Source organism: Variovorax sp. 3319 (genome assembly GCF_031456585.1).
Taxonomy (GTDB): domain Bacteria; phylum Pseudomonadota; class Gammaproteobacteria; order Burkholderiales; family Burkholderiaceae_C; genus Variovorax; species Variovorax paradoxus_P.
Genome location: NZ_JAVDUZ010000012.1, coordinates 1 through 109,931 on the forward strand (window position 1 = coordinate 1; position 109,931 = coordinate 109,931).

At 65.0% G+C, this 109,931-nt stretch carries 117 protein-coding genes, 1 tRNA gene and 1 pseudogene (1 of these 119 running past the window's edge); 54 read left to right on the forward strand and 65 right to left on the reverse strand.

The genetic code is table 11. The features are described from left to right. From J2X67_RS22355 to J2X67_RS22390, 8 genes and pseudogenes are all read left to right on the forward strand, one after another. Positions 1–102 (forward strand): annotated as a pseudogene (locus J2X67_RS22355) (dihydrodipicolinate synthase family protein); the annotation flags it as partial. Positions 103–138: 36 nt separating this feature from the next. Next, on the forward strand, positions 139–753 hold the full coding sequence (locus J2X67_RS22360) for a TRAP transporter small permease (RefSeq protein WP_309956612.1): 615 nt from the start codon (positions 139–141) through the stop codon (positions 751–753). 1 nt (position 754) lies between these two features. Beyond that, entirely contained in the window at positions 755–2,020 is a 1,266-nt protein-coding gene (locus tag J2X67_RS22365) for a TRAP transporter large permease (protein ID WP_309956614.1), read from the forward strand. A gap of 44 nt (positions 2,021–2,064) precedes the next feature. After that, complete coding sequence (locus J2X67_RS22370) at positions 2,065–3,066, forward strand: TRAP transporter substrate-binding protein (protein WP_309956616.1); 1,002 nt, start codon at positions 2,065–2,067, stop codon at positions 3,064–3,066. A 225-nt stretch (positions 3,067–3,291) separates the two neighbouring features. Beyond that, on the forward strand, positions 3,292–4,326 hold the full coding sequence (locus tag J2X67_RS22375) for an ABC transporter substrate-binding protein (RefSeq protein ID WP_309956618.1): 1,035 nt from the start codon (positions 3,292–3,294) through the stop codon (positions 4,324–4,326). Next, complete coding sequence (locus J2X67_RS22380) at positions 4,326–5,186, forward strand: ABC transporter ATP-binding protein (RefSeq protein ID WP_309956620.1); 861 nt, start codon at positions 4,326–4,328, stop codon at positions 5,184–5,186. The genes J2X67_RS22375 and J2X67_RS22380 overlap by 1 nt, the downstream gene beginning before the upstream one ends. 9 nt (positions 5,187–5,195) lie before the next feature. Continuing rightward, positions 5,196–5,966 (forward strand): ABC transporter permease, encoded by a 771-nt coding sequence (locus J2X67_RS22385; protein ID WP_124956406.1) that lies wholly within the window; start codon positions 5,196–5,198, stop codon positions 5,964–5,966. A 10-nt stretch (positions 5,967–5,976) separates the two neighbouring features. Then, on the forward strand, positions 5,977–6,453 hold the full coding sequence (locus tag J2X67_RS22390; RefSeq protein WP_309956623.1) for a nucleoside deaminase: 477 nt from the start codon (positions 5,977–5,979) through the stop codon (positions 6,451–6,453). A gap of 5 nt (positions 6,454–6,458) precedes the next feature. Here the strand turns inward: J2X67_RS22390 and J2X67_RS22395 are convergent, their stop codons facing one another. From J2X67_RS22395 to J2X67_RS22405, 3 genes are all read right to left on the reverse strand, one after another. Beyond that, positions 6,459–6,683: an oxidoreductase-like domain-containing protein gene (locus J2X67_RS22395; protein WP_309956625.1), complete on the reverse strand. Its 225-nt coding sequence runs from the start codon at positions 6,681–6,683 to the stop codon at positions 6,459–6,461. Between the two features lie 46 nt (positions 6,684–6,729). Next, positions 6,730–7,626: a lipid A hydroxylase LpxO gene (gene lpxO, locus J2X67_RS22400; RefSeq protein ID WP_157615143.1), complete on the reverse strand. Its 897-nt coding sequence runs from the start codon at positions 7,624–7,626 to the stop codon at positions 6,730–6,732. Positions 7,627–7,742: 116 nt separating this feature from the next. Beyond that, a complete protein-coding gene (locus tag J2X67_RS22405; RefSeq protein ID WP_309956631.1) occupies positions 7,743–8,615 on the reverse strand; it encodes an NAD(P)-binding domain-containing protein in 873 nt (290 codons plus the stop codon). A 127-nt stretch (positions 8,616–8,742) separates the two neighbouring features. On the opposite strand from J2X67_RS22405, the gene J2X67_RS22410 reads away from it, so the two are divergent. Next, entirely contained in the window at positions 8,743–9,075 is a 333-nt protein-coding gene (locus J2X67_RS22410) for a helix-turn-helix domain-containing protein (RefSeq protein ID WP_309956633.1), read from the forward strand. Between the two features lie 30 nt (positions 9,076–9,105). Here J2X67_RS22410 and J2X67_RS22415 read toward each other — a convergent pair whose 3' ends face one another. Together J2X67_RS22415 and J2X67_RS22420 are read right to left on the reverse strand one after the other, a co-directional pair. After that, a complete protein-coding gene (locus tag J2X67_RS22415) occupies positions 9,106–9,504 on the reverse strand; it encodes an OsmC family protein (protein ID WP_309956635.1) in 399 nt (132 codons plus the stop codon). Between the two features lie 76 nt (positions 9,505–9,580). Further along, positions 9,581–10,048, reverse strand: coding sequence for a winged helix-turn-helix transcriptional regulator (locus J2X67_RS22420; protein ID WP_055803119.1), 468 nt, complete (start codon positions 10,046–10,048; stop codon positions 9,581–9,583). A gap of 128 nt (positions 10,049–10,176) precedes the next feature. Between J2X67_RS22420 and J2X67_RS22425 the strand changes: the two genes are divergently transcribed. Next, positions 10,177–11,478: a D-amino acid dehydrogenase gene (locus tag J2X67_RS22425; protein WP_309956637.1), complete on the forward strand. Its 1,302-nt coding sequence runs from the start codon at positions 10,177–10,179 to the stop codon at positions 11,476–11,478. Positions 11,479–11,791: 313 nt separating this feature from the next. Here the strand turns inward: J2X67_RS22425 and J2X67_RS22430 are convergent, their stop codons facing one another. Beyond that, positions 11,792–12,874 (reverse strand): aromatic ring-hydroxylating dioxygenase subunit alpha, encoded by a 1,083-nt coding sequence (locus tag J2X67_RS22430; protein ID WP_309956639.1) that lies wholly within the window; start codon positions 12,872–12,874, stop codon positions 11,792–11,794. Positions 12,875–13,206: 332 nt separating this feature from the next. Here J2X67_RS22430 and J2X67_RS22435 point away from each other — a divergent pair, with 332 nt between their 5' ends. From J2X67_RS22435 to J2X67_RS22445, 3 genes are read left to right on the forward strand one after another with little or no spacing between them, the layout of a single operon-like run. Then, entirely contained in the window at positions 13,207–14,232 is a 1,026-nt protein-coding gene (locus tag J2X67_RS22435) for an ABC transporter substrate-binding protein (protein ID WP_309956641.1), read from the forward strand. A 32-nt stretch (positions 14,233–14,264) separates the two neighbouring features. Next, positions 14,265–14,786 carry a nucleoside deaminase gene (locus tag J2X67_RS22440; protein WP_309956998.1) on the forward strand — a complete coding sequence of 174 codons (522 nt, stop codon included), beginning with the start codon at positions 14,265–14,267 and terminating at the stop codon, positions 14,784–14,786. Positions 14,787–14,818: 32 nt separating this feature from the next. Then, positions 14,819–15,649: an urease accessory protein UreD gene (locus tag J2X67_RS22445; RefSeq protein ID WP_309956642.1), complete on the forward strand. Its 831-nt coding sequence runs from the start codon at positions 14,819–14,821 to the stop codon at positions 15,647–15,649. Positions 15,650–15,653: 4 nt separating this feature from the next. Here J2X67_RS22445 and J2X67_RS22450 read toward each other — a convergent pair whose 3' ends face one another. From J2X67_RS22450 to J2X67_RS22485, 8 genes are all read right to left on the reverse strand, one after another. Next, positions 15,654–16,487: an alpha/beta hydrolase gene (locus J2X67_RS22450; protein WP_281146336.1), complete on the reverse strand. Its 834-nt coding sequence runs from the start codon at positions 16,485–16,487 to the stop codon at positions 15,654–15,656. Between the two features lie 36 nt (positions 16,488–16,523). Next, positions 16,524–16,865, reverse strand: a complete 342-nt coding sequence (locus tag J2X67_RS22455; RefSeq protein ID WP_309956646.1) for a DUF1161 domain-containing protein — start codon at positions 16,863–16,865, stop codon at positions 16,524–16,526. Between the two features lie 172 nt (positions 16,866–17,037). Next, a complete protein-coding gene (locus J2X67_RS22460) occupies positions 17,038–17,457 on the reverse strand; it encodes a sel1 repeat family protein (protein ID WP_309956648.1) in 420 nt (139 codons plus the stop codon). A gap of 119 nt (positions 17,458–17,576) precedes the next feature. Next, complete coding sequence (locus J2X67_RS22465) at positions 17,577–18,842, reverse strand: glutamate carboxypeptidase (protein WP_409050535.1); 1,266 nt, start codon at positions 18,840–18,842, stop codon at positions 17,577–17,579. A gap of 124 nt (positions 18,843–18,966) precedes the next feature. Then, positions 18,967–19,173: a YbdD/YjiX family protein gene (locus J2X67_RS22470; protein ID WP_309956649.1), complete on the reverse strand. Its 207-nt coding sequence runs from the start codon at positions 19,171–19,173 to the stop codon at positions 18,967–18,969. A gap of 8 nt (positions 19,174–19,181) precedes the next feature. After that, a complete protein-coding gene (locus J2X67_RS22475) occupies positions 19,182–21,248 on the reverse strand; it encodes a carbon starvation CstA family protein (protein WP_309956651.1) in 2,067 nt (688 codons plus the stop codon). A gap of 122 nt (positions 21,249–21,370) precedes the next feature. Next, positions 21,371–21,895: a C40 family peptidase gene (locus J2X67_RS22480; protein WP_309956653.1), complete on the reverse strand. Its 525-nt coding sequence runs from the start codon at positions 21,893–21,895 to the stop codon at positions 21,371–21,373. Between the two features lie 91 nt (positions 21,896–21,986). Then, positions 21,987–22,355 carry a DsrE family protein gene (locus tag J2X67_RS22485; protein ID WP_309956655.1) on the reverse strand — a complete coding sequence of 123 codons (369 nt, stop codon included), beginning with the start codon at positions 22,353–22,355 and terminating at the stop codon, positions 21,987–21,989. Positions 22,356–22,410: 55 nt separating this feature from the next. On the opposite strand from J2X67_RS22485, the gene J2X67_RS22490 reads away from it, so the two are divergent. From J2X67_RS22490 to J2X67_RS22520, 7 genes are all read left to right on the forward strand, one after another. After that, positions 22,411–23,427 carry an AraC family transcriptional regulator gene (locus tag J2X67_RS22490; RefSeq protein WP_309956657.1) on the forward strand — a complete coding sequence of 339 codons (1,017 nt, stop codon included), beginning with the start codon at positions 22,411–22,413 and terminating at the stop codon, positions 23,425–23,427. A 49-nt stretch (positions 23,428–23,476) separates the two neighbouring features. Further along, a complete protein-coding gene (locus J2X67_RS22495; RefSeq protein ID WP_309956658.1) occupies positions 23,477–24,496 on the forward strand; it encodes an AraC family transcriptional regulator in 1,020 nt (339 codons plus the stop codon). Between the two features lie 133 nt (positions 24,497–24,629). Next, positions 24,630–25,370, forward strand: coding sequence for a nitroreductase (locus J2X67_RS22500; RefSeq protein ID WP_309956660.1), 741 nt, complete (start codon positions 24,630–24,632; stop codon positions 25,368–25,370). Further along, positions 25,367–27,022, forward strand: coding sequence for an AMP-binding protein (locus J2X67_RS22505; protein WP_309956662.1), 1,656 nt, complete (start codon positions 25,367–25,369; stop codon positions 27,020–27,022). Before J2X67_RS22500 ends, J2X67_RS22505 begins: the two co-directional genes overlap by 4 nt. Further along, positions 27,015–27,458 carry a MaoC family dehydratase gene (locus J2X67_RS22510; RefSeq protein ID WP_309956664.1) on the forward strand — a complete coding sequence of 148 codons (444 nt, stop codon included), beginning with the start codon at positions 27,015–27,017 and terminating at the stop codon, positions 27,456–27,458. Before J2X67_RS22505 ends, J2X67_RS22510 begins: the two co-directional genes overlap by 8 nt. A gap of 108 nt (positions 27,459–27,566) precedes the next feature. Further along, a complete protein-coding gene (locus tag J2X67_RS22515; RefSeq protein WP_309956666.1) occupies positions 27,567–28,208 on the forward strand; it encodes a dihydrofolate reductase family protein in 642 nt (213 codons plus the stop codon). 169 nt (positions 28,209–28,377) lie between these two features. Next, a complete protein-coding gene (locus tag J2X67_RS22520) occupies positions 28,378–29,910 on the forward strand; it encodes a sensor domain-containing diguanylate cyclase (protein ID WP_309956668.1) in 1,533 nt (510 codons plus the stop codon). A 27-nt stretch (positions 29,911–29,937) separates the two neighbouring features. Here the strand turns inward: J2X67_RS22520 and map are convergent, their stop codons facing one another. Further along, on the reverse strand, positions 29,938–30,684 hold the full coding sequence (gene map, locus J2X67_RS22525) for a type I methionyl aminopeptidase (RefSeq protein WP_309956670.1): 747 nt from the start codon (positions 30,682–30,684) through the stop codon (positions 29,938–29,940). Positions 30,685–30,854: 170 nt separating this feature from the next. On the opposite strand from map, the gene J2X67_RS22530 reads away from it, so the two are divergent. The 3 genes from J2X67_RS22530 to J2X67_RS22540 are packed head-to-tail and all read left to right on the forward strand — an operon-like array spanning position 30,855 to position 32,146. Beyond that, positions 30,855–31,349 carry an AraC family transcriptional regulator gene (locus J2X67_RS22530; protein ID WP_309956672.1) on the forward strand — a complete coding sequence of 165 codons (495 nt, stop codon included), beginning with the start codon at positions 30,855–30,857 and terminating at the stop codon, positions 31,347–31,349. Further along, positions 31,346–31,753: a VOC family protein gene (locus J2X67_RS22535; RefSeq protein ID WP_309956674.1), complete on the forward strand. Its 408-nt coding sequence runs from the start codon at positions 31,346–31,348 to the stop codon at positions 31,751–31,753. Before J2X67_RS22530 ends, J2X67_RS22535 begins: the two co-directional genes overlap by 4 nt. Positions 31,754–31,771: 18 nt before the next feature. Continuing rightward, positions 31,772–32,146 (forward strand): DUF1801 domain-containing protein, encoded by a 375-nt coding sequence (locus J2X67_RS22540; RefSeq protein WP_309956676.1) that lies wholly within the window; start codon positions 31,772–31,774, stop codon positions 32,144–32,146. A 24-nt stretch (positions 32,147–32,170) separates the two neighbouring features. On the opposite strand, the gene J2X67_RS22545 is transcribed toward J2X67_RS22540, so the two are convergent. Further along, positions 32,171–32,590 carry a DUF1801 domain-containing protein gene (locus J2X67_RS22545; protein ID WP_309956678.1) on the reverse strand — a complete coding sequence of 140 codons (420 nt, stop codon included), beginning with the start codon at positions 32,588–32,590 and terminating at the stop codon, positions 32,171–32,173. 109 nt (positions 32,591–32,699) lie between these two features. Here J2X67_RS22545 and J2X67_RS22550 point away from each other — a divergent pair, with 109 nt between their 5' ends. From J2X67_RS22550 to J2X67_RS22560, 3 genes are read left to right on the forward strand one after another with little or no spacing between them, the layout of a single operon-like run. After that, positions 32,700–33,260, forward strand: coding sequence for a hypothetical protein (locus J2X67_RS22550; protein WP_309956680.1), 561 nt, complete (start codon positions 32,700–32,702; stop codon positions 33,258–33,260). Further along, positions 33,257–34,447, forward strand: a complete 1,191-nt coding sequence (locus J2X67_RS22555) for a PrsW family intramembrane metalloprotease (RefSeq protein WP_309956681.1) — start codon at positions 33,257–33,259, stop codon at positions 34,445–34,447. The genes J2X67_RS22550 and J2X67_RS22555 overlap by 4 nt, the downstream gene beginning before the upstream one ends. A gap of 15 nt (positions 34,448–34,462) precedes the next feature. Beyond that, positions 34,463–35,260, forward strand: a complete 798-nt coding sequence (locus J2X67_RS22560) for an extensin family protein (protein WP_309956683.1) — start codon at positions 34,463–34,465, stop codon at positions 35,258–35,260. 22 nt (positions 35,261–35,282) lie between these two features. Here J2X67_RS22560 and J2X67_RS22565 read toward each other — a convergent pair whose 3' ends face one another. The 3 genes from J2X67_RS22565 to J2X67_RS22575 all read right to left on the reverse strand — a co-directional run bounded on the left by J2X67_RS22565 (position 35,283) and on the right by J2X67_RS22575 (position 37,524). Further along, complete coding sequence (locus J2X67_RS22565) at positions 35,283–36,068, reverse strand: SDR family oxidoreductase (protein WP_309956684.1); 786 nt, start codon at positions 36,066–36,068, stop codon at positions 35,283–35,285. Positions 36,069–36,152: 84 nt separating this feature from the next. Next, complete coding sequence (locus J2X67_RS22570) at positions 36,153–36,755, reverse strand: DUF938 domain-containing protein (protein WP_309956687.1); 603 nt, start codon at positions 36,753–36,755, stop codon at positions 36,153–36,155. Between the two features lie 115 nt (positions 36,756–36,870). Further along, positions 36,871–37,524, reverse strand: a complete 654-nt coding sequence (locus J2X67_RS22575) for an alpha/beta fold hydrolase (protein WP_309956689.1) — start codon at positions 37,522–37,524, stop codon at positions 36,871–36,873. 103 nt (positions 37,525–37,627) lie between these two features. Here J2X67_RS22575 and J2X67_RS22580 point away from each other — a divergent pair, with 103 nt between their 5' ends. Beyond that, complete coding sequence (locus J2X67_RS22580; RefSeq protein ID WP_309956691.1) at positions 37,628–38,008, forward strand: hypothetical protein; 381 nt, start codon at positions 37,628–37,630, stop codon at positions 38,006–38,008. 52 nt (positions 38,009–38,060) lie between these two features. Continuing rightward, entirely contained in the window at positions 38,061–38,411 is a 351-nt protein-coding gene (locus J2X67_RS22585; RefSeq protein ID WP_309956694.1) for a VOC family protein, read from the forward strand. 15 nt (positions 38,412–38,426) lie between these two features. Here J2X67_RS22585 and J2X67_RS22590 read toward each other — a convergent pair whose 3' ends face one another. Both J2X67_RS22590 and J2X67_RS22595 read right to left on the reverse strand, forming a co-directional pair. Then, on the reverse strand, positions 38,427–39,074 hold the full coding sequence (locus J2X67_RS22590) for a response regulator (RefSeq protein WP_409050536.1): 648 nt from the start codon (positions 39,072–39,074) through the stop codon (positions 38,427–38,429). Positions 39,075–39,082: 8 nt separating this feature from the next. Beyond that, complete coding sequence (locus J2X67_RS22595; protein WP_309956697.1) at positions 39,083–40,447, reverse strand: cache domain-containing protein; 1,365 nt, start codon at positions 40,445–40,447, stop codon at positions 39,083–39,085. Between the two features lie 79 nt (positions 40,448–40,526). Between J2X67_RS22595 and J2X67_RS22600 the strand changes: the two genes are divergently transcribed. After that, a complete protein-coding gene (locus tag J2X67_RS22600) occupies positions 40,527–40,949 on the forward strand; it encodes a hypothetical protein (protein ID WP_309956699.1) in 423 nt (140 codons plus the stop codon). On the opposite strand, the gene J2X67_RS22605 is transcribed toward J2X67_RS22600, so the two are convergent. The 10 genes from J2X67_RS22605 to J2X67_RS22650 form a co-directional block, all read right to left on the reverse strand. Next, positions 40,950–41,888, reverse strand: coding sequence for a VTT domain-containing protein (locus J2X67_RS22605; protein ID WP_309956702.1), 939 nt, complete (start codon positions 41,886–41,888; stop codon positions 40,950–40,952). Positions 41,889–41,928: 40 nt separating this feature from the next. Beyond that, positions 41,929–42,939, reverse strand: coding sequence for an aldo/keto reductase (locus J2X67_RS22610; RefSeq protein WP_309956704.1), 1,011 nt, complete (start codon positions 42,937–42,939; stop codon positions 41,929–41,931). Between the two features lie 88 nt (positions 42,940–43,027). Then, on the reverse strand, positions 43,028–44,287 hold the full coding sequence (locus J2X67_RS22615) for an MFS transporter (RefSeq protein ID WP_309956706.1): 1,260 nt from the start codon (positions 44,285–44,287) through the stop codon (positions 43,028–43,030). A gap of 133 nt (positions 44,288–44,420) precedes the next feature. After that, positions 44,421–45,113 (reverse strand): urea ABC transporter ATP-binding subunit UrtE, encoded by a 693-nt coding sequence (gene urtE, locus J2X67_RS22620; protein ID WP_309956708.1) that lies wholly within the window; start codon positions 45,111–45,113, stop codon positions 44,421–44,423. Between the two features lie 12 nt (positions 45,114–45,125). Continuing rightward, positions 45,126–46,004 carry an urea ABC transporter ATP-binding protein UrtD gene (urtD, locus tag J2X67_RS22625; protein WP_309956710.1) on the reverse strand — a complete coding sequence of 293 codons (879 nt, stop codon included), beginning with the start codon at positions 46,002–46,004 and terminating at the stop codon, positions 45,126–45,128. Beyond that, a complete protein-coding gene (gene urtC, locus J2X67_RS22630) occupies positions 46,001–47,230 on the reverse strand; it encodes an urea ABC transporter permease subunit UrtC (RefSeq protein WP_309956712.1) in 1,230 nt (409 codons plus the stop codon). The genes urtD and urtC overlap by 4 nt, the downstream gene beginning before the upstream one ends. 55 nt (positions 47,231–47,285) lie before the next feature. After that, a complete protein-coding gene (gene urtB / locus J2X67_RS22635) occupies positions 47,286–48,833 on the reverse strand; it encodes an urea ABC transporter permease subunit UrtB (RefSeq protein ID WP_309957002.1) in 1,548 nt (515 codons plus the stop codon). A gap of 95 nt (positions 48,834–48,928) precedes the next feature. After that, entirely contained in the window at positions 48,929–50,197 is a 1,269-nt protein-coding gene (gene urtA / locus J2X67_RS22640; RefSeq protein ID WP_309956714.1) for an urea ABC transporter substrate-binding protein, read from the reverse strand. Positions 50,198–50,328: 131 nt separating this feature from the next. Further along, a complete protein-coding gene (locus J2X67_RS22645; protein WP_309956716.1) occupies positions 50,329–51,807 on the reverse strand; it encodes an MFS transporter in 1,479 nt (492 codons plus the stop codon). Between the two features lie 64 nt (positions 51,808–51,871). Further along, positions 51,872–52,258 carry a nuclear transport factor 2 family protein gene (locus tag J2X67_RS22650; protein WP_309956718.1) on the reverse strand — a complete coding sequence of 129 codons (387 nt, stop codon included), beginning with the start codon at positions 52,256–52,258 and terminating at the stop codon, positions 51,872–51,874. A 128-nt stretch (positions 52,259–52,386) separates the two neighbouring features. Here J2X67_RS22650 and J2X67_RS22655 point away from each other — a divergent pair, with 128 nt between their 5' ends. Next, entirely contained in the window at positions 52,387–53,313 is a 927-nt protein-coding gene (locus J2X67_RS22655; protein ID WP_309956720.1) for an AraC family transcriptional regulator, read from the forward strand. Between the two features lie 32 nt (positions 53,314–53,345). Here the strand turns inward: J2X67_RS22655 and J2X67_RS22660 are convergent, their stop codons facing one another. Together J2X67_RS22660 and ppk2 are read right to left on the reverse strand one after the other, a co-directional pair. Further along, complete coding sequence (locus tag J2X67_RS22660) at positions 53,346–54,401, reverse strand: PHB depolymerase family esterase (protein ID WP_309956722.1); 1,056 nt, start codon at positions 54,399–54,401, stop codon at positions 53,346–53,348. Between the two features lie 72 nt (positions 54,402–54,473). Beyond that, positions 54,474–55,391: a polyphosphate kinase 2 gene (gene ppk2 / locus J2X67_RS22665; protein WP_409050542.1), complete on the reverse strand. Its 918-nt coding sequence runs from the start codon at positions 55,389–55,391 to the stop codon at positions 54,474–54,476. A 156-nt stretch (positions 55,392–55,547) separates the two neighbouring features. Here ppk2 and J2X67_RS22670 point away from each other — a divergent pair, with 156 nt between their 5' ends. The 7 genes from J2X67_RS22670 (at position 55,548) to J2X67_RS22700 (ending at position 61,889) form a co-directional block, all read left to right on the forward strand. Then, positions 55,548–56,582 carry a transporter gene (locus J2X67_RS22670; RefSeq protein ID WP_309956726.1) on the forward strand — a complete coding sequence of 345 codons (1,035 nt, stop codon included), beginning with the start codon at positions 55,548–55,550 and terminating at the stop codon, positions 56,580–56,582. Between the two features lie 97 nt (positions 56,583–56,679). Beyond that, entirely contained in the window at positions 56,680–57,537 is an 858-nt protein-coding gene (locus tag J2X67_RS22675) for a 3',5'-nucleoside bisphosphate phosphatase (protein ID WP_309956728.1), read from the forward strand. Continuing rightward, a complete protein-coding gene (locus J2X67_RS22680) occupies positions 57,534–58,511 on the forward strand; it encodes a DMT family transporter (protein ID WP_309956730.1) in 978 nt (325 codons plus the stop codon). Before J2X67_RS22675 ends, J2X67_RS22680 begins: the two co-directional genes overlap by 4 nt. Before the next feature lie 12 nt (positions 58,512–58,523). Next, positions 58,524–59,159 carry an L-threonylcarbamoyladenylate synthase gene (locus tag J2X67_RS22685; RefSeq protein ID WP_309956732.1) on the forward strand — a complete coding sequence of 212 codons (636 nt, stop codon included), beginning with the start codon at positions 58,524–58,526 and terminating at the stop codon, positions 59,157–59,159. Positions 59,160–59,202: 43 nt separating this feature from the next. Beyond that, positions 59,203–59,874 (forward strand): site-2 protease family protein, encoded by a 672-nt coding sequence (locus J2X67_RS22690; protein WP_309956733.1) that lies wholly within the window; start codon positions 59,203–59,205, stop codon positions 59,872–59,874. Between the two features lie 11 nt (positions 59,875–59,885). Continuing rightward, positions 59,886–61,214, forward strand: coding sequence for a tryptophan--tRNA ligase (locus J2X67_RS22695; protein ID WP_309956735.1), 1,329 nt, complete (start codon positions 59,886–59,888; stop codon positions 61,212–61,214). Between the two features lie 72 nt (positions 61,215–61,286). Beyond that, positions 61,287–61,889, forward strand: a complete 603-nt coding sequence (locus J2X67_RS22700; RefSeq protein WP_258501945.1) for a LuxR C-terminal-related transcriptional regulator — start codon at positions 61,287–61,289, stop codon at positions 61,887–61,889. Between the two features lie 109 nt (positions 61,890–61,998). Here the strand turns inward: J2X67_RS22700 and J2X67_RS22705 are convergent, their stop codons facing one another. Further along, entirely contained in the window at positions 61,999–63,465 is a 1,467-nt protein-coding gene (locus J2X67_RS22705) for a HAMP domain-containing sensor histidine kinase (RefSeq protein ID WP_309956738.1), read from the reverse strand. A 380-nt stretch (positions 63,466–63,845) separates the two neighbouring features. On the opposite strand from J2X67_RS22705, the gene J2X67_RS22710 reads away from it, so the two are divergent. Further along, entirely contained in the window at positions 63,846–63,989 is a 144-nt protein-coding gene (locus J2X67_RS22710) for a hypothetical protein (RefSeq protein WP_309956740.1), read from the forward strand. Beyond that, entirely contained in the window at positions 63,970–64,290 is a 321-nt protein-coding gene (locus J2X67_RS22715) for a helix-turn-helix transcriptional regulator (RefSeq protein ID WP_309956742.1), read from the forward strand. Before J2X67_RS22710 ends, J2X67_RS22715 begins: the two co-directional genes overlap by 20 nt. 105 nt (positions 64,291–64,395) lie before the next feature. Here J2X67_RS22715 and J2X67_RS22720 read toward each other — a convergent pair. From J2X67_RS22720 to J2X67_RS22740, 5 genes are all read right to left on the reverse strand, one after another. Beyond that, positions 64,396–64,485, reverse strand: a tRNA-Ser gene (locus J2X67_RS22720). Between the two features lie 59 nt (positions 64,486–64,544). Further along, positions 64,545–65,876, reverse strand: a complete 1,332-nt coding sequence (gene serS, locus J2X67_RS22725; protein WP_309956744.1) for a serine--tRNA ligase — start codon at positions 65,874–65,876, stop codon at positions 64,545–64,547. 46 nt (positions 65,877–65,922) lie between these two features. Further along, positions 65,923–66,885: a threonine/serine dehydratase gene (locus J2X67_RS22730; RefSeq protein ID WP_309956746.1), complete on the reverse strand. Its 963-nt coding sequence runs from the start codon at positions 66,883–66,885 to the stop codon at positions 65,923–65,925. Continuing rightward, a complete protein-coding gene (gene ispH / locus J2X67_RS22735) occupies positions 66,882–67,850 on the reverse strand; it encodes a 4-hydroxy-3-methylbut-2-enyl diphosphate reductase (RefSeq protein ID WP_309956748.1) in 969 nt (322 codons plus the stop codon). Before ispH ends, J2X67_RS22730 begins: the two co-directional genes overlap by 4 nt. Beyond that, positions 67,847–68,290, reverse strand: a complete 444-nt coding sequence (locus J2X67_RS22740) for a peptidylprolyl isomerase (protein WP_157615257.1) — start codon at positions 68,288–68,290, stop codon at positions 67,847–67,849. Before J2X67_RS22740 ends, ispH begins: the two co-directional genes overlap by 4 nt. Before the next feature lie 109 nt (positions 68,291–68,399). Between J2X67_RS22740 and radC the strand changes: the two genes are divergently transcribed. Continuing rightward, positions 68,400–69,077 (forward strand): RadC family protein, encoded by a 678-nt coding sequence (gene radC / locus J2X67_RS22745; RefSeq protein WP_309956751.1) that lies wholly within the window; start codon positions 68,400–68,402, stop codon positions 69,075–69,077. Further along, positions 69,077–69,736, forward strand: coding sequence for a Smr/MutS family protein (locus J2X67_RS22750; protein ID WP_309956753.1), 660 nt, complete (start codon positions 69,077–69,079; stop codon positions 69,734–69,736). The genes radC and J2X67_RS22750 overlap by 1 nt, the downstream gene beginning before the upstream one ends. Before the next feature lie 24 nt (positions 69,737–69,760). Here J2X67_RS22750 and J2X67_RS22755 read toward each other — a convergent pair whose 3' ends face one another. Continuing rightward, complete coding sequence (locus tag J2X67_RS22755) at positions 69,761–70,984, reverse strand: FAD-dependent oxidoreductase (protein WP_309956755.1); 1,224 nt, start codon at positions 70,982–70,984, stop codon at positions 69,761–69,763. 33 nt (positions 70,985–71,017) lie between these two features. Next, a complete protein-coding gene (locus J2X67_RS22760) occupies positions 71,018–71,440 on the reverse strand; it encodes a group II truncated hemoglobin (RefSeq protein ID WP_126748457.1) in 423 nt (140 codons plus the stop codon). Between the two features lie 175 nt (positions 71,441–71,615). Here J2X67_RS22760 and J2X67_RS22765 point away from each other — a divergent pair, with 175 nt between their 5' ends. Genes J2X67_RS22765 through J2X67_RS22785 form a run of 5 tightly spaced genes read left to right on the forward strand, consistent with a single transcriptional unit; the run spans position 71,616 to position 75,695 of the window. Beyond that, entirely contained in the window at positions 71,616–72,443 is an 828-nt protein-coding gene (locus tag J2X67_RS22765; protein WP_309956757.1) for an ABC transporter substrate-binding protein, read from the forward strand. Positions 72,444–72,502: 59 nt separating this feature from the next. Next, a complete protein-coding gene (locus tag J2X67_RS22770) occupies positions 72,503–73,198 on the forward strand; it encodes an amino acid ABC transporter permease (protein WP_309956759.1) in 696 nt (231 codons plus the stop codon). A gap of 13 nt (positions 73,199–73,211) precedes the next feature. Further along, positions 73,212–73,934 (forward strand): amino acid ABC transporter permease, encoded by a 723-nt coding sequence (locus tag J2X67_RS22775; protein ID WP_309956761.1) that lies wholly within the window; start codon positions 73,212–73,214, stop codon positions 73,932–73,934. Then, a complete protein-coding gene (locus tag J2X67_RS22780; RefSeq protein ID WP_309956763.1) occupies positions 73,931–74,674 on the forward strand; it encodes an amino acid ABC transporter ATP-binding protein in 744 nt (247 codons plus the stop codon). The genes J2X67_RS22775 and J2X67_RS22780 overlap by 4 nt, the downstream gene beginning before the upstream one ends. Positions 74,675–74,690: 16 nt before the next feature. Continuing rightward, the gene (locus J2X67_RS22785; protein WP_309956765.1) at positions 74,691–75,695 is read left to right on the forward strand and encodes an isopenicillin N synthase family oxygenase; all 1,005 of its coding nucleotides are present in this window, start codon (positions 74,691–74,693) and stop codon (positions 75,693–75,695) included. A gap of 9 nt (positions 75,696–75,704) precedes the next feature. Here the strand turns inward: J2X67_RS22785 and J2X67_RS22790 are convergent, their stop codons facing one another. Together J2X67_RS22790 and J2X67_RS22795 are read right to left on the reverse strand one after the other, a co-directional pair. After that, positions 75,705–76,394: an HAD family phosphatase gene (locus J2X67_RS22790; RefSeq protein ID WP_309956767.1), complete on the reverse strand. Its 690-nt coding sequence runs from the start codon at positions 76,392–76,394 to the stop codon at positions 75,705–75,707. An 89-nt stretch (positions 76,395–76,483) separates the two neighbouring features. Beyond that, positions 76,484–77,824, reverse strand: a complete 1,341-nt coding sequence (locus J2X67_RS22795) for an MFS transporter (RefSeq protein WP_309956768.1) — start codon at positions 77,822–77,824, stop codon at positions 76,484–76,486. 178 nt (positions 77,825–78,002) lie between these two features. On the opposite strand from J2X67_RS22795, the gene cyoA reads away from it, so the two are divergent. From cyoA to trhA, 8 genes are read left to right on the forward strand one after another with little or no spacing between them, the layout of a single operon-like run. Next, complete coding sequence (gene cyoA / locus J2X67_RS22800) at positions 78,003–79,034, forward strand: ubiquinol oxidase subunit II (protein WP_309956770.1); 1,032 nt, start codon at positions 78,003–78,005, stop codon at positions 79,032–79,034. Continuing rightward, positions 79,031–81,046, forward strand: coding sequence for a cytochrome o ubiquinol oxidase subunit I (gene cyoB / locus J2X67_RS22805; RefSeq protein WP_409050537.1), 2,016 nt, complete (start codon positions 79,031–79,033; stop codon positions 81,044–81,046). Before cyoA ends, cyoB begins: the two co-directional genes overlap by 4 nt. Next, positions 81,039–81,704, forward strand: a complete 666-nt coding sequence (gene cyoC / locus J2X67_RS22810) for a cytochrome o ubiquinol oxidase subunit III (RefSeq protein ID WP_281151439.1) — start codon at positions 81,039–81,041, stop codon at positions 81,702–81,704. Before cyoB ends, cyoC begins: the two co-directional genes overlap by 8 nt. Beyond that, positions 81,701–82,117: a cytochrome o ubiquinol oxidase subunit IV gene (cyoD, locus tag J2X67_RS22815; protein ID WP_309956774.1), complete on the forward strand. Its 417-nt coding sequence runs from the start codon at positions 81,701–81,703 to the stop codon at positions 82,115–82,117. The genes cyoC and cyoD overlap by 4 nt, the downstream gene beginning before the upstream one ends. Next, a complete protein-coding gene (locus J2X67_RS22820; protein ID WP_409050538.1) occupies positions 82,114–82,983 on the forward strand; it encodes an SURF1 family protein in 870 nt (289 codons plus the stop codon). Before cyoD ends, J2X67_RS22820 begins: the two co-directional genes overlap by 4 nt. Further along, complete coding sequence (locus J2X67_RS22825; RefSeq protein ID WP_309956776.1) at positions 82,940–84,355, forward strand: ATP-binding protein; 1,416 nt, start codon at positions 82,940–82,942, stop codon at positions 84,353–84,355. The genes J2X67_RS22820 and J2X67_RS22825 overlap by 44 nt, the downstream gene beginning before the upstream one ends. After that, entirely contained in the window at positions 84,352–84,900 is a 549-nt protein-coding gene (locus J2X67_RS22830; RefSeq protein WP_309956777.1) for a response regulator transcription factor, read from the forward strand. The genes J2X67_RS22825 and J2X67_RS22830 overlap by 4 nt, the downstream gene beginning before the upstream one ends. 21 nt (positions 84,901–84,921) lie before the next feature. Next, complete coding sequence (trhA, locus tag J2X67_RS22835; protein WP_309956779.1) at positions 84,922–85,584, forward strand: PAQR family membrane homeostasis protein TrhA; 663 nt, start codon at positions 84,922–84,924, stop codon at positions 85,582–85,584. 316 nt (positions 85,585–85,900) lie between these two features. Here the strand turns inward: trhA and J2X67_RS22840 are convergent, their stop codons facing one another. From J2X67_RS22840 to apbC, 22 genes are all read right to left on the reverse strand, one after another. Beyond that, complete coding sequence (locus tag J2X67_RS22840) at positions 85,901–86,125, reverse strand: SlyX family protein (protein ID WP_126748443.1); 225 nt, start codon at positions 86,123–86,125, stop codon at positions 85,901–85,903. 4 nt (positions 86,126–86,129) lie between these two features. Beyond that, on the reverse strand, positions 86,130–87,581 hold the full coding sequence (locus tag J2X67_RS22845; protein WP_309956782.1) for an AAA family ATPase: 1,452 nt from the start codon (positions 87,579–87,581) through the stop codon (positions 86,130–86,132). Positions 87,582–87,674: 93 nt separating this feature from the next. Next, entirely contained in the window at positions 87,675–90,191 is a 2,517-nt protein-coding gene (locus tag J2X67_RS22850) for an FtsX-like permease family protein (RefSeq protein WP_309956784.1), read from the reverse strand. A 70-nt stretch (positions 90,192–90,261) separates the two neighbouring features. Then, positions 90,262–91,137 carry a formate dehydrogenase accessory sulfurtransferase FdhD gene (locus tag J2X67_RS22855; RefSeq protein ID WP_309956786.1) on the reverse strand — a complete coding sequence of 292 codons (876 nt, stop codon included), beginning with the start codon at positions 91,135–91,137 and terminating at the stop codon, positions 90,262–90,264. After that, entirely contained in the window at positions 91,134–91,547 is a 414-nt protein-coding gene (locus tag J2X67_RS22860) for a hypothetical protein (protein ID WP_309956789.1), read from the reverse strand. The genes J2X67_RS22855 and J2X67_RS22860 overlap by 4 nt, the downstream gene beginning before the upstream one ends. Next, positions 91,544–92,767, reverse strand: coding sequence for a formate dehydrogenase subunit gamma (locus tag J2X67_RS22865; RefSeq protein WP_309956792.1), 1,224 nt, complete (start codon positions 92,765–92,767; stop codon positions 91,544–91,546). Before J2X67_RS22865 ends, J2X67_RS22860 begins: the two co-directional genes overlap by 4 nt. Before the next feature lie 11 nt (positions 92,768–92,778). Next, positions 92,779–93,033, reverse strand: coding sequence for a hypothetical protein (locus J2X67_RS22870; RefSeq protein WP_309956793.1), 255 nt, complete (start codon positions 93,031–93,033; stop codon positions 92,779–92,781). Further along, positions 93,030–93,653, reverse strand: coding sequence for a formate dehydrogenase FDH3 subunit beta (fdh3B, locus tag J2X67_RS22875; RefSeq protein WP_309956795.1), 624 nt, complete (start codon positions 93,651–93,653; stop codon positions 93,030–93,032). Before fdh3B ends, J2X67_RS22870 begins: the two co-directional genes overlap by 4 nt. Positions 93,654–93,662: 9 nt before the next feature. Continuing rightward, positions 93,663–96,650 carry a formate dehydrogenase subunit alpha gene (locus J2X67_RS22880; RefSeq protein ID WP_309956797.1) on the reverse strand — a complete coding sequence of 996 codons (2,988 nt, stop codon included), beginning with the start codon at positions 96,648–96,650 and terminating at the stop codon, positions 93,663–93,665. A gap of 14 nt (positions 96,651–96,664) precedes the next feature. Then, a complete protein-coding gene (locus tag J2X67_RS22885; RefSeq protein ID WP_309956799.1) occupies positions 96,665–96,895 on the reverse strand; it encodes a formate dehydrogenase in 231 nt (76 codons plus the stop codon). Between the two features lie 112 nt (positions 96,896–97,007). Continuing rightward, positions 97,008–97,625: a molecular chaperone TorD family protein gene (locus J2X67_RS22890; RefSeq protein ID WP_309956801.1), complete on the reverse strand. Its 618-nt coding sequence runs from the start codon at positions 97,623–97,625 to the stop codon at positions 97,008–97,010. Then, positions 97,622–99,772, reverse strand: a complete 2,151-nt coding sequence (locus J2X67_RS22895) for a 4Fe-4S dicluster domain-containing protein (protein ID WP_309956802.1) — start codon at positions 99,770–99,772, stop codon at positions 97,622–97,624. Before J2X67_RS22895 ends, J2X67_RS22890 begins: the two co-directional genes overlap by 4 nt. Beyond that, complete coding sequence (locus J2X67_RS22900; protein WP_309956804.1) at positions 99,696–100,370, reverse strand: DUF3306 domain-containing protein; 675 nt, start codon at positions 100,368–100,370, stop codon at positions 99,696–99,698. The genes J2X67_RS22895 and J2X67_RS22900 overlap by 77 nt, the downstream gene beginning before the upstream one ends. Further along, positions 100,363–100,932, reverse strand: a complete 570-nt coding sequence (locus J2X67_RS22905) for a DUF3305 domain-containing protein (RefSeq protein ID WP_309956806.1) — start codon at positions 100,930–100,932, stop codon at positions 100,363–100,365. Before J2X67_RS22905 ends, J2X67_RS22900 begins: the two co-directional genes overlap by 8 nt. A gap of 51 nt (positions 100,933–100,983) precedes the next feature. Further along, positions 100,984–101,775: an ATP-binding cassette domain-containing protein gene (locus J2X67_RS22910; RefSeq protein WP_309956808.1), complete on the reverse strand. Its 792-nt coding sequence runs from the start codon at positions 101,773–101,775 to the stop codon at positions 100,984–100,986. Beyond that, positions 101,772–102,524, reverse strand: coding sequence for a molybdate ABC transporter substrate-binding protein (gene modA / locus J2X67_RS22915; RefSeq protein ID WP_309956810.1), 753 nt, complete (start codon positions 102,522–102,524; stop codon positions 101,772–101,774). Before modA ends, J2X67_RS22910 begins: the two co-directional genes overlap by 4 nt. 26 nt (positions 102,525–102,550) lie before the next feature. Next, on the reverse strand, positions 102,551–103,234 hold the full coding sequence (gene modB, locus J2X67_RS22920; RefSeq protein WP_309956812.1) for a molybdate ABC transporter permease subunit: 684 nt from the start codon (positions 103,232–103,234) through the stop codon (positions 102,551–102,553). Positions 103,235–103,345: 111 nt separating this feature from the next. Beyond that, a complete protein-coding gene (locus J2X67_RS22925; protein ID WP_309956814.1) occupies positions 103,346–103,693 on the reverse strand; it encodes a winged helix-turn-helix domain-containing protein in 348 nt (115 codons plus the stop codon). Positions 103,694–103,780: 87 nt separating this feature from the next. Beyond that, complete coding sequence (fdhF, locus tag J2X67_RS22930) at positions 103,781–106,654, reverse strand: formate dehydrogenase subunit alpha (protein WP_309956816.1); 2,874 nt, start codon at positions 106,652–106,654, stop codon at positions 103,781–103,783. Continuing rightward, positions 106,651–108,396 (reverse strand): NAD(P)H-dependent oxidoreductase subunit E, encoded by a 1,746-nt coding sequence (locus J2X67_RS22935; RefSeq protein ID WP_309957007.1) that lies wholly within the window; start codon positions 108,394–108,396, stop codon positions 106,651–106,653. The genes fdhF and J2X67_RS22935 overlap by 4 nt, the downstream gene beginning before the upstream one ends. Before the next feature lie 243 nt (positions 108,397–108,639). Continuing rightward, a complete protein-coding gene (locus J2X67_RS22940; protein WP_157615319.1) occupies positions 108,640–109,584 on the reverse strand; it encodes a LysR substrate-binding domain-containing protein in 945 nt (314 codons plus the stop codon). Between the two features lie 50 nt (positions 109,585–109,634). Next, positions 109,635–109,931, reverse strand: partial view of an iron-sulfur cluster carrier protein ApbC gene (gene apbC, locus J2X67_RS22945; RefSeq protein ID WP_309956819.1) — the 3' end only. Its footprint extends 795 nt past the window's final position; the window shows 297 of its 1,092 coding nt (coding positions 796–1,092); its start codon lies off the right edge, out of view; the stop codon is at positions 109,635–109,637.

A 109,931-nucleotide genomic window follows, 5' to 3' on the forward strand; every position in this document is an offset into this window, starting at 1 on the left:
CGCCCGCGCCTGCCGCTGGTGGGCGAGGAGCGCGCGGCCGTGGAGGCGATCGTGAAGAAGGCGCTGGCCACCAGGCCTGTGCAGTACCAGTCGGTCGCCTGACGCGTCGCGCAACCTTTACCGCAAGGCCACAACACCATGAAAGAACATGCCTTGGAACGCGGGGGCTTCTCCCGCCGGGTGCTCGACGCGTCGGACTTCGTCCTGCGCTGCGAGCGCCGCCTTCTCTCCGGCCTGATGGGCCTGCTCATCGTGCTGGTGCTGCTGAACGTGGTCACGCGCTACGGCGGCGTGCCGCTCTATTGGGTGGACGAGGCCTCTGTGTACTGCGTGGTGTGGCTCACCTTCATCGGCGCTTCCGCAATGACGCGGCTTCGGCTCGACTTTGCGGTGACGCTGCTCACCGACAAGCTCGGCGAAAAAGCGGTGCGCATTGCCAAGGCCGCGGCGTCGGGCGGCGTGCTGCTGCTGGGCCTTGCGCTGCTGGCCATGTGCTGGCTCTACATGGACCCGGCAGGCATCGTGCGCTATGGCTTCGATGCCAAGGAATACGCCGCCGAGTCCTTCAACTTTCTTTATACCGAGCGCACGCAAACGCTGAACTGGCCGGCCTGGGCCATCCAGCTGATCCTGCCGATTTTCTCGGCCACCCTCAGCCTGCATGCGCTGTCCAACCTCGTCGAAGACCTTGGCCTGCAGCCCCGCCGCACGCACGCCGAGTTTCATGTGACCAACGCCGATGCGGTGAACTGACATGCTGACCTCTGCATTTTTTCTGTTGATCATGCTGGTCGGCGTGCCGATTGGCGCCTGCCTGTGCCTGTCGGGCATCGTGTACGTCCTCAACTCGGGCGACACGGTGCTGTTCCAGTCGTTTCCGGTGCAGATGTTCGGCGGCGTCGACAGCTACAGCCTCATTGCAATTCCGCTGTTCATCCTGATCGGCGAAATCATGAACGGCGGCGGCATTACCAAGCGCCTGGTCGATCTGGCGCTGGCCTTCATCGGCTCCGTGAAGGGCGGCCTTGCCTATGTGAACATCCTGGCCAACATGCTGGTGTCCTCGATCATCGGCTCGGCCACGGCGCAGGTGGCCATCATGAGCCAGATCATGGTGCCCGAGATGGAGAAGCAGGGCTACGACAAGACCTTTGCGGCGGGCATTACGGTGTACGGCGGCATGCTGGGGCCGATCATTCCGCCTTCGGTGATGTTCGTGGTGTACAGCGTGCTCGCACAGGTGGCAGTGGGCGACATGCTCATTGCCGGCATCATTCCCGGCGTGATTCTCACGGTGCTGTTCTTCATCGTGATTGCGTGCATGGGGCTGGTCTACAACTACCCGCGCACCGCCAAGCGAACCATGAGGCAGCGGCTGCACACCATGCTCACGGCCTGCCCCACGCTGCTGATTCCCATCGTGATCGTGGGCTCGATTCTTGGCGGTTTTGCCAACCCTACCGAAGCCGCCGCCGTGGGCGCAGTGGCTGCAGTGCTGGTAGGCCGCTACGTCACCAGGGAATTCCGCTTCGCGATGATTCCTCAGATCCTGCTGAAGTCTGCAATCTATTCCGCGGTGGTGCTCTTCCTGGTTGCCGCAGCGGCGGTGTTCTCGTGGCTTCTGATATACGGCAAGGTGCCGCAAGCCACGGCCGCATGGATCCAGACCGTGGCCAAAGACCCGATTGCGTTTCTTCTGCTGGTCAACCTCATCCTGCTGGTGATCGGCACCGTGATCGACGGCATTCCGGGGTTGATCATGACCGTGCCGATCCTGCTGCCCATTGCCACCGAGATCTACGGCATCGACCCGCGCCACTTCGGTGTGGTGGTGGTGATCAACCTCGTGCTTGGGCTGATGACGCCGCCCGTGGGCCTGAGCTTCTTCGTGGCTTCGGCCGTCACGGGTGCCAAGCCCGGAAAGATGTTCATCGTCACCTTGCCGTTCTTCTTGATCTGCTGCGCGGCGCTGGTGCTGCTGTCGCTCTTTCCAAGCCTGTCGCTCGCCCTGCTCAAGTAGGCCGGGCAAGCGCCCCTTTTTCTTCACTCAACCCGGAGCCTCGCATGTCTCTCTCCCGCCGCAAGTTCGTCATCCAGGCCGCAGCCGGCACCGCCGCCGCGTCATCCGCCCTGTTCAGCACCGTGTCGCGCGCAGCGGCCGCCAAGGAATTTCGTCTTGGCATCATCACGCCGGCCGGCCACTCGTGGAACCGCGCCGCGGTGAGCTTCGGCGAAGCGCTCAAGAAGGCGACCGACGGGCGCCTGAGCGCCACCGTGTTTCATTCGGGCCAGCTGGGCAACGAGTCGGCCATGATGCAGCAGCTGCAGTCCGGCGCACTGGACATGGGCTGGATCCAGGCGGCCGAGCTCGGCTCGCGCGTCTCCAGCGTGGCGGCCATCAACGCGCCCTACCTCGTGCGCTCCACCACCAACGTGGCCTCGCTGGTGCGCACGCCCGCCGCGCTCAAGCTGCTCGACGTGCTGCCGCGCGAAACCGGCACCATCGGCCTGGGCTGGGGCATTACCGGCATGCGCGTGGTGTTTTCGACCAAGCCCATCTCCACGCCCACCGATCTCAAGGGCATTAAGCTGCGCATCAATCCCACGCCGGTGTACCGCGACTTCTACCAGCTGCTGGGCGCCGCGCCCACGCCGATTCCCACGCCAGCCGTGTTCGACGCCATGTCGAACGGCCAGGTCGACGGGCTGGAGGCCGACATCGAGTTTTCGTGGAACCAGCGCTTCGACCGCGTCGCCAAGACCATGCTGCCGATGAACGCGCTGTTCATGCCCTTTGCACCGCTGGTGTCGGGCCGCATCTGGCAGACGCTCGACGCCAAGGACAAGGCGCTCATTACCGACCTGGTGAAGCAGTCGCTCGATGCGCAGATCAGGGACATCGTGACCACCGAATTGGGCCTGATCGACAAGTTCAAGGCGAGCGGCATCACCATCAAGAGCGACGCCGGCTACAACCCCGCACCGATCATTGCGGAGTTCGACAAGATCTGGCTGCCGAAGGCGCCGCAGATTGCGGAACTGCGCAAGATCGGCGCAACGCTCTGAGCCCCTGCGCAGGCAGGCGCCTTGGAGCGCTGGCTTGCCGGCCGGCGCCCCAACCTGGTTCGGCAGGGACGTCTCTCAGGACGGGAACTCGCTGGAACTCACAAGAAAGGTGCATTGCCGCCCGCCGGCATGCACCGCGGCGGTTCACCGGAAGGGTTCGCACCAATCGCGTGCGGGCACCGTTTTTGCTTGAATGCGGAAGCACTCACCTTTAACGGATCTCGCATGAACAAGCGCCAACTGCTCCAGTCCTTCCTCGCCGCCTCGGCCCTCAGCTTCGGCCTTTCTTCGGCCCTTGCCCAGACCACGACGCCGATCAAGTTCCAGCTCGACTGGCGCTTCGAAGGGCCTGCCGCGCTGTTCCTGCACCCTGCTGCCAAGGGCTACTTCAAGGCCGCGGGCCTCGACGTAACCATCGACGCGGGCAACGGCTCGGGCGGCACCGTCACGCGCGTGGCCTCGGGCGCATACGAAATGGGCTTTGCCGACCTTGCGGCGCTGATGGAATTTCACGCCAACAACCCCGACAGCCCCAACAAGCCGGTCGCAGTGATGATGGTCTACAACAACACGCCGGCCTCGGTCATGACGCTCAAGAAGAGCGGCATCACCAAGCCGACCGACCTGGCCGGCAAGAAGCTCGGTGCGCCCGTGTTCGACGCGGGCCGCCGGGCGTTCCCGATCTTTGCCAAGGCCAACAACATCGGCGCCGTCAACTGGACCGCCATGGACCCGACGCTGCGCGAAACCATGCTGATCCGCGGCGACATCGACGCGATCACGGGCTTCACCTTCACGTCGCTTCTCAACCTGGAAGCGCGCGGCGCCAAGGCCGCCGACATCGTCGTGCTGCCCTACCCTGACTACGGCGTGAAGCTCTACGGCAACGTGATCATCGCGTCGCCCAAGCTCATCAAGGAGAACCCCGAGGCAGTGAAGAAATTCCTCTCGGCCTTTGCCAAGGGCGCGAAAGAGGTGATCGCCAACCCGGCCGTGGCCATTGAATCGGTCAAGGCGCGCGACGGCATCATCGACAGCAAGCTGGAAACCCGCCGGCTGCAACTGGCCATCGACACCGTGATCAACAGCGCCGATGCCCGCAGCGAAGGCTTCGGCGCGGTGAACGCCGGCCGCATGTCGCTCATGGCTTCGCAAGTGTCGGACGCCTTCAACACCAAGACGCGCGTGAGCCCCGACGCGGTGTGGACCGCGGCGCTGCTGCCGCCCGCGGCCGAACTCAACGGCGTGCTGCGCAAGTGATGCAGGCGGACGCATCGAGCACGGCTGCTGCTCCCTTCGTCGACTTTCAGGACGTCTGGCTCGCCTACAACGAAGAGTTGCTGCGCGCCAACCACTTCGCGGTCGAGGCCATCGACCTGAAGGTGAAGCGTGGAGAGTTCATCGCCATCGTCGGCCCATCGGGCTGCGGCAAGTCGACTTTCATGAAGCTCACCACCGGCCTCAAGATGCCGTCGATGGGCAAGATCCGCATCGACGGCCAGCCTGTGACCGGGCCGCTCAAGATATCGGGCATGGCTTTCCAGGCGCCTTCGCTGCTGCCTTGGCGCACCACCGTCGACAACGTGCTGCTGCCGCTCGAAATCGTCGAGCCCTATCGCTCCAGCTTCAAGGCCAAGCGCAAGGAATACGTCGAGCGTGCGCGCAAGCTGCTGCAGAAGGTGGGCCTTGCAGGGTATGAAGACAAGTTTCCGTGGCAGCTTTCGGGCGGCATGCAACAGCGCGCAAGCATTTGCCGCGCGCTCATCCACGAGCCCAAGATGCTGCTGCTCGACGAGCCCTTTGGCGCGCTCGACGCGTTCACGCGCGAGGAGCTCTGGTGCATTCTTCGCGACCTGTGGACGGAGCAGCAGTTCAACGTGATCCTGGTCACGCACGACCTGCGCGAATCGGTGTTCCTGGCTGACACGGTTTACGTGATGAGCAAGAGCCCGGGCCGCTTCGTGGTCAAGCGCGAGATCGAGTTGCCGCGTCCGCGGGAGCTGGAGCTCACCTATACCAAGGAGTTCACCGACATCGTGCTGGAACTGCGCGGGCACATCGGCGCCATTCGCAACACGGGCATCAGCGCGGCGCAAACAGCGGCCGCGGTGTCCCACTGAAGGCGCGCCATGAAGAACACCAAGCAAATCGAACGCTGGTCGCCATGGCTGCTGCTGGTTGCGGTCATCCTGCTGTGGCAGGTGATCTGCGCCGGCTTCGGCGTTTCGGACTTCATCTTTCCGAGCCCGCTGCGCATCTGGAACCAGTTCTGGGAATTCAAGGAAATCATCGCGGGCCATGCATGGCGCACCTTCTGGGTCACCATGGCGGGCTTTGGCCTTGCCATTGTGGTGGGCGTGCTGCTGGGCTTCGTGATCGGCAGTTCGCGCATCGCGTATGCGGCAATCTACCCGCTCATGACAGCCTTCAACGCGCTGCCCAAGGCGGCTTTCGTGCCGATCCTGGTGGTGTGGTTCGGCATCGGCGTCGGGCCGGCAATTCTCACGGCCTTCCTGATCAGCTTCTTCCCGATCATGGTCAACATTGCCACCGGCCTTGCCACGCTCGAGCCAGAGCTGGAAGACGTGCTGCGCGTACTCGGCGCCAAGCGCTGGGACGTGCTCATGAAAATTGGGCTGCCGCGCTCCATGCCGTACTTCTTCGGCTCGCTCAAGGTCGCAATCACGCTGGCCTTTGTGGGCACCACGGTCAGCGAAATGACGGCCGCCAACGAAGGCATCGGCTACCTGCTGATTTCCGCCGGCTCGGCCATGCAGATGGGCCTGGCCTTCGCGGGCCTGATGGTGGTGGGCGCAATGGCCATGCTGATGTACGAACTCTTCAGCGTGATCGAGAAGCACACGACCGGCTGGGCGCACCGCGGATCGCAAAACCAGTGAGGCGCGGCTCATGACACGCGACCAGATCATTCGCGCTTTGCGGCGCGCCGACGAAGTGGCCCGCCGCGCCATGGCCATGGGCCGGCACCCCTTCGGCGCCGTGCTTGTTGCGCCCGACGGCGAAACCGTCCTGGCCGAGCAGGGCAACATCGACACGGTGAACCACGCCGAAGCCACGCTCGCGCGCCATGCCGCGCAGAACTGGCCGGCGGACTACCTGTGGCAATGCACGCTGGTGACAACCTTCGAGCCTTGCGCCATGTGCGCCGGCACCAGCTACTGGGCCAACATTGGTCGCGTGATTTACGGGGCGGAAGAAAGCGCATTGCTCGCGCTCACGGGCGATCATCCCGAGAACCCCACGCTGCGCCTGCCCTGCCGCGAAGTGTTCGCGCGCGGACAGAAGAAGATCGAGGTGATCGGGCCGGTGCCTGAAGTCGCCGACGAAATGATCGCCTCGCACCGCGGCTTCTGGGAAGCCCGTTAGCCGCGCTACACCAGCAGCAGCGACGCCTCGTCGCGCCAGTACGCGATGGCTGCGAGCCAGCCTTCCCACACGCAGCCGTTGCAGCCGCGCCCGCAGCAGGTGGTGGGCTCGGGCGGCGGCACGCGCAGGGCGATTTGCTGCGCGACAGCCTCGCGCTGAACCGCCGCAATCAGCGCCTGGGCGCTGGCAAGGTCGACCGGAACGGGCAGGTCTTTGTCTGCAAGGGACATGAGTTGGCAACGGCGGCCGGGCACCGCGCGTTGGAACCGCGGATTCTTACCAGAAGATCCAGAGTGCAAGGCCGCCGAAGATCGACCACTTCACAAGGTAGTACGCCCGCTTGTCCCAGGCCTTGAGCCGCTTGCCGATGACGCGGATCTGGTAGATGTACTTGAACGCGCGGTTGATGCCGCCGGTCTTGTCGCCAACATCATTGGGCGAAGCGGCCGCGGCCAGCAGGTTCTTTGCAAACCAGCGGTTCACGGCGCTGGCCCAGCGGTACTTCAGCGGGCGCTCGATATCGCAGAACAGGATCACACGGTCCTTGTCGGTCGTGTTCTCGGCGTAGTGAATGTAGGTTTCGTCGAACACCACGGCCTCGCCGTCGCGCCAGTGGTAGCGCTGGCCGTCCACGTCGATGTAGCAGCCCTCCACGCCCGGCGTCCACAAGCCCAGGTGGTAGCGCAGCGATCCCGCGAACGGGTCGCGGTGCCGCACGAGGCGGCTGCCCGGCGGAAGCTCGGCAAACATGGCGGCCTTGATGGTGCCGATGCCCTTGAGCAATTCGGTGGTGCGGGGGCACAGCACGGCGGCGGACGGATGCGCATCGTCGTACCACTTGAGGTAGAAGCGCTTCCAGCCGCTCTTGAAGAAGGAGTTGAAGCCCACGTCGTTGAACTGGCTCGAGGCCTTGATGCTGCCGCCATTGCGCATGGCGAGCGCCTCTTCGCGAATAACTTCCCAGTTCTCTTCGAGCACGCGCATCTCCGGAAACTGCGCGGGCGACAGGTACGGCGTGCTCGGCACCTTCGAGAAGATGTACATGAAGGCGTTCAACGGCGCCAGGAAGGTCGAGTGATCAGACAGCTGCCTGAAGAAACGATGCCGAACCTGGCCGCGGAAGTGAACGTAGAGTGCGCTGAGCGCGAAGATGGCGAGAATGACCCACTTCATTAAAGTGTCCTGTAGAGCGGGTCGTAGTGTAATTCTTCACTCTTCTTCCGGCCTGAGCGGCTTTTTTTGCCCTTTTGGTCCCTACAGGCCCCTTTACAGGCCCCTTTACAGGCCCTTCAGCTGCGCAGCAGCTTGATCAGCGCCGCCAGTTCCTCCCCGCCCAGCCCCGCCGCGTCGGCGCGCCTGAACAACCCTGCCGCGAACGCCGGAAATTCGGTATTGATGCCGGCCTGCTGCGCGGTCTGCAGGATGCGCTCGGTCGCCTCGACCGAAATGCGCATGGGGCTTTGCGATATTGCGAAGTCGCCCGACTGGATGACGCTGCCTTCGTGCTGCACGAACCCGGCGAAGGTGGGCATGATGCCCGCCACGATGCGGCCGTATTCCGCCACGTCGAAGCCTTCATGCTCGGCCACGCGCGCGCCGTGAAAAAAACCGAGCATGGTGCCGTAGATGGTCGACAGCGTGGCCAGGTCCATGGCCGCGGCGGCGCTCGCCTTTTCGCCCAGGTAAACGATGCCTCCGCCGAGCACCGCAAGCAGCGGTTCGGCCGCGCGAAAGACAGCCTGCGCGCCCGACATGAGGATGGGCGTGTCGGGCTGGCCCATCTGGTCGGGCGCCGCCTGAATGGCGCCTTCGAGATAGGTCGCGCCCTGGCGGTGCGCCCAGGCCTCGGCATCGCGGGCGTCCTGCGGGCTGCCGGTGGTGAGCTGCACCAGCAGGCGGCCGTCCATCGCCGAAGCTACTCCCGGCGCGCCAAGAATGGCATCGGCCGCGCGATAGTCGTAGACGCACATCAGGGCCACCGGACTCGCGCGCAGGGCCTCGGCGGCACTGCGCGCCAGCACCGCGCCCTGGCTCACCAGCGCGGCGGCCTTGTCGGCTGTTCGGTTCCATACAGTGACCTTGTACCCCTTGTCCAGGTACAGCCGCGCGATGGTCGCGCCCATCGACCCGAGACCCAGTACCGTGATTTCCTTGTTGCTCATGGCAATCGTCCGCAATTTGTGAAGAGGCCCGAATCGTAGGAATTGCACTCACTGACAGTCAAGTACCTACAATAAAGTTAGGTACTTACCAAAACGTAGGTATTGAACCAGCAAGCGGAAAGAACGGATGAAAGCCAAAAAACCCTACAACTGCGGCATCGGCCCCGCATTCGAAGTCATCGGCGGCAAGTGGAAAGCCGTGATCCTGTGGGAGCTTCATGAGCAGCCGCGCCGCTTCGGCGAGCTGAAGCGGCTCTTGCCGGACATCAGCGAGAAGATGCTGATCCAGCAGCTGCGTGAACTGGAGGCGGACGGCATCGTGCACCGCGAGGTGTTCCACGAAGTGCCGCCGCGGGTGGAGTATTCGGAGACGAAGCTCGGCGCTTCGCTCAATGCGGCACTCGGGCCGCTGGCCGATTGGGGCGACCGCTACGCCAGGCGCGCAAGCGCTGCGCGCTGAGCGGCATCGAATGCCGCGTGCCTGTATCGGTCAGGCCCAGCCGGTTTCGATTTCGGTCTTTACTTCGGTCATGAGCCGGTGCACTGGGCATTTGCCGGCCACGCGCAACAGTTCGTCGCGCTGCGCCTCGGTAAGGTCGCCGGTCACGCGCAGGCTCGACTTCAAGCGGTAGACGCCTTTGCGCTCCTCACTGTCGTCGCGGTCGACGATCACCTCGATGTCTCCCACCGGCATGCCCTTGCGCCGCGCGTAGATCAGCACGGTAAGCGCCTTGCAGGCCGCCAGCGATGCGTCGTACAGGTCGTGCGGCTCCGGCCCCGCATCGCTGCCGCCGCCGGCGGGCGATGCATCGATGGGAATCTCGTGGCTGCGAATCTTGAGAATGTGACGCGTGCCCGTGATGCCGTCGCGCCGGACCGTAATGCTCATGCCGATGTCCTTGGTGGTGGTAGTGGAGGTGCCGGTGGGTGTGAATGCCGGGCGCGATGGTAGCCCGTGGCTTCGCTCAGCGGTCGACTGCGAGCATCAGCGTTTCCTTGATTTCTTCCATCACCACATAGCTGTGCGATTCGGCCGCGACGGGTAGCTTCTTGAGTATGTCGCCCAAGAGGTGCCGGTACTCGCTCATGCCGCTCAGGCGTGCCTTCACCAGGTAGTCGAAGCTGCCCGAGACCAGGTGGCACTCGAGCACCTCGGGCATGTGAAGCAGCTCCTTGCGCACTTTGTCGAACACGTCGCCCGACTTGGCGGATAGCTTGATTTCGACGAACACCAGCAGCGTCTTGCCCAGCGCCTCGGGCGACACATGCGCGTGGTAGCCGCTGATGACGCCTTCGCGCTCCATGCGCTTCACGCGCTCGGCGCAAGGCGATGCGGAGAGGCCGATGCGCTCGGCCAGTTCGGTCATGGAAATACGGCCCTGCCGCTGCAGCAGGTCGAGGATCTTGCGGTCGATGCGGTCGAGTTCGGGCATTTCACTTCTCACAGTGCGTTGATCAGTCGTTTTCAGCGGATTTCACTGCCAATTGCTTGAAAACGATGAAATACACCGCATTGTGCCCCTTAGATTTCGTGTATTCACCTTCATTCTGGTAAATATCCATGAAAGTCATCGTTCTTGGCGGCGGCGTGATCGGCACCACGACGGCCTACTACCTCGCGCGCTCGGGTGCCGACGTGACACTGCTCGACCGGCAGGCCGGCCCTGCGGAAGAAACCAGCTTCGGCAACGCCGGGCAGGTGTCGCCGGGCTACTCGACGCCGTGGGCTGCGCCGGGCATTCCGCTGAAGGCGATCAAGTGGATGTTCCAGAAGCACGCGCCGCTGTCGATCCGCCCCGACGGCACGCTGTTCCAGCTGCGCTGGATGGCGGCGATGCTGCGCAACTGCTCGCCGGAGCGTTACGCGGTCAACAAGGAACGCATGATGCGCGTGGCCGAATACAGCCGCGGCTGCCTGCAGCAGCTGCGCGCCGAAACGGGCCTTCAATACGAACACCGCACCGGCGGCACGCTGCAGCTGTTCCGCACGCAGGCGCAACTCGATGCAGTGCAGCGCGACATCGCGGTGCTCGAGGAATGCGGCGTGCCCTACGAGCTGCTCGACCGCGATGCACTGGCGCGCGTGGAGCCGGCGCTGGCCGGCGCGCGCGACCGGCTCACAGGCGGCCTGCGCCTGCCGAACGACGAAACCGGCGACTGCCACCTGTTCACGCGCGGGCTTGCCGACATTGCACGCGGACTGGGCGTGGACTTCCGCTTCGGCCAGACCATCGACGGACTGGAGACCGACGGCGGCCGCATCACCGGTGTGCGCACCAAGGCCGGCAAAATTCTTACGGCCGACCGCTACGTGATGGCCTTCGGCAGCTATTCGCGCGCCGCCATCGCATCGCTGGGGCTGGACATTCCGGTGTATCCCGTCAAGGGCTACTCGCTCACGGTACCGCTCATTGACGAGTCGCTGGCGCCGCAATCGACGGTGCTCGACGAAACCTACAAGGTGGCGGTCACGCGTTTCGACAATCGCATTCGCGTGGGCGGCATGGCTGAGCTAGGCGGCTTCGATCTGCGGCTGAACCCGCATCGCCGCGCCACGCTCGAAAAGGTGGTGAGCGACCTGTTCCCCGGCGGCGATCTGCCGCGCGCCACCTTCTGGACTGGCCTGCGCCCGATGACACCAGACAGCACACCCATCGTCGGCGCCACGCGCTACCCGAACCTGTTTTTGAACACGGGCCACGGCACGCTGGGCTGGACGATGGCCTGCGGCTCGGGCAAGCTGATCTCCGATCTCGTGACGGGTCAGCGGCCGGAGATTCGCACGGACGGGCTGGCGATGGACCGCTATACGCAAGGGGCCTCGCGCACCCGGCATCCGAATCCTGCGACTGCTGCGGCCTGAGGCCTGCGGTTTTAGGGCTGCTGTTCAGGGCTGCTGTTCAGGGCTTGTGCAAAGGCCACCGGGTACTCCCCTCCGCGAATGTCCCCCGGGGCTGCGCCCCTCCTCCTTTATTTCGCTGCGGGGAGCACCCGATGCCCTGTGCACTTGGGCACGCGGCTGGTGTACCGCCGATCGACGACCGCTCTGTACAACGCGCCCGCTGGCGGGGTGCCTTGCGCAGCGAAATAAAGGAGGAGGCCGCAGGCCGGGGGACATTCGCGGAGCAAGGTACCCCGTCGGCGGGTGCGCCGCCCTGAACACGGCACCAAATAACTCACGCAGCCTTGGCGATCGGAATGGTCACGGCACTCATCCCGCGATAAACCTCCGCCTCGCCATGCTTCGCAAGCAACTGCATCAGGTGCTTGCGAATCAGCATCCCCGGCCGGTCGGACTCCATTGAATATTCGACACCTCGCCGCCGCGTATCGACCAGCGCATCCGGGTCTGTCGATTCAAGAATGTCCTTGTCCTCGCGTGTGATCTCCTCGTCGAAATCGATCAGCATCTGCGCCGCGCAATCGGCCTCGGTATCGTTGCGGAACAGCCATTGGCACAGCTGCATGCGGCCATCGTCGATGGGCGTGAAGCAGTTGATGATGATGTGGCGCACGCCGCTCGGGTATTCGATGTCGAGCCGGCGAGCGAACGGCAGGAAGTAGGCGTTCCGCATGTGGCGCGTGGTGATCGGGTCCGTCACGCCACTGATGGCGTGAAACTTGGCAGGGTTGACCGCCTCGATCACCGTCTCCGCATAGAAGCCGCCTTCGTTTTCCACCAGCTCGTACTTGCTTGGCTTCGGGCTTGCGGCCACGCCGAAAGTGGCGCGGTGCACAAAGCTGAAGTGCGAGTTGTCGAACGAATTTTCCAGCGCGCGCATCGGGCTGGTCTGCCACTCTTCATAGAACTGGAAGATCGTGCGGTAGGCCGGGTCGGTGAATTCCGGAATCTCTGGAATATCCGCGAGGGGTTCTTCCAATGCCACCCAGGCGTAGCCATAGCGCGCTGTACAGCGATAAGCGGTGGTCTTGTACTCCGGCGATATCTTGCGGTCGGGCTCGTACTGCGGAATGCGAATTACCTGTCCGCTGCGGTCGTAGGTCCAGCCGTGATAACCGCATTGAATGGCGCCCTGCCAGCAGGCCTTGCCTTCGCCATCGACGCACCAGCCCTTCGAGAGCTTTGCGGTGCGGTGGCAGCAACGGTCGCGAAGCGCAGCGGGCTGGCCGTCGGCGTCAATGAAAAGAACGATGTCTTCGCCCAGCAGCGTGAAGGGCTTGGGGCCTTTGGCAAGCTCGGAAAGCGGCATGACGGCATGCCAGAACTTGCGGAAGACGGGTTGTTGGGTAACGAGCATGCGTGGACTCCTTCTGTTGCGCGTGGGTACGGACGAACTTGAAAGAGCAATTTCCTGCCGCGAGGGCTGAACGCTTCTACTCTGCGCACTTGCCATGCAAATTGCGCGCCCGCATTGTGGCGCGGGCCGGCGCAGCCTCCAAGCACCTGATTGCAATGCCCGAGCAAAAGAACATGGCATGCGGCTTGGCATGGCTCGTGCATGAACTTGCGCAAGAGTAGAAGCGTTCAGCAGCGCACGCACCATCGTTGTGCGCCCGCCCGGAAATTGCTCTTGAAGTGCCTCCTGCCTTGGGCGGGAGGGTTCAAGACCCGAAGATTCCGAGGCCCCATATGCAACGTCGATTCTTTCTTGCGGCCAGTGCCGCCACCCTTGCCGCTCCTGCCGTCTTTGCCCAAGGCGGCGGCAAGCTGACCCCGCTCAAGTTCACGCTCGACTTTCGCATCAACGGCCAGACCGCGCCGTTCTTTCTTGCGCACAGCAAGGGCTACTACAAGGACGAAGGCCTGGACGTGACCATCGACACAGGCGCGGGCTCGGTCGCGTCGATCACGCGCATTGCGAGCGGCGTCTACCAGATGGGCCTGGGCGACATCAGCTCGCTGGTCGAGTTCAATGCACAGAACCCCGGCACCCCGATGGTGCAGGCCGTGTACCAGTACTACAACCGCGCACCCTTCGTGATCATCGGCCGCAAGGACCGCGGTGTAACCGGCGACTTCAAGAGCCTTGCGGGCAAGAAGGTGGCCGCAGCCGCCGTTGAATCGACGCGCCGCGCGTGGCCGATGGTGGCGCGCAAGCAAGGCATGCGCAGCGATGCGTTCCAGTGGCAGACCACCGACTTCAGCGCACGCGACAACGTGATGGTGCGCGGCGACGTCGATGCAGCCACTTACTTCCATGATTCCGCCATTTCGCTCTTTGCACGCATGAAGGCAGACGATCTGTCGGTGCTCAAGTATTCGGACGCGGGCGTCGACCTGTACGGCAACGCCATTCTTGCGAGCAGCAATCTCATTGCGCAGAACCCCAAGCTGGTTGCGGCCTTTCTGCGCGCCACCAATCGCGCCATCGTCGAGACCTTTGCCAACCCCGCGCCAAGCATTGCGGCCATGCGCCAGCGCGAACCCATCCTCGACGAAAAGATGGAGCTCGAGCGCTGGGGCGTCACCGCGCAATACGTGGGCGCGGCCGACACGCGGAGCCACGGCCTGGGCGACATAAAGAAACTCACGCTCGAGCAGCAGGTCGACGAAGTCGTCGATGTATTCGGCCTCAAGGTCAAGCCCGCGTCCGACGCCATCTTCAATACTTCGATGCTGCCATTGCGCAGCGAACGCATCCTTCTCCGGTCATGATCCAGACCATGAGCCAAGACATTACCCAAGGCATGAACACCAGCAACAGCCACAACGTACTCCCTGAAGAAACCACGCTCGACGATCGCGATGAGCGGTACCTCCGCAAAGCCATCGTCTGGTCGCACGCGGCGCGCCGGCGCGGCAACCGGCCTTTCGGTTCGGTCATCGTCTCGGCCGCCGGCGAAGTGCTGGCCGAAGCAGGCAACAGCAACACCGAGACCGGCGACTGCACCGCCCATGCGGAAGTGAACGCACTGCGTGCGCTGGCCGGCAAAGGCCTCACGCGCGAAGAGCTTGCGGGCGCCACCATCTATGCATCGGGCGAGCCCTGCGTGATGTGCGCGGGCGCCATCTTCTGGTCGAACATCGGCCGCGTGGTGTTCGGCATCGACGCCGAGCGGCTTCGCGTGTTTCGCGGCGAGCGGCAAGACCAGCGCGATGCGGAGCTGTCGTGCCGCGACGTTTTTCGCGCGTCGCCCCACCCGATCGAATGTATCGGGCCCGCTCTACTGGACGAAGCCAGCGCAGCGCACGACGGAGCGTGGAAGTAAAGAGGACGAAGAGGCCCGACTAGACTCCAGGGATGCCCTGGCACGCCAATCTTCATCTTGACTACCGACAGGAATCCGCCCGCAGCGTTGCACGCTTTCGCCACGACGGGCCGCTGCGCATCCTGCAGAGCCTCTATCCCGAAGGCGATGCGATCTGCCACAACGTGCTGGTGCATCCACCGGGCGGACTGGTAGGCGGCGACACGCTGGACATCGACATCGAAGCGGCCGACGGCAGCCATGGGCTCATCACCACGCCGGGTGCTTCGCGCTTCTACCGCTCCGAAGGCGAACTGGCGCTGCAGCGCACGCGCATCCGGCTCGCGCAGGGTGCGCGGCTCGAATGGCTGCCGCTGGAGGCCATCTGCTACAGCGGATGCCAGGCCGAGAACCGCCTCACCATCGAAGCCGAACCGGGCGCCGAGATGATCGGCTGGGACGTGACCGCGCTGGGCTTGCCCAATGCGAACCAGCCTTTCGAACGCGGCACGTATTTGCAGCACATCGAAGTGCCGGGCACCTGGATGGAGCGCGGGCGCATCGACGCGGCGGACCATCGATTGCTGCAAAGCCCGCTGGGCCTTGGCGGGCATCGGTGCATTGCGTCGCTGTTCTTCGTCTCGGGTTCGCCCGCCGCGCGGGCGCGGCGCGAGGCACTGCTGGCGCTTGCACGTTCGGCCATCGATGCGCACGGCCTGCAAGAGAGTGCGGGCGCAACAAGCCCGCATGCCGAGATCGTCGTGCTGCGCGTGCTCGCACCGGTGGTCGAGCCCGCGATGCAGCTGCTGCGGCAGGTGTGGCAGGCATGGCGCGCAGAGCTGTGGCAGTTGCCCCCCAGCTCGCCGCGCATCTGGACCACCTAGGCCGTCAAGCGGCCTTCGGCTCTGGAAGGATGGACGTCAGCGCAAAGTCGACAAGATGCAGCCAGGTCGCTTCGAGCCCCATGATGCTGTGATGGTCGGAGCCGGGAACGGTTTGCACCGCCACGGGTGTCGGCCATGCGGCAATGAGCTTCTGCGAGCGCTCCGGCAGCACCACGTCGTCATGCTCGGCCAGCAGCACCTGCGTCTTGGCGGCCACCTCCTTGCAGTGCGTCAGCGAATCGAAGCGGTGCCGCAGCAGCAATGAAAGCGGCACGAGCGGAAAGCGCCTCTTGGCCACTTCCAGCATCGAGTCGTAGGGCGTGACCAGTTGCAGGCTGGAGAACTCCTGTTGAGCGACCAGCTGGATGGCAACGCCTGTGCCCAGGCTGCGGCCCACCACGTGCAGGCGCGCCTGCGGAAAGGCCTTGCGCAAGTGGCGGGCGAACTGGATGGCGTCTGCAACCGATGCGATCTCGGACGGATGGCCTTGCGAATCGGCCACGCCTCGGTAGTTGACGGCGGCAAACCCGAAGCCCTCGGGCAGCCAGTGCAGCGCCTGCGCGGTGGCGCGCACGTCTTCGCCCCGGCCGGCAAAATAAATGAAGAGGTCTTGCAGCGCCTCCTCGCCGTGCGGGTGATAGACATATCCGCGCACCATGCCGCCAGGCACCGTGTGCGAGTAGGTAGAAAAGTCGTCCGACAGATGAACGACCGGAAGCTTTCGGGCGTTGAACAGGATGTGCCCCTGGCGCGTTGCCAAAAGGGTCCAGTACGCCGCGATGCCGCCAATGGCAGCGGCCGACGTCGAGAGTGCGATGCGAAAGGCTTTGGATGACAAGGTTCTTTTCTCCGGAAGAGGCTCTGCGCCGGCGGCTTACCGCTTGCAGTCGCCGCCGACGGAAACCGTGCCGTCCTTGCACTCCGTCAAGATGCGTTCGTCGGCCCCGCGAGGAGGCGCGCCGCCCGAGGCCGCGTCCGGCGCGGGTGGTGGTGCGCCTTCACGCTGATAAACGATTTTCTTGCTGCCAAGTTCGCAGCTCCCCACCACCTGGCCACCCGCCTCGGCGTTGGCATCGACGGTGGCAACCGTGAACCGTGTGACGCCGGCTGCGGCAATCTTCGATTCGATCTGGGAACGCAAGGCCTCGCAATTTTCGGCGGCGGCGTTGGCGGTGCCCGCCGAAGCGAGCGCGATGTAGATCAACCAGGGTTTCATGATGAGTCTGTCTCGTACCGAGGGTACCGAGGGGTTTGCGAGCCAAGAGTCTAGCCCCGCAATTTCGGAAGAAGCATCCTCGCACAGCCTCTGGTAACCGCAGGTCACGGCAGCCCGGACGCAGAATCATCGCGGACCCATCCGCCGACCCGCTCGCAAGCTGTTCGCAAATTTATTCGCAAACGCTTCTTCCGGCCGGAGACTGGCGCAACCTGTTCAGAAAAACGAGCTGCGTCTTCGCCGTATCGCTGCCTTGCAACGCAGCCTTGAGCATCCATCCGCGAGCCTCGCAGCGGTCTGCCTTGACGGCGGAACCATAGAGCGCGGGCCCAGCCAGCAGCACCATGCCCAGCATCTCCCGCGCCTCGGCGCTGCCCTGCCCTGCGGCTTGCCGGAGCTCATCGAGCATGGTGCGGTAGTCGCGGGCCGTCTGCGCTTCGAGCGCCAGCTGGAACCGTTGCTCCGCATGCAGCACGACATTCGGATCGGGCGGCCGCGCCGCAGAGAGCGCCGCCACAAGGCACAGTCCACCCGCCAGCACAACGCGCCAGCGCAGCGACCAACTTGCGATTTGATTCAATTCGGATGCCATATCGATGCTCTCCACCGGTTGTTCGGGTGGAGGGCATCGTGGCAGCAAGCACTTGCAAAAAGAAACGGGATTTCACACAGGCAGGCTCAGGCGGAGCCTGAGTCCGTGCCTTGCCAAGTTCAGTTGGCGCTCAGGTCCATCAGCATGCGCGACAACAGGTAGAGCCGCGGCACCACGCTTTCAACCTCGGCGTATTCCTCGGGCGTGTGAATGCCGCCGCCCACAATGCCAAAGCCGTCGAGCACCGGCACGCCCACCCCGGCCACCAGGCTTGCATCGGCCGCGCCGCCGCTGCTTTCGATGGTGAGCTTCTTGCCGATCTCGGCGTAGATGCCTTCGGCCATGGCAACGAGCTTGTCCGATGCAGGCGAGCGCGGCATCGGCGGCAGGCCGCGGATGAGCCGCACGCGCACTTCGGTCTCGGGAATCAGCTTGTTCTGCGAGATGCGCGCCAGGTCTTTCTCGACGCGGTCGAGCTCTTCGGGCGTGGCGGCGCGCACATCGCCCTTGGCGCTTGCAGTGGCGGGAATCACGTTGGTCGGCCCGTTGGCGCTGAGCACCGTGAAGTTGACCGTGGTCTTCTTCGCGGCATCGCCCGTCTTCGACAGTTGCAGCACCTGGTGCGCCACTTCCATGGCCGCGTTGCGACCCGCTTCGGGCGCAACGCCCGCATGCGAGGCCAGCCCCTTCACTTCGATGAGCGCCGTGGCCGAGCCCTTGCGCTCCACCACCAGCCCGTCGGCAGGGCGGCCCGGCTCCAGGTTCAACGCGACGTCATGCTGCTTGGCAATGCGCTCGATGAGCGCGCTGGTGCCCACCGATCCGACCTCTTCGTTCGTGTCGATGAGGAAAGTGATCTGCCCATAGTCCTTGAAGCCGATCGTCTGCAGGATCTTCAATGCCTGGAGCCCGGCGACCACGCCGCCCTTGTTGTCCATGACGCCGGGGCCGTAGGCGCGCCCGTCCTTGATGTAGAACGGCTTGGCCGCGGCCGTGCCCTCCTTGAACACGGTGTCGATGTGGGCGAGGATCAGTATCTTCTTCTTGCCCTGCCCGGTGATGGTGGCGACCACGTTGGTGCCGGGATGCGGCTCCGCCGGAAAAGTCTCGATGCGGGCGTCGAGCTTGCGCAGTTCTGCAACGACGATCTCGCGCACTTTGTCGAGCCCCTCGGTATTGGCCGAGCCGGAGTCGATGTTGACCATTTGCTCCAGCAGTTTCAGCGCTTCTTCCTTCTGCTGCGTGGCTGCGTCCAGCGCACCCTGGTGCGGCTTCTGCGCCATGGCACTGCCGGCGAACAGCGCGCAGGCCAATACTGCGCCCTGGCAGGCGGCGCGCAATGGCGCGGGTTTTGTGAAGTGACGGCGCTTATGAAGAAGAGTCATGGATTCCGTTCTGTTGTTCGTTCGAGGTTGGACGAAGGAAAGCCCGCTGGCGCGGGCTTTCTCAGGCTATCACCCGCATTCCGCGCGGGTCAAGCGAACAGAACGGACGACCGGATCTCGCCGTCTAGCAGCAGCGGCCCTTGCCTCCGCCGTACCGCGCTTCGAGGCGCTCGCGGAAGAAGGCCTCGTAGCTCATCGGCGGCTGGCCGGGATGCGTGGCCGCCATGTGGGTCAGGTAGGCGTCGTAGTCGGGCAGCCCGACCATCAGCCGCAGCGACTGCTTGAGCGAGCGGGCAAAGTAGCGCCCCGCTTCCGGCAATGCAAGCGCCATGGCCGTGCTCAGCGCGCGGCCGATGCGGCCATCGGTTCGAAAGGCGTCTCTTGCGCGGTGGGCCGGTTGGCCGCGCGCGCAGCAAGGCACGCCTTTACGCTGTACACCAGCACGCTCAGCACCACGAACATGAAGAGTGCGCACAGCGCGGCATCGAGCCGGTCGTTGAAGACGATGCGCGACATGGCCTCTGTGGTCTTCGCGGGTGCCACCAGCACGCCGTTGGCCAGGCCCTCCGTGTACTTGGCCGCGTGCGAGAGAAAGCCGATCTTCGGGTCGGGCGAGAAGATCTTCTGCCAGCCGGCCGTGAGCGTGCAGGCCAGAAGCCATGCGGCCGGCGCAATGGCCACCCATGCATAGCGCTCGCGCTTCATGCGGAACAGCACCACCACGCCAAGCAGCAAGGCCACGGCGGCCAGCATCTGGTTGGAAATGCCGAACAGCGGCCACAGCGTGTTGATGCCGCCCAGCGGATCGACCACGCCCTGATAGAGAAAGTAGCCCCAGGCCGCCACGCACAGTGCCGTGGCAAACAGGTTGGCCGGCAGCGAATCGGTGCGCTTGAGCGCGGGCACGAAGCTGCCCAGCAGGTCTTGCAGCATGAAGCGGCCCGCGCGGGTGCCGGCGTCCACGGCCGTGAGGATGAACAGCGCCTCGAACAGAATGGCGAAGTGATACCAGAAGGCCATCATGGCCTGCCCGCCGATCACCTGGTGGAGGATGTGGGCCATGCCCACGGCGAGCGTCGGCGCACCGCCCGCGCGGCCAAGAATGGTGGTCTCGCCCACGTCCTTGGCGGTTTGCACCAGCATTTCGGGCGTCACCACGAAGCCCCAGCTCGAAATGGTTTGCGCCGCCTGCTGCGCGGTGCTGCCCACCAGCGCGGCCGGGCTGTTCATTGCAAAGTAGATGCCCGGCTCGATGCACGAAGCCGCCACCAGCGCCATGACCGCCACGAACGATTCGGCCAGCATGCCGCCGTAGCCGATGAAGCGCGCATGACGCTCGTTGTCGAGCATCTTGGGCGTGGTGCCCGAGGAGATCAGCGCATGGAAGCCCGACACCGCACCGCACGCAATGGTGATGAACAAAAACGGGAACAGGCTGCCCGACCACACCGGGCCGTTGCCCTGCGCAAACTGCGTGATGGCCGGCATTTGCAGCGTGGGCATGACAAACACGATGCCGATGGCCAGCGCGATGATCGTGCCGATCTTCAGGAAGGTAGACAGGTAGTCGCGAGGCGCCAGCAGCAGCCACACCGGCAGGCTCGCGGCAATGAAGCCGTAGCCCACGAGCATCCACGTGAGCGCCTTGCCGTCGAAGGTGAAGAGCGGCGCCCATTCGGGGTTCTGGCTCACGGCCTGCCCGCCGAAGATGGCGAGCATCAGCAACACGAAGCCGATCAGCGACACCTCGCCGATGCGGCCCGGCCGGATGAAGCGCAGGTACACGCCCATGAACAGCGCCACCGGAATGGTGGCCGCCACCGTGAAGGTGCCCCACGGCGACTCGGCCAGGGCCTTCACCACGATCAGCGCCAGCACCGCAAGGATGATGATCATGATCATGAAGGTGCCGAAGAGCGCGATCATTCCGGGCACCACCCCCATCTCCTGCTTGACCAGGTCGCCGAGCGAACGGCCGTCGCGGCGCGTGGAGATGAAGAGAATGATGAAGTCTTGTACCGCGCCCGCGAACACCACGCCCGCCAGCACCCACAAGAGGCCGGGCAGGTAGCCCATCTGCGCGGCGAGCACCGGGCCCACCAGCGGACCGGCGCCGGCAATGGCCGCAAAGTGGTGGCCGAACAGCACGTTCTTGTCGGTGGGCACGTAGTCGAGCCCGTCGTTGTGGCGGTGCGCCGGCGTCTTGCGGTTGCCGTCGAGCACCAGCACCTTTTCGGCGATGAACAGGCTGTAGTAGCGGTAGGCGATCAGATAGGTGCAGATCGCGGCGGTCACCACCCAGAGGGCGTTGACGCTTTCACCGCGCGTCAGGGCGACGGTGCCCAGCGCGAAAGCGCCGAGCACGGCCACGGCTAGCCACACCAGATGGCGGCGGATGCTGTGCATGGGAATGTCTCCTGGAATTGAACCCGGGAGTGTTCCGCGTCAGCTCCGAACCCGCATCCGTCGCACCGCGCGGGCCGCGTGCGTGGCTTTGCGTAATGGAAAACCCGGAGAAAACCCCGGCTTCAGAGCCGGCGCACCTGCAGCGGCTGGCGCGACCAGTACACGCCGTCGAGCCGGTCGAGCCGCACCTCGCCGCCGGTGGACGGCGCGTGCACGAACTGCCCCGCGCCAACGTAGATGCCCGCATGCGACGGCGTGGATGCGCCGAAGAGCACCAGGTCGCCCGACCGGATATCGGACGCAGGCACAGGCTGGCCGAACCCCGCCAGTCGAGCAACCGTGCGCGGCATCGCCTGGCCAGCGCTGTTCTTGTACACGTAGCCGATCAGCCCACTGCAGTCGAACCCACCCTCGGGCGTGTTGCCGCCGTAGCGGTAGGGCGTACCGACCAGGCCGAGCGCGTGGATTGCCACGCCGTTCGACTGCTCGGCCGTCAGGGGCGAGGTGCTGTAGGTACCTGCCGAAGGCGGCGGCCGGGGGGCTGCACAACCCAGCGCCAGGAGGCAGGCGCCAACGGGAAGCAGCCGGATCAGCAGGGGCAGGCGGGAACGTTGCGTGGATACAGGTGCGTCTTGCAAGTCTTGCATGGGGAATGGCGGGTCTTGTGGACTTGGCCAGACTCTAACGCGGCCAGCCCGAGGGCCGCGGACATCGATGCCCTCCCCTGCGCCGCTTTACCTAGAAGCTCAACGTCGCCGCGCCTCGCTTGATCAGCTCGTGCATCACGCTGGAGCCGGCGATGACCACGCCCTCCAGCAGGCTTTCCTGCGTGTAGCCGCGGCTCTTCACGCACGGAGTGCACGCCCAGAGCGTGCCGCCTCGCGCAAGAAAGTCGCGCAGCATGTCCGCCAGCGGCTCCAACGGCTTGACGTGCGTCATGTCGGAGGCACCCCGCCGCACAAGATCGACGCCGGCGCTGGTGAGAAAAATGGAAACCCTCAGGCCCGAGGTCATGCCGCCCAAGGCAATGACCAGCCCGACGGAGGACAATTCATGGTCGATGCCATGCGTGATAACAACAACCAGATCGCGTGTGTCGGTGTTCATAGTGGTCTCCATTGAATGAGTGGAGCCAGCGTACGCTTCATGCCGGAGGCAGACCATGACCAAAATGCCGGAAGTCTTGACCCAAACATCGCCGGGTCGTTCGGGGGACATGCTGTCGGACTTGCTCGAGAGCATGCACGTGACCGGCATGGTGCTGTTTCGCGCCGAGTTTCGCGAGCCCTGGTGCGTGACGAGCGTCGATTCAGGGCAGATGGCCGCAATGCTCGCGCTCGGTTCAAGCCGCGTCATTCCCTTTCACATCATCGGCTCCGGCGGATGCAGGCTGGAACTGCCTGGGCGCGACCCCGTGCGGCTGGACAGTGGCGATGCCGTGCTGCTGCCGTATGGCGGTGTTCACCGCCTGAGCGGCGGCGACGCCACCGCGCCGGTGCATATCGGACAGCTGCTGCCGCAGCTTCCATGGGCGGGCATGCCGCTGGTCGAACATGGCGGGGCCGGCGTGGGCACCAGTGTCATCTGCGGCTTCATACGCTGCGACGAACTGCTCTTTCACCCCGTGCTGCGGCACCTGCCGGACGTGCTGCACATCACCCCCGACACCACGCCTGCCGACCACTGGCTGTCCACCACGATCCACCACACCGTGACCGAAGCGAGCAAGCCGCAGCCCGGATGGCGCAGCATGCTGCCGCGCCTCACCGAGTTGATGTTCGTGGAAATCTTGCGCAAGCACATGCAGGGCCTGTCAGCCGACGAGGTGGGCTGGTTTGCGGCGTACAACGATGCCGTGGTTGGTTCGGCCCTGAAGCTGCTGCATGCGTCGCCGCTGGAAGACTGGAGCGTGGAAAGCCTGGCGCGAGGCGTGGGGGTGTCGCGCACCGTGCTGGGCGAACGGTTCAATCACTTCCTCGACCAGCCGCCGATGCAATACCTGGCGCATTGGCGCCTGCAACTGGCCGCCAAGCATTTGAAGAGCAGCGAACTGCCGATCAAGATCATTGCCGACCACGCAAGGTACGAGTCGGAGGCGGCCTTCAGCCGGGCGTTCAAGCGGCGCTTTGGCGTGCCGCCGGGCGACTGGCGGCGGAGGCAGGCGCAGGGGCTTGGCTGAATGAGCGATCGATGAACGGCGCGGCGGCAACCATTCTCGGAGAGTCTGCATGAAGTCGGCAGGGTTGAAGGGCACTGTCTCCATCGAGCTCGTGCATGAGGCAATTCACGCCGCGGCGCTCAGGAACATGGACATGACCAGCGTTCTTGAAAGCGCAAAGCTTGATCGCGATCTGCTGAACGCGCCCCGTGCGCGCATATCCGCCGCGGCCTACTCGCGCATGTGGGTGGCCCTGGCCGACTTGATGGACGACGAATTCTTTGGCCTGGACAGCCACGGGCTTCGCCGCGGGAGCTATGCGCTCATGACTCGCGCGGCGGTCAACTCCGAAAACCTGGAGCACGCGCTGCGGCGCATCCTCAGGTTTCTTCATGCAACCCTGGACGACTTTCACGGGGAACTCGTCCGCTCCGAGGACGAGGCCCGCATAGTCCTGCATGACGGCGGCGTGCTGAGACGGCTGTTCGGCTACGGCACCTGGTTCATCCTTGTTCACGGCTTGGCCTGCTGGCTCGTACACAGGCGAATCCCCTTGCGCGAAATGCAGTTTCGGTGCCCGCCGCCGGGCGACGACAGCCACTACCGCACGCGGTTCTGCGAGAACGTCAGATTCAACGGCGAGACCACGCACATCGCATTCGCAAGCGAGCTGCTGGATCTGAAGATTGCAGAGTCTCCTGAAACGGTCGACAATTTCTTGCGGGCTGCGCCTGCCAACCTGCTGGTCAAGTACCGCAATGACGCCAGCACCAGTGCCCAGGTTCGCAACCGCCTGCGCAGCCAACTGCCGGATGCGTGGCCCGAACTGGAGAAGCTCGCGCAGGAACTCTGCATTTCTGCCACCACGCTCCAGCGCCGCCTGCAACAGGAGGGCGTCAACTACCAGCGCGTAAAGGACGAGCTTCGGAGGGACATTGCCATCGATCTCCTGTCGAGCGCTTCGTTGACGGTGGCTGAGGTCGCAGCCCGAACGGGTTTTCAGGAGACAAGCGCCTTTCATCGCGCATTCAAGAAGTGGACCGGCGTCAGCCCTGGGGCGTATCGGTCTTCTCCGCCAGAACCGGCATAGGCGCTTGCATGCCCAAAGGCCCCGATCCAATCGAGGCGTCCGGGCATGGGCTTGTGCCGCTCGCAGAACTAACCTCCGCTCGCAGCCGCACCTTGCGTGCGCCACGAGCTTGTTGGATGCGAGGAAACCACGAATGAACCGAATGATGCCGCCGCCGCTCAGTGCACAAGCGCTGCAGGTGGCAGTCGATTGGGCAATTGCCACACGGCGCAGCGTAAGAGCGTATCTGCCGAAGCCGGTCCCAAGGGAAGAGATCGAAGCAATTCTCTCGACCGCACGCTACAGCGCTTCGGGCATGAACATGCAACCGTGGCATGTGCATGTGCTCACCGGGCCCGCGAAGGCCGGCCTCTCCGCTGCAATTGCGGCGCTCGACAACGACCCCGGCAAATCGGGCGAGCTGCTGGAGCCCTACGACTACTATCCGCGTGAATGGTTCTCGCCATACCTGGAGCGGCGCCGCAAGGTCGGGTGGGATCTCTACGGCCTGCTTGGCATTGCCAAGGGCGACAAGCAGCGCATGCATTTGCAGCACGGGCGCAACTACCAGTTCTTCGATGCGCCCGTCGGCCTTTTCTTCACGATCGACCGTTCGCTCCAGGAGGGTAGCTTGCTGGACTACGGCATGTTCCTGCAGAGCGTGATGGTCGCTGCGCGAAGCCGAGGCCTTCACACCTGCCCGCAAGCTGCGTTCCTGAAGTTTCACCGGCAGATCGCCGAGTTGCTGGATATTCCCCCTGGCCAGATGCTCGTGTGCGGCATGAGCCTGGGCTACGCGGACGAGTGCTCGATCGAGAACACGCTCGTCACCGAACGGGAGCCGGTATCCACATTCACGACGTTCCACAACAATGCAAAGGAGACAAAAGCATGAGCGCGGAATCCTATGGAAAAGGCCTCGATCGCTGCGAGGCAAATCACGTGCCGCTCACTCCGCTCGGCTTTCTCGATCGCGCTGCGCTGGCGCATCCGGATCGCGTGGCCGTAGTGCATGGCGATCTGTCGCGAACGTGGGCGCAGACGCGCGAGCGCTGCTACCGCCTTGCGTCGGCGCTGGTGGGTCGGGGCATCGAGCCGGGGGACACCGTATCGGTGCTGGCGCCCAACACACCCGCCATGCTCGAAGCGCACTTTGGCGTACCGCTTGCGGGCGCTGTTCTCAACGCGATCAACCATCGCCTCGATCCGGACGGCATCGCCTTCATCCTGCGCCACGGCGAGTGCAAGTTGCTGATGGTCGATCGGGAATTTGCGGCAACGGTTGCTGCTGCGCTGAAGCTGCTCGACCAACCACCTGCGGTCATCGACATCGACGACCACCTCGCGCTGCCCGCTGAGCCCATCGGCGAGACCGACTACGAATCTCTGCTGGCGAGCGGTGATCCAGGTTTTTCCGGCCGGTGGCCTAGCGACGAATGGCAGCCCATTGCGCTGAACTACACCTCCGGCACAACGGGGGACCCGAAGGGCGTGGTCGCCAGCCACCGCGGCACCTACCTCATGAGCCTGCTGCAGATCACGAACTGGGCCATGCCCCGGGCGCCGAGATACTTGTGGACGCTGCCCATGTTCCACGCAAACGGATGGTGCTTCACCTGGGCCGTGACAGCTGCGGCGGGCACCCACGTCTGCTTGCGAAGAGTGTCCGCCGAAGCGGTGCTGCAGGCAATCGACAAGCACCAGATCGATCATCTGTGCGCAGCGCCCGTCGTGATGGCCATGCTGGCGGACTCGGCCCAGAACACCAGGCTGTCTCGGCCCGTACGCGTGCTGACTGCGGGATCTCCGCCTCCGCTCGCCGTGTTGAACGCCGTCCTGGCCATGGGCTTCGACGTGGAGCATGTGTTCGGCATTACCGAGGTTTGCGGCACGCCTGTGAGCTGCGTGTGGCAAGACGGCTGGGACGATCTTCCCCAGGCCCAGCAAGGCAAGCTGCGGGTGCGCCAGGGCGTGCGAGCCGCCATGTTCGAAGGCCTCATGGTCGGCGACGCGGACACGCTGGCAGCGGTTCCTCAAGATGGCAAGACCGCCGGCGAACTCATGCTGCGCGGCAACACGGTCATGATGGGCTACTTCAAGAACGAAGCCGCAACACGCAAGGCGCTCGCCAACGGATGGTTTCGTACCGGCGACGTGGCGGTGCTCCATGGCAACGGGTATGCGCAGATTACCGATCGCTCGAAAGACGTGATCATTTCCGGCGGCGAGAACATCTCGTCCGTCGAGGTTGAAGACGTGGTCCACGGACACCCCGCAGTCCTGCATGCCGCGGTGGTAGCGCAGCCCGACAAGAAATGGGGCGAGGTGCCGTGCGTGTTCATCGAACTCAAGGCAGGTGTCGCGGCACCGTCGGAACAGGAGATCATTGCCTTCTGCCGGGAGCGGCTTGCCCACTTCAAGTGCCCGCACCGCGTGGTGTTCAGCAGCTTGCCCAAGACGGCGACCGGCAAGATCCAGAAATTCAGGCTGCGCCAGCAAGCCGGAAGCCAGGAAGCCATTACCGCTCTGGCGGACCAGCATGGTTGAGTTCGAGCCCGCTGCCGGTGCGCCCATCGAGCCCGGCTACCGCTTCTCCCGGAAGCATGCATTCGACGAAGAGCAGGTCAAGAGATTTGCCGAGGCCGCAGGAGACGACAACCCCCTGCACCACGACGCCGAGTTTGCAAAAGGTACGCGGTTCGGCGGCCTGATTGCAAGCGGCACCCACACCACATCCCTGTTGATGGGATTGACCGCCAGCCACTTTGCCAAGAAAGGCAACGTGCTGGGAATCAACTTCTCGGTCGATCTGCTGCGCCCCGTGCTGGCAAGCGAGACGGTTCTCATCGAATGGAACGTCTTGTCGATTGCGGCCCGCCCGAGAGGCGGCAGCATCATCGAGATGCAGGGCTGGGTAAAGGGTGCAGATGACCGGACCAGCGTTCTTGCGCATGGAACCGTGCTGCTCAGTGAGCGTCATTGAAACACTCGCTCAGGCCTTTTGGCAGAAACCGAGTTCTTGTTGTCATTGCCGCGTCAACCCGCAGCTTCTAGACTTGCCGCTTCATTGCCACTTGCAAGAGGCGAACGCATGTCAAAGCTTCGATTCAGAATCTCGATCTCGCTGGACGGATTTGTCGCCGGTCCGAACCAGAGCTTGCAAGAGCCGCTGGGCGTTGGCGGCGAACAGCTGCACGAATGGGTATTTCCGCTGGAAGCCTGGCGACGTCCGCACGGCCTGGAGGGTGGCGTGGTGAACGAGAGCACGGCGGTGATGGAAGAAGAACTCACCAACATCGGTGCCACCATCATGGGCCGCAACATGTTCGGCGGCGGCCGGGGGCCCTGGAACAACACGGAGCCCTGGAACGGATGGTGGGGCAGCAATCCGCCGTTTCATCACCCCGTGTTCGTGCTGACGCATCACCCGCGCGACCCATTGATCATGGAGAGCGGCACGAGCTTTACGTTCGTGACCGACGGCATCGAGAGTGCACTGGATCAAGCCCGTCGCGCAGCGCTCGGAAAGGACGTGGCTCTGGCAGGCGGCGCCAAAGCCGCACAGCAGTACCTGCAGGCGGGCCTGGTCGATGAAATGCAACTGCATCTTGCGCCGATCCTGCTCGGCGGCGGAGAGCGGCTGTTCGACGGCGTCAACTCTTTGGATTCGCTTGCCTTGGTGAAGACGGTCGCGGCGTCGAACGTGACGCACCTGAAATTCGTCAGAAAGTAAAAGCTGGAGCACCTGTCTCCACATGCACGCTCCACGACCAGGGTCATCGCTCCTGCATGCTCCATGAGCGAGCTATCCGAGAAAGGCCCCCTTCTGCCGGTATCAATCCTCGCGCAGATGTGTCAGAGTACGACAAAAGCTCTTCTGGTCAACCCCGATAGCACTCCTGATGCTCCATCGACCGTCAATCGCCTTCCGCACGACGGCTTTCGTGGTCGTCGTCTGCGCCATTCTTCTTGCGATCGACGGATGGAACAGCTGGCAATCGCGCTCGGATCATCTCGAGCAGATGGGCGTGGCAACGTCGAACCTCGCCCGTGCCATGGCGCAGCAGGCAGATGACGCAATCAAGAAGGCCGATACGGTGTTGGTGGGCATGGTGGAACGCGTCGAGCACGACGGCACCGACCAGGCCGATGTCGCGCGGCTTCGCAAGGTGCTTGCAACACGTGTTGCCGAGTTGCCGCAGTTCGACGGTTTGCACATCTACGACAAGGATGGAAACTGGGTCGCAAACTCCCGCCCCACGCAGCCGGAAAACCTGAACAACGCCAGCAGGGAGTATTTTGTCTTCCACCGCACGCACGAGGAGCGCGGGCCGCACATCGGCCTTCCGGTAAAGAGCCGAACCACCGGCAGGTTGCTGCTGCCGATCTCGCGGCGCATCAACCATGCGGATGGCAGCTTTGCGGGTGTGGCGCTCGCGACGATCCACCTCGACTTTTTCTCCAGGTTCTACGAAAGCCTGGACATCGGCAAGGCAGGCGCCGTTGCGCTGGTGCACGAGAACGGCACGATGATGACCCGCCGGCCCTACAGCGACGACGCCCCGGGCCGCAACATGCTTGGCACCGAACTCTTCCGCACCTACGCAGCACAAGGCCCCGTGGGAATGGCGTATTTCAAGTCGGCGGTGGATGGCGTCACGCGATTGAACAGCTTCCAGCGGCTCGACAACTATCCGCTCTTCGTTGCCGCGGCCCTGTCCAAGGACGAGATCCTGGCCAACTGGTGGCGCGAGACGCTTTGGCATTCGGGCGGCGTCGCCATGCTGACATTGATCATCGGCTTCATCGGGTGGCGGCTGGTGAGGCAGCTCCAGCTGCAAACGCGAACCGAGGCCGAGCTGCGTCAGGCACGCGATGCGCTGGAAACACTGAACAAGACACTCAACACCCTGGCCATGGAAGACGGCCTGACAGGGCTCGCAAACCGTCGGCAGTTCGACATGATGCTGGACAACGAGTTCAGCCGGGCGGCACGCACCGCCAGCACCTTGGCCTTGATCATGATGGACGTAGACTGCTTCAAGCAGTACAACGACATCTATGGCCACGCCGCGGGCGACGAGTGCCTGCAGACCATCGGCCGCACCATCGCAAACCTTGCATCACAGCGGCCGGGCGACCTTGCGGCCCGCTATGGCGGAGAGGAAATGGCCGTGCTGCTGCCCAACACCGACGTGAAAGGGGCCGTGGTGCTGGCCGAGCGCATCCGCAGTGCCGTGCGGGACCTGAAGATAGAACATTCCGGCGTTGCCGACGGATTCGTGACGCTGAGCGCCGGCGTTGACGCGCTCATTCCCGCAACGGGGAAGGCGCAGTCGAAAGAACTGATTCGTGCCGCGGACAAGGCGTTGTATGCGGCCAAGGCAGGAGGCCGCAACCGCGTGTGCTCGACTGCACAGCCGGCGGCCGCATGACCACGGCCGCTCCCGCTGCTGCTGCGGTCAGTGCTGCGTAACGACGATCGGAGCGCCCTTGGTAATGATCATCGTGTGCTCGTATTGCGCAGAGAGGTTTCCGCTTGCGCCTGCGAGCGTCCAGCCATCGGCAGCCTCGGTAACGATACGGCTCCTGGTCGAGAGAAAAGGTTCGATGGTGATGACCATGCCCTCTTGCAGAACGCGCTTGTCCGAGGGATCGAAGTAGCCGGCGATGTGCTCCGGCTCTTCGTGCAGCGCGCGGCCCACGCCGTGGCTTCCCAGGTTTTCGATGATCTTGAAACCGTATGCCTTTGCGGTGCGCTCGATGGCGGCTCCAATTGCATTGATCGGTTGTCCGGCGCGCGCGCTCTTCATTGCTTGGGCAAGCGCTGTGCGCGTTGCGTGGCAGAGGCGGGTTTTCTGCGGGGTGGTGGGGGGCACGACGGTGGTTCCGCCGGTGTCGGCAAAGTATCCGCCGAGTTCCGCCGACACGTCGATGTTGAGGACGTCTCCTGCGTTGATGATCCGGTCTCCGGGAATTCCGTGCGCCGCCTGTTCATTGATGCTGATGCATGTCGCGCCAGGGAAGTTGTATGTCAACCTAGGCGCAGAACGTGCGCCATGTTCTTCGAGCAGCTTTTCGCCAAGCAAGTCGAGCTCGCGCGTGGTCATGCCGGGTTCTGCGGCGTCGAGCATCTGCTGCAGCACGAACGAGACTATTCTCCCGATTCGTTTCAATGCTACGACGTCGTCTTGCGTTTCGATGGTCATGTGGAGTACTTGTGAGCTATACGATCGGGAGTGCTTCCTGGCTGAGCGCGCAGCTGTTCCAGGCAGCCTTGGCGGGCATTATCCGGCACCGCAATTCACCCCACGAACGAACCAGACCAAACCAGACCAGGCATGGCCTTGACCGTGAACTCGAACCTTCAGGAGGCCGCATGAGCGAAGCCCCTTCCCCGCAAGACCCTGCCCTGCTTCGGCGGCTGCTGCGTGCAAAAGACCGCATGGACGCCGCATCGCACGAGGAATGGCCCGTGGTGCGGCTCGCAGAGGTAAGCGGTGTGTCCGAGGCTCACTTTGCAAGATCGTTCAAGCAGGCCTTCGGTATTCCTCCCCACCGGTATCTGCTCACGCGGCGCATCGAGCGGGCAATGGCGTTGCTCCGCGAAACCGACCTGCCCATTACCGACATTGCCTTCGACACCGGCTGGGCGAGCCTGGGCACCTTCGGGCGCACATTTCGCGACGTTACCGGCAACAGCCCGAGCGCCGTGCGCTCGCAAGGCCGGCAGGCACCGCGAGAACTCGGCGCTGTGCCTGTGTGCATCGTGAACGCCGCGCGCCGGCCCGGCCTCACGACCGCAGTTTCGGAGAAGCGGCGCCAGGCGGCAAACGGTACAAACATGCCCGAACAACAACAGGAGAGTTCATGAAACAGGGCATCGATGTCGTCGGTTTGTATGTGCGCGACCAAGACGAAGCGCTGGCGTTCTATGTAGACAAGCTCGGCTTCCGGGTCCACACGGACGTGGGCAATGGCGGCTATCGCTGGCTCACGGTGCAGCACCCGGAGCAGCCGTCGTTCCAGCTCGGCCTTTTTCTGCCCGGCCCGCCGGTGCACGACGAGGCGACCGCGCAGGCGCTGCGCGCCATGGTGGCCAAGGGCGCGATGCCACCGCTCGTGCTGACAGTGGACGATTGCCGCGCAGCCCACGCCCGCATGCAAGCCCTGGGGGTAGAGTTCACGCAGGAGCCCGTAGAGCGCTACGGCACGGTGGATGCCGGCTTTCGCGACCCTTCCGGCAACGGATGGAAGATGATCCAGGGCCGCGGCTGAGGGCCGAAGCAAGAAAAAATGGCAAACAAACACCCGGGCACGATCGCCGAATACATCGAGGGAGCCCCGCCCGAGGGCCGGCCGCATCTGCGCCGCGTGTATGCCATTCTTAAAAGCGTTGCGCCGGACGCGGAAGAAACGATCAAATGGGGAACGCCCTTCTTCGTGGAACCGCGGTTCCTGTTCGCTTTTTCAGCGCACAAGGCACATGTCAACTTTGCACCTACCGAGGCGGCGCTGAAGGCGTTTGGCAAAGAGCTCGAAAAGCACAGGACAACCAGGAACTACCTTCAGCTCCCCTACGACAAACCAGTGCCCGAAGAGCTCGTTCGCAAGCTTGCGGAGCATTGCGTCAAGGCAGTGCGTGAGCGCGAGGACGACGCTTTCTGGTAGCCCGGTTGACGCAGCAGTCCTTGCTCAGGCCTTCGCCTTCTTCGAAGCCTTGGGCTTGCCCGAACTGTTGAGCGCAACCGCCTCCTGGACCAGCGCCTTGAAGGCGGCCTCGTCGACCGTTTCTCCTTCGAGAATGTCGATGGCGCGGCGCACATTGCCGTCAAGGCTCGAGTTGAAAAGGCGCGCCGGGTCTTTCAGCGATGCTCCCTTGGCAAAGGTGAGCTTTACCTTGCCCTTGTAGGTCTCGCCGGTGCAGATGATGCCGTTGTGCGACCACACTGGCGTGCCCATCCATTTAAGCTCTTCGACCACCTCCGGGTCTGCCTGCTGGATGAGCTTGCGCATTCTTGCCAGCGTGTCGCCGCGCCAGTCGCCGAGCTCGGCAATTTTTCTCGAGATGAGTTCCGGCGCCGGCAAGTCCTGGCCTACTTCGGTCTTTTTCATATTCGCTCTCTTGAGGTTCAGCGGGTACTTCAATTGCAACGGCTGTGGAGGATAGTCGCGCTTCAGGCCAATGCAAGATCTGCCGCCGGCGGTGTGGCACGATCAAAACATGCCCGAACCGTCACGCCGCATTCCGTATCGCACCTGGCCGGGGGCGCTTGCCGTTCTGCTCGCCATTGCCGGGTACGTGGGCGGCCTGAAATTGTGGGACAGCCGCACACCCGGAAGCCGGCCGCTGCCCGCGGGGGAAACCGTCTCGGTCGGGCACGCCAGGTTCGTACCCGCCGAAGGTTGGGAAATGGACGTGTCCCGCTCCAGGGCCGGACGGTCTTTGATGCTGTTCAAGGGCGGCCACAAGTTCCTGGTGACCACCGGCCAATGGGCAGGTGGGCCCGACGGGCCTCTGGTGCGGCAGCAGCGCTTCATGGAACGCGGCCAGGGCCTGCAGATCGACGGCGACGTGTCGGGCTTTGTCACGCCGTGGGGCCTGCAGGGCAAGACCTTTGCCTACTACGGTTCCAAACTGGCGGGCCGCTTCTGGCAGGTGGTCGACCTGCAGCGCCGCTCCCTCGTGCAGATCGACGTCTACGGCGCAAGCGAAGGCCTGAACGACGCAATGGCCGACGCGAGGAGCATGCTCGAGTCGATGGACCTGGAGGCCCCGGAGTGAACCTCGAACTCACCCGACAGCAAGACCGCGGCGAATGGCCAGTGGGCACCGATTCGTTCTTCCAGCCGCGCCGCGCGGCCTTCTGGCTGCTGGCGGCACTCATCGTCAACGGGCTGTTCTATACCTTCAGCATGTTCTCGGTCGGGTTCCGCGTCGTTCCCGTTACGGCGCTGCTCGGACTGTTGGTGTGGGGCATCTACACACTGCTTTTTCTTCTGGTCTTTCGCACGCTCGATCTGCTCGAACAGCATCCGCCAGAAGCCTTTGTGCTGGCCTTTGCGTGGGGCGGCCTGGGGGCGGTGTACTTTGCCGCGCCTGCAAACATTGCCATACAGAGCCTGTGCGCCAAGCTGGTGTCGCCCGACTTCGTGGCAGTCTGGGGGCCGGCCATCGCGGGCCCGATTACCGAGGAGTTCCTGAAGCTTGCCGGTGTGGTCTTGCTGATTCTCGTGGCGCGCAACCAGTTCCAGACCTACCTCTCAGTGCTCATCGTCGGTGCCATGGCGGGGCTGGGCTTTCAGGTGGTTGAAAACCTCACCTACACCGTCAACGCCTCGCTGCACTTTCCGCTCGAGAACCAGGTGTACCCGGTGCTGCTCAACCTGCTGACGCGCGGGCTGCTGAGCGGGCTCTGGAGCCATGCGGCCTACACCACCATCGCATCTTTTGGGGTGGCGTGGTTTCTGCTGCACCCGGAGCGGCCCATGGCAGCAAGAATCGGCTGCGCGCTTTTGTGCTTTGCGCTGGCCTGGGCCATGCATTTCATCTGGAACTCACCGTGGCTGGAAGATCTTTTTGGCGGCGGCTATGGCGAGATGGCGGTGCTGCTTGTGGTCAAGGGCATTCCCGCAATGATTGCGGCAGGGCTGTTCTGGCGCGTTGCCGCGCGCGAGAACGGCACCTACCTTCACGCGCTTGCGGCGTACTTTGTGCCCGAGCGCGACTTGATCCGCGACGACGAGTGGATTCGCCTGGGCGCGCCGCTGCTGCGCTACAAGGTTCGCATGGAAATCGGCTGGACATTCGGCCTGCGAGCGAGGCGCCTGAAGACCCAGCTGCAGCGCGAACAGCTGCGGCTCATTCGCAAGGCAATGACCTATGGACGCGGGGCGCAGACGCTGCGGCATGAAATTGCGATAAGACGATTGCGCGCAATGCTCGATCCGCTCATTGAAGCTCCACGCTGAAGCAGGCAATGGACCATGGCCTTGGATCCTTCTGACGATCCAGAAAAAGAGCTGGAACCGTCGGGCCGCAAGCGCTGGCTCGGCGCGGCGTTTGTGTGTGCCGTGCTCGCTGCGCCTCTGCTGGCCGCGTGGGGTGTTGCTACCGGCAGGCTGGTGATTCCGGAGCGCTTCAATCCGTGGGCTCCGCTCGATGTGGCGGCGGCACCCGACTGGCTGACCGGCTTCAAACTTTCGCGCGCCCGCAGTGAACCTGCGCGCTGCCTTGCTGCGCTGGCGCAAACCGGGATGCAGTACGACTTGCTGCCCGACCGCGTCACCGCACCGGGCTGCGGCTTCACAAACGCGGTGAGGCTACGCTCGGCCGGCGTGCGCCTTGGCACGGCGCCTTCGCTGAGCTGCCCCATGGCGCTTTCCTTCTTCATGTGGGAGAGGCATGCGCTGCAGCCGGCCGCTATTCAGCACTTCGATCAGCCCGTGATGGCCATCGAACACCTGGGCAGCTACGCCTGCCGCAACGTGAACCGCGGCGAAGGTGCCGTGCCGGGTGCTTCGCGCAGCCGGCACGCGACGGCCGATGCGCTCGATGTTGCCGGCCTGACGCTGGCCAGCGGCAGGCGCATCACGGTACTGCAAGCCTGGCCTCGCAGCGGCGCGGCCGGCCCGGCAGGCACGAACGATCCCGCCGCCCTGCTGTTGCTCGATGCGCACCGCGGCGCATGCCGCTTCTTCAATGGTGTGCTCGGCCCTGACTACAACGCGGCGCACCGCGATCATTTGCACCTGGAGACGGGTGGCTATGACATGTGCCGCTAGCGGCACACTCCGCCGAAGCCGTTCAGCCGGGCTTGCGCAAGGTCGGCAAGCCCACGCCCGCAGCATCGAAGCCGCCGTCCACCGCAAGCACCTGGCCGTTGATGAAGCTCGCTTCATCGCTGCACAGAAAGCCCACGGTGTTGGCCATTTCCTCGGTTGTGCCGTAGCGGCCGAGCGGAATGGTGTCGTAGTAGTCGGAGCGGATGGCCACTGTGTGCACGAGCTTGGCCATTTCGGTCTCGACCGGCCCCGGTGCAATCACGTTCACGCGCACTCCGGCATTGCCCAGCTCGACCGCATGTTGCTTGGTGAGGTGGATCAACGCCGCCTTGCTGGTGCCATACGCAACGCGCAACGTGCTCGCGCGCAGGCCCGAAATGGAGGCGACGTTCACCACCGCGCCGCGCCCGCGCGCCACCATCAGCGCGCCGAATGCCTGCGTGCACAGAAACGCGCCGTCGAGGTTGGTGCCGAGCACCGTGCGCCACTCTTCGAACGAAGTCTGGAGCACCGGCTTGAACACTGCCACGCCGGCGTTGTTGACCAGTGCATCGATATGCCCGAAACGGTCGACCACTGTCTTGGCCGCACCGGCGACCTGCGACGGATTCGAGACATCGCAGTGAACGCCAAGCACCCTCTCCGGCTCGGCCAGGTCGGCTACCGCTTTTTCGAGTGTGGGCGCATCGATGTCGAGCAATGCGACCTTGTAGCCATGCGCGAGAAACCAGCGGCCGATGGCCAGGCCGATGCCGCGCGCGCCGCCGGTGACAACAGCAACGCGCGAGGGAGTGGAAAGATCAGTCATGGAACTTTCTGCCGTGGAGGAATGACACGCATGGAATTGTGCGCCCGCCGCCAATGTCGCACCACGAGCTTTCCGTGGGACGAACTAGCGGCGGAATACCAGGAGCAGATTGTTGGCCGGCAACGCATGCCGCTCGTGCAGCGTGAGGCCCGCTGTGCGCGCTTCTGCAGCCACGTCTCGCAGGTGGCGAATGCCCCAGGCGGGATTCCGGGAACGCAAGTCTTCGTCGAACGCCAGGTTGCCTGGCGCCGGTGTAACGTCCTCTTCGAAATAAGGCCCATACGTGATCAACAGGCCGCCAGGACGCAGATGCCGCACGGCCCCTTTCATCAGCGCGGCGCACGCGGCCCAAGGCGCGATATGCAGCATGTTGGCGCAGTAGATTGCGTCGAATGCGTGGCCTTGCACCGGCCATTGAGGCGCCGTCACATCGAGCAGTAGCGGTGGCCGCAAATTTGGCAGTGCGGCTTGTTCTACGCGGGTTGCGAGCGCGGGGAGCATGCGGGCGTCTGCTTCAGTGGGTTGCCAGGTCCATTGGGGCATTGCTGCTGCGAACCAGGCGGCGTGTTGGCCCGTACCCGATGCGATCTCCAGGGCGGTGCTGCGTTCGCCGAGGATGCGGATCAATGCATCAAGAATGGGCTGCTTGTTGCGGTCTGCGGCTGGGCTGTGAGGGAGGTCTGGCATTCGGGGTGGTTTTGGATGTGTGGAAGGAACCATATGATCGAACCGGCAGCGCCACCAGTGCGGGCTACGTCGCTATGAGTGCTGTGACTGTGGGAAGCATGTGTATTCGGCTTGCCTACGCGCACTTCAAGAGAATGTTCGCAAGAGCCTCAGGGGCCAGCCGCGGAATATCGTGAGCGCAGTCGAGCCCATGGGTCGACCATTCGGGGTCTGATCGCAGCCGTTCGTACAAATCGACGAATGGGGTTCCTTCCCAGCCGCATGCGGCAATGAAGACCTTGCTGCGGACGTTGCGCCAGTTGCCGGTGAGCCTGATGGCCTGCAGGAAAGTGCCCATCGGATGCGGGCGGCACCGGGCGTCGAGGTGACCTGGCGGCGCGCAATTCAAACCGTCTGCAGCAGCACCGGCGACGAAGCGCTCCCGATACATCGCGGTGGTGAGCGACCAGACAGATGCACCGTCTTCAGGCACATAGGCATCGGCATAGACAATCGCCTGGATACGCGAGGGCTCCTTGTCCGCCGCGCCGGTAATGACCATTCCGCCGTACGAGTGGCCGACAAGAACGGCAGGCGTATCGCGCGCGCGAACCGCTTGCAGCGCGTCGTCGATATGGCGTTCGAGATTGACTCCGTTCGCGGGCTGGTCGCCCAACCCCGCGAGAGTGAGCGCCTGAACTTCGTGGCCCTTGACCGATAGCGCACTGCCCACCGCATCGAACGCCCAGGCTCCGTGCCAACCACCTGGCACCAAAATGAATCTTGCCATTTGATCTTCGCCTTTCGAGGTAGGTGTGCACGGGCCTCGCAGCCGGTTTGCGAGCCTTCCATGGTACCCACGCCATGTACGATTGCGCGTGCACGACCACCGCTTGAAACACAACGACTCGCTCGACATGCGTACCGCCCTTTACTACTCGCTGATGCTCTTGCTCGGATTTGCCTGGTACAAGTACGGGCAAAACCTGCTTCGGAAGAAGCGTTGGAATGAAAACGGCGAGCGCACCGAAGGGCTCGCAGGGCCGGTGGGATTGCTGTTGGCCGCTGCCGCGGGCTGCTACTTTCTGTTTGCGTTCTTGCGCGCGCTGGTTCGGGGCGAGGTGCCGTGCCTCGGCAAGGCTTGCGGGATGCAGGTCTACACACTGGCGGCAAATACCGGCGATTACCTGGCCAACATGTTCTTCCTTGCCTGGATGGTGCTTGGGCTGAGCTATGCGGTTTATGTAACGCTCAAGATCTGGTTCCGGGAGTAGCGGCCGGAGGGCGTGACGAAGCAGCATCATTCACAAAAGCAGAAAGAAGCAAGTGCAGGTCAAACGCATAGTCGCCAATTTCGCTGCGCCCGAACCGGCCAGGGCCCGAACGTTCTACCAAGAGGTCCTCGGCCTCGAACTCTTGATGGATCACGGCTGGATTCAGACCTTCGGCTCCCGGACCGAGATGACCTTGCAGGTGAGCTTCGCCTCGGAAGGTGGTTCTGGCACTCCCGTGCCGGACCTCTCGATTGAAGTGGATGACCTGGACGCCGCACTCGAAGGCATGAAAGCCGGCGGCTTCTCTATCGAGTACGGCCCAACTGACGAACCCTGGGGAGTCCGCCGGTTCTTCGTTCGCGACCCGTTCGGGAAGCTGGTCAACATCCTCGCGCATGTATGACGAGAGCCCCGCTGCTCACCCGCCGCCGAACTCCCGCGCATGTTCCACCGCATACTTGATCAACTCGGCCTGACCCTCGATTCCCAGCCGGCGTTTGATGCTCTGCCGGTGCGCCTCCACTGTGCGTACGCTAAGCCCGAGGTCGCGCGCAATCTGCTTGCTCGATTCGCCCCTGCCCAACGCGGTGAGTATTTCACTCTCGCGCGGCGTGAGCAGCGGCTTGGGCGCCTGGTTGCGAAACAGCTTTTTGGAAACGGCCGGGCTCAGGAAGGTGCCGCCGGCTGACACGGCTTCTATGGCGGCAACGATCTCGGCAGCGGGCGCATCCTTCAGCACGTAGCCACGCGCGCCCACTTGCAAGGCCTTCTGCACGTACTCGGGGTTGTCGTACATGCTGAGCATTACCACGTGCGGCGCCGGCTGGCGTTGCAGCACCAGCGCGGCCAGGTCGATACCGTTCATGTCTTTCATGCCGACGTCCATCAACAGCAGGTCGGGGCGCAGCTCTTGCACGAGCGCGAGCGCTTCGGCGGCACTGCCCGCCTCGCCGACGATCTCCAGGTTGGGCATGGAGCCGAGCCGCGCGCGCAGGCCGTCGCGCACAAGAGGATGGTCGTCGACCAGAAAGAGGCGGATGGTGGAGGCAGCGTCTGTCATCGTCATCTCGATGGCTATTCAGGCCTTGCGCTCTGGGTCGGCACTTCGGCCACGATGGTCGTTCCGCCTTCACTGGAATGCACACTGAGGCGCCCGCCAATGGACTCCATGCGTTCGCGCATGTTGCGCAGGCCGATGCCGCGGCGCGGGTCGAGTTGCGTGGCGTCCACGTCGAAACCCGCGCCATCGTCGCCAATCTCGAGCCGCACGCCTTCTTCGTCCGAAAAGCCGAGCGCAATATGCACGCGGTGCGCCGTTGCATGCTTGCGCACATTGGTGAGCGCTTCTTGTGTGACGCGGAAGAGCGCGGTCTTTGTTTCCTGCGAGAGTTCGAAGGCCTCGCCTTCGATCATGATGGACGCATCGATGGTGCCCTCTTCCGCAAACTCGTCTCCCAGGCGCTGAAGTGCCGCGGGCAGGCCAAGGGTGTCGAGCAACGCCGGGCGCAGGCGGTGCGAAATGCGGCGCACTTCAAGCAGCGAATCGTTGAGCCTTTGCAGCGCCTTGGTCAGCGCCGGCGGCGCAGCCTGGCTGCCGCGGTCGAGGGCGTCTACGGCGGATTCGATGAGCAGCTTGGCGGACACGAGCGTCTGGCTGGTGCCGTCATGCAGCTCGCGCGCAAGATGGCCGCGCTCTTCTTCTTGCGACTGCACTACGCGCCGGGCAAGCAGCCGCAGCTTGGCCTCGGCCACGCGGTGTTCGCTGAGGTTGAGCAGCAGCCCGGTAGCGCTCACCACGCCCAGGCACAGCGCTGCAATGCCGGCAATCCAGAACAGCGTGGTTGTGACGTTGGCGCTCATCTGCCGGTCGAGCGCCTGCATGGTGGTTTCGATGTCGTCGAGGTAAAGGCCGGTGCCTACCATCCAGTTCCAGCGAGGCAGCGCGGTAACGTAGCCGAGCTTGGGCGCCATCTGCTCGCTGGAGGGCTTGCGCCACTCGTATTCGACATAGCCGCCGCCCGCCTGCGCCCCCGCAATCAGGTCTTGTATGGTGAAGCGGCCGCGGGAGTCGCGCATTTCCCAGAGGTTCTTGCCCACGAGGTCGGGCTGCCGCGAATGCATGAGGGAGCGCCCCTGCATGTCGTAGACGAAGAAGTAGCCGTCGTCGCCGTAGTCGAGTGCGGCAAGGCGGCGCAGGGCCTCGTTGCGGGTTTCTTCGTCGTCCAGGCCTGCGTCGTACAGCGGGCGCACGATGCTCACGGCCAGGTCGACATAGCTGCGCAGTTCGCTGCGCCGCTGGTCCATGTAGCTTTTTTCGATGAGCGCCCGCTCGCGCCGCGCAAGATCGTGCTCCTGGTGGCGCACCGCCAGCGCAACCAGCACCAGCGCGATGAGCAGGGGTGTAACAGCCAGCGCGACGATCTTGGTACGGAGGTTCATCGGTGGGCAAGACTACCACCGGGCGTGGCCCCGAACCTTAAGATTGCGGGGGCACGGCAACGCACACGGGAGATCATTCATGCAGATTGGCAGAGCTGCCGTACTGGCCATTCTTCTATCGGGTGGCCTCGGCCCGGCCAATGCCGACGCGCCGTTTACGGCAGTTTTCAGCGGGACGGGGCGTGCATGCTCGGGCGGGCTCTTCGTCCGCACCAAGACCATCGAATGGAATTCGAGCTTCAGCATCTGCAAGCCCGCGCGCTACAGCGTGCTGGACAAAGACCTCGCCCCGGACCATCGCCGCATCGCATTTCGCCTTGCGGCGCGCAGCCGGCACTGTCGCTACGAGGTGATCGAAGCGCAGCAATACAGCACTTACGGCTGGAGCGTTCAGGGCTACCAGTCGCTCGAAGCGTACGAGAAACGCGACCTGCCCGGCTGGCGCAATTCGCCGCTCGACGAGCGAATGGTGCTGTCGTGCCCGATGGTCCGGCTGGACTGATCAGTGCAGGCTGGTTGGCCGGCCCGAGGCTACCCAGGCGTCGAGCCCGCCCGTCAGCGGCAGGGCACGCCGCGCACCCCGCGCCAGAAGCACGCGCGCGGCCTGGGCCGCCGACACTTCGTTGGGGCAGTTGCAGTAAAGGACCACGTCGCGCCCGCCCACAAGCGGCAGTTCACCGTGCCGCTGCTGCAGGGCCTTGAGCGTGTACGACAGCGCACCGGGAATGCGGCGCGGGTCGACCTGCAGGCCGGCCTCACCACGCACATCGATGACCAGCGGCGGTGCCTCGCCGGCCAGCAGGTCGTGCAGTTCGTCAACGGTAATGCGCGGCATGCCGGTGAGCCGCATGAACGCGCGGCGGCGCCAGTAGCGCACCGCCAGCATCACGGCCAGCACCACCACCAGCGCGAGCGTTGCAATGCCGCCGGCCTGGGCGAGCATGGCGAGCACTTCCTGGATCTGGTCGCGAAAAGCCCAGCCGAGGCCCAGGAAAACGCCGGTCCAGATGAGGGCGGCGCCAATGTCGAACCCGATGAAGCGCCATACCGACATGCCCAGCGCGCCGGCCATGGGCGGTGCCACCACCGAGACGCCGGGCACAAACTTGGCGGCCACCAGCGAGAGGCCGCCCCACCGGCCGATGAGCGATTCGCCGCGCCGCACGCATGAGTCGGGCGACAGCGAGATGCGGCACAGAAGGCGCATGAAGCGGTAACCGAAGCGCCGCCCGGCATAGAACCAGGCGCCGTCTCCGAGCAGGTTGGCCACCACCGCAGCCAGCACCACCCCCGCCACCGAGACGTTGCCGGCCGCCAGCAGCGCGCCGGACACCACCAGCACCGCGGCCGCAGGCACCGGCAAGCCGAGGCGCGCAGCAAAACTCGCCGCGAAGACGATCGCGATCGCGTTCTGCACCAGCAGCGACATCAGCTGTGCCATGGCACCAGCGCAAGATTTTTTGGGTTCACTCCGTGATGGCCTAGCGGGGCGCGTCGCCCTTGCGGTATTCGGCCGTCAGCTCGTCCAGCTTCTGCTTCAGGGCCGGGTCGAGCTTGTATTCGGCGGCGGCCAGAGTGGCGTCGAGCTGCTCGGGCCGGCTTGCACCGAGCAGCGGCGCGGTGATGAGCGGGTTGGCCATGACCCAGGCCACGGCCAGCGTGGCCAGCGGCACGCCGGCTTCGTCGGCGAGCTTGTGCAACTGCGTCACGGTGTTGAAGCTGCGCTCGTTCCAGTAGCGGTCTTGATACATGCCGCCGGCGGTGCCCAGCGTGAAGCGGGTGTTTTCCTCGGGCTTTGCGCCCGGCTTGTATTTGCCGGTGAGCAGGCCGCCGGCCAGCGGGTTGTAGGGAATCACGCCCAGGCCCTCTTCGCCTGCCAGCGGCAGCAGCTCGCGCTCGATCTCGCGGAACAGCAGGCTGTAGCGCGGCTGCACCGACACGTAGCGCGTGAGCTTGTGCAGCTCGGCCTTGCCGAGCGCGCGCGCCAGCCGGTAAGCCAGGAAGTTGGACACGCCGATGTAGCGCGCGCGGCCCGACTTGACGATGACGTCGAGCGCCTCCAGGCTTTCTTCGAGCGGTGTCTCGCGGTCGTCGCTGTGCAGTTGGTACAGGTCGACGTGGTCGGTCTGCAGCCGCTTGAGCGATGCATCGATTGCATCGAGCAGATGCTTGCGCGAGGCCCCCTGATCCCAGCTGTTGGGGCCTACCTTGCCCACGGCCTTGGTGGCTACAACGAAGCGGCGGCGGCCCGTGGCGCCCTGCTTTTGCAACCAGCGTCCGATGATTTCTTCGGTGCGGCCCGTGGTTTCGACGGTGCCGCCGAGCGGGTACACATCGGCCGTATCCAGAAAGTTGATGCCGCCATCTGCGGCCTTGTCCAGAATGCTGTGCGACACGGCCTCGTCGGTCTGCAGGCCGAAGGTCATGGTGCCGAGCGCAAGGCGCGAGACGGTCAGGCCCGTGCGGCCGAGCCGGGTAGTGGGAATGCTCATGGTGGTCTCGATCCGAGGAGATGAGAGAGGGGTGGAGGGGCGGCGGTCATCATAGACACGGCCGCGCAATCCTGCATGCGCCGGTCTTTCAGGTCGCTTCGAGCCGGCCGCCTTGCCGGTTGCCGGCACGTGCGCTCATCACGGCCCAGCCGAAGATGCCTATGCCCGCCAACGCCAGCAGCGCGCCCACCCATCCGGTCGAAGTCCAGCCCAGGCCTGCCGCAATGGCCACGCCGCCAAGCCAGGCGCCGAGCGCATTGGCCATGTTGAAGGCCGAGTGGTTGAGCGCGGCGGCGAGCGTTTGCGCATCGCCGGCCACGTCCATCAGGCGGATTTGCAGGGCCGGGCCAATGGCGACGGTGGTGCCGATGAGAAACACGTTGAAGGCCGCCGTGTACACGTTGTGCGCCGCAAAGGTGAACATGGCGAGCACCAGTGCCGCATACACCAGCAGGCCGCCGATGGTGCGCATGAGCGACTTGTCGGCCAGCCTCGAACCGACCAGGTTGCCCGTGACCATGCCCAGGCCGAACAGCGCAAGAACGAAGGGCACGCCGCCCAAAGGCAAGCCGGCCACCTCGATGAGCGTGGGCTTGATATAGCTAAACACCGAGAACATGCCGCCAAAGCCAATGGCGCCGATGCCGAGCGTGAACCACACCTGCTTGCGCTTGAGAGCGCCAAGCTCGCGCCAGGGGCTGGCTCCCGCCGGGGCCGCAAGATCGGGAATGTCGCGGCGCAGGAGCGCCACGGCAACGAGCGCGATGACGCCGACAAACACGAAGGCCGCGCGCCAGCCGAACAGCTGGCCGAGCCAGGCGGCAATAGGCACGCCGACGAGCGTGGCGCCGGTAAGCCCCAGCATGACAAGGCCCACGGCCCGCGCACGCCGGCCGGGCGGCGCAAGCGTTGCCGCCACCAGCGCGGCCACGCCAAAGTACGTGCCGTGCGGGAGGCCAGTCGCAAAGCGCAGCAGGTTGAGCGACATGTAGCCCGGCGCCATGGCGCTGGCAAAGTTGCCGGCAGCAAAAATGGCCATGAGGGCAATCAGCAGCGCGCGCCGGCGCCAGCCCGCAGCAAGCACCGCGAGCACGGGCGCGCCGATGACCACACCAAGCGCGTAGGCGCTGATGACGTGCCCCGCCTGTGGAATGCTGACGGAGATGTCGCGCGCAACCTCGGGCAGCAGGCCCATGATGACGAACTCACCCGTGCCAATGGCAAAGCCGCCAACGCCGAGCGCGAGCACGGCCCGCAAGAAGTTGAGGGGCCGAGTCGGCGCAGACGAAGCGGAAGAGGAAATGTCGGTATCCGCGCCGCTTTCGGGCGCGGTGGGGGAGGCGTTCAAGGCCAGGCTCCTGGGAGGTGCCCGGCGGCGACGGGCAGAGCCCGATTTTAGGGTAAACCCTGAATCGTTGCCGATACGCAGTTGTCTTGCGGCCGATACCTGGTCGGCCTTGCCGCGCCCGTGGTCAGAAGCGTCAGATGGCGACCAGCTGCCGCACGCCCTGCGCCTCCATGTCCTTGCCAAGGCCGCGCGCAATTACCTCGCCGCGCTCCATCACGAGGTAGTTATCGGCGAGCTCCTGCGCAAAGTCGTAGTACTGCTCGCAAAGCACGATAGCCATGTCGCCGCGGTCGGCCAGCATGCGGATGACGCGGCCGATGTCCTTGATGATGCTGGGCTGAATGCCTTCGGTGGGCTCATCGAGGATGAGCAGCTTGGGCTTGGGCGCAAGCGCGCGGGCAATTGCAAGCTGCTGCTGCTGGCCACCGGAGAGATCGCCGCCACGGCGGTTGATCATCTGCTTGAGCACCGGAAACAGCTCGAACAGTTCCGCGGGTATGGGCGTGCTGCCGCTCTTGTAGGCCAGCCCCATGCGCAGGTTTTCTTCGACTGTGAGGCGGGCGAAAATTTCGCGGCCCTGGGGCACGAAGCCGATGCCGGCCCTCGCCCGTTCGTACGGCGTGGCCTTGTGGATCGGCTTGGCCTCCAGCTCGATGCTGCCGCTCTTGATGGGCACCAGGCCCATCAGCGACTTGAGCAGCGTGGTCTTGCCTACGCCGTTGCGGCCCAGCAGCACCGTGACCTTGCCGAGCGTGGCCTCGAAGCTCACGTCGCGAAGGATGTGGGAGCCGCCGTAGTACTGGTGGATGTTCTTGACTGTCAGCATGAAATCGATTCCTCAGCGGCCAAGATAAACCTCGATCACGCGTTCGTCCGACTGCACTTCGTCCAACGTGCCTTGGGCGAGCACCGATCCATCGCACAGCACCGTAACGATCTCCGAGATGGTGCGGATGAAGCTCATGTCGTGCTCCACCACCATCAGCGAATGCTTGCCCTTGAGCGTGAGGAACAGCTCGGCGGTGCGCGCGGTTTCTTCGTCGGTCATGCCGGCCACGGGCTCGTCGAGCAGCAGCAGCTTCGGGTCTTGCATCAGCAGCATGCCAATTTCGAGCCACTGCTTCTGGCCGTGGCTGAGATTGCCTGCAAGGCGCGAAACGCTGTCGGCCAGGTGAATGGTGTGCAGCACCTCGGCCAGCCGGTCGCTCTGAGCCGAGTCGAGCTTGAACAGCATCGACGCGCGCACGCCCTTGTTGGTCTTCAGCGCGAGCTCGAGGTTTTCGAACACGGTGAGGTGCTCGAACACTGTCGGCTTCTGGAACTTGCGGCCAATGCCGAGTTGCGCAATTTCGGCCTCGCGATGGCGCAGAAGGTCGATCGTGCTGCCGAAGAACACCGTGCCCTCGTCGGGCCGCGTCTTGCCTGTGATGATGTCCATCATCGTCGTCTTGCCCGCGCCGTTGGGGCCGATGATGCAGCGCAGCTCGCCCGGCGCAATGTCGAGCGACAACTTGTTGATGGCCTTGAATCCGTCGAAGCTCACGCTCACGTCTTCCAGGTACAGGATGCGGCCGTGCGTAATGTCCACTTCGCCCGGCGTCGCAATGCGGCCGAAGCCTGCGGAACGGCCGCCCGACTCGGTGCTGCCGCTCACGTAGTGCATGCCTGCCGCGCGGGCGGCGCGCTGGGCGCCGGCTTCCATCAGGTCGGGGGTCATGCGCGCGCTCCCTTCACCTCGGGCGCAAGCGGCGCATGCAGCGCCCCGGGCTCCATGCCTTGCGCAGCGGCCATGGCGCGTTGCGCTTCTTCACGGCCAGCACTCGGTGCGGCGGGCGCCGCCTTCTCGCGCGACAGCCATTTCTTCACCAGGCCCACGATGCCGTTCGGAAGGAAGAGCGTGACAGCAATGAACAACGCGCCCAGAAAGTAGAGCCAATATTCGGGATACGCGACGGTGAGCCAGCTCTTCGCACCGTTGACGATGAAGGCACCGATGATCGGGCCGATGAGCGTTGCGCGTCCGCCCACCGCGGCCCAGATCGCGATCTCGATCGAGTTGGCCGCGCTCATCTCGCCCGGGTTGATGATGCCGACCTGCGGCACATACAGCGCACCGGCCACGCCGCACATGATGGCCGAGATGACCCAGATCGTGAGCTTGTACGGCAACGGGTTGTAGCCCGAGAACATCACGCGCGTTTCGGCGTCGCGAATGGCCTGGAGCACGCGGCCGAACTTGCTGCCGATGAGCCATTTGGCAAAGAGAAAGAAGCCCAGCAGCGTGATGCCCGTGAGCGCAAAAAGCGTCATGCGCATTTCCTGCGTGGCAATCGGAATACCCAGGATGCGCTTGAAATCGGTAAAGCCGTTGTTGCCGCCAAAGCCCGTCTCGTTGCGGAAGAACAGCAGCATGGCGGCGAAGGTCATGGCTTGCGTGATGATCGAAAAATACACGCCCTTGATGCGCGAGCGGAAGGCAAAGAAACCGAACACGAAGGCGATGAGGCCCGGCACCGCAACGATGAGGACGAGCGTGGCAATGAAGCTGTCGCTGAAGGTCCAGTGCCAGGGCAGTGTCTTCCAGTCGAGAAACACCATGAAGTCCGGCAGGTCGCTCTTGTAGTTGCCGTCGCGGCCGATCTGCCGCATGAGGTACATGCCCATCATGTAGCCGCCCAGCGCAAAGAAGAGGCCGTGGCCCAGCGAGAGAATGCCGGTGTAGCCCCAGATCAGGTCCATGGCCAGCGCGCAGATGGCGTAGCACATGATCTTGCCGACCAGCGCCACCGCGTAGTCGCTCATGTGCAGCGGGCTGTCAGCGGGCACCCACATGTTGAGCACCGGCGCCACTGCGCACACCACGATCAGCGCAACGAAGAAGGCTGTCCAGCCCTTGCCGCTCAACAGCGGCCCTTTGGTGGGAAGTACGACCTTGTTGCTCATTCGAAGTTCTCCGCGCTGCGCGCTGCGTTATTCGCTTTGGGAGCGGCCCGGCGGCTCATGCCTCTGCACTCCGGCCCTTCATGGCGAAGATGCCCTGAGGTCTCTTTTGAATGAAGATGATGATGAAGACAAGCACCGCGATCTTCGCAAGCACCGCGCCCGCCCAGCCCTCGATGAACTTGTTGAGAACGCCGAGCCCCAGCGCCGCGTACACGGTGCCCGCGAGCTGGCCCACGCCGCCCATCACAACCACCATGAAGCTGTCGACGATGTAGCTCTGGCCGAGGTCGGGCCCCACGTTGCCGATCTGGCTCAGCGCGCAACCCGCAAGGCCGGCAATGCCGGAGCCGAGCGCGAAGGCATAGGTGTCGATGCGCGCCGTGTTCACGCCCATGCACGAAGCAATGGGCCGATTCTGCGTAACGCCGCGCACGAAGAGCCCGAGCCGCGTGCGGCCGATGAGCCAGCCCATGGCCAGCAACACCAGCGCCGCAAAAATGATGATGCAGATGCGATTCCATGGCAGCGTCACGTTGCTCAGCATGGTGAAGCCGCCGCTCATCCAGCCCGGGTTTTCCACGCCCACGTTCTGCGCGCCGAAAAGCGAACGCACCAGCTGCTGCAGCATCAGGCTGATGCCCCATGTGGCAAGCAGCGTTTCGAGCGGGCGTCCGTAGAGAAAGCGGATGACGCCGCGTTCGAGCACCGCGCCCACAAGCGCCGATGCGAGGAAGGAAACAGGAATGGCTGCAACCAGGTACCAGCCGAATGCCGCCTCGGGCATGTAGCGCTGGAAGATGCCCTGCATCACGTAGGTGGCGTAGGCGCCGATCATCATCAGCTCGCCGTGCGCCATGTTGATGACGCCCATCAGGCCGTAGGTAATGGCCAGGCCCAGCGCGGCAAGCAGCAGCACAGAGCCCAGGCTGATGCCGCTGAACACTGCGTTGATGCGGTCGCCCCACACCAGCGAGCCGTCGATGCTTGCAATGGAGGCCACGATGGCCGCCTTGACGTCGGGCTCGGTTTCATCGGCCAGGCGCTGGTTGAGCAGCAACTTGGTGTCGGGGCTGCTGTTGGCACCCAGCTCCTTGGCTGCGGCAAGGCGCTTGGCCTTGTCGGTGCTACCCAGCATGCTGGCGGCGCGCACCAGCTGGAGCTGCGCCTTGATGCCGGGGTTGGTCTCGGCGGCAAGCGCCTTCTCGACCATCGGAATGCGCGATTCGTCGGGCTCCTTGAAGAGCGCCTGCGCGGCTTCGGCGCGCACCGCGTCGTCCTTGCTCGTGAGCTTGAGAGCAGCCTGCGCGGCATCGAGCGCGCCGCGCATGAGATTGTTATTGACCACGTCTTCAGCCGTGTCGGGCACCTTCAGTTCGGCGCCGGTCACCGGGTCGTAGCCTTTGTCTTCCTTCATCACGAAGACCTTGTCTTCGGTGTATTTGACCGCGTCTTCCGACATGGCCTGGATGAAGGCGGCGGTTTTTTCGTCGGCCGTGAGCACGGCCTTGTTGAGCGCGGTGATGCGTGATTCGGATTCGCCGGAGGCAATGGCCTTGGCTTCGTCGGCGGTCAGCGCGTGGGCGCCCGATGCCATGAGCAGCATGGCGGCGATTGCGCAGTGAAGGGATCGTCGAAGCATCGTGAAAGTGGAAGTTGGAATTGGCTCCCTCCCCCAGCGGGGGGAGGGAGAAAGCACGCCTACAGCGACTTGCCGGCAGGCTGATCCGGCTTCTTGTCGTTGCCTTCGATGTACGGGCTCCATGGCTTGGCCTTGACGGGGCCCGGCGTCTTCCACACAACACTGAACTGCCCGTCGGTCTTGATCTCGCCGATGAACACGCTCTTGTGCAGGTGATGGTTCTTCTCGTCCATCTTCGACACGATGCCCGAGGGGGCAGTGAAGGTCTGGCCGGCCATGGCGGCAATCACCTTGTCGGTGTCGGTGCTCTTGGCCTTCTCGACGGCCTGCTTCCACATGTGGATGCCGATCCAGGTGGCTTCCATCGGGTCGTTGGTCAGCGGCTTGTCCTTGTGCCCGGCAATGTTCTTGGCCTTGGCGTAGTCGCTCCACTGCTTGATGAAGGCGGTGTTGGTCGGGTTCTTGATCGACATGAAGTAGTTCCATGCGGCCAGGTGGCCGACCAGCGGCTTGGTGTCCACGCCGCGCAGTTCTTCCTCGCCCACCGAGAAGGCCACCACCGGCACGTCCTTGGCCTTCAGGCCGGCGTTGCCCAGCTCCTTGTAGAAGGGCACGTTGGAGTCGCCATTGATGGTCGACACCACTGCGGTCTTGCCGCCGGCCGAGAACTTCTTGATGTCGGCGACGATGGTCTGGTAGTCGCTGTGGCCGAAGGGGGTGTACTTCTCGTCGATGTCGGTGTCCTTCACGCCCTTGCTCTTGAGGTAGGCGCGCAGGATCTTGTTGGTGGTGCGGGGGTACACGTAGTCGGTGCCCAGCAGCACCCAGCGCTTGGCGCCGCCGCCTTCCTTGCTCATGAGGTAGTCGACAGCCGGAATGGCTTGCTGGTTGGGCGCCGCGCCCGTGTAGAACACGTTCTTGGAGAGCTCTTCACCCTCGTACTGCACGGGGTAGAACAAGAGGCCGTTCATTTCCTCGACCACCGGCAGCACCGACTTGCGCGACACCGAGGTCCAGCAGCCGAAGATCACCGAAACCTTGTCCTGGCCGAGCAGCTGCTTGGTCTTTTCGGCAAACAGCGGCCAGTTGGAAGCGGGGTCGACCACCACGGGCTCGAGCTGCTTGCCCAGCACGCCGCCCTTCTTGTTGATGTCGTCGATGGCCATCAGCACCGTGTCTTTCAACACGGTTTCAGAAATGGCCATCGTGCCCGACAGCGAGTGCAGCACGCCGACCTTGATGGTGTCGGCGGCAAATGCAGGCGCAGCAGAAATGCTGGCGAGCGCGACGGCGGCGGTAAGCGCCTTGAGTGTGAAACGACGTTGCATGTGGACTCCTGCTCCGGGGTGGTTGAAACCTTGTCGCCGGGCGCGCCGGACGATGGAGGGGAGTCTGCGGATTCGGCCGCGCGCGAGAAATACGCCGGGTGGCGTACACGGAGGTACTCAGGGCGCTGCGTTCAGCGTTGCTGCCGCGCCGCCCTGCGATGCAACACGGCCACCACCAGGGCAGAGGCCATCAGATACACCAGTGCCACACCGAAGGCGCTGGCATAGCCGGCCGCATCCGGTGCATGGCCCAACCGCCCATAGAACAGGATGCCGATCAACGCCACCCCCAGTGCATTGCTCGCCTGCTGCACCATCGACAGCACGCCCGAGGCCACGCCCGCATGCTGCGGCGGCAGGCCGGCCAGCACGGTGGACACCAGCGGCGCCATCACCATGCCGAGCCCCGCGCCTTGCAGCAACAGCAGCGGGACCATCCAGGCGACCACGTGCGCGTGGCCGGTCCATCCGGCGATGTTGACGAACTGCAGCGCATGCCCCGCGGCCAGGATGAGGGCGCCAAGCGCGATCGGCGGCTTGCCGCCGAAGCGGCGTGCGATCCGCGCGCCGGCCATCGAGGTCGCGAAGAAGCCGACCGCCAGCGAGGTGAAGACGATGCCCGAGCTCAGCGGGTCCAGCGCCAGGCCTTGCTGCAGGTAGAGCGCCAGCACGAAGTACAGCGACGCATTGCCGACGTAGAAGGCCAGCGTGGTGAACAGCCCCATGACGAAGCGTCGGTTCGCGAGCAGCGCTGGCGCCACCAGTGGCGCGCCGCCGGACGCAGCCAGTCGGCGCTGCTGGCGCGCAAACACAGCCAGCAGCGGCAACGCGGCTGCAAGGCACAGCCAGCTCCACAGCGGCCAGCCTTGTTCGCGGCCTTCGACCAGCGGCAGCACCACGGCCACGGAGCTGGCGGCGGCCAGCAGCATGCCGGCAATGTCGAGGCGGCTTCGGGTACCGTTGCCGCTGTTCGCCAGCGGCGGAACGACGCGCGGCGCGAGCACCAGCGCCAGTAGGCCGATCGGCAGATTGATCAGAAAGCAGCTGCGCCAGCCGAGCCCGGCCAGGTCTGCGTGGATCAGCAACCCGCCCACCAGCTGTCCGAGCGTCGCGCCCAGGCCGAGCGTGAGCCCGTAGGCAGCGAAGGCGCGCGCACGGTGTTCGCCCGTATAGGCCAGGCCGATCATCGCCAGCACCTGCGGCTGCAACAGCGCACCGGACAGACCCTGCAGCACGCGGGCCGCCACCAGCAGCTCGGCATCAGGCGCCAGGCCGCACGCAGCCGAGGCCAACGTGAACAACAACAGGCCCAGCATGAACATGCGGCGGCGGCCGAACAGGTCGCCGAGCCGGCCACCGGTGATCAGGCCCGCGGCCGTGGCCAGGCCGTAGCCGGCCACCACCAGTTGCAGGGTGCCTGCGGAGGCGTGGAGCTCGCGCTGCATCGAAGGCAGCGCCACGTTGACGATGAAGAAATCCAGCACCACCAGAAAGGTGCCGCTGAGCATGACCCAGAGGCCGAATGTGCCGGGCTGCGCCGCGCCCGTGCCACGGCTTGCGGCGGAAGTAATCGATGCTGCCGGAGCAGCGATGTTTGATGACTGCGACATGATGAATTCGAGTGTTGGGATGAAGCGGCGCCGGGGCAATGACCCCGCAGGTCATTGCCGGGCTTCAGGCGGAGGGTGTCGGCAGAATGAACTGGTAGTCCACGGCAATGCGGCCATCCTCGGCGAGCAGCAGAAACTCCAGGCCGAGCGCGGCAATGGGACCGCCGGCAGCCGGAACCATGTGCCAATGGAACATCACCGCGTCGTTCAGCAGCTGCGCGTCGCCTGCGGAGACAAAACGGAAGCCGCCGCCCTGTACGTTCTTTTCATGCGAGCCGATGACGCGCTGCTCCAGCGCCTCGTGGCCCTTGACCCGCAGGCTGCGCACATGGTGTTCGCCTTCGGGCAGCCACAGCCGGGCGATGGCGGCACGGCGCGCCACGGCATCGGTTTCGTTCCAGGCGGCGACATAGCGGTCGGCGAGTTCGGCAAAAGAAGTGCTGGCGGTCATGGTTCGGGTCCTTGGTCTTGCGGGGATTCAACAGAGGTTCAAACTGCAGTCTCCCGGCTTGGAAGTAGACAGTGAATGCTTGAAAGGCCGACAATCTTGTCCATTCGTCCACCGTCACAGGAGCTCTCTTGGACCCGCTCGATGATGTTTTCGCCGCCATGCGCGTACATAGCGCGCTCTACGCGCGGCTCGAGGCGCGCGCGCCTTGGGGGGTGAGCCTGGCCGGTGGAGAGAGCGCCCGCTTCGGCCTGGTGGTGCGCGGGAGTTGCCTGCTCGAAGTGCCGGGCGTGGCGCAGCCGGTGGCACTGGCCGCGGGCGACTGCTATGTGCTCGCGCACGGCACGCCCTATGTGCTGCGCGACCACCCGGATACGCCGACCGTGAGCTGCGCCTCGGTGGTGCGCGACCGCATCGGCGGCGTGGTCGAATTGGGTGGCACCGGCACCGCGGCTTCGGTGATCTGCGGCTGGTTTCACTTCGACCAGCGCGCGGCCCGGCCGCTGCTCGACCTGTTGCCCGTGCTGTTGCACGTGAAGATGGAAGAGGCGCGCGCCATCGCACTGCAAGGCACCTTGCAGCTGCTTGCGATGGAAACCGGCGAACCGGGCCTGGGCTCGGGACTGCTTGTGAGCCGGCTGGCCGACATCGTGTTCGTGCAAGCAGTGCGCGCGCACGTGGCGGCGGAAGGCCAGGCGCAAACATGCTGGCTGGGCGCATTGGCGGACCCGCGCATCGGCCCCGCGCTTCGGGCCATGCACAAGGACATGGCCCATGGCTGGACGGTGGAAACGCTGGCCGCGGCGGCGAGCCTGTCGCGCTCGGCTTTCGCGCAGCGCTTCCGCGAGCGGGTGGGCCAGGCGCCGCTCGAATACCTGACGCATTGGCGCATGTTCAAGGCCGGCAACATGCTCGGCCAGAGCCCCGCCGCACTCGGCACGATTGCCGCCGCGGTGGGCTACGAATCGGAAGCTGCCTTCAGCAAGGCCTTCAAGCGCGAGATGGGCAAGTCACCCGGCGCATGGCGTGCGGCGGCGCGCGACGGCATTGCCGCCTAGGCGGGCACGGAAACTCAGTTCTGATCAAGCGATCAAGAGACCAGGCTCTGAGCCTCGCGCTTGAATTGCGCAGCAGCAAAGGCCCAGACCATCCGCGTGGCATCCGGCCCTGCGGGGTCGCTGAAAAGCAGGCTGGCGGCGCCGCCGCTCCAGGCGTGGCCGAGGCCGGCAATTTCGCACAGCGTGACCAGCGTGCGGCCCTTGCGCCGAAACTGGGTCACGCGCATCGGGTGGCGCTTGCCGCGCTGCAGCGTGCGCGACAGGCCCGGCTTTGCGCCCACCGCGGTGGCCCATACGGCCGCGCTGTTGACGGCATTGCTGGGCGCCACCACGGCATCGGCGTCGCCGTGCAGCACCAGCATTGGCGGCAATGTCGCAAAGACGGCGGCCGCGCCCATCGCCTTGCCGACCGCGGTGGAGGGCATCGGCGGCGTGTGCTGGCCGCGCATCGCGCCCAGGGCGGTGGCCGAGGACTTTGCGGCGCCCGGCGCCACGCCTGAATGCATGACCACCGCGCGAAAGCGCAGCGGGTAGCGGGTTGCCAGCAGCGCCGCCATGCTGGCCCCGGCCGAGAGGCCGGCCAGCGCAATGCGCTCGCGGTCTACCGGATACAGAACGCAGGCTTGGTCGATGGCCGCCATCAGCGTGGCGGCCTCGGCGTCGGCCTTGCCCGATCGCCGCTCATACCAGTTCCAGCAGCCTTGCGGATGCGCCAGCCTGTCTTGTTCCAGATAGAGCACCAGAAAGCGTTGCCTCACCGCGAGCGTGTTCATGCGCGTGCTGGCGGCAAAGTCGCGGCCGGTTTGCCCGCAGCCGTGCAGCATGACCATGAGCGGCAACCGCTCGCCGGGCTTCAGTTTCAGGTCGGCCGGGCGAAAAAGGTGATAGCCGCGCGCGCCGCCCGGGCCCAGCGCCATGCCGCTGAGCCAGTCGCCACGCCCCGGTGGCGGCTTGAGCCGCTTTGCGGCGGCACGCTGTACGTGGCCCGTGACACGCTTGCTGTTGCTCAGGGTGAGCTTGGTCAGCGCCTTCAGGTTGCGCTCGTAGGCGCGGGCGAAGAGAGAAGCGGTGGAAGAACGACGAACCATGGAGCGCAGTGTGAAGGCAAAGCGCCGGGCGTCCAAACGGGGCGCTGAAGCCCTGGCGCCCCGCCGCGTGCTTCAGTAGATCTCCGGCACCATCATGCTTGCCGGCACCGGCTGGCGCAGGTAGTCGGCATGCCGCTCACGTGCGGGCAACTGCACGGGCGGGTGCGCCACTTCCTGATAGGGCAACTGGCCCAGCAGGTGGCTGATGCAATTGAGCCGGGCCTTCTTCTTGTCGACCGCCTGCACCACCCACCACGGCGCCTCCGGAATGTGGGTGCGCTCGAGCATGATTTCTTTCGCCTTGGTGTATTCCTCCCAGCGGCGGCGGCTTTCGAGATCCATGGGGCTCAGCTTCCATTGCTTGAGCGGGTCGTGAATGCGCCCGAGAAAGCGCATGTGCTGCTCGTCGTCGGTAATGGAGAACCAGTATTTGATGAGCTTGATGCCCGAGCGCACCAGCATTTTTTCGAACTCCGGCACGGTGCGAAAGAACTCTTCGTATTCGTCGTCGGTGCAAAAGCCCATTACGCGCTCCACACCGGCGCGGTTGTACCAGCTGCGGTCGAACAGCACCATTTCGCCCGCGGCCGGCAGGTGCGCGGCATAGCGCTGAAAGTACCACTGGGTGCGTTCGCGGTCGTTGGGTGCCGGCAGCGCAGCGACGCGCGCCACGCGCGGATTCAGGCGCTGGGTAATGCGCTTGATCACACCGCCCTTGCCCGCCGCATCGCGGCCCTCGAAAAGAATGACCACCTTCTGCTTGCTGTGCTGCACCCAGTCCTGCAGCTTCACCAGTTCGCCCTGCAGGCGGAACAGCTCCTTGAAGTAGGCCTGCCGTGCGGCCTTGTCGGTGGCGCGCGCGGCGGGGTCGAGGTCGCCGATGTCGCGGTCTTCGATTTCCAGCTCGAGCTCTTCGTCATAGCTGTCGATCAAATCGCGGGCGATGCGTTGCATCAGGTCTTCGTGGTCTGGAAGTGCGCTCGTCGGCATCATGGCTGGAAAGAGAGATGTGTGGGGTGGAACAAGGCATGCTGCACGCAGCGTATGACCGTTGCGTGACCGTTCGGCGTCGGCCGACACGAGGTTGTCACATAGGTCGAACACCATGCGGGGCACACCCTTTGGCCTTCCTGATCCACACGCACCTTGCCGGCACTCCATGACCTGGCCGCCAACTCGTACGGCGGCGACGAAGCCGGGCTGATCTGCGGCTACCTTTTCGACGCAGCCGCGCCGGAGCCTGTGCGGGCGATCGATTCGGCGCAAGCTGCGGCGTGGCTGGACGAGGGCGCGCCTCCCTCGTCGGACTCGGCGTTCTTGTGGCTGCACTTCAACCTGAGCCACGCCCAGGCGGAACGCTGGCTGCTGCGCCATGCACGGCTCTCCGACACCTTTTACGAAGCGCTGCATGAAGGCCTGCCCTCCACGCGCATCGAACGCGCGGACGATTCGCTGATCGCCGTCATCAACGACGTGCATTTCGAATTCAGCTTCGAGCCCTCGGACATTTCCACGCTCTGGATCAGCGTGGGGCCGCGGCTGGTGGTTACGGCGCGCGCCAAGCCGCTTCGCTCGGTCGATACGCTGCGAACGGCGGTCAAGGCCGGAGACGCGCCTCGCTCGACCACCGAGCTGCTCGAGCACCTGCTGCGCGCCCAAGCCGACGTGCTGGTGAAGATCGTGCGCGGCGTTACGTCGCGCATCGACCGCATCGAAGACGAGCTGCTTGCCGGCCGGCTCGACCACAAGCGCGCGCGGCTCGGCGTGCTGCGCCGGCTGCTGGTGCGCCTGCAGCGGCTGCTGGCGCCCGAACCCGCGGCGCTCTTTCGCCTGCTGCAAGGGCCGCCGGCCTGGATGGCCGAGCCCGATGCGCAAGAACTGCGCGGCTCGACCGAAGAGTTTTCGGTGGTGCTGCGTGACATGCAGGCGCTGCAGGAGCGCATCAAGCTGCTGCAAGAAGAAATTGCCGCCAACGTGAACGAGGACAACAACCGCAGCCTGTTCGTGCTGACCGTGGTGACGGTGCTCGCGTTGCCCATCAACATCCTGGCCGGCCTGTTCGGAATGAACGTGGGCGGCATTCCGCTGGCCGAGCACAAGCACGGGTTCTGGATCGTCGTGGCCATTGTTGCGAGCTTTACCGCGGTGGCGGCGTGGGCGGCATTTCGCAAAAAGCGCTAGGCCGCATCGGCAAATGCAGTAATGCTATTTATTTAATAGCAATCGCAATAGCATCCATGCGCCCGCCTCGGGGTTCCAGACCCAATAGAATGATCGCGTGTCCTCTATTCTCAATGCCGATCTGCACTGCCATTCCGTGGTTTCCGACGGCACGCTGACGCCCGAAGAACTGGCGGCGCGCGCCGCTGCCAACGGGGTCGAGCTCTGGGCGCTCACCGACCACGACGAAGTCGGCGGACAGCACCGCGCTGCCGCCGCCGCACGTGCCAATGGCCTGCGCTATCTCACCGGGACTGAAATTTCAGTCACCTTTGCCAACGAAACGGTGCACATCGTCGGCCTGGGCTTCGACCCCGACGATGCGGCCATGACGCAAGGGCTGTACGACACACGCGGCGGCCGCGGCAAGCGCGCGCAAGAAATGGCCGAGGGGCTGGCCAAGGTCGGCATTCACGGTGCCTACGAAGGCGCCCTTAAATTCGTCGGCAACCCCGAACTGATCTCGCGCACCCACTTTGCGCGCTTCCTGGTCGAGCAAGGTCATTGCCGCGACACGCCGGAGGTGTTTCGCAAGTACCTTACCGAAGGCAAGCCCGGCTATGTGCCGCACCGCTGGGCCTCGCTGAAGGACGCGGTGCACTGGATCACCGCCGCCAAGGGCATGGCCGTCATTGCGCACCCGGGGCGCTACAAGTTCACCGCCAACGAGGAATACGCGCTGTTTCTCGAGTTCAAGGCACACGGCGGGCAAGCCATCGAGGTGGTCACCGGTAGCCATACGACAGCCGAATACGTCGAATACGCCGACAAGGCGCTCGAGTTCGATTTCGCCGCCTCGCGCGGCAGCGATTTCCACAGCCCCGACGAAAGCCACTGCGATCTCGGCAAGCTGCCACCGTTGCCCGGCGCGCTCACGCCGGTGTGGGAACTGCTCAGCCACCGCATCCAGCAGTGAGCCAGAGCCCCGGGCCCGGCACCGACAGCGCGGCAACGGCCGCACTGGTGAACGCCCGCGCCGCCGCACAGCAGACCCGCGACATCGAATCCGAACGCATCCTTGCGGGCATCGGACTGGTGCTGGTTGCGGTCGCCTGCTTTGCCACGCTCGACACCGCCACCAAGACATCGACCGCCGCCGTGCCGATTCTCATGGGCGTGTGGTTCCGATACGCCTTCCAGGCCGTGGCCACCACGGCGGTGCTGCTGCCCAAGCACGGCACTGCGCTGCTGCGCACGCAGCATCCGCGCTACCAGCTGCTGCGCGGCGCGCTGCTGCTGGCGTCGAGCACGCTGGCCTTCTTGAGCTTGCGCTACATGCCGCTGGCAGAGTTCACGTCCATCGTGCTGATCGCGCCGCTGGTCATTACGCTCCTGGCGGCGACCACGCTCAAGGAGCATGTTTCGGCGCTGCGCTGGGTGCTGGTGGCGGGCGGCTTTGCCGGCACGCTGGTCATCTTGCGGCCGGGCGGCGACGCATTCAGCTGGGCCGTGCTGCTGCCCATCGGGCTGGTGCTTACCAATGCATGGTTCCAGGTGCTCACAAGCAAGCTGGCGCGAACGGAAAATCCGCTCACCATGCATTTCTATACCGGCTGGGTGGGCACCTTGATCGCCTCGCTGGCGCTGCCGTTCGTGTGGACGGCCCTGCCATCGTGGCACTGGTGGGCGTTGCTGTGCCTCATGGGTTTCATGGGCACGGTGGGCCATTTCATCCTTATCCTTGCCTACCAGCGCGCGCCGGCATCCACGCTCACGCCTTACCTTTATGCCCAGATCGCCTTTGCCATGCTGGGCGGCTGGCTTGTTTTTTCGCACGTGCCCGACCGTGTCTCGCTCATCGGCATTTCGATGATTGCGGTTTGCGGCGCGGCCGGCGCGTGGCTTACCGTGCGAGAGCGCCGCGTGCCGATCGAGCCCGCGGAATCGTAATCAGGAGTCTTCATGGCCCAGTACTTCGAAGTTCACCCCGAAAACCCCCAACAGCGCCTGCTGAAGCAAGCCGCAACGCTGCTGCAGCGCGGCGAGATCGTGGCCGTGCCCACCGACTCGAGCTACGCCCTGGCCTGCCACCTCGACGACAAGGATGCCGTCGACCAGTTGCGCCGTATTCGGCAAGTCGACGAGAAGCACCATCTCACGCTCATCTGCCGCGACCTGAGCGAGCTGGCCAATTACGCGCGTGTCGACAACAAGCAGTACCGCCTGCTCAAGGCTGCCACGCCCGGGCCGTACACCTTTCTGCTCGAAGCCACCAAGGAAGTTCCAAGGCGCGTGAGCCATCCGCAGCGCAAGACCATCGGCCTGCGCGTGCCAGACCACAAGGTGCTGCTCGAGCTGCTGGCGCTGCACGGTGCGCCACTCTTGGCCACCACGCTGATCGCCCCCGGCGAAACCGAAGCACTGAACGACGCGCAAACCATCCGCGAGCGTTTTGAAAAGCAGATTGGCGCCGTCATCGACGCGGGCGCCTGCCCTTCGCAGCCCACCACCGTGGTCGACCTCACGCCCATGGGCACGGGCGACGATCCGGTCGTGGTGCGGCAGGGCCGCGGCGCGCTGGCGGTGCTTGGACTCTGACAAGCGGCACCGAAGCTTCTACTCTGTCTGACACAATCGCCCAGTGGATATTTCCAACCTGATACAGACCGTACTTATTTACGCACTGCCCGTGATTTTTGCGATCACGGTGCACGAGGCGGCGCACGGTTATGTGGCGCGCCATTTTGGCGACAACACCGCTGAAGCCATGGGGCGCGTGACGCTCAATCCCATCAAGCACATCGACCCCATCGGGACCATCCTGATGCCGCTGATGCTGTACTTCGCAACCTCTGGTGCGTTCCTGTTCGGCTATGCCAAGCCGGTGCCGGTCAACTTCGGGCGCCTGCGCCATCCAAAGCGCGACATGATCTGGGTGGCGCTGGCCGGCCCCGCATCCAATTTTCTGCAAGCCATTCTTTGGGCTTTGGTGCTGGTCGGGCTCATCGCAGCCGGCATCGATGAAACCTTTTTCATCAAAATGGCGCAAGGCGGCGTGCTCGTCAATCTTGTGATGTGGGCCTTCAACCTGTTTCCGTTGCCGCCGCTCGATGGCGGCCGGGTGCTTGCGGGCCTGCTGCCGAACGGCCCGGCGCAAAATTTTCTGGCGCGCATCGAGCCCTTCGGTTTCTTCATCGTGATGGGCCTGGTCATCGCCGGCGTCGTCAGCACCTTCTGGCTGCGCCCGTTGATGGACTTTGGCTACACCATCATCAACGTGCTTATTTCCCCGCTCACGGCTTTGCTGCGTTAAGTTCCTCTCCCATGGCTTCGTCATCCCCAGCTCCCCTGCGCGTCCTGACCGGCATCACGCCGTCGGGCACGCCGCACCTCGGCAACTACGTCGGCTCGATCCGCCATTCGGTGCGGCAGAGCGTTGCGCCGGGCGTGGAGAGCTTTTTCTTCCTGGCCGACTACCACGCGCTCATCAAGGTACAAGAGCCGGCGCTCATCCAGCGCTCCACGCTCGAAATAGCAGCCAGCTGGCTGGCTTGCGGGCTCGACCCGGAGCGCGTCACCTTCTACCGGCAGTCGGACATTGCCGAGATCACCGAGCTCACCTGGTTCCTGACCTGCGTGACCGGCAAGGGCGTGCTCAACCGCGCACATGCCTACAAGGCCCAGCTCGACAAGAATGTGGCCAAGGGCGAAGACCCGGACTCCGACGTGACGGCCGGTCTTTTCATGTACCCGGTGCTGATGGGTGCCGACATCCTGATGTTCAACGCGCACAAAGTGCCCGTGGGGCGCGACCAGGTGCAGCACATTGAAATGGCGCGCGACATGGCGCAGCGCTTCAACCATCAGTACGGCGAGCACTTCACGCTGCCCGACGCCGAGATCGACGATGCCGTCGCCACCCTGCCCGGCCTGGATGGCCGGAAGATGAGCAAGAGCTACGGCAACACGATTCCGCTGTTTGCGCCGCGCGCCCAACTCCAAAAGCAGATTGCGAGCATCGTCACCGACTCGCGTGCGCCCGGCGAGCCCAAGGACACCGAAGGCTCCGCGCTGTTCCAGATCTACCAGGCCTTTGCCAGCGCCGAAGAAACCGAGGCGCTTCGCAAGGCGTACGCCGAGGGCATTGGCTGGGGCGACGCCAAGCAAATGCTGTTCGAGCGCATCGACCGCGAAATGGCGCCGCTGCGCGCCCGCTACGACGAACTGATGAACAACCCGGCCGAGATCGAGCGCATTCTGCTTGTTGGCGCCGACAAGGCTCGCAAGCTTTCGCGTCCCTTCATGACCGAACTGCGGCACGCAGTGGGGCTGCGCAATCTTGCTGCCGGCCGCGACAAAACTGCCCGCAAGGCGGCCAAGGTCGCCAAGCCCAGTTTCAAGCAGTACCGCGAGCGCGACGGATTGTTCTACTTCAAGCTGCTCGATGCGAGCGGTGCGGCGCTGCTGCAAAGCCGGGGCTTCGCCTCGCCGCAAGAGGCCGGGCGTGCCATTGCCGCCCTGCAGCAACAGCGCGGCGCGGCATTGAGCGCGCTCGCCGACCAGCTCGAGCCGGTTGGCACTGAAGAATTGAGCGCCGCGAGTGCGGCGCTGGAAGCACTGGCGGAGGCGACAACCGCAACCAGCGGGAGTTGATCCGGCAAATGTCCATCGGCTCACCCGCCGAGGACAGTCGATAGAAGACGGGCGATCACAAAGGAAGAAAACATGAGCATTTATGTCATCGACGACCATCCCCTGATGCGCGACGCAATCGTGATGGTGTTGCGGCGCTTGCGGCCGGCCGAAAACATTGTCGAGCTCGAGCGGCTGGACAAGCTCGCGAGCTCGGTTCAGCAGCGCGGTGCGCCGACCCTTTTCTGCCTCGACCTGAAGCTGCCCGACACCAACGGCGTTTCGGGCGTGGTCGCGGTCAAGCAGGTTTATCCCAACGTGCCGATCGCGGTCTACTCGGCAGCGCCGGCCGCTGACATGGAAGACGCGTGCATTGAAGCGGGCGCAGACACCTACATCGAAAAGTCGGCCAGCTCGGCCGAACTGGCTGCCGTGCTGCGCGGCCTCCTGATGGCAGGTTCGGAAGAAGCCGACGAGCCCGCGCTGGCCAACAACAGCAAGCTGTCGAAGCGGCAGACCCAGCTGATTGCCATGCTCGACAAGGGCATGAGCAACCGCGACATCGCCACCGACCTGGAGATCAGCGAACACACGGTGAAGGTGCACCTGTGGCGCCTGTTCCGCCGGCTGGGCGTGAAGAGCCGCACGCAGGCGCTGCACTACGCGCGGACCAATGGGTTGATTTCGAGTAACTGATCTCGATACCTAGGCTCGCCCCCAGTCTGCGCGCACGAGACCGGGGGCGAATTTGCTGCTAGCTGAAAACCGCGCTAGGCGCGGTTTTTTTATGGCTGCAGCCGGCCGGTCAGCCGCCGCCGGATGCGCTGACGCGGGCTTGGGCCACGGCTTCGTCGGCGTCGTGCAGTGCAACGCGGAACACGCTGCCGCTGCCCAAGCGGGAGCGCACGCTGATGGGGTGGCCGAGCACGTGGGAGAGCCGGGCAACGATGGCCAGGCCTAGGCCGAAGCCGTCGGATGTGCCGGCATGGTCGGCCACCTTGTAGAACTCCAGGAAAACGTCGCGCAGGTGCTCGGGGGCAATGCCGATGCCGGTGTCCCACACCTCGATGCGCATGCCCTCGCGCGTTTGCCGCGATGCGAGCAGCACGCCGCCGTCAGTGGTGTACTTGATGGCGTTCGCAAGCAGGTTGCCGATCATGCGGCGCACGCGAATGGGGTCGGTCAGAAAGCTGCCTTCCGTCACGTGCACGCGAAAGTCGAGCCCCCGGCTTTCGGCAACCGGGCGGTATTGCAGCTCGAGGTCGTGCAGCAGTTCGGACACGTCCACACGCTCGATGTGCAGCCGCACCTGGCCCGAATCGATACGCGCCAGGTCGAACATCGAATCGAACAGCGCATTCACCGCATGCGTGGCCCGAACGATCTTGGGCGCGAGCTCCAGCACCAGTTCGGGTTCGTTGCGCAGCCAGTCGGCGTAGAGCGACAGCGCCAGCACAGGCTGGCGCATGTCGTGCGCGGCGCTTGCAAGAAAACGGTTCTTCATGGCCACGGCAGCCACCGCGGCTTGCCGCTGCTGCGTGAGCGACTTGATGAGGATGTGGTTGTGGAACAGCAGTTCCAGGCTGTTGCGCGCCGTCTCGTGAATATGCCGGCCCGCGCGCAGCAGCAAGAACCAATGCAGGATCGGCAGGATCGGCATCAGGAAACCGTACTGGAAATGCGGCTCCACGATGTTGATGCTCACCAGCCTGATCAGCACCGCACCGAGCATGGTGATGAACAGCGTGTTGACGTAGCGTTTGAGCAGCGGCGGGTGCAGCGCCAGCCCGTTCAGCGGAAACGTGCCCACGCCGGCCACGATGAGCCAGCTCATGAACTGGTTGACCTGCGGCGTGCGCTCGAAAAACAGCAGGATCGACACGCCCCACACGATGGCGCTGGTGCTCCATACAAAGCCGTAGCGCTCGGTGAACTGAAGCTGCGCCGCTGCGCTCCTGCCGGCATAGCGCACTGCATAGACCCTGGCACCCCAGGCTCGGCACGCGGTGGCAAGAAAGCCGGCGGCAAGCCAGGTGAGCAGTTCCCAGTGAGGTATGTAGCTCCAGTTCAGGCCCACCATCAACGGCATGAGCGCCGCCGAGACGATGTACGACCCGCGCGCGGAGCGCATCAGGCTGCGGATCAACTCGCCACGCACCCACGATTCGGCCTCATCGGCCGAAGCCGGAACCGGTGTCACGCTCGTGATCGACGCATTGGCCATGTAGCGCTCCGCCCCCTCTTTATTCGACTCAGGAAAATCTCTCGGCATGTCGGGCATGAAGAGGTGGCGATCTTAACGGCCGGATGCAGCTGTTTCAGGGAAGAACGGGATGGGGAGCGCCATAGTGCGTAATGAGGCGCGAGGCGACGAAAACGAAAGTGTCCGGTTTCGCCCAGGACTGCCCGGTCCCGCGGCCGCATTTGATCTATATGCCTCCTCAATAACGAGGGGCGGCAGCACGTACGATGGTCGTTACCGCACTATAGTGCGCACGGGAGAAACTACTGGCCAATGCCTCAGCCCTCAATTGATCCGATCGAACACGGCTTGCGGCGGATGTTCGCGAGCACCATCAGCAAGTGCCGCAGAGACCTCGGCCTCAGCCAAGAGGCCCTTGCCGAACTCACCGATATGAGTACGAGCTACATATGAGTACGAGCTACATCAGCCTGCTCGAACGCAGGCAGCGCAATCTGACGATATTGGCCGCATCCAGAATTGCCAACGCCTATGGCATGAAGCCGTCCGACTTTGTGGCCCTGGCGGAGACATATGGCGGCGAAGGCGAGTGAAACAGGTCCACCGGCAAGCTCCGAAACCAATGCCGGCCAGCCAACCAAGGAAGAAGTCCAGACTGGCTTTGGCGACGCGGTTCGCGCGTTGCGCAGTGACGCCGAACTGACGCAAGAACAGCTTGCCGCATCCAGCGAAATGCACGTGACCTATATCAGCCAGATTGAACGAGGGCTGAAGAATGTCTCTCTGTTCAACCTCTATCGAATTGCCTCTGCGTTGGAGATTTCGCCGGCAAGATTGTTGGAAGAGGCAGCCAGGCACCAAGCGGGTTCAGTCAAGCATTCGGCCGGAAGGTAGGGATCGGCCCGCTTGCGAGCGAGCCGCGATGAGCCTGACTCCTTGACTCTCGCCGCGCTCCGAAACGGGACAGGCAAAAAAATAGCCCCTTTGCGGAGCCATTCTTGGAGGAGAGGGAGGGATTCGAACCCTCGGTACTATCGCTAGTACGCCTGATTTCGAGTCAGGTACATTCGACCACTCTGCCACCTCTCCGGTGCTGTCGAGCCTGCGATTCTAGCAGACAAAAACGGGGCTTTTGAAGCCCCGGGGCATCAGGCGCGCAACACTTCCAGCCCGCCCAGGTAGGGCCGGAGCGCCGCGGGCACGTTGATCGAGCCGTCTTCGTTCTGGTGGTTTTCCAGTACCGCGACCAAGGTGCGGCCCACAGCCAGGCCGGAGCCGTTGAGCGTGTGAACCAGCTCGTTCTTGCCCTGCGCGTTCTTGAAGCGGGCCTGCAGGCGGCGGGCCTGGAAGGCTTCGCAGTTCGAAACCGAGCTGATCTCGCGATAGGTGTTCTGTGCCGGCAGCCACACCTCCAGATCGTAGGTCTTGGTCGAGCCAAAACCCATGTCACCGGTGCACAGCAGCACCACGCGGTACGGCAGTTCCAGGGCCTGCAGCACGGCTTCGGCATGGCCGGTCATCTGTTCGAGCGCGTCGTAGCTCTTTTCGGGGTGCACGATCTGCACCATCTCGACCTTGTCGAACTGGTGCTGGCGGATCATGCCGCGCGTGTCGCGGCCGGCGCTGCCGGCTTCGGAGCGGAAGCACGGCGTGTGGGCCGTCAGCCTGATTGGCAGTTGCGCCTCGGGCACGACTTCGTCGCGCACGAAGTTGGTCAGCGGCACTTCGCTGGTGGGTATGAGGTACAGCGCCGAATGGTCGGGCGCGGGCTCGCCGTCCTGCCCACCCTTCTTGGCTGCGAACAGGTCGCCTTCGAATTTGGGCAGTTGGCCGGTGCCGCTGAGCGTGGCCGCGTTGACGATGTAGGGCACATAGCACTCGGTGTACCCGTGCTTTTCTGTCTGGGTGTCGATCATGAACTGCGCAAGCGCGCGGTGCAGCCGGGCAATCGGCCCCTTCATCACGCTGAAGCGCGAGCCCGAGAGCTTGGCGCCCATTTCGAAGTCGAGCCCGAGCGGTGCGCCAAGGTCCACGTGGTCCTTTGGCGTGAACGCGAGCGGCGTGGCGTTGGCGCCGGCTCCGCCCTGGGGGCTCCAGCGGCGCATTTCGACATTGCCGGTTTCGTCTTCGCCAACGGGCACGCTGGCGTGCGGCAGGTTGGGCACGGCCAGCAGCAAAGCGTGCAGTTCGGGCTGGATTTCTTCCAGGCGCTTGGACTGCGATTCCTGCTCTGCCTTGAGCGCATTGACTTCGGCCATCAACGCATCGACCGACTCGCCCTTGGCCTTGAGCGGACCGATCTGCTTGTTCAGCGTGTTGCGGCGGGCCTGGATTTCCTCGGTACGGGTTTGCAGCGTCTTGCGCTCGGCCTCGAGCGCGGTGAATGCCGAAACGTCGAGGTAGGGCTGGTTCTTCTTGCGTTTTTCGAGGCCGGCCACAGCGGAGGCCAGGTCTTTGCGGAGCAGGGTGATGTCGAGCATGGGGAGATTTTAGGTGCCCCGTCGCATCGTGCTCCCACCTGCGCCGTCAGGCGACCGTAGCCGGATCGACGTTGGCGCCGCAGACGATCAGGCACACCTTCTCGCCTTCGCGCGGCAGGTAGGCGCCGGTTTGCAGCGCTGCGAGCGGCAACGCAGCGGCGGGCTCCACGGCCAGCTTCAGCTCTTTCCACAGCCACTGCTGAGCGGCGCGGATGGAATCGTCGGACAGCAGCAGTGCGTCTTGCACGTATTTCTGGGTAATTTCCCACGAGATGGCGCCGATGCGCCGTGCGCCGAGCGAATCGGCGGCAATGCCGCCCACGTCGACATCGACCGGCTCGCCGGCCTGCCGCGCACGGAACAGCGTGGGCGCTTTTTCGGGCTCGAGCGCCACCACGCGAGCGCGCTTTTCGAACCAGCCGGCCAGGCCGCCAATCAGGCCTCCGCCACCCACGCTCACCAGCACGGAGTCGGGCAGGCCGCCCTGCGCTTCGATTTCGACGCCCAGCGTGCCCGCGCCTGCCACCACCTCTGGCTGGTCGTAGGCATGAGTGAGCAAGGCGCCGCTTTCCTTCTGGCGCACCAGGCAGGCGGCCAGCGCGTCTGGATAGAGCTCGCCGACCACGACCACCTCGGCCCCCAGCGCCCGCAACCGGGCGCGCTTGGCTTCGGGCGAGACGCCGGGCAGGAACACCTGGCAACGCACGCCCAGGGCCTTGGCCGCCGCCGCGGTGGCAATGCCGGCGTTGCCACCCGAGGCCACGACCACGCCGCTTTCGGGGATGTCGTTGGCCAGCAGGCGATTCATCATGCCGCGCGCCTTGAAGCTGCCGCTTACCTGCATGTGCTCGAGCTTGAGCCACACCTCCACGCCCGGCACCTCGATGCCGAAAGCGGAGGCCGGCAGCTTCCAGAGCGGGGTTTCGCGGATGAAATGAGCAGCATCCGCGCGCAGCCTGCGGGAGGCGCTCTCGGTTTCCAGGCGCCAATTGGTGGTTTGATTGTTCAAGAGATGTGTCCCGGGGGAGGAATGTCGTCGAGCTTGAGGCCCTTGGGGAGCGGAAACTTGATCGTTTCCTCGATGCCGTCCATCTTGCGGACCGACACCGCACCGAGCGCCCTTACGCGTTCGATCACCTCGCGCACCAGCACTTCGGGCGCCGAGGCACCGGCCGTAAGGCCCACCCGGGTCTTGCCCTCGAACCATTCGGGCTTGAGCTCTTCGGCCGAATCGACCATGTAGCTTTCGGTGCCCAGGCGCTGTGCCAGTTCGCGCAGCCGGTTGCTGTTGGAACTGGTGGGGCTGCCGACCACAATCACCAGGTCGACCTGGGGGCTCAATATCTTTACCGCGTCCTGGCGGTTTTGCGTGGCGTAGCAGATGTCTTGCTGCTTGGGCTCGCGCACCATTGGAAAGCGCGCGCGCACGGCGGCCGCAATTTCGGCCGCGTCGTCCACGCTGAGCGTGGTTTGCGTGACCACGGCAAGCTTTTCGGTTTGCGCGGGCGCCACCTTTGCCACGTCTTCCACGTCTTCCACCAGGTGGATGCCGCTCGAAAGCTGGCCCATCGTGCCTTCGACCTCGGGGTGCCCCTTGTGGCCGATCATGATGAACTCGTAGCCTTCCTTGGCGAGCTTGGCCACCTCGACGTGCACCTTCGTCACCAGCGGGCAGGTGGCATCGAAAACGTCGAAGCCGCGGTCGCGCGCCTCTTGCTGCACGGCCTTGCTCACGCCGTGGGCGCTGAACACCAGCGTGGCACCGGGCGGCACGTCGGCCAGGTCTTCGATGAAGATCGCGCCCTTGGTCTTGAGCTCGTTCACTACGTAGGTGTTGTGCACGATCTCGTGGCGCACGTAGATGGGTGCGCCAAACTTGGCCAGCGCGCGCTCGACGATTTCGATGGCCCGATCCACGCCCGCGCAAAAGCCGCGCGGCTCGGCAAGAACGACTTCCTCGAGGCCCTTGTTCATAGAACCCCGATCAGCCGCACCTCGAAGGTCACGGGCTGCCCGGCCAACGGGTGGTTGAAGTCGAAGCGCACCGCGGTTTCGTTCGATTCGACCACGGCGCCGGCATAGCTCCCGGTGCCATCGGGGGTAGGAAACTGCACCACGTCGCCGACTGCGTATTGCTCGTCGGGATCGCCCATCTGCGCCAGCAGCTTGCGGGCCACCCATTGCTGCATTTCGGGGTTGCGCTCGCCAAAAGCTTCACCGGCGGGCAGCTCGAAGGTGGCATGCGTGCCCTCTTCCAGGCCCATGAGCCGCTGCTCCATGGCCGGCGAAAGCTCGCCGGTGCCCAGCGACAGGGTGGCGGGCTTGTCGGCGAAAGTGTTGATGATGTCGCCCGCCGGACCGGCCAGCCGGTAATGCAGGGTAAGGAACGAGCCGGAAGTCACAACGTGGGACATGGGTGCAGCGGAGGTAGGCAAAGACAAGGTGGGTGTCCCGATAAACTGGACTGCATTTTAAGGAGCCGGGGCTTCCACCCGCTCTTTCAAGGTTTCACCCAGGTTTTCGATGGCATTCAAGGATCTCCCCGCCCACGCCCGCCCACGCGAAAAGCTCATCGCGCGAGGCGCTGCCGCGCTGGCAGACGCCGAACTGCTGGCGTTGCTGCTGCGCACGGGCGTGGCCGGAAAAAACGTGCTCCAGCTCGCCCAGGAACTGCTCGACCACTTCGGGGGCCTTTCGGGCCTGCTGCAGGCCGGCGCCGACGACCTGAAGGTGATCAAGGGCATGGGCGGAGACGCCAAGCGCGCCGAACTCATTGCGGTGCTCGAGCTGGCGCGCCGCGCCATGGCGGAGCGGCTGAAGGAGCGCGCGGTCTTCGATTCACCGGGCGCGGTGAAAGAGTATCTGCAATTGCACATCGGATCGCGCCCGTATGAGGTGTTTGCGGTGCTGTTCCTCGATGCGCAGCACCGTCTCATCGTGCTCGAAGAGCTGTTTCGCGGAACACTCGCGCAAACCAGCGTCTATCCACGCGAGGTGGTCATTCGCGCGCTGCAGCACAATGCGGCGGCCGTGGTGCTTTCGCACAACCATCCCAGCGGCAGCATCGAGCCCTCGCGCGCCGACGAATCCCTGACGCAAACGCTCAGGGCGGCGCTTTCACTCATCGACGTGCGCGTGCTCGACCACGTGATCGTCAGCGCCGGCCAGAGCTTTTCAATGGCCGAGAAAGGGTTGCTCTGATGGCTTCGCGCACGCCACCCATCAAGAACCTGGCAGACCTGAAGCAGGTGCAGCGTGCGCTGGCCGAAACCCGCGAGCGCGAGGCGGCCGCAGCAGCCGCCAAGGCCGCCGCCGAGCGCAAGCGCGCGGCCGAAAAAGACCTCTTCACACGCGCCATCGGCGCCACGGAGCCGCTTCGCCGCAGGGCGGCCGTGGTGCCTCTTGCGCCGGAGCCTCCCGCGCCCATCCCCGTGCAGCACCAACTCGACGAACAGCGCGTGCTGCGCGAGTCGCTCTCCGACGAATTCGACGTGACGACCCTGTTGGACGTCGACGACGCGATGAGCTTTCGCCGGCCCGGCATCGGCACCGACGTGACCGCACGGCTGCGCAAGGGCGACTGGAGCATCCAGGCACAAATCGACCTGCACGGCCTGCGCAGCGACGAAGCGCGCGAGGCGCTCGGCGGGTTCATTCGCAATGCATACAAGCAGGGCTTGCGCTGCGTGCGCGTGGTGCACGGCAAGGGGCTGGGCTCGCCCGGCAAGCAGCCGGTGCTCAAGACCAAGGCGCAGCGCTGGCTCATCCAGAAGAACGAGGTGCTGGCCTTCGTGCAGGCCAAGCCCGCCGAGGGCGGCGCAGGTGCGTTGGTGGTGCTTTTGGCGCCAGCGCGGCGCTGAACGCCCCGCTGCCGCGCGCTTCCGCTATGCCAGGTGATTTTTGAGCGGAACGGCCGTGTCGGCCACCGCTGCCGCATCCGGGCTGCGCCCTGCTTCGAGCAGCTTGCGGCTCATCATGTGATCGACCGGCGCGTTGACGGATTCGACGCACACCAGCTGCCCATCCACATAGTGGAATAGCGAGAACGCGTCGGGCTTGGGTCCGGCGCGCCGCACACTGGACAGCCCCGGCGTGCCCTCGGCCGGCATCAGGCCGACCATCTGCAGCCGCAAGCCGCCCTGGTCCGACCAGAACCACGGCACCGCGTCGTGCGGCCGCGCGGCGCCGGTCAGCGTGGCCACTGCCGTGCGTGCCTGGTCGTTCGCGTTCTGCACCGACTCGAGCCGCAGCGCGCGGCCCGCACGCCGATCAGGGAAGCGCGTGCAATCGCCCACCGCGAGCACATCGGCCGCGCTGGTCTGCATGTGGCTGTCGACCACGATGCCGTCCGCGCATTCGATGCCCGCAGCCTGCGCCAAAGCGGTTTCGGGCACAGCGCCAATGCCGAGCAGCAGCAGGTCCACCGGCTGCTTCGCGCCGTTGACCTGGATGGACAACAGCCGGTCGCCCTCGACCTCGAACGCACCGGTGCGCGCACCAAGCACGATGTCGATGCCCGCCGCGCGATGCGTTGCGAGCACATGCGCCGACAGCTCGGGCGACACGGCGCGGCCCAGGAGGCGCGGCGCGCTTTCGATCACCTGCACGCGCTTGCCGAGCGCATTGGCGGTGGCCGCCACTTCGAGTCCGATGAAGCCGCCGCCCAGCACCGTGACCTGCTGCGCATCGGCCAGCCGCTCGCGCAGGCGATGCGCCTCGTCGGCGGCGCGCAGGGTTGCGACGTTTTCAAGGCCCGGCTTCAGGTCGGGCATCTGGCGTGCACGGGTGCCGGTGGCCAGCACCAGCCGCTCCCACGGCAAAACGGCACCCGAGCGCAGCGTGACGGTGTGCGCCTCGCGGTCGATGGCAATTGCCGCATCGCCCAGGTGCAGCGCAATGCCGGCTTCGCGGTACCAATCGGCGGCCTTATGCGGTTGCCTGGTCTCCTCGGCACTCTTCAAAAAAGCCTTGGAAAGCGGCGGCCGGTGGTACGGCTCGCAGGCCTCCTCGCAAACCAGGTGCACGCGCGCGCCCTGCCCGGCTTCCACCAAGCCCGCGCAAAGCTGGGCCGCGGCATGGCCGCCGCCGATGATGACGATTGAATTCATTGAAGAGAGTCTCTTTCGGAGTCGTTGTCTGTCTTACTGCTCGCCACGATTGCGCATCCAGTCCGCAGTCTGGAAGAACGAATCGCGCAGCCTGGCGCGCAACCCCTCCGGCACGCCGGTCTCGCCCATCGCCTGGTCCATGCAGGCCAGCCATTGGTCGCGCTCCTTGATGCCGATGCTGTGCCCGCCGATGCTCTGCGGCAAATGCCGCGCGCGCAGCATCGGGTGGCCGAAACGGTCGGTGTAGTGCTGCGGGCCGCCAAGCCAGCCGCACAGGAACCAGAAGAGGCGCTGGCGCGCGTTGTCCAGGCTGGTGCCGTGCACCGCGCGCAACTGCGCATAGGCGGGTTCGAGCTCCATCAGGTCGTAGAACCGGTCGACCAGCGCCTGCACCTTGGGTTCGCCGCCGATCCACTCGAAGGGAGTGTCGACGGGGGGCTTTTCGTGAATCTGCATGGCGGGAGTATCCCTCCAGCAGCCGCCCGGGCCCGCATAGCGGCCTGAATTGTCGCGATTCCTGTACCGGCATCAGGACCATTCGGGCGCCCATATGTATATGTCGATTGAGGATTTAATAATCCAGGGTTTTATTGATATGGTGCCGTCCTTGCTTTCCAAGAAGGAGAAGAACATGCGCTTGAACCTCATTGCCGCGGCCCTCGCCGCTTCCGCCCTCTTCACGGGCATTGCCGCGCACGCAGACCAGCTTGCCGACATCAAGAAAAAAGGCGAACTCGTCGTGGGCGTGCTCGGTACCGACGAGCCCGCGACCTTCATCGATCCGAAGACGCGCCAGATCGTCGGCTATGAAGTCGATTTGGTGAACGCAATTGCCAGGAAGATCGGCGTGAAGCCGGTGCTCAAGCAGATTGCCGTGGCTGCGCGCATTCCCGAACTGCAGCAGGGCCACGTCGACCTGGTGGCCGCGGGCCTCACACACAACAAGGAGCGCGAGGCGCAAATCGACTTTTCTCTCACCACCTTCGTCACCGGCCAGAAAGCCATCGTGAAAAAGGACAGCGGCATTACCGATGTGCCGCAGTTGGCCGGCAAGAAGGTGCTCACCATTCGCGGCGGCACGCAGGAGCCGAACATCCGCAAGGCCGTGCCCACGGCCGAGGTGGTGACCTTCGACACGAGCCAGCAGGCCTTCCAGGCGCTGCAGCAGGGCAAGGGCGTGGGCTATGTGGACGATGAGGCCGCGCTGCTGCGCAGCTACGCCAAACTCGGCCCGCAAAAGGCCAAGTACGTGGTGCTCAAGCAGAACCTGAGCACCGAGGCGCTGGCCATCGGCATCAAGAAGGGCGAGAGCGGCCTGAAGGCGGTGGTGGACGACACGCTGCGCGAGCTCGAGAAGTCGGGCGAAGCGCAGAAGATCTTCGTCAAGTGGTATGGGCCGAACACCGCGTCGGGCTTCCAGACGCGCGACTTCAAGCTCGAGACCGACAAGATCGACTGATCCGGTGCGGGCCGGGGGAGGGAGAAAATCCCTTCGCGGCGGTGATACTGTCGCCCCTCATGCCCCTGTTCGACTATTCGCTGCTGCTCACCGGCCAGTACCACGACATGCTCGTCGCGGGCCTGCTGCTCTCGCTGCAGCTGCTGGCCGCCTCGCTGCTGCTCGCCCTGCCCATCGCGCTGGTGGTGGCGCTGCTGCGTCTTTCGCCCGTCGCACCGCTGCGCTGGCTGGGCTTTGCGTATGTGGAATCGATCCGCAACATTCCGCTGCTCGCGCACACGCTGTTCTGGTACTTTGGCGCGCCCGAGCTGCTGCCCGAAGGCATCAAGCAATGGCTGTATGAAGGCCACATCGAGGCGTACAGCGCGATCATTGCGCTGGCGCTCTACACGGCCGCCTTCATGGCCGAAGACATCCGCAGCGGCATTCGCGCGATTCCCACGGTGCAGTTCGAGGCCGGCCGTGCATTGGGCTTCGGCTTCATGGGCACCATGCGCCGCGTGGTGCTGCCGCAGGCGCTGCGCGTGACGGTGCCGCCGCTCATTTCGCAGACGCTGAGCCTGTGGAAGAACACGTCGATCGCCACGGTGATCGGCGTGGCCGAGTTGATGTACCAGGCCGGGCAGGTCGAGAGCGCGACATTCCGCAGCTTCGAGTCGTTCGCATTCGCGAGCGCGGCCTACCTGACCGTGTCGCTTGCCATCACGGGGCTGGCCACCTGGTACCACCACCGCTTTCCGGTAAGAACCATCTAGGGCGGCTGGCCAGATGCTGGAAATCATCAACGACTACTGGGTGTACTTCCTCATTGGGCAGTACCCGAACGGGCCGCTCGGCGGGCTGGTGCTGACGCTGCTGCTTGCCTCTTGCGGGCTGGTGCTCGCGCTGCCGCTGGGCATTGTGCTCGGCCTGGCGCGCGTGAGCCCTTGGCGCTGGCTGCGCTGGCCGGTGACGGGCTTCGTCTTCGTGGTGCGCGGCTTGCCGTTGCTGATGGTGATCTTCTGGGCCTACTTCTTCCTGCCCAGCGTCACGGGCGTCAAGACCGACCAGTTCACCACCATGCTGATCGCGCTCGTGGTGTTCGACGCCGCCTACCTGGCCGAGATCGTGCGCGCTGGCATCCAGGGCCTGCCGCGCGGGCAGATGGAAACAGCCCGCGCGCTAGGCCTGGGCTACGGCCCCGCGATGCGCCTTGTGGTGCTGCCACAGGCCCTGCGCAGCATGCTGCCTTCGCTGGTCAACCAGTTCGTCTCGACCATCAAGGAAACCTCGCTCGGCTACATCATCGGACTGGCCGAGGTGTCTTTCATCGCCACGCAGATCAACACGCAGGTGTTCACCAAGCCGGCCCAGATCTACCTGATCCTGGGGCTGACCTATTTCATTCTCTGCTTCGGGCTGTCGCGCTTTGCCTACTGGCTGGAGCGCCGCCTCGCGCGGCGCGGCATGTCCGTGGCCGACCCCGGCGCAGCCCCCAAGGTGTCCGCATGATCGAACTGCAGAACGTCAACAAGTGGTATGGCAGCTACCAGGCCCTGGTCGACATCAACGAAACCATCCACAAGGGCGAAGTGGTCGTGGTGTGCGGGCCCTCGGGCTCGGGCAAGTCGACGCTGATCCGCACCTTCAACCGGCTGGAGCCGATCCAGTCGGGCCGCATCCTCATCGAGGGCAAGGACATCCATGCGCCCGGCACCGATGTGAATGCGTTCCGCTCGCGCATCGGCTTCGTGTTCCAGCAGTTCAATCTTTTTCCGCACCTTACCGTGCTGCAGAACTGCACCATGGCGCCCATCCAGCTGCGCGGTCTTACGCGCAAAGAGGCGGACGAGCGCGCGATGGCGCTTTTGCAGCGCGTGGGCCTGGCGCACAAGGCGAATGCGTGGCCCGGCGAACTCTCGGGCGGCCAGCAGCAGCGCGTGGCCATTGCACGTGCGCTCGCCATGCAGCCGCCGCTGATGCTGTTCGACGAGCCTACCAGCGCGCTCGACCCCGAAATGGTCGGCGAGGTGCTGCTGGTGATGCGCGACCTCACGCGCGACGGCATGACCATGGTGTGCGTCACGCACGAAATGGGCTTTGCCCGCGAGGTGGCCGACCGCGTGCTTTTCATGGACGAAGGCAAGGTGCTCGAGCGCGCAACGCCCGACGACTTTTTCAACCGGCCGCAGCACCCCCGCGCGCAGCAGTTTCTTTCGGACATCCGCTCGCCGTTCTCGCGCGGCGCATGACATGCTCTCCACGCCCATGACAGACACGCAGACTCTTCCGCTGATCGATGTCGCGCCGCTCGTGGCGGGCGCGCCTGAACGCGGCCGTGTAGCCGCGCAGATCGGTGCCGCGTGCCGTGCGCACGGCTTCTTCTATGCCGCAGGCCACGGCGTCGACCCTGCATTGGTCCAGCGGCTCGAAGTGCTGAGCCACCGCTTCTTCGAGTTGCCCGAAGAAACCAAGATGCAATGGCGCATGGCCCTGGGCGGACGCGCCTGGCGCGGCTACTTTCCGCTGGGTGGCGAGCTGACCTCGGGCCGGCCCGACTGGAAGGAAGGCCTCTACCTGGGCACCGAACTGCCGGCCACGCATCCATTGGTGCAGGCAAAAACACCGGTGCATGGCCCCAACCTGTTCCCCGACGTGCCGGAATTTCGCGAAACCATCCTCGACTACATGGCTGCCGTGACGCAATTGGGCCATCGCCTGATGGAAGGCATCGCGCTGAGCCTCGGCCTGCCGGCGACGTACTTCGCCGAGCGCTACACCGCCCATCCCTTGATTCTGTTCCGCCTGTTCAACTACCCCTCGCAGCCCGTGCCCGAGGGCCTGGACGTGCAATGGGGCGTGGGCGAGCACACCGACTACGGCCTGCTCACCATCCTGCACCAGGACGAGGTCGGCGGCCTTGCCGTGCACACGCCGGGCGGCTGGATCGATGCGCCGCCGATCGCCGGATCGTTCGTTTGCAACATCGGCGACATGCTCGACCGCATGACGGGCGGGCTCTACAAATCGACCCCGCACCGGGTGAAGCGCAACACCTCGGGCCGCGACCGGCTTTCGTTTCCGCTCTTCTTCGATCCGAATTTCGAAGCCCGTGTGCAGCGCATCGATGGGCTGCAGGGGGCGGAGGCGCGCGACGACAGTGCAGAGCGCTGGGACCGCGCCAACGTGCACGCTTTCAGCGGCCGCTATGGCGACTACCTTCTCGCCAAGGTGTCGAAGGTGTTCCCGCAGCTGCGCGACGAAGTGCTCTGAGCCCGCAGGTCAGGCGCGCTTCTGCGCCGGGGCGGGAAACCACAGCGGCACGTGCGCCATGGCGTCGTGCAGCGAATCGAGCACATGAAACGCCTGCTCGACGATGGACGCCGGCGGATGCTTGAGGTCGGGCACGATGACGACCCTGAGGCCCGCCGCCAGTGCGGCCTTGGCGCCGTTCTCGCTGTCTTCGAAGGCCACGCACTCCGCAGGGGCCACGCCCAGGCGCTCCGCTGCAAGCAGGTACAACGCCGGGTCTGGCTTGGCGCGCGCCACTTCGTCGCCTCCCGCAAAGGCCTCGAAATGGTGCAGCACGTCGAGGCTGCCAAGGCAGGCCGCGATCTGGCCCCGCGTGGACGATGAGGCAACCGCACACCGAGTGCCGAGTCCGCGCAAGGCGGAGAGCAACTCGGCCGCGCCGGGCTTGATGGGGAAGAGCGGCCGCAGGTCGCCGTCGGCACGCTGCAGCTGCAGCGCGGCGGTCACTTGCGCCGCCGCGTGCTGGTAGGCGGCCGCGCCGCCGAGCAGCGCTGCAAGGATCTGCTTCGACTCAGCCATGGCCAGCCCTACGCACTGCAGGTACTGGGCGTGCGAAAGCTCGATGTCGAGCGTGCGGGCGGCTTCGATCCAGGCAGCCATGATGGGCCGCTCCGAATCGATGAGCAGCCCGTCCATGTCGAAAATTGCGGCGGCGAACATGAGGCGATCCTAAGCCAGCCCGCGCCGCGGCGCCCGAAACGCAAAAAGGGGCCGACCGGCCCCTTTTTCGAACACCCGCTTGGCGCTGATCAGTCGCGCACCAGCGCCCGGTTCAGGCCCAGCGCCGCCAGCGTGCCGACCGCGCCCGAGAGCAGGTAGACGCTGACATATGCCAACCCGAAGTTCGCCGACAGCCCCAGCGCTACCAGCGGCGCAAAGGCCGCACCGATGAGCCAGGCCAGGTCGGCCGTGAGCGCAGCGCCCGTGTAGCGGTACTTGGGCTCGAAGTTCGACGTCACCGCACCGGCCGCCTGGCCGTACGAAAGCCCCAGCAGCACGAAGCCCAGCAAGATGAAGATGTCCTGCCCGATGCGGCCGCCGTCGAGCAGCGTCGGCGCAAAGCCGCTGAAAACGGCAATCATCGCCGCCAGCCCGCCCAGCGTAAAACGCCGTCCCACGCGGTCGGCAATGAGGCCCGATGCAACGATACCGGCGGCGCAGAACGCAGCGCCGATCATCTGCACCACCAGGAATTCGGTAATCGACTGGTCCGAGTACAGCGTGATCCACGACAGCGGAAACACCGTGATCAGGTGGAACAGTGCGTAGCTGGCCAGCGCGGCGAATGCGCCGATCAGCAGGTTGGCGCCCTGCGAACGGGTCAGTTCGACCACGCTGGTGGGCTGCAACTCGCGCTCTTCGAGCAGGCGCGAATACTCTTCGGTGGCCACCAGCCGCAGGCGCGCGAAGAGCGCGACCACGTTGATTGCGAACGCAACATAGAAGGTGTAGCGCCAGCCCCAATCGAGAAAGTCCTTGAGCGCCAGGCTGCCGTAGAGATAGGCAAAAAGCGCGCTGGCTACAAAAAAGCCGAGCGGTGCACCCAACTGGCCGAGCATGGCGTACCAGCCGCGGCGGTTTTGCGGCGCGTTGAGCGCCAGCAGCGATGGCAGCCCGTCCCACGAGCCACCCAGCGCCAGCCCCTGAGCAAACCGAAACACCGACAGCAGCACGATGGATGTGAACCCGATGCTCGCGTAGCCCGGCAAAAAGGCGATGCCCGCGGTGGAGGTGCCCAGCAGGAACAGCGCAATGGTCAGCTTGGCCTCCCGCCCGAACCGCCTCTGGATGGCCATCGAAATGACGGTGCCGAACGGCCGCGCAATGAAGGCGAACGAAAAAACCACGAAGGCGTAGAGGGTTCCTTCGAGGCGCGCCTCGAACGGAAAGAAAACCGACGGAAATACCAGCACCGACGCGATGCCATAGACGAAGAAATCGAAGTATTCCGATGCCCGCCCGATGATCACGCCGACGGCGATCTCGCCCGGCGCGATGTGGGAATGCCCGTCGCCCTGCCGGGCGTCGTTTTCGGACGTGTTCGGCACCGGCGGTGCGCCTTGCGGAAGGATGCTGGACGTCGTCGTCATTGCGTTTTGTAATTCGGGTGTCACGTGCAGTGACAAAGGTAGACCATGAACAGGGAGGCTCCAAGCGTCTCACCGAATGAGGATTCCCGCCATAGGACAAAACGTCCAATAGCGGGGCGCACCCTTTGGTCGTAGATTGTGGGGTCTTTGCGCAGCCCCTGCACTTCTTTCTTTCGGCATGCCCACCCTCAAATCTCTTCGGCGATGGTCCCTGTTGCTTCCCCTTGCCTTCCTGGCAGGCTGCAACACGGTGCTCATGAATCCTTCCGGCGACATCGCCAACCAGCAGGGGCGGCTCATCGTCGTCTCGACGGTGCTGATGCTGATCATCATCGTTCCGGTGATCGCGCTGACGCTCTTCTTTGCCTGGCGCTATCGGCAGTCGAACAAAGAGGCCGACTACAGCCCCGACTGGGACCACTCCACCCAGCTTGAACTCGCCATCTGGGGGGCGCCGCTCCTGATCATCATTGCGCTGGGCGCAATCACCTGGATCAGCACGCACACGCTCGACCCGTACCGGCCACTCAGCCGTCTGGACGCAGAGCGCCCGATTCCCGCCGAAGCCAAGCCCCTGGTGGTCGAAGTGGTGGCGCTCGACTGGAAGTGGCTCTTCATCTACCCCGAAGAAGGTTTTGCCACGGTCAATGAAATGGCCGCGCCGGTCGACCGCCCGATCTCGTTCAAGATCACCGCCACCTCGGTGATGAATTCGTTCTTCATTCCCGCGCTGGCGGGGCAGATCTACGCCATGCCGGGCATGGAAACCAAGCTGCACGCGGTCATCAACAAGCCGGGCGAATTTGAGGGCTTTTCCGCCAACTACAGTGGCGCGGGCTTCTCGGGCATGCGCTTCAAGTTCCACGGCCTGAGCAACGAAGGCTTCCAGGAGTGGGTAAAGAAGGCCAAGGCCGGAAAAGACGGAGAGCTCACCCGCGAAACCTACCTGAAGCTCGAAGCCCCGAGCGAGCGCGACCCCGTGCGCCACTACACCAGCGTAGCCCCCGACCTGTACGACGCCATCCTGAACCGCTGCGTAGACCGCAACAAGATGTGCATGAAGCAAATGATGGCCATCGACGCGGACGGCGGACTGGGCAAGCCCGGCGCATTCAACGTTGCCACCAAGCAAGCCTGGCAGGCTGCTGACCCCCTCATCAATTCGCCCACGCGCAAGTACGTCACGGCGATGTGCACCACCGAAGAATGACGATGTTCGAGAACCTTGACCTGACGAAGCTCATCTTCGGCCGCCTCACCTGGGAGGCGATTCCCTACCATGAGCCGATCCTGATCGGCACCTTCATCGCGGTCGTCCTCGGCGGCCTCGCGCTCCTGGGCGCCATTACCTACTACAAGGTGTGGGGCACCCTGTGGCGCGACTGGATCACCAGCATCGACCACAAGAAGATCGGCATCATGTACATCATCCTCGGACTGGTGATGCTGCTGCGCGGCTTCTCCGACGCCATCATGATGCGCGCCCAGCAGGCGGTGGCCTTCGGCGACAACGCCGGCTTCTTGCCGCCGCACCACTACGACCAGATCTTCACCGCGCACGGCGTGATCATGATCTTCTTCGTGGCCATGCCGCTGGTCACGGGCCTCATGAACTTCGTGGTGCCGCTGCAGATCGGCGCGCGCGACGTGGCCTTTCCGTTCCTGAACAACTTCAGCTTCTGGATGACCACCTTCGGCGCCGGCCTGGTGATGGCGTCGCTCTTCGTGGGCGAGTTCGCCAAGACGGGCTGGCTGGCCTATCCGCCGCTCTCGGGCATTCTCTTCAGCCCCGACGTGGGGGTCGACTACTACATATGGTCGCTCCAGATAGCGGGGGTAGGCACCCTGCTCTCGGGCGTCAACCTGCTGGCCACCATCGTGAAGATGCGCGCGCCCGGCATGACGATGATGAAGATGCCGGTGTTCACCTGGACCGCGCTTTGCACCAACGTGCTCATCGTGGCCGCCTTTCCGGTGCTCACCGCAGTGCTCGCGCTGCTGTCGCTCGACCGCTATGCCGGCACCAACTTCTTCACGAACGACCTCGGCGGCAACGCCATGATGTACGTGAACCTGATCTGGATCTGGGGCCACCCCGAGGTGTACATCCTGATCCTGCCGGCGTTCGGCATCTTCTCCGAAGTGGTGTCCACCTTCAGCGGCAAGCGCCTCTTCGGCTACGCCTCGATGGTGTACGCCACCATCGTGATCACCATCCTGTCGTACCTCGTCTGGCTGCACCACTTCTTCACCATGGGCTCCGGCGCCAGCGTGAACTCGTTCTTCGGCATCACGACGATGATCATCTCGATTCCGACGGGCGCGAAGATCTTCAACTGGCTCTTCACCATGTACCGGGGCCGCATCCGCTTCGAGCTGCCCATGATGTGGACCGTCGGCTTCATGGTCACCTTCGTGATCGGCGGCATGACGGGCGTACTGCTCGCGGTGCCCCCGGCCGACTTCGTGCTGCACAACAGCCTGTTCCTCATTGCGCACTTCCACAACGTGATCATCGGCGGCGTGCTGTTCGGCATGCTGGCCGGCATTACCTACTGGTTCCCCAAGGCGTTCGGCTACAAGCTCGATCCGTTCTGGGGCAAGTGCTCGTTCTGGTTCTGGCTCGTGGGCTTCTGGGTCGCATTCATGCCGCTGTATGTGCTGGGCCTGATGGGCGTTACGCGCCGCATGAGCCACTTCCAGGACATGTCGCTGCAGTTCTGGTTCCAGGTTGCGGCCTTCGGCGCCGTGCTGATCGCACTGGGCATTGCGTCGTTCCTCATCCAGCTGGTGGTGAGCTTCGTGCGCCGCGAGTCGCTGCGCGACACCACCGGCGACCCGTGGAACGGCCGCACGCTCGAATGGTCGACCTCGTCGCCGCCGCCGGCCTACAACTTCGCGTTCACGCCGCGCATCCATGACAACGACGCCTGGACCGACATGAAGCGCCGCGGCTACGCTCGCCCGCTCGAAGGCTTCACGCCCATCCACATGCCCAGGAACACCAGCGCCGGCTTCATCATTGCGGCACTGGCAGCGGTGTGCGGCTTTGCGCTGATCTGGCAGATGTGGCTCGTGGCAGGCATCGGCTTTGCCGCCATGCTGGCCGCCGTGATCATCCACACCTTCAACTACAAGCGCGACTACTACATTCCCGCGGAAGACGTCGTCCGTACCGAAGCCGAACGCACGCGCCTCCTGGCAACAGCAGCCCATGTCTGATACCACCGCCCTCCACTCTCCCGCGGCCGGCCACGCCCACAGCGACCAGACGGGCAAGCCTCCCGTGTTCGAGCTGTTCCACGTCGGCAACGACCACCACCCCGAGAACGGCACGCTGCTCGGGTTCTGGCTGTACCTGATGAGCGACTGCCTCATCTTCGCCTGCCTGTTTGCGGTGTACGGCGTGCTGGGCCGCAGCTATGCGGCCGGCCCCTCGGGCGCCGACCTGTTCGACCTGCCGCTGGTGGCCGTCAACACGTCACTGCTGCTGCTGTCGTCCATCACCTACGGCTTCGCGATGCTCGAGATGCAGAAGAAGCGCATGGGCGGCACGCTGGCATGGCTGGCCATTACGGGCTTGCTGGGCGCAGGCTTCATCGGCCTGGAGCTCTACGAGTTTGCGCACCTCATCCATGAAGGCGCGGGACCGCAGCGCAGCGCGTTCCTGTCATCGTTCTTTGCGCTGGTCGGCACCCACGGCCTGCACGTGACCTTCGGCATCGTCTGGCTCATTGTGCTGATGATCCAGTTGCCCAAGCACGGATTCACCGCCGCCAACCGCCGCCGCCTGATGTGCCTTTCGATGTTCTGGCACTTTCTGGACGTGGTGTGGATCGGCGTCTTCACCTTCGTTTATCTGATGGGATCGATGGCATGAGCACCGCCCACACCAACACTGCAGCCGCGCACGGCCACGACGCACACCACGGCCATGACGACCATCACGACGATGGCCCGGTGAGCCACAGCACCTTCAAGGGCTACATGACCGGCTTCGTGCTTGCGGTCATCCTCACCGCGATTCCGTTCTGGCTCGTGATGGGCAAGGTGCTTACCAGCACGCACACCACGTCGCTCGTCATTCTTGCCTTTGCGGCGGTGCAGATCGTGGTGCACATGATCTACTTCCTGCACATGGACGCCAAGTCCGAGAGCGGGTGGAACATGCTCGCGCTCATCTTCACCATCGTGCTCGTGGTGATCACGCTGGCCGGCTCGCTTTGGGTCATGTACCACATGAACGCCAACATGATGCCGATGTCGGTGCACGACATGAAGAACATGCCTTGACGACGACCCCGCCGCCAGACCAGGGCACCCGCAACACACCGGCCGGCCGCCAGCGCTCCACGGCCGCGAGGGTGATCTTCATGGTCTGCGCGGCGCTTGCCTTTGCGGGCTTTACCGCACTCGGCAACTGGCAGGTCGAGCGCAGGGCCTGGAAGCTCGATCTCATCGCCCGCGTTGAACAGCGCGTGCACGCGCCGGCCTCCGAAGCCCCCGCACGAGACCGTTGGCCCCAGATCGACGCTGCCGCCGACGAATACCGGCACCTGCGCATCGCCGGCACTTTTCTCCACGACAAGGAAACCCTGGTGCAGGCCAGCACCCGGCTTGGAGCCGGCTTCTGGGTAATGACGCCGCTGCGGGCCGCCGACGGCACCACGGTGCTGGTCAACCGCGGCTTCGTGCCGCCCGAGGCACGTGAGCGCACCGCGCGTGCGGCCTCGGAGCCCAAAGGCGAAACCACGGTGACCGGCTTGCTGCGCGTCACCGAGCCCAAGGGTGGCTTCCTGCGCAAGAACGATCCCGCCGCCGACCGCTGGTTCTCGCGCGATGTAGAGGCCATTGCCGCTGCGCGCGGCCTGAACAATGCGGCGCCATACTTTGTCGATGCCGAAGCCGTGCCCTCGGGTCCCGGCGCAGCACCGGCGTGGCCTGCGGGCGGCCTCACGGTCATCGCCTTTCCCAACAGCCATCTCGTCTACGCCATTACCTGGTATGGCCTGGCGCTGATGGTTGCGGGCGCGGCGTGGTTCGTGTGGCGCGACGATCGTCGCCGCCGCCGCAGGCTCGCCAACTCAGCCGGCAGCAGCGGCGACAATGCCCCCTATGCCGACGGAAGACAGCGCCCAGACGACCGCCGCCCCGACTGAGGCCTTTGCCGTGGCGGGAGAGTTGCACGCGCCCCGCGCGGGCGTCGCGAGCCTGGACAACGCCACCGGCCACAAGAACATGCAGCAGCTGATCCAACTGCGCTGGTTCGCGGTTGTCGGACAGGTGATCACCATCCTGTTCGTGCACTACGGCTTCGGCATCCGGCTGCCGCTCGATCAGATGCTGCTGGTGCTGGCGTGCCTGGCGCTCTTCAACGTGGTGAGCCTGCTGCGTTCGCGCACCCTTCGCAGGGTGACCAACGGCGAGCTGTTTCTCGCGCTGCTGGTCGATGTGGCCACGCTTACTGCGCAGCTCTACCTCAGCGGCGGCGCAACCAATCCGTTCATCTTTCTGTACCTCTTGCAGGTCATCCTGGGTGCGGTGCTGCTCAAGGCGTGGTCGACGTGGACCATCGTGGTCGTTACCGGCCTGTGCTTTGCAGGGCTGGCGCTTTTCTCGCGCCCGCTTGCACTGCCGCTCGACCACGACCGCGGGCTCTGGAGCCCCTACGTGCAGGGCATGCTGATCTGCTTTGCACTGAATGCAGCGCTGCTGGTGGTCTTCATCACCCGCATCAGCCGCAACCTGCGCGCGCGCGACGCGCGGCTGGCCGACCTGCGTCAGCGCGCATCGGAAGAAGAGCACATCGTGCGCATGGGCCTCCTGGCGTCGGGCGCCGCGCACGAGCTGGGCACGCCGCTTGCCACGCTAGCAGTCATCCTGGGCGACTGGCGCCGGCTGCCGCATTTCAGTTCAGACCCCGAGCTGCTGACCGAAGTGGCCGAGATGGAACTGCAGATCCAGCGTTGCAAGAGCATCGTGAGCGGCATCCTGCTGTCGGCCGGCGAGGCGCGCGGCGAGTCGTCTGAAGAAACGACGGTGAGCACCTTTCTCGACGAGCTGGTCGAGGAATGGCGCACCACCCGCCCTGTGGAAGAGTTCGACTACGACAACCGCTTTGGCCGCGACCTGCCCATGGTTTCCGACTCGGCAGTCAAGCAGATGATCTGCAACGTGCTCGACAATGCACTCGAAGCCTCGCCGCACTGGCTGCGCTTCGAGGTGGCGCAAGACGCCGATGCACTGACCCTCACGGTCACCGATGCGGGGCCGGGCTTTCCGGCCGCAATGCTGAAGCAGTTCGGCAAGCCCTACCAGTCGAGCAAGGGCCGGCCGGGCGGAGGGCTCGGGCTCTTCCTGGTGGTGAACGTGGCACGCACGCTCGGTGGCCGCGTGGCGGTACGCAACCGGCCTGAAGGCGGCGCCATCGTGTCCATTGCGCTGCCGCTTGCGGCTGTTGTGCTGGAAGAGGACGACGAAGAAGAAGCCATCGACAACACCATCGCACTCACCGGAAACACGAGCCCATGACCGAACCCGCCGAAGCCGAGCGCCAGTTGCTGATCGTCGAAGACGACGCGGCCTTTGCGCGTACGCTCGGCCGTTCATTCGAGCGGCGCGGTTATGCGGTAACGCATGCAAGCAATGCCGAAGAGGTCGAGGCGCTGCTGCAAGGCCATTCGCCGGGCTATGCAGTGGTCGACCTGAAGCTGAACGGCGAAGCATCGGGCCTGGCCTGCGTGCAGATGCTGCACCGGCACAACCCCGAGATGCTGATCGTGGTGCTCACGGGCTTTGCAAGCATTGCCACTGCGGTCGAGGCGATCAAGCTGGGTGCCTGCCACTATCTTGCCAAGCCATCCAACACCGACGACATCGAGGCGGCGTTTGGCCGGGCAACGGGCACCACCGAGGTAGAGTTGACCAACCGCTCGACGTCGATCAAGACGCTGGAGTGGGAGCGCATTCACGAAACTCTTGCTGAAACCGGCTTCAACATTTCAGAAACTGCGCGGCGGCTTGGCATGCACCGGCGCACGCTGGCGCGCAAGCTCGGAAAACAGCAAGTCAAATAAATAACAAAGCGAACGAACGACATGAACTCCGGCAAGCCGACATCCGCAGTGCGCAGCCAGACCACGCTGGAAGAAATCTTCAACGCGCTGAGCCACGGCCTCGGCCTGCTGCTGGCGGTAGCCTCGTTGCCAATCCTGGTCTACAGCGCTGCGCAAAAGGGGCAGGCGGCGAGCATCGTAGGTGCCTCTCTCTTTGCAGGAACGGCCATCGTGCTGTACCTGATTTCCACGCTGTACCACGCGCTACCCACCGGCCGAGCCAAGGCCTGGTTCAATCGGCTCGATCACGCGGCCATCTACCTGTTCATTGCGGGCAGCTACATGCCGTTTCTGTTCGGTGTGCTGCGTGGGCCGTGGGGCTGGACGCTGTTCGGAGCAATCTGCGCGGCGGCAGCGCTGGGTGTGGGTGCCAAGCTGTTCAACCGGCTGCAGCATCCGCTGTGGTCCACCGGCCTCTATGTGGCAATGGGCTGGATGGCGTTGATGGCGGCTGTACCGCTGTACGAACGCATGTCACCGGCGGGCCTGGGTTGGCTCGTGGCCGGCGGGCTGTTCTACACGGCGGGTGCGGTGGTTTTCTTGTTCGACAACAAGGTGCGGTTCGCCCACTTTGTATGGCATCTGTTCGTGCTGGCTGGCAGTTCTTGCCACTTCTTTGCGGTGCTCTGGCATTCGCACGGCTGATCTTCTTCAGGGGCGCTCTTGTTTAGGGCGCTCTTGTTCAGGGCGTGTGCACAGGCCACCGGGTACTCCCCTCCGCGAATGTCCCCCGGGGCTGCGCCCCTCCTCCTTTATTTCGCTGCGGGGAGCACCCGATGCCCTGTGCACCAGGGCACGCTGCTGGTGTTCCGCTGTTCAATGACCGCTCTGCGCAACGCTCCCGTCGATGGGGTGCCTTGCGCAGCGAAACAAAGGAGGAGGGGCGGAAGCCCGAAGGCCGGGGGACATTCGCGGAGCAAGGTACCCCGTCGGCGGGTGCGCCGCCCTGAAACAACAGCCTTCAGTAATGCGGCGGCAACTCGTCCCGCAAGCTGCGCGCCGCACCCTCTTGCCCCGCGTTCTGGCTCTGCTGTTTCAGCTGGGTCACCTGGAGAATCAGGCTGTCGATCTGCTGCTGTTGACGGTAGATCGTCATGTTGAGTTGCTCCAGCAGGTCTTCCGCGTAACTCGACTTGATCTCGAGTTCGGTCAGCCGCTCTGCAATGTCGTCCGGTAAATGTTCCATGGCTCTATTGGACAGGAACTACCGCTGGAGCGTTGCTCTCGATTGGTGCAGCGGCTTCGTTGGCCATTCGGCTCAGCATGAGCGCGGCCTGCAGGGGATACAGCGTGCGCGCATCTCCTTCTGCCTTGTTGCTCACGATGGTGCCGGTTGATGGACTCATGCTGGCCGTGCGCACTGCATCGAGCCGGTGTACTGGCACCATGAATGGGGAGTGCGTGGTGTAGATGACCTGGTTGCCGAAGTCGCGCTCGAAGTGCTCGAGCAAGTCGGCCTGGGAACGTGCATGCAGATGCAGGCCCGGCTCGTCCAGCAGCAGGACGGCGTCGCCTGCGCGCCCGCCCTTGGTATCCGCAAAGAAGGTGATGTAGAACGAGAAGAACCACTGGAAGCCGCGGCTGCGCTCGTCGAGGTTCACCTCCACCTCGTAGGTCTCGTCGGGGTCGGACACCATCGTGTCCATGCACGGCCCGTCGAGGTTGAAGCGCACCTTGAGCTCCCGGTCCTTCCACAGCCTGCGGATCTCCGACGTGACGACTGCCCCTGCGCGGTTGACGAGCTGGTTGCGCGTGGCCAGGTCGTTCTTGTCCAGCAGGTCTTGCAGTTGCTGCGGGTCGAGCCCGGCCACCTTGCAGAGCTTCTCGAAGCTCTGCTGCTCTGGGGCGGCCTGGCCCCAGCCCTTGCGCACCAGGTAGTCGGCAATGTTCTGGCGGCCAGGCAGCGCCGGGTACTCGTCCACGTAGATGAAGCGGGGCAGCTTCTCGAGTACCCACTGCTTTGCCTTCGCCAGCGCCGGCGTGTCGTTGGCAATTGCGCGGGCCATGTCCTCTAGCTCGGCCAGCATCTGCTCCTGCTTGTCGCTGAGCTCGGCATCCGCAGCAGCCAGCGCCTTGCGCAGGATTTGCAACGCCTTCACTGCGTCTTCCGACCACCGGATGTAGTCGGGGCTCAGGATCATTGCGGCGTCGAAGGCGTCGGCCTCCTGCTCCAGTGCTGCCTTGGCGGGCTCGGGCAGCTTCTCGGCTGCGGCCTTCACGGCGGGCACGATCTTGCGGACTTTTCCTTTGATGTCCGACACGTCGAGCGACAGCTCCGCCAAACCTTCGAGTCCCGTCCAGCGCGCAGTGCCGTAGCCGCGGCCCGCGGTGACGTGGCGCACGTTGGCCGCGCGCGGAAGCATCTCCGTCAGCTCGGCCCGCTCGCTCTCGTCGAGGGCCCAGCGTGTTGCGACAACCGGTGTGTCGGGCTGGCACTCTTCAAGGCGACGATGCCGCGGAAAATCCTTGATGGGGCTGAGTTCGGCAATGCCTTCGGCAGGGTTCAGGCTGTGCAGCGCGCGCAGCAGGTTCGACTTGCCGCTGTCGTTGCGGCCAAGAATTGCCGTGAGCTGGGTGGTATCGATGGAGCCGCTGTCGTTGATCGAGCGAAAGTTGGTGATCTGGAATGACGCCAAGCGCATGTAGGTGGGTTCTCATCGAATGAAATGCAGGGCCGGGGAATGTATTGCATTCCCAGGCCCTTGCCGCCCGCGCCTGAAGAAAAAATCTGTCTGTTACTCGGCCGCGCGCCGCAGCGTGTCCACCACCGGCCTGCGCAGCACATCGCGCAAGCCCCACCATCCGGCGGCCAGCGCCAGCACTGCGCCCGCGAGTGCGCCAGCCACCGGCACCACGGGCGACGCGGTCCATGTGAAGTCGAATACGTAGCGCGCCAGCCCCCAGCCGATGACCGATGCCACGATGCTCGCCAGAAAGCCCGCGAGCAGGCCTACGCCCGCCAGCTCGGCCCGTTGCACCTGGCGCAGCAGGCTGGCACGCGCGCCCACCGCGCGCATTACCGCGAACTCGCGCGCACGCTCTTCGCGGGTAGCGGTAACCGCGGCAAACAGCACCACCAGGCCTGCCGCAAGCGTGAAGCCGAAGAGGAACTCCACCGCGCGAATCACCTGGTCGAGCACGCGCTGCACCTGGTTGATGGTGGCGCTCATGTCCACGTTGGTCACGTTGGGGTAGCTGCGCACCAGCGCGTTGTCGAAGCCGCGCGTTTCGGGCGCGCGGAAGGCGCCCATGTAGGTCACCGGCACATCGCGCAATTCGGCCACGGTGTACATCACGAAGAAGTTCGCATGCATCGAACCCCAGTCGACCTTGCGCAGCGAAGTGATGCGCGCATCGTTCTGCATGCCGCCTATGTCGAAGCGCAGCACGTCGCCCAGCTTGAGGCCGAGCGTTTCTGCAAGGCCTTCTTCCACGCTGACCTCGCCGGGCGCGTCGGGCTTCCACGCACCCGCCACGATGCTGTTGTGCGCCGGTGCTTCCACGCTGTTGCTGAGGTTGAACTCGCGGTCGACCAGGCGCTTGGCGCGGTCTTCGGCGTAGTCATCGGGCGACACGGGCTTGTCGTTGATGGCCACCAGCCGGCCGCGGATCATGGGATACCAGTCGAACTTTTTCACGCCGGCATCGCGCAGCGATTTCTGGAACGCCGTGCTCTGATCGGGCATGACGTTGATGACGAAGCGGTTCGGCGCATCGGGCGGCGTGGCCTTGCGCCAGCTCGCGACCAGGTCGGTACGCAGCAGCACCAGCAGCACCAGCGCAAGCAGGCCGACCGCCAGCGCGCTCACCTGCACCACCGCATAGGCAGGGCGCGCCGAGATCTGGCGCGTGGCCAGCACCAGCCAGCGCGGCGCGGTGGTCTCGTTGACGCTGCGGCGCAGCACCTTCACGGCGAGCCAACTCAGCAGCGCAAACACGGCAACCGCGCCGGCAAAGCCGCCGACAGCGATCAGCCCCAGCTTCAGGTCGCTGCTGGCCGCGATGAGCAAGGCCGCAAAGCCGGCCACGCCAATGCCCAGCACCGCGAGCGATGCGGGCTTGAGCCCGCCGACGTCGCGCCGGATCACCCGCAGCGGCGGCACCTTGGCCAGCTGCAGAACCGGCGGTAACCCAAACGCGAAAAGCAGCGTGAGCCCCATGCCCAGGCCGAAAGCCACGGGCCACAAGGTAGCTGCCGGCAGCGCCGTTTCGACCAGGCCCGCAAGCAGCACCACGAACACGTAGTGCACGGCAAAGCCGATTGCCACGCCGAGGCTGCTGGCCACAATGCCGACGACCGCGAACTCGAACGAGTAAGCCATGGCAATGGTGCGCTGGCTCTGGCCGAGCACGCGCAGCATGGCGCAGTCGTCCAGATGGTTGGCAGCAAAGCCGCGCGCGGCCAGCGCCACGGCCACGGCCGACAGGAGCGCCGCAAGCAGCGCGACGAGGCTCAGGAATTTTTCGGCACGGTCCAGTGTCTGGCGCATTTCGGGGCGGCCGCCTTCGAAGGAATCGAGCCGCACGCCGCGCATTTCGCCCTTCTTGATGGTGGCCTCCGCCCAGTCGGAAAAGCGCTTGACGTCGGCATCGGCGCCCGCCACTGCGTAGCGGTAGCCGACACGGCTCGCGGGCTGCACGAGGCCGGTGCGCGGCACGTCGGCCTGGTTGAGCATGACGCGCGGCGAAAAGCTCATGAAGCCCGCCCCACGGTCTGGCTCGAGCGTGATCACGCGCCCGATGCGCAGGCTGGTGTCGCCAAGAAGAAGCATGTCTCCCACCTTGAGCGCGAGCGAGTCGAGCAGCGATGCATCGACCCAGACCTCCCCCGCCGGGGGAATGTCGCGCGTGGTGTTGCCGGGCGCATCGGCGGCGTTCGCTGTTTGCAGACTGCCGCGAAGCGGGTATCCCGCCGTCACCGCCTTCAGCGCTACCAGCTTGCTGGCGCCGCCCTGGGCATCGTCGGCCCGCGCCATGGTGGGAAAGCCGTAGGTGCCCGTGCCCTGCAAACCGAATGCGCGCGCCTGGGCAATGAAGGCCTCGGGCGTGGGGTTGTCGCTCACTACCACGGCGTCGCCGCCAAGCAGTTGCCGGGCGTCGCGCTGCAAGCCTCCCTGCAATCGATCGGCAAAGAAGCCGACGGCCGTGAGTGCGGCCACAGCCAGCAGCACGGCAACGATCAAGAGGCGCAGTTCACCGGCGCGCAGATCGCGCCAGAGGGTGCGCCAGCCAAGGCGGAGGGAGGCATTCATGGGCGAGACGATAGCCGACGCGGGCGCATCGGCGCCTTTCAGGGGCTTACCGCGAGTAGGGGAACAGCCCTTAGGCCGGATTGCGGCGCGCGAGTTCCGGCTGCAGCACCAGGCGGTCGACGCCCGCATAACAGACGAAGTGCCGGTTGGTGGCGCGGCCAATGGCGCACAGGCCGACGCGCGTGGCCACCTCATGGCCCATTTGCGTGATGCCGCTGCGCGAGACCACGATGGGCACGCCCATCTGCGCCGACTTGATCACCATCTCGCTCGTGAGCCGCCCCGTCGTGTAGAAAACGCGGTCGCCCGCCAGTGCGCCTGCCGGCTGCATGGCGCACCAGCCCGCAATGGTGTCGATGGCGTTGTGGCGGCCTACGTCTTCGACGAAGCAATGCATCGTGGCCTCGGTGCCGCCCGGCTCGAGCGTGAACAGCGCACAGCCATGCACCGAACCGGCCGATTTGTAGGTGCTCTCCTGGAGCCGGATGGCGTTGACCAGCGCATAGAGCTGCGCCTGCGTCATGCGGGTGGGCGGCAACTGGAGCTTGTCGATGTCGGCCATCAGGTCGCCGAACACGCTGCCCTGGCCGCAGCCGGTGGTCACCACCTTCTTTGCGGTGCGCTCCTCGATGCGATCGATGCCGGCGTGCGTCTTGACCGCCGCGGCGCCTACCTCCCAATCGACCGTGACCGACTCGACGTCGCTGGCCGATTCGATGAGGCGCTGGTTCAGCAGGTACCCGAGCACCAGCAGTTCGGGCTGGGCGCCGAGCGTCATCAGCGTGACCAGCTCGCGTCGGTCCACATACACCGTGAGATCGCGCTCGGCGGGAATGGAAACAGTGCCGCAGGCGCCATGTTCATCGACAACCTCGACTTCGCGCGTGAGCGCGGCACGGGCCTCGGTGAGACGTGGCAGAGGCAACAACGGCAGGTGCGTCGTCACTGCGCCTTGGGCGTGGGATTGACGGCTGCGGCCGGCTGATTGGTGCTGGGCGGCGATGCTGCCGTAGTGGCTGGCGAATGCGCACCCGAAGCCTCCAGCGGCTTGGCGTCTGCCGGCGGCGTGAAGGCAAAGGGGCCCGGGTCGGCACAAGGCGGCGTTGCTGCGGCCGTGGGCACCGGCTTGCCCGACGACGCCGCGCTGGCCCGGTATGCGGCGGCCACGCGGTCCTGCGCCAGGCAGAGCTTGTAGGCATCGACCTTGCCGCTCCACGCGGTCTTGGCGGCGGTTTCGGCCGCCTTGATCTTGGCCTCGGGGGTGTCGGGGGGCGGCGGCAGTTTGGCCCATGCCATGGGCGCGGCCAGCGCGAGCACCAGTGCGGAAAGATTCAACGGCAGAGACAGCTTCTTCATGAGGACGTTCCTTCGGCGGGCCTTGGCGACCGCACTGCGACAGGTGCCGACGCGTCGGCCAGGGCCGAGCGCTGTGCGGGGATCTTGCCCGCGGCGATGTCGTCGTACCAGAGTTCGTGGTGTTCCTTGGCCCAGGTCTCGTCGACATAGCCGGTGCGCATGGCCTTGTAGGCGCCGGTCATGCCGAGCGTGCCGATGTAGATGTGGCCCATGATCATTGCCACCATCAGCAGCGTGGCAATGGCGTGGATCATGTGCGCCACCTGCATTTCGCCGCGGGTGTAGACGAAGCCCGGCAGCAGCTTGTCGAGAAAGAGCCCCGAGCCGATGACGAAGAGCCCCAGAAACAGCACGCCGCCCCAGAAGACCAGCTTTTCGCCGGCATTGAAGCGGTGCGAAGGCACTTCCTTGCCGCCGAAGAGGCCGCCGAAGCGCGCGAGCCATTTCAGGTCCATGGCGCGCGGAATGTTGTCGCGGATGAAGGTGAACACCATGAACACCGTCGTCACCACGAACAGCGGGCCGACAAAGTTGTGGACATTCTTGAGCGCGTAGGCAATCCAGCCGAACAGCGCGGCGCCCATCCACGGCATGAGGAAGAACTTGCCGAATGCCATCACGATGCCCGAGACGGCGAGCGTGACGAACGCAATGGCGTTCGACCAGTGTGTGGCCCGCTCGAACGGTGTGAAGCGTTCGATCTTGCGGCCTGTCTCCTGCCCGTGCAGGCGAATGGGCCCGCGCGTGAAATAGAAGATGGCCAGCGCCAGCAGCGTAACGAACAGCAGCGCGGCGCCGTAGGGAATGATCCAGTCGTTGCGCACCTGGCGCCAGGCTTCGCCGGCGTTGGTGAAACGCGAGCCGGGGTACTGCACGAACGGCTGGATCAGGTTACCCGCCTCGGGCGCCTCGCTTTTCGGCAGGCTGCTGTAGCCGGTAGCGCCCTGCCCCACCTGCCGCCACATGGGCGCGTTGTTGCCGGGCTGCACCTTCATGCGCTCGCCGTTGGTCTGGTTCAGGTAGTTGGGGTCGGCGCTCGCTTCGGGCTTTACCTCGAAGATGTTCTGGCTGCGGATGCCCCCCGCTGCGGGCGCGGGGGCGGCGGCTGCAGCAGGTGCCGGGGGTGCAGCCGTCGTTCCAGGCGCGGCCGGCGGCTGCGCCTGTGCAAATGCCGAACCCAGCGCGGCGGAAAGAACGAGAGCGGTCAGCGCTTGCTTCATGGGCTCTCCGTTCAGTTCTCTTTGTTGTATTCGTTCTGCCCGTTTTGCGCGCGGGTCTTCAGCTGCTGCTGCCAGGCGGTCTTGTCGCCCACCTTCCAGTCCGGCGCGGTGAACACCGTGCCGGCGTTCTCCTTGGTGCCGGTGCCGCTCCAGGGCACGGCGTCGTGCTTCACGCCCTGCGCATTGGTCTGCGGCTTTTCGCCGCAGGCCGCCAGGCAGGTTGCGGCCAGCGCAACACCCATGATGGCGAGGCCCGGCCGCTTCACTTTTGCACCCCGTTCGCCGGGGGCGTGCCTGCCTGCTGCGAGCCGTAGGCGGTGCCCCAGCCCCACACTTCGGCGCCCTTGCCGCGCTGGACGACGCGGGTGCGGAAGATGTCGGCCACCACGTCGCCGTCGCCGGCCAGCAAGGCCTTGGTCGAGCACATCTCGGCGCAGGCCGGGAGCTTGCCTTCGGCCAGCCGGTTGCGGCCGTACTTTTCAAATTCGGCTTCGGAGCCATTGGCCTCGGGGCCGCCGGCGCAGAAGGTGCACTTGTCCATCTTGCCGCGCACGCCGAAGGTGCCTTGCGATGGGAACTGCGGTGCGCCGAACGGGCAGGCATACGAGCAATAGCCGCAGCCGATGCACACGTCCTTGTCGTGCAGCACCACGCCTTCTTCGGTGCGGTAGAAGCATTGCACCGGGCACACGGCCATGCAGGGTGCATCGGAGCAATGCATGCAGGCGACCGAGATCGACTTTTCGCCCGGCACACCGTCGTTCAGCGTGACCACGCGGCGGCGGTTAACGCCCCACGGCACTTCGTTTTCGTTCTTGCAGGCAGTGACGCAGCCGTTGCATTCGATGCAGCGTTCCGAGTCACACACAAATTTCATTCGAGCCATGGTGCTTCCTTATGCCTTTTCCACATTGCAGACCGTGGTCTTGGTCTCTTGCATCATGGTCACGCTGTCGTAACCGTAAGTCGTGCCGGTGTTGATGGCCTCGCCGCGTACCACCGGGGCGGCGCCCGCCGGGTAGTAGCCGAGCATGTCGACGCCCTGCCAGCGGCCCGAGAAGTGGAACGGCATGAAGACCGTGTCAGGCCCCACGCGCTCGGTGACGAGGGCCTGCACATTGAGCTTTGCGCCGGTGGGCGTGTGCACCCAGGCGCGCTCGCCGTTGCGGATGCCCTTTTCTGCCGCGACCTTCGGGTTGATCTCGATGAACATCTCCTGCTGCAGTTCGGCAAGCCAGGGGTTCGAGCGGGTTTCCTCGCCGCCGCCCTCGTACTCGACCAGGCGGCCGGAGGTCATGATGTACGGGAATTTCTCGTGCACCTTGTCGGCGATGTTCTTCTGCTGCACGGTCTTGTAGAGCGTGGGCAGGCGCCAGAAGGCCATCTTGTCGTCGTGCGTCGGGTACTTGGCCATGAGGTCGGGCCGGTTGCCGTACAGCGGCTCGCGGTGCTGCGGAATCGCATCCGGAAAGTTCCAGACCACTGCGCGGGCCTTGGCGTTGCCGAACGGATGGCAGCCGTGGTTCTTCATGAACACGCGGATCATGCCGCCCGAGCTGTCGGTCTTCCAGTTCTTGCCCTCGGCCTTCGGCTTCTCGGCCTCGGTGAGTTCGTCCCACCAGCCCAGCTTCTTGAGCAGCACGTGGTCGAGCTCGGGGTAGCCGGTGGTGATGTCGGCACCCACCGAATGGGAGCCGTCTTCGGCCAGCAGGTTCTTGCCGTCGCGCTCCACGCCGAAGTTTGCGCGGAAGTTGCCGCCGCCTTCCATCACGTGCTTGGACGTGTCGTAGAGGTTGGGCGAACCCGGGTGCTTGAGCTCGGGCGTGCCGTAGCAGGGCCACGGCAGGCCGAAGTAGTCGCCGGTGAGGTCGTAGCCGTTGACCTTGTCCTTCACGCCGGCCTTCACCTTGAGCGTGCGCACGTCGAACGCACCCATGTTGCGCATGTGCGCCTGCAGGCGCTCGGGGCTCTGGCCGGTGTAGCCGACTGCCCAGCAGGTCTTGTTGATTTCGCGCAGGATGTCGTCGGGCACGGGCTCGTCCATGCCCTTGACCTTCTGCATCTTGTAGTTCTTGCTCAGTTCCTTGCCAAAGCCGAGGCGGTCGGCGAACTGCTGCATGATCATGTGGTCGCTGCGGCTCTCCCACAGCGGCTCGATCACCTTCTCGCGCCACTGGATCGAGCGGTTCGATGCGGTGACGGAACCGCTGGTTTCGAACTGCGTGCACGCGGGCAGCAGGTAGACGGCGCGGTTGGGGTTGAGGTCTTCCGGGCGGCCGGGCATGGCGGCCATGGCGGCCGTTGCCGACGGGTACGGATCGACCACCACCAGCAGGTCGAGCTTGTCCATGGCGCGCTTCATCTCGAGACCGCGGGTCTGCGAGTTGGGCGCGTGGCCCCAATAGAACACGCCGCGCAGGTTGGAGTCCTGGTCGATCAGCTCGTTCTTCTCGAGCACGCCGTCGATCCAGCGCGACACGGTGATGCCCGGCTTGGTCATCATTGCGGCCGATGCGAAGCGGCCCTTGATCCAGTCGTAGTCGACGCCCCAGGTGGCGGCAAAGTGCCTCCACGAGCCTTCGACGATGCCGTAGTAGCCCGGCAGCGAGTCGGGGTTGGGGCCCACGTCGGTGGCGCCCTGCACGTTGTCGTGGCCGCGGAAGATGTTGGTGCCGCCGCCCGACTTGCCCACGTTGCCGAGCGCAAGCTGCAGGATGCACGATGCGCGCACGATCGCGTTGCCGATGGTGTGCTGCGTCTGGCCCATGCACCACACGACGGTGCCGGGGCGGTTTTCATTCAGCCAGGTGGCAACCTTGAGCACCTGCGCCTCTTTCACGCCGCAGGCCTCCTCGACCTTGTCCGGCGTCCACTTGGCCAGCACTTCCTCGCGCACTTTTTCCATGCCGAAGACGCGGTCGTTGATGTACTTCTTGTCTTCCCAGCCGTTCTTGAAGATGTGGTGCAGGATGCCGAAGAGAAAGGCGATGTCCGAGCCCGAGCGGATGCGCACGTACTCGTCGGCCTTGGCCGCCGTGCGCGTGAAGCGCGGGTCGACCACGATCATCTTGCAGCCATGCTCCTTGGCATGGAGCATGTGCAGCATGCTGACGGGGTGTGCCTCGGCCGCGTTGGAGCCGATGTACATGGCCACCTTGGCGCCGCGCATGTCGTTGTACGAATTGGTCATGGCGCCGTAGCCCCATGTGTTCGCAACGCCGGCAACGGTGGTCGAGTGGCAGATGCGCGCCTGGTGGTCGCAGTTGTTGCTGCCCCAGAAGCTCACGAACTTGCGCAGCAGGTAAGACTGTTCGTTGCTGTGCTTGGACGAACCGATCCAGTAGACCGAATCGGGCCCGCTGGCCTGGCGCAGGTCTTTCAGCCTTGCGGTGATCTCGGTGAGCGCGGTGTCCCAGCTGATGCGCTCATACTTGCCGTTGACCAGCTTCATCGGATAGCGCAGGCGGTACTCGCCGTGGCCGTGCTCCCGCAGCGCAGCGCCCTTGGCGCAGTGCGCGCCCAGGTTGATGGGCGAATCGAACACCGGTTCCTGGCGCACCCACACGCCGTTTTCCACCACGGCGTCGGAGGCGCAGCCTACCGAGCAGTGGGAGCACACGGTGCGCTTGATTTCAACCTTGCCGGCGCCTACCGCGGTGGGCCGCGCATCGCCGGCCGCCTCGGCCTTGCGCATCAGCGTGAGCTGCCCCGCGGCCAGCCCCACGCCGACGCCAAGCCCCGAACGGCGCAAGAAGGCGCGCCGGTCCATGGTGGGCAGTGCGCCCGAGAGGCCGCGGCGCAGGCTGTGAATGAACGCAGAAGACTCGCGTTCCCCTTGCCGCGACGTGCTGGTCGCGGCGGTCGTTTTCTTGGTCAGCAACATCGTGGGTGTCCGCCTCAGGCCGAAGCGGTCTTGTAGTAGTGCTTGACGTGCTCGCTGAGCGAATAGCCGCCGCCTTTTTCAGGCGCGGGCTTCAGCTCGGGAGCGGCAGCTTCGACGGCTGCAGGGGCATCGGCCACCTTGGGAAGCACCGCGACTGCGGCGACCGCGGCACCTGCCGTGGCAGCGCCAAAAAAGAAACCTCGACGCGAGGCCGGCTTGATGCCGGCTGCTTGGCTGTCCTGCATGTGATCTCCAGGAGTGGCTGTGGGCAAATCAGATGTGAACTGATAGTTGTACATCTGGATACTAGTCTAGACCCTAACTTCTAACAATCGTATTTCTACGGAGCGAAGAAGCTCAGTCGAGCATGTCGAAACCCTGCACTTCGACCTCGGCAAAGGCGCGGGTAAAACTGGCGAGAGAAGCATATAAATTCGCCTTTGGATGTTGGGCAACCGCGTCGCACAAAGTGGGCAGCCACGATTGCAGGTGCGCCGCAAAGAATGCCTGCTGCTGCGCCAGGTTGGACACCGCCGCATCGTCGCCCGCAATCAGGTAGCGCATCACTTCGAACAGGCACGCGACGTGGTCTTCGCTTTCAGGCACGGCTTCGTCCCGCGCAAGCCCGAGCCGCGCCAGGTCGGTGCGCAATTGCGCCAGCGGCTTGTCGTTGAGAAAGCCGCTCAGGTAGTGCGATCCGAACAGGTAGACCTCGGGCTTGCCCATGCCGCCGAAGAGCGCGTCGTATTCGGCATGCACCGCGGCCGCATCGGTACCCCGCGCCGTGCCGACCAGCTGGCGCCAGGGTTCCTCGAGAAAGGCACCGGCCGCCGGCGCCTCGGTGGGCGCCACGCTGAAGGCACCGAGCAACTCGGCGTCGGGGGCGGCATACCAGAGGCGCGCAAGCAGGCCATAGATCTCGGCTCGCGCAATCTCCTCGTCGAGCGCGGAGGTCATCGGAGGAAACTGGCTCATAGCTGCGTAATCTTCATTTCGTTCTGCGCGCTGTACAGGTCGATCACCCGGCAGTCGCTGCACATCTTGAGCCGCTCGAGCGCCTCGCCCTGGAACATGGCGTGGCCCGCCAGCTTTCCGAGCATTGCCTCGATGGCCTTCTGCGTGCCGAAGGGCTTGCTGCAGCGGATGCAGGCCCAGGGCTTGGCCTCGTTCAGCACCACGGGCTGCTTGCGCTCCGGCGCGGCCAGGAGGCGCGGCACGAGCGCAATCGCGTTCTCGGGGCAAGTGGTTTCGCACAGGCCGCACTGCACGCAGTTCTTTTCGATGAAGCGCAGCTGCGGCGCGTTCTGGTTGTCTTGCAGCGCGCTGGCGGGGCAGGCGCTCACGCAGGCTAGGCAGAGCGTGCAGGTGTCCTTGTTGACGGTGATCGCGCCGAAAGGAGAGCCGGCGGGCAGCGGGATTTCAAGCGCCGGGGCAAGGGATGCAGCCGCATCGCTCGCCCGCGCCGCTAGCACCGGCGCCTCGGCCATCAGGTGGTCGAGCGTCATCTCCAGTGTGCCGCGCTTCTCTCCGCCAACGGCGAAGCGTGCCGCGGCGGCCGGCACGCGTTGCCGCGTGGCGCGCAGCCCGTACAGCGCCGCATCGAGCGCGGCCGGGGTGGCGGCCTCGATCAGGTGGAAATGCGTTCCGGTGTAGCCCAGGCCCGTGAGCAGTGCCTGCGCAACACCCATCTGCTTTTTCAGCGCGTCGAGATATTGCGGCGCTTCTTCGCCGGTGGAGAGCACCGCCACTTGCGAGGCACCGAAGGCAACGGCGCTGAGCCAGAGGTCGATGCCGGTGCTTGCAACGTGCATCAGCGCCACGGGCAGCACATGCGCGGGCACGCCGGCCAGGCCGTTGCGCTTGCCGCGGCCAAGTTGCGCGGCGCGGCCCAGTTGTTCGACGAGCGCCTGCCCGCCCTCTTCGTTGTGCAGCAGCACCGCGGCTTCGCGGCCGCCGGCGCCGGTGTAGGTGGAAAGCAGCGTGCGCAGCTTGCGGCCCTGGTCGGGCGTGCGCGGATAGGTGTAGCCCAGCGCGCCGGTCGGGCACACGGTGGTGCAGGCGCCGCAGCCCACGCAAAGCTGCGGATTGACGACGATGCGCTGGCGTTCCTTGTCGCTGGAGATGGCATGCGCCGAACACACCTCGACACAGGCGTTGCAGCCCACCACCTCGTTGCGGCTGTGGGCGCAGAGCTTCTGCTTGTAATCGAAGAACTTGGGCTTCTCGAACTCGCCCACCATTTCGCGAAGGCGCAGCAGGGTCGAAAGACCTTCGGCATGTGCCAGGCCACCCGCCAGATGGAAATACCCCTGCGGCGGCGCGTGCCAGTCGATCAACGCATTCGCGCCCAGGTCGAGCACCAGGTCGAAATCGGCGTCGAGCGCCTCGGGCGCGCGGCTGAAGTTGATGGCACCGGCCACGGTGCAGGCTTTTTCGCAGTCGCGGTGCGAGCCGCATTTCGCCAGGTCGATCTGGTAGTCGAGCCCGATCGCCTGATCTGGGCAGGCGCCCAGGCAGGCGTTGCAGCGCGTGCACAGGTCAAGGTCGATAGGGTTGTCGCGCGTCCACCGCAGCGAGAACTTGCCGAGCCAGCCGGTGAGCGATGCGATGCGCCCGGCCATCACCGGCCAGCGGCGCTCCTGCGCGCCGCCGGTGGTGCCCGGGCCGGTGGAAAAAATCGAGACCTGCAGCGAATCCGACACCAGCGCCGCGGCCTTCTCGGCCTGGTCGAGCGGGCCGACGATGAGCAGCCGTCCCTGGCTCACGTAGCTCACGGTCGAAACCGGCTCGGGTTCCGGCAGGTGGGCCAATGCCAGGAGCGCGGCAATCTTGGGGCTGGCGCTCGTGGCGTCACGGCTCCAGCCGCCGGTTTCGCGGATGTTCACGAAGCGGATCGGCGACGTTGCGCCTTCGGTCTGCGCCGCAAGCTCGGTAAACAGCCTGCGCTCTTGCGTGCAGGCAACCACCACGTCGTCGCCAGAGCGGATGGCACGCTGAAAAGCGGGCGCCTCGCGGCGGCACAGCGTGGAGTGAAGGGGCAGCGACTCAGCCAGCGCCGCGCCGAGCGTCTTCGGCTCGAGCGGCATCGTCTGGTTGCAGTCGCAGATCAGCGTTGTGGTCATCGGTCTTCTGGCTTGCGGGCTGCGCGTCGGCAACCTGCTGGCTGGGGAGGGCATCTCCCGGGTGCACTGACTGTGCCACGTCGGCAGGCGCAGCGTCTTGCGGGGTTTCCGCTGATTTTCCGGCAGTTTCCTGCGCGTTCTTTTCTTCGTCTTCGTCGTCGAACAGCTTGAGGAACTTGGCGCTTGCCATCTGGCGCAACACGTTGCCCGGAATCGGCGTCGACTGGGAATAGTCGTCTATATAAGTGTCCATGCCGTCCATCACATTGAATTGCGGGTCGGCAAAGAGCTTCTTGAATGCAGTGTTTTTTACCTCGGGCGCCACGTTCTTGCCGACGAAGGGGCGAAAGTCGGATTCGGGCGTGAGCGCCTGGGCATCGGCCAGCGTGGGCGGAGCAATTGCCTCCTGCCCTTCCGCGGGCAAGCCGGCCGTCGGATGCTCGGCCGCGGGCAGGGGCGCCGCGGTTTCGACTTGGGCGGCATGGCTCGCGTGCGCATCGGCCGGCTTTGCGGCCTCTTGCGCAACAGCCGGGGCCGGCGCCTCTTGGCGGGCCTCCTTCTTGCGCCGCGACCACCGGTCGAAGAAATTCTCAGACATCGCCCGCTCCGCGTCCGCGCTTCTTCTCGGTCGACACGCTTGCGGCATTGCCGAAGCGGTCGACCAGCGGGCGAAAGCTCTCGGGCCGCTTGCGGCGCTTGGGCTCGATGACGTAGTGCGCCTGCACAAAATCGCGCATCCACTCGATCACCTCTTCGGGCGCGGGCACCTGCTCCACGGTTTCCTGAGCGTCCAGCCACCGGCCGGCCTCGTTGTAGCTGAGGCTCACCACCACCGGCCGGGCCAACGGCTCGTCGGCGACGGTGGGCTCTTCTTCCATGCGCCACAGCACAAACCAGCAGGGCGCGGGCGTAGTGGCGTTCAGGTGATAGCCCTCCGCGTCGTCGCGGAACAGTTCGGTCTTGAAGCCCGGGTGCAGCCAGCGCTGCACACTTTCGGTCGCTTCGAGCAGGCGCGGCTCGGTGCCGAAACCCGGCTGGTCGGGGCCGACGCTTTCAAGAATCCAGCGCCAGGATTGCCAGCGGTTGTCGATGCGCTCGCGGCGCATCACGACGGCAACGTCAATGGAAGGATTCATGCGGCAATCGTAGCGCCGCGGCATGGCGCATCCGGTTTGAGGGTCATCCGCGCTGGCCCGCCGGCCCTGCCCTGCTCAGACACCCGGCGCGCCCTGCATCAGCAGGCCGCGCAGCTTGCGGTGCAGGGGCGTGGCTTCGGCGACCGGTACGCCGCCCGCTTCGCGCAGCGCAATGTCGCGGCTTTGTGCGTTATGCAGATCGATCTCGCGCACCACGCGCCCGTTGTCGTACACGAAGGCCACGTCGGCCAGCGCCAGCACGTCTTCGATGTCGTGCGTGATCATCAGCACCGGAATGCCCCACTGGCGTCGCACCTGGGCCAGCTCGCTGCGCAGTTCACTGCGCAGCATGGGGTTGAGCGCGGCAAAGGGCTCGTCGAGCAGCAGCACCTGCGGCTGGCATGCGAGCGCCCGGGCCAGCGCCACGCGCTGCTGCTGGCCGCCCGAAAGCTTTTGCGGGCGGCTGTCGGCCAGCGCCGCCAGGCCAAAACCTTCGAGCAGCGATTGCACCATCTCCGCCTCCCGCGGCGGCAGCTTGCGCCGGTGCCATGCGGTCAGGCCGAAGGCCACGTTCTCGCGCACCGACAAATGCGGAAACAACGCGTAGTTCTGAAACAGGTAGCCGATGCGCCGCTCCGGCGCGGGCACTTCGACGCCGCGTGCGGAGTCGTAGAGAGTGCGGCCGTCGAGCCGCACATGGCCTTCGGAAGGCCGCAGCAGGCCCGCGATGGCTTGCAAGGTGAGCGTCTTGCCCGCACCCGAGGGACCGTAGAGCGCGGCAAACGGCACATCGGTCGCAAAGCGCGCGGCCAGGTCGAAGCGGCGCGCGCCGTCGGTTACCGTGAGCTTCAGGTCGACGTCGATCATGGCTTGGCGAACCCGAAGCGCGCGAAGACTTCTCGCGCGGCGTCGCTGGAAAGAAAGGCAATGAAGTCTGCGCCCAGCGCCTTCTGCCTGCTGTCGGCCACCAGGGCGACCGGATAGGTCACGGGCATGTGGCCTGTGGGAACGAACGCAATTTTGACCTTGCCGTCCATCAGGGCCGCATCGGTGCGGTAGACGAAGCCGGCCTCGACCTCGCCGCGGGCCACGTAGTCGAGCACCTGGCGCACGCTGTCCGCCTGCACGTACTTGGGCTCGAGCGCGCTCCACAGCCCGGCACCCTCGAGCACCTGCCGCGTGTAGCGGCCCACCGGCACGGTGGCGGTCTTGCCGATTGCGATCTTGCGGACGCCCGTGCCGGCAAGGTCTTGCAGCGACTTCACACCGGCCGCGTCCTTCAAGGGTTCGATGAGCACCAGGCTGTTGCCCGCGAAGTTTTGGCGCGTGTCTGCGTCGACGAGTTTCTGCGCGACGGCGCGGTCCATCGTTTCCTGGTCGGCGCTTGCGAACACGTCGACCGGCGCGCCCTGCCCGATCTGCTGCAGCAGCACGCCCGAGGCCGCAAAGTTGAAACGCACCTTGGCGCCCGGCCTCGCAGCTTCGAACCTGGGGCCCAGTTCCTTGAATGCGTCTGTCAGGCTTGCGGCGGCAGAAACGGTGATCTGCTGCGCCGCCGCGCCCAGCGGCAAAGCCAGGGCCAGCACAAGAGACAAGAAGCGGATCATCGAACTCATGCGGATTTCCGGAAAGGCTGGGCCGGTCAGCGCAGCGAAAAGAAGCGGTTCGACAGCACCAGCACCGTGACCGACAGCAGCGACGTCACCGCCACCAGCAGCAATGCCAGGTCGTCATTGCCGGCCTGCGCGGCGTCGTAGATGGCCATCGACAGGGTCTGGGTCTGCTTGGGAATGGACCCCGCCACCATGAGCGAGGCGCCAAATTCGCCCATGGCCCGCGCAAATGCGAGCAGCGTGCCGGCCAGGATGCCGGGCCAGGCCAGCGGCAACGTGACGCGCAGAAACACCGAGAACGGCGACTGGCGCAGCGTGCTGGCGGCGGCTTCGAGCGAGCGGTCCACACCCGCGAAGGCGGCGCTGGCCGACTTCAGCACCAGCGGGAGCGCCACAACGGCAGACGCGACGACGGCGCCGTGCCAGCTGAAGATGATGCTGTAGTCGAGATGCTCGCGCAGCCAGCTGCCCAGCGGGCTGCGGCGCCCCGCCGCCACCAGGATGGCGTAGCCGATGACCGTGGGCGGCAGCACCAGCGGCAGCATGCACACGGCTTCGAGCACCGAGCGGCCCGGAAAGCGCTTGCGTGCAAATAGCCAGCCCAGCCCCACGCCGGCAACGAGTGCCAGCAGCGTTGCAACCGAGGCCACCTTGAGCGACAGCACCAGCGGAAACCAGTCGGTCGAGGCGATGAGGGCGTTCGTCGTATTCATGAAGATACAACGCAATTGTTGCACGAACGCCCTGCCCCTCGAAAAGGCCTTTGCGGAAGGTGCGGGAAGACGGCGTCGATATCCTTCCGGATACAGCGCGCGGGGAACGAATCAGGGCGCGAGCAGGCGCGTCAGCGCGCGAACGTCCGCGACCGTCGCCAGGCGCGCGGCGTTCTCGATGGCACGGTAGTGCTTGACGATTTCCTCACCCACGGGCGTGAGCGCGGTGCCGCCGCCGCGCGAGCCGCCGGCAGCGGTGTTCACGGCGGGGGAGCTGAGCGCATTGTTCATCTCGTCGATGAGCATCCAGGCACGCCGGTACGACATGCCCAGCTTGCGCGCCGCGGCCGAGATCGAGCCGGTCTCCGCCACGGCTTCCAGCACGTCGATCTTGCCGGGGCCGAAGGCAATGCTGTCGTCCCTGTAGATGCGAAGGCGGAACTGGACTCTGGTTTTCATGCCGGTGGTGGTGAGCGATGCGGAAGGGATGAGCGCAAAGGTTAAACCATGCCCGCACCCACCCTGCGCCCCCACCGCCGCCCCGCGTCAATCCACCGTTGCCAGTACGCCCGAGCCCGTTCCGTACCCAGCCGCCGCCATCGGCTGGCCGCCGCGTGCAATGCGCACTGCGCAGTACTTGAACTCCGGAATCTTACCCATGGGGTCGAGCGCGGCGTTGGTCATCAGGTTGGCGGCCGCCTCGTAGTAGGCAAAGGGTACGAAAACCGCACCGCTCGGCGTGCCGTCGTCGCGCCGCACGTGGATGGCCACTTCGCCGCGCCGCGACTGCACCGTGATCACGTCGCCGGCCTGGAGCCCCAGCTTCAGCAGGTCGGCTTGGTTCATCGAGGCGGTCGCCATGGGTTCCAGCGCATCGAGCACCGTGGCGCGGCGCGTCATGCTGCCGGTGTGCCAATGCTCGAGCTGCCGGCCCGTGATCAGCACGAACGGGTATTCGGCATCGGGCCGCTCGTCGGCCGGAATGATGTCGGCAGGCACCAGCCTCACGCGGCCGTCAGCCGTGGGGAAGTCGTCGATGAACACGGTCGGCTGGCCCGGGTCTTCCTCGCTCAGGCACGGGTAGGTCACGCTCGAATCGCGCTGCAGCCGCTCCCAGCTGATGCCGCTGATCACCGCATGCATGGCCTGGCGCATTTCCTCGTAGACCGCGGCCACGCCTGCTTCTTCGCCCTGGTAGTTCCATTGCAGGCCCATGCCCTTGGCAATCTCCTGGATGATCCAGAGATCGGGCCGCGCATCGCCCGGCGGATTGAGCGCACGCTTGCCCAGTTGCACCATGCGGTCGGTGTTGCTCACCGTGCCGGTCTTCTCGGGCCAGGCGCTCGCCGGCAGCACCACGTCGGCGAGCCACGCGGTCTCGGTCATGAAGATGTCTTGCACCACCAGGTGCTCCAGGCTCGCGAGCGCATGGCGTGCATGGTTGAGGTCGGGGTCGCTCATGGCCGGGTTCTCGCCCATGATGTACATGCCGCGCACCTTGTGCGGATCGGTGTCGGGCGCGAGCGCCTTGTGCATGATCTCGACCACGGTATAGCCAGGCGTTGCGTCCAGCGGCGTGCCCCAGAAGTTCTCGAACCACGCATGCACCGCCGGGTTGTCGACGCGCTGGTAGTTGGGGAACATCATGGGGATCAGCCCCGCGTCGCTCGCACCCTGCACGTTGTTCTGGCCGCGCAGCGGATGCAGGCCCGAGCCCGGCTTGCCGATTTGCCCGGTAACGGTCGCCAGCGCAATGAGGCAGCGCGCGTTGTCGGTGCCGTGCACGTGCTGGCTCACGCCCATGCCCCAGAGAATCATCGAGCCCTTGGCGGTGGCAAAGGCGCGCGCCACTTCGCGCAGCGTTTCGGCCGGTACGCCGCAGATGGGTGCCATTGCCTCGGGGCTGTAGCCCTTCACGTTCTCGCGCAGCGCCTCGTAGTTGCTGGCGCGCGTGCGCACAAACTCCTGGTCGACCAGGCCTTCGTCGATGACGGCATGGATGAGCGCGTTGAGCATGGCCACGTCGGTGTCGGCCTTGAACTGCAGCGTGCGCCAGGCATGGCGGCTGATGTCGGTGCGCCGCGGATCGGCCAGCACGATCTTCGCGCCACGCTGCGCGGCATTCTTCATCCAGGTGGCGGCCACCGGATGGTTGGCCGTGGGGTTGGAGCCAATGACGAAGATCAGCCCCGCGTGCTCCACGTCGTTCACCTGGTTGCTCACCGCGCCCGAGCCCACGCCTTCGAGCAGCGCGGCCACGCTCGATGCGTGGCACAGGCGCGTGCAATGGTCGATGTTGTTGCTGCCGAAGCCGGTGCGCACCAGCTTCTGGAACAGGTAGGCCTCTTCGTTGCTGCCCTTGGCCGAGCCAAAGCCCGCGAGCGACTTGGCACCGTAGGTATCGCGCAGGCCCGAGAGCTTGCCGGTGGTGAGCGCGAGCGCTTCTTCCCAGGTGGCCTCGCGGAAATACTCGCTCCAGTCGTCCGGGCGCGGTGCATCGCCAAAATCCTTCGGCATACCGGCCTTGCGGATCAGCGGCTTGGTCAGGCGCTGTGGATGGTGCGCATAGTCGAAGCCGAAGCGACCCTTCACGCACAGGCGGTTGTGGTTGGCCGGGCCGTCGCGGCCGTCGACGCTGACGATCTTCTCGTCCTTCACGTTGTAGGTCACCAGGCAACCCACGCCGCAGAACGGGCACACCGAATCGACCTTGCGATCGACCTCCTGCGAGCCGATGTGGCTCTTGGGCATGAGCGCGCCCGTGGGGCAGGCCTGCACGCATTCGCCGCAGGCCACGCAGGTGCTGTCGCCCATCGGGTCGTCCAGGTCGAACACGATCTTGCTGTCCGCGCCGCGCATGGCGTAGCCGATGACGTCGTTGACCTGCTCTTCGCGGCACGCGCGCACGCATCGGTTGCACTGGATGCAGGCGTCCAGGTTGACGGCCATGGCCGGGTGCGAAATGTCGGTCCTGGGTTGCTCGCGGCGCAGGGCCTTGAGTTCGGGCCGCACCGCGATGTCGAGCTTTTTTGCCCAGGCGCTGAGTTCGCCGTGCTGTTGGGTGGCGTCGTCGCCAATCCACTTGTAGCCCTGGTCGGGCATGTCGGACAGCAGCATCTCGACGACCATCTTCTGGCTTTTGAGGGCGCGCTCGCTGGTGGCCTTTACTTCCATGCCGGCCGTGACGTTGCGGCAGCAGCTGGGTGCAAGCGTGCGCTCGCCCTTCACCTCGACCACGCAGGCGCGGCAGTTGCCATCGGGTCGGTAGCCGTCCTTGAAGCACAGGTGGGGAATCTCCACCCCGTGGCGCTCGGCCGCCTTGTAGATGGTTTCGCCGTCGAAGGCCTGGATGGGCTGGCCGTCCAGCGTGAATTCGATGGTTTGCGGCATGAGCTCCGCGAGCTTGGACGGGGCGTTCATGCGACCTCCTCCGGAAAATATTGCTGGATGCAGCGAATCGGGTTGGGGGCCGCCTGTCCGAGTCCGCAGATGGAGGCGTCGCCCATCACCTGCGCCAGGTCTTCGAGCGTGGTGTTGTCCCACGTGGGGGCCTGCATCAGCGCCGCGGCCTTGGCGGTGCCGACGCGGCATGGCGTGCACTGGCCGCAGCTTTCGTGCTCGAAGAACCGCATCACGTTGAGCGCGGCATCGCGTGCGCGGTCGTGCTGGCTCAGCACCATCACGGCGGCCGATCCGATGAAGCAGCCGTAGGGCTGCAGCGTGTCGAAGTCGAGCGGAATGTCGTTCATTCGCGCCGGCAGAATGCCGCCCGACGCGCCGCCGGGCAGGTACGCATACAGCGAGTGGCCGTCGAGCATGCCGCCGCAATATTCGTCAATGAGTTCTTGCACCGTAATGCCCGCAGGCGCGAGCTTGACGCCCGGGTGCTTCACCCGGCCGCTCACGCTGAAGCTGCGCAGCCCCTTGCGGCCGTTGCGGCCGAAACCGCTGAACCAGGCCGCGCCTTTTTCAACGATGTCGCGCACCCAGTAAAGGGTTTCGAAGTTGTGCTCCAGTGTCGGCCGGCCGAAGAGGCCCACCTGCGCGATGTACGGCGGGCGCATGCGCGGTTCGCCGCGCTTGCCCTCGATGCTTTCGATCATGGCCGACTCTTCACCGCAGATGTAGGCACCCGCACCGCGCCGCAGCTCGATGCGCGGTAGCGCGCACGGCGGATCGGCCTGCAGCCGCGCCAGCTCACGCTCAAGCAGCGCGCGGCAGTCGTGGTATTCGTCGCGCAGGTAGATGTAGCACTGCTCGATGCCGACGATCTGCGCCGCCACCACCAGGCCTTCCAGAAAGCGGTGCGGGTCGCGCTCGAGGTACGTGCGGTCCTTGAAGGTGCCGGGCTCGCCTTCGTCGATGTTCACCGCCATGAGCCGGGGCGCAGGCTGGTCGCGCACGATGCGCCACTTGCGCCCGGCCGGAAAGCCCGCGCCGCCCAGGCCGCGCAGGCCCGAGTCTTCCATCGTCTTGATGATGGCCTCGGCGTCTTCCTTGCCGTTGACCAGCGCTGAAGCGAGCGTGTAGCCGCCGTTGGCCCTGTAGGTGGCGTAGTCTGTAAACGCAGGCATGCGCTCGATGGCGCCGGGCAGCGGCGAGACGCTTTTCAGCGCGAACTCGGCGGCATCGAAATACGCCACCGTGGCTTCATCGGGGTCGGACTTCAGGGCCTGCAGCACCTTGGCCGTGGTCGCGAGCGGCACAGCCTGCCGGTCGACGACCACCGCGGGGGCCTGCTCGCAGCGGCCGACGCAGGGCGCTGCAATCACGCGCACGTCGTCGCCGTCCACACCAAGCAGTTCGGGCAGGCGCGCCAGCAGATCCTTGGCACCTGCCAGCTCGCAGGCCAGGCCATCGCACACGCGCACCGTAAGGCCGGGTGCCGCTTCGTCGCCGCGCACCACTTCGAAGTGGTGATAGAAGGTCGCAACCTCGTACACCTCGGCCATGGGAATGTTCATTTCGCGCGCCAGCGCCACCAGGTGGCGGTCATGCAGGCAGCGAAAAGCGTCGTTCAGCTTGTGCAGGTGCTCTATGAGCAGGTCGCGCCGGTGGCCCTCTGCGGGGCGCGCGCCGATGAGCGTGCGCACTTCGAGCAGCGCGGCCTCGTCGGGCTGCCGGCCCTTCAGCTTGCTCTTGCGGCGGATGCGCTCGCGCATTTCGTCGGCGGTGGCAAGCGGCACGATGGTGTGCGTCGGGGCCGCCTTGGCTGTCGCGCGGGTTGTGGCTGGGTGGTTGTTCACTGCCTGGGCCTTTTCTCGATGTCTCGGAACTGCCCCCAATGCTTGAGGGCTGACCGAGTGTGTGGGGCGGCCCTGGGCCCGTCAAATTCGATCGGAGCATCGATCGATTCAATAACTAAATGGTGCGCGGGGCTTCTGGCACCCGCGCCGGAGGGCCGGCTATTCGCCGAGCGCGCCGCTGTGCAGCCGCACCTGCTCCCGCCAGGCCGGCGTCTGCAGGAATACCAGGGCGGCATCGAGCGCCCGCGAGGGGCGCACGCCGGTCTGGGTCATGAAGCCGAGCGGCGTTTTCACCTCGGGCCCGACGAGCGGCAACGCCTCCAGTTCGCGGTAGCTGCGCACGGCCGCGACCATGGCGCCGGGCAGCACACTGCTCACCGTGCCCGCCAGCACGGCCAAGGCAAGGGTAAGTACCGAGTTGGTCTCGATGGCCGGCGCCACCGCGGTGTCGGCTTCGCGCAACGCTTGGTCGATGATGGAGCGGTTGTGCATGTCGGGCGTGAGCAGGCACAGCGGCAGCTTGCCGGCGTCGGCCCATGACATCGGCTGGCCGATGCGCAGCCGGTCGGCCGAGGGCCGCTCGGCGCGCCGCAGCAGGTAGTAGTGCTCCACGCTCTGCGGCCATGCCGTGAGCTTGATGCCCGGCAGGTGCATGCGCTCGGTGTAGCCGAGCGCCAGGTCGACCGAGAGGCTTTCGAGCCCCGTTTCCAGCTCTTGCGAGCTCATCGACAGCACGGCCGGCACGATGCCCGGATGAAGCTCGTGCAGCATCGCGGCAAAGCGCGACAGCATCGGAATGGCGGTAGGCACCGCCGCCATGCGCAGGCGTCCGCGCGGCTGGCCCTCTTCGCTTCGCAGCTCCTGCAGCAGCACCTCGTTGTCGCGCAGCATGCGCTGGGCGGTGGCAAGCACCCGCTCGCCCTCGTGTGTGAGGCCCACGTAAACGCGCCCCCGCTTCACGATGACCACGCCGAACTCGCTTTCAAGCGAGCGCAGCGCGTTCGACAACGCCGGCTGCGTGATGTGGCAGGCCTGCGCCGCGCGGCCGAAATGCTTGTGCTCGCTCAGCGCCACCAGGTAGCGCATCGAAGCCAGCAGGTTCACTTCGCCTGCTCCGGCACGCGTTCACTGAAGCTGGGCGGGCGCACCATGCGTCAGGTGTTCTTGCTGATCGAGATGGTCGGGAACTTCGAGGAGAAGTCCTTGGCCTTCTCGGCAATGCCCACGGCCACTTGCCGTGCAACGGCCTTGTAGATGCCGGCCACTTCGCCGTCGGGGTCGGCCACCACGGTGGGCTTGCCGCTGTCGGCCTGCAGGCGGATGTTGATATCCAGCGGCAGCGCGCCGAGGTATTCCATCTCGTATTGCGCGGCCATCTTCTTGCCGCCTTCGGAACCGAAGATGTGCTCCACATGGCCGCAGTTCGAGCAGATGTGCACCGCCATGTTCTC

Bases quoted from the DNA above. Each gene is read 5' to 3' on its own strand.
- J2X67_RS22370 (WP_309956616.1), top strand. From the start codon at position 2,065: ATGTCTCTCTCCCGCCGCAAGTTCGTCATCCAGGCCGCAGCCGGCACC.
- cyoC (WP_281151439.1), top strand. From the start codon at position 81,039: ATGTCTGATACCACCGCCCTCCACTCTCCCGCGGCCGGCCACGCCCAC.
- J2X67_RS22440 (WP_309956998.1), top strand. From the start codon at position 14,265: ATGAACACCAGCAACAGCCACAACGTACTCCCTGAAGAAACCACGCTC.
- J2X67_RS22890 (WP_309956801.1), bottom strand. From the start codon at position 97,625: ATGAGCCAGTTTCCTCCGATGACCTCCGCGCTCGACGAGGAGATTGCG.
- J2X67_RS22520 (WP_309956668.1), top strand. From the start codon at position 28,378: ATGCTCCATCGACCGTCAATCGCCTTCCGCACGACGGCTTTCGTGGTC.
- J2X67_RS22590 (WP_409050536.1), bottom strand. From the start codon at position 39,074: ATGACGATGACAGACGCTGCCTCCACCATCCGCCTCTTTCTGGTCGAC.
- J2X67_RS22600 (WP_309956699.1), top strand. From the start codon at position 40,527: ATGCAGATTGGCAGAGCTGCCGTACTGGCCATTCTTCTATCGGGTGGC.
- urtE (WP_309956708.1), bottom strand. From the start codon at position 45,113: ATGCTGACAGTCAAGAACATCCACCAGTACTACGGCGGCTCCCACATC.
- J2X67_RS22595 (WP_309956697.1), bottom strand. From the start codon at position 40,447: ATGAACCTCCGTACCAAGATCGTCGCGCTGGCTGTTACACCCCTGCTC.
- J2X67_RS22910 (WP_309956808.1), bottom strand. From the start codon at position 101,775: ATGATCGACGTCGACCTGAAGCTCACGGTAACCGACGGCGCGCGCCGC.
- J2X67_RS22830 (WP_309956777.1), top strand. From the start codon at position 84,352: ATGACCGAACCCGCCGAAGCCGAGCGCCAGTTGCTGATCGTCGAAGAC.
- J2X67_RS22860 (WP_309956789.1), bottom strand. From the start codon at position 91,547: ATGAAGAAGCTGTCTCTGCCGTTGAATCTTTCCGCACTGGTGCTCGCG.
- J2X67_RS22575 (WP_309956689.1), bottom strand. From the start codon at position 37,524: ATGGCAAGATTCATTTTGGTGCCAGGTGGTTGGCACGGAGCCTGGGCG.
- J2X67_RS22485 (WP_309956655.1), bottom strand. From the start codon at position 22,355: ATGAACACCGACACACGCGATCTGGTTGTTGTTATCACGCATGGCATC.
- J2X67_RS22775 (WP_309956761.1), top strand. From the start codon at position 73,212: ATGCTGGAAATCATCAACGACTACTGGGTGTACTTCCTCATTGGGCAG.
- J2X67_RS22410 (WP_309956633.1), top strand. From the start codon at position 8,743: ATGAAAGCCAAAAAACCCTACAACTGCGGCATCGGCCCCGCATTCGAA.
- J2X67_RS22790 (WP_309956767.1), bottom strand. From the start codon at position 76,394: ATGTTCGCCGCCGCAATTTTCGACATGGACGGGCTGCTCATCGATTCG.
- ispH (WP_309956748.1), bottom strand. From the start codon at position 67,850: ATGAACAAGGGCCTCGAGGAAGTCGTTCTTGCCGAGCCGCGCGGCTTT.
- fdh3B (WP_309956795.1), bottom strand. From the start codon at position 93,653: ATGGCTCGAATGAAATTTGTGTGTGACTCGGAACGCTGCATCGAATGC.
- J2X67_RS22365 (WP_309956614.1), top strand. From the start codon at position 755: ATGCTGACCTCTGCATTTTTTCTGTTGATCATGCTGGTCGGCGTGCCG.
- J2X67_RS22475 (WP_309956651.1), bottom strand. From the start codon at position 21,248: ATGCACAGCATCCGCCGCCATCTGGTGTGGCTAGCCGTGGCCGTGCTC.
- urtA (WP_309956714.1), bottom strand. From the start codon at position 50,197: ATGCAACGTCGTTTCACACTCAAGGCGCTTACCGCCGCCGTCGCGCTC.
- J2X67_RS22505 (WP_309956662.1), top strand. From the start codon at position 25,367: ATGAGCGCGGAATCCTATGGAAAAGGCCTCGATCGCTGCGAGGCAAAT.
- J2X67_RS22740 (WP_157615257.1), bottom strand. From the start codon at position 68,290: ATGTCCCACGTTGTGACTTCCGGCTCGTTCCTTACCCTGCATTACCGG.
- J2X67_RS22515 (WP_309956666.1), top strand. From the start codon at position 27,567: ATGTCAAAGCTTCGATTCAGAATCTCGATCTCGCTGGACGGATTTGTC.
- J2X67_RS22545 (WP_309956678.1), bottom strand. From the start codon at position 32,590: ATGAAAAAGACCGAAGTAGGCCAGGACTTGCCGGCGCCGGAACTCATC.
- J2X67_RS22660 (WP_309956722.1), bottom strand. From the start codon at position 54,401: ATGGTTCGTCGTTCTTCCACCGCTTCTCTCTTCGCCCGCGCCTACGAG.
- J2X67_RS22850 (WP_309956784.1), bottom strand. From the start codon at position 90,191: ATGAATGCCTCCCTCCGCCTTGGCTGGCGCACCCTCTGGCGCGATCTG.
- map (WP_309956670.1), bottom strand. From the start codon at position 30,684: ATGACCATCGAAACGCAAGACGACGTCGTAGCATTGAAACGAATCGGG.
- modA (WP_309956810.1), bottom strand. From the start codon at position 102,524: ATGAGTTCGATGATCCGCTTCTTGTCTCTTGTGCTGGCCCTGGCTTTG.
- J2X67_RS22695 (WP_309956735.1), top strand. From the start codon at position 59,886: ATGGCTTCGTCATCCCCAGCTCCCCTGCGCGTCCTGACCGGCATCACG.
- J2X67_RS22765 (WP_309956757.1), top strand. From the start codon at position 71,616: ATGCGCTTGAACCTCATTGCCGCGGCCCTCGCCGCTTCCGCCCTCTTC.
- J2X67_RS22760 (WP_126748457.1), bottom strand. From the start codon at position 71,440: ATGCAGATTCACGAAAAGCCCCCCGTCGACACTCCCTTCGAGTGGATC.
- J2X67_RS22500 (WP_309956660.1), top strand. From the start codon at position 24,630: ATGAACCGAATGATGCCGCCGCCGCTCAGTGCACAAGCGCTGCAGGTG.
- J2X67_RS22900 (WP_309956804.1), bottom strand. From the start codon at position 100,370: ATGTCTGAGAATTTCTTCGACCGGTGGTCGCGGCGCAAGAAGGAGGCC.
- J2X67_RS22560 (WP_309956683.1), top strand. From the start codon at position 34,463: ATGGCCTTGGATCCTTCTGACGATCCAGAAAAAGAGCTGGAACCGTCG.
- J2X67_RS22895 (WP_309956802.1), bottom strand. From the start codon at position 99,772: ATGACCACAACGCTGATCTGCGACTGCAACCAGACGATGCCGCTCGAG.
- modB (WP_309956812.1), bottom strand. From the start codon at position 103,234: ATGAATACGACGAACGCCCTCATCGCCTCGACCGACTGGTTTCCGCTG.
- J2X67_RS22710 (WP_309956740.1), top strand. From the start codon at position 63,846: ATGAGTACGAGCTACATCAGCCTGCTCGAACGCAGGCAGCGCAATCTG.
- J2X67_RS22880 (WP_309956797.1), bottom strand. From the start codon at position 96,650: ATGTTGCTGACCAAGAAAACGACCGCCGCGACCAGCACGTCGCGGCAA.
- J2X67_RS22550 (WP_309956680.1), top strand. From the start codon at position 32,700: ATGCCCGAACCGTCACGCCGCATTCCGTATCGCACCTGGCCGGGGGCG.
- cyoD (WP_309956774.1), top strand. From the start codon at position 81,701: ATGAGCACCGCCCACACCAACACTGCAGCCGCGCACGGCCACGACGCA.
- J2X67_RS22785 (WP_309956765.1), top strand. From the start codon at position 74,691: ATGACAGACACGCAGACTCTTCCGCTGATCGATGTCGCGCCGCTCGTG.
- J2X67_RS22375 (WP_309956618.1), top strand. From the start codon at position 3,292: ATGAACAAGCGCCAACTGCTCCAGTCCTTCCTCGCCGCCTCGGCCCTC.
- J2X67_RS22495 (WP_309956658.1), top strand. From the start codon at position 23,477: ATGAAGTCGGCAGGGTTGAAGGGCACTGTCTCCATCGAGCTCGTGCAT.
- J2X67_RS22430 (WP_309956639.1), bottom strand. From the start codon at position 12,874: ATGCTCGTTACCCAACAACCCGTCTTCCGCAAGTTCTGGCATGCCGTC.
- J2X67_RS22650 (WP_309956718.1), bottom strand. From the start codon at position 52,258: ATGACCGCCAGCACTTCTTTTGCCGAACTCGCCGACCGCTATGTCGCC.
- urtB (WP_309957002.1), bottom strand. From the start codon at position 48,833: ATGCTGCTCATGGCATCGGGCGCCCACGCGCTGACCGCCGACGAAGCC.
- J2X67_RS22645 (WP_309956716.1), bottom strand. From the start codon at position 51,807: ATGTCGCAGTCATCAAACATCGCTGCTCCGGCAGCATCGATTACTTCC.
- J2X67_RS22925 (WP_309956814.1), bottom strand. From the start codon at position 103,693: ATGAAAACCAGAGTCCAGTTCCGCCTTCGCATCTACAGGGACGACAGC.
- J2X67_RS22565 (WP_309956684.1), bottom strand. From the start codon at position 36,068: ATGACTGATCTTTCCACTCCCTCGCGCGTTGCTGTTGTCACCGGCGGC.
- urtC (WP_309956712.1), bottom strand. From the start codon at position 47,230: ATGAGCAACAAGGTCGTACTTCCCACCAAAGGGCCGCTGTTGAGCGGC.
- J2X67_RS22885 (WP_309956799.1), bottom strand. From the start codon at position 96,895: ATGCAGGACAGCCAAGCAGCCGGCATCAAGCCGGCCTCGCGTCGAGGT.
- J2X67_RS22425 (WP_309956637.1), top strand. From the start codon at position 10,177: ATGAAAGTCATCGTTCTTGGCGGCGGCGTGATCGGCACCACGACGGCC.
- J2X67_RS22530 (WP_309956672.1), top strand. From the start codon at position 30,855: ATGAGCGAAGCCCCTTCCCCGCAAGACCCTGCCCTGCTTCGGCGGCTG.
- J2X67_RS22770 (WP_309956759.1), top strand. From the start codon at position 72,503: ATGCCCCTGTTCGACTATTCGCTGCTGCTCACCGGCCAGTACCACGAC.
- trhA (WP_309956779.1), top strand. From the start codon at position 84,922: ATGAACTCCGGCAAGCCGACATCCGCAGTGCGCAGCCAGACCACGCTG.
- J2X67_RS22385 (WP_124956406.1), top strand. From the start codon at position 5,196: ATGAAGAACACCAAGCAAATCGAACGCTGGTCGCCATGGCTGCTGCTG.
- J2X67_RS22935 (WP_309957007.1), bottom strand. From the start codon at position 108,396: ATGCGCGAGCGCATCCGCCGCAAGAGCAAGCTGAAGGGCCGGCAGCCC.
- J2X67_RS22840 (WP_126748443.1), bottom strand. From the start codon at position 86,125: ATGGAACATTTACCGGACGACATTGCAGAGCGGCTGACCGAACTCGAG.
- J2X67_RS22865 (WP_309956792.1), bottom strand. From the start codon at position 92,767: ATGAAGCAAGCGCTGACCGCTCTCGTTCTTTCCGCCGCGCTGGGTTCG.
- J2X67_RS22825 (WP_309956776.1), top strand. From the start codon at position 82,940: ATGCCGACGGAAGACAGCGCCCAGACGACCGCCGCCCCGACTGAGGCC.
- cyoA (WP_309956770.1), top strand. From the start codon at position 78,003: ATGCCCACCCTCAAATCTCTTCGGCGATGGTCCCTGTTGCTTCCCCTT.
- J2X67_RS22605 (WP_309956702.1), bottom strand. From the start codon at position 41,888: ATGGCACAGCTGATGTCGCTGCTGGTGCAGAACGCGATCGCGATCGTC.
- serS (WP_309956744.1), bottom strand. From the start codon at position 65,876: ATGCTCGACATCACCCTGCTCCGCAAAGACCTGGCCTCCGCTGTGGCC.
- J2X67_RS22905 (WP_309956806.1), bottom strand. From the start codon at position 100,932: ATGCCGCGGCGCTACGATTGCCGCATGAATCCTTCCATTGACGTTGCC.
- urtD (WP_309956710.1), bottom strand. From the start codon at position 46,004: ATGACCCCCGACCTGATGGAAGCCGGCGCCCAGCGCGCCGCCCGCGCG.
- J2X67_RS22535 (WP_309956674.1), top strand. From the start codon at position 31,346: ATGAAACAGGGCATCGATGTCGTCGGTTTGTATGTGCGCGACCAAGAC.
- J2X67_RS22480 (WP_309956653.1), bottom strand. From the start codon at position 21,895: ATGCAAGACTTGCAAGACGCACCTGTATCCACGCAACGTTCCCGCCTG.
- J2X67_RS22415 (WP_309956635.1), bottom strand. From the start codon at position 9,504: ATGAGCATTACGGTCCGGCGCGACGGCATCACGGGCACGCGTCACATT.
- J2X67_RS22405 (WP_309956631.1), bottom strand. From the start codon at position 8,615: ATGAGCAACAAGGAAATCACGGTACTGGGTCTCGGGTCGATGGGCGCG.
- J2X67_RS22685 (WP_309956732.1), top strand. From the start codon at position 58,524: ATGGCCCAGTACTTCGAAGTTCACCCCGAAAACCCCCAACAGCGCCTG.
- J2X67_RS22465 (WP_409050535.1), bottom strand. From the start codon at position 18,842: ATGACTCTTCTTCATAAGCGCCGTCACTTCACAAAACCCGCGCCATTG.
- J2X67_RS22845 (WP_309956782.1), bottom strand. From the start codon at position 87,581: ATGCGCTTGGCGTCATTCCAGATCACCAACTTTCGCTCGATCAACGAC.
- radC (WP_309956751.1), top strand. From the start codon at position 68,400: ATGGCATTCAAGGATCTCCCCGCCCACGCCCGCCCACGCGAAAAGCTC.
- J2X67_RS22455 (WP_309956646.1), bottom strand. From the start codon at position 16,865: ATGAAACCCTGGTTGATCTACATCGCGCTCGCTTCGGCGGGCACCGCC.
- J2X67_RS22705 (WP_309956738.1), bottom strand. From the start codon at position 63,465: ATGCCGAGAGATTTTCCTGAGTCGAATAAAGAGGGGGCGGAGCGCTAC.
- J2X67_RS22470 (WP_309956649.1), bottom strand. From the start codon at position 19,173: ATGGCGCTTGCATTGCCGGAAGCGGGGCGCTACTTTGCCCGCTCGCTC.
- J2X67_RS22435 (WP_309956641.1), top strand. From the start codon at position 13,207: ATGCAACGTCGATTCTTTCTTGCGGCCAGTGCCGCCACCCTTGCCGCT.
- lpxO (WP_157615143.1), bottom strand. From the start codon at position 7,626: ATGAAGTGGGTCATTCTCGCCATCTTCGCGCTCAGCGCACTCTACGTT.
- J2X67_RS22780 (WP_309956763.1), top strand. From the start codon at position 73,931: ATGATCGAACTGCAGAACGTCAACAAGTGGTATGGCAGCTACCAGGCC.
- J2X67_RS22380 (WP_309956620.1), top strand. From the start codon at position 4,326: ATGCAGGCGGACGCATCGAGCACGGCTGCTGCTCCCTTCGTCGACTTT.
- J2X67_RS22715 (WP_309956742.1), top strand. From the start codon at position 63,970: ATGGCGGCGAAGGCGAGTGAAACAGGTCCACCGGCAAGCTCCGAAACC.
- ppk2 (WP_409050542.1), bottom strand. From the start codon at position 55,391: ATGCCGACGAGCGCACTTCCAGACCACGAAGACCTGATGCAACGCATC.
- J2X67_RS22610 (WP_309956704.1), bottom strand. From the start codon at position 42,939: ATGAGCATTCCCACTACCCGGCTCGGCCGCACGGGCCTGACCGTCTCG.
- J2X67_RS22795 (WP_309956768.1), bottom strand. From the start codon at position 77,824: ATGACGACGACGTCCAGCATCCTTCCGCAAGGCGCACCGCCGGTGCCG.
- J2X67_RS22360 (WP_309956612.1), top strand. From the start codon at position 139: ATGAAAGAACATGCCTTGGAACGCGGGGGCTTCTCCCGCCGGGTGCTC.
- J2X67_RS22570 (WP_309956687.1), bottom strand. From the start codon at position 36,755: ATGCCAGACCTCCCTCACAGCCCAGCCGCAGACCGCAACAAGCAGCCC.
- J2X67_RS22750 (WP_309956753.1), top strand. From the start codon at position 69,077: ATGGCTTCGCGCACGCCACCCATCAAGAACCTGGCAGACCTGAAGCAG.
- J2X67_RS22445 (WP_309956642.1), top strand. From the start codon at position 14,819: ATGCCCTGGCACGCCAATCTTCATCTTGACTACCGACAGGAATCCGCC.
- J2X67_RS22395 (WP_309956625.1), bottom strand. From the start codon at position 6,683: ATGTCCCTTGCAGACAAAGACCTGCCCGTTCCGGTCGACCTTGCCAGC.
- J2X67_RS22700 (WP_258501945.1), top strand. From the start codon at position 61,287: ATGAGCATTTATGTCATCGACGACCATCCCCTGATGCGCGACGCAATC.
- J2X67_RS22390 (WP_309956623.1), top strand. From the start codon at position 5,977: ATGACACGCGACCAGATCATTCGCGCTTTGCGGCGCGCCGACGAAGTG.
- J2X67_RS22490 (WP_309956657.1), top strand. From the start codon at position 22,411: ATGACCAAAATGCCGGAAGTCTTGACCCAAACATCGCCGGGTCGTTCG.
- J2X67_RS22755 (WP_309956755.1), bottom strand. From the start codon at position 70,984: ATGAATTCAATCGTCATCATCGGCGGCGGCCATGCCGCGGCCCAGCTT.
- fdhF (WP_309956816.1), bottom strand. From the start codon at position 106,654: ATGAACGCCCCGTCCAAGCTCGCGGAGCTCATGCCGCAAACCATCGAA.
- J2X67_RS22540 (WP_309956676.1), top strand. From the start codon at position 31,772: ATGGCAAACAAACACCCGGGCACGATCGCCGAATACATCGAGGGAGCC.
- J2X67_RS22460 (WP_309956648.1), bottom strand. From the start codon at position 17,457: ATGGCATCCGAATTGAATCAAATCGCAAGTTGGTCGCTGCGCTGGCGC.
- J2X67_RS22510 (WP_309956664.1), top strand. From the start codon at position 27,015: ATGGTTGAGTTCGAGCCCGCTGCCGGTGCGCCCATCGAGCCCGGCTAC.
- J2X67_RS22420 (WP_055803119.1), bottom strand. From the start codon at position 10,048: ATGCCCGAACTCGACCGCATCGACCGCAAGATCCTCGACCTGCTGCAG.
- cyoB (WP_409050537.1), top strand. From the start codon at position 79,031: ATGACGATGTTCGAGAACCTTGACCTGACGAAGCTCATCTTCGGCCGC.